The following is a 115343-nucleotide window of genomic DNA, read 5'->3' as shown; positions in this document are numbered from 1 at the left end:
TCGGCATGCAGATCCTGTTCTCCCGCGGCGTCGAGTTCGGGGTCGAGACGGCCGGCTGCGGGCAGTGGCCGGGTTCGGTGGTCCGACTGGACGCCCCCGTGATCCCGCACATGGGGTGGAACGTCGTCGACGCCCCCGCCGACAGTGTGCTGTTCCGCGGCATGGATCCGGCCACCCGCTTCTACTTCGTGCACTCCTATGCCGCCCAGCAGTGGGAGGGCGACCCCGCCGCGGTGCTCACGTGGGCCAGCCATCACGTCCCCTTCCTGGCGGCTGTCGAGGCGGGCCCGTTGTCGGCGACGCAGTTCCACCCGGAGAAGAGTGGGGACGCCGGTGCCGAATTGCTGTCCAACTGGATCGGGGCGCTAAGTTGACCGGCGTGAATGCACCGACCCTGGTCCTGTTGCCCGCCGTCGACGTGGTGGACGGCCGCGCCGTTCGACTGGTTCAGGGGCAGGCCGGCAGCGAGACCGAGTACGGGTCGGCGCTGGACGCGGCGATGACGTGGCAGCGTGACGGCGCCGAGTGGATCCATCTGGTGGATCTGGACGCCGCGTTCGGCCGGGGGTCCAACCGGGAGTTGCTGGCCGAGGTGGTCGGCACACTCGATGTGGCCGTGGAGCTCTCCGGCGGCATCCGTGACGACGAGTCGCTCGCGGCGGCGCTGGCCACCGGCTGCGCCCGCGTCAACCTGGGCACCGCGGCGCTGGAGAACCCGCAGTGGTGCGCCCGCGTGGTCGCCGAGCACGGCGACAAGGTCGCGGTGGGGCTCGACGTGTTGATCGCCGACGGGGAGCACCGGCTGCGCGGACGCGGCTGGGAGACCGACGGTGGCGATCTGTGGGCGGTGCTCGAGCGGCTCGACCGCGAGGGATGCTCGCGGTTCGTCGTCACCGACGTCACCAAGGACGGCACGCTCAACGGGCCGAACCTGGAGCTGCTCTCGTCGGTGTGCGAGCGCACCGAGGCGCCGGTGATCGCGTCCGGCGGGGTGTCCAGCCTGGATGATCTACGCGCGATCGCCACGCTGACCGGAGAAGGCGTCGAGGGTGCAATCGTCGGAAAAGCTCTCTACGCCGGTCGATTCACGCTGCCTGAGGCGTTGGCCGCGGTCGGCACGTGACCCTCGACGCGCGCCAGCTCACCGAGCTGCTGGACACCGCCGCAGGCATCCTCGACGGCGCCTCCGCACAGTTCATCGCCGGCCACGGCGCCGATTCCGCGGTCGCCAAGAAGGGGAACGACTTCGCCACCGAGGTGGATCTGGCGATCGAGCGCCGCGTGGTCGCCGAATTGCAGCGGCTCACCGGGATCGGGGTGCACGGCGAGGAGTTCGGCGGGGAGTCCATCGATTCCGAGCTCGTCTGGGTCCTCGACCCGATCGACGGGACGTTCAACTACGCGGCCGGCTCGCCGATGGCGGCGATCCTGCTGGGTCTGCTCGTCGACGGTGAACCGGCGCTGGGCCTGACGTGGCTGCCCTTCATGGGGCAGCGCTACACCGCGGTGGTCGGCGGTCCGCTGCGCTGCAACGGCGGCGAACTGCCCCGACTGAATCGCGCGGATCTCGACAATGCGATCGTCGGCACGGGCACGTTCAACATCGATTCACGCGGCCGCTATCCGGGCGCCTACCGGGCGACGATCCTGGCCAATCTCAGCAGACACTGCTCGCGGATGCGGATGCACGGCGCCACCGGCATCGACCTCGCCTACGTCGCGGCGGGAATCCTCGGGGGTGCCATCAGTTTCGGGCACCACATCTGGGATCACGCAGCCGGCGTGGCGCTGGTGCGTGCCGCGGGCGGCGTCGTCACCGACCTGGCGGGGGAGCCGTGGACGGTGACATCCCCCTCGGCTCTGGTGGCCGCGCCCGGCGTGCACGCGGAGATGCTCGACCTCATCGCCGCGGCCGGTGATCCGAAGGACTATCTGTGAGCACCGGTGGTGACGTCGCGACCCGTGTCATTCCGTGCCTGGACGTCGACGCCGGCCGCGTCGTCAAGGGGGTCAACTTCGAGAACCTGCGCGACGCAGGCGATCCCGTGGAGCTGGCCGCGGTCTATGACGCCGAGGGTGCGGACGAGCTGACGTTCCTCGACGTCACGGCGTCGTCGTCGGGACGGTCCACGATGCTCGAGGTGGTGCGCCGCACCGCCGAGCAGGTCTTCATCCCGCTGACCGTCGGCGGCGGAGTGCGGTCGGTCGCCGACGTGGACATGCTGCTGCGCGCCGGTGCGGACAAGGTGTCGGTCAACACCGCCGCACTCGCGCGCCCGGAGCTGCTCTCGGAGCTGTCGCGGCAGTTCGGTTCGCAGTGCATCGTGCTGTCGGTCGACGCCCGCACGGTGCCGGCGGGATCCGAGCCCACCCCGTCGGGCTGGGAGGTCACCACGCACGGCGGGCGGCGCGGCACGGGCATCGACGCGGTCGAGTGGGCCGGCCGTGGCGCGGAACTCGGTGTGGGGGAGATCCTGCTGAACTCGATGGACTTCGACGGCACCAAGGCCGGCTTCGATCTGCGGATGCTGCGGGCGGTCCGCGGTGCGGTGTCGGTGCCGGTGATCGCGAGCGGAGGTGCGGGTGCGGTGGAACATTTCGCGCCCGCCGTCGTTGCAGGAGCCGATGCCGTGCTGGCGGCCAGCGTGTTCCACTTCAAGCAGCTGACCATCGGGCAGGTCAAGGCGGCGATGAGGGCGGAAGGGTTGACGGTCCGATGAGTCTGGACCCCGAGATCGCCGGGCGGCTCAAGCGCAACGCCGACGGTCTGTTCGCCGCGGTGGTGCAGGAGCGCGGCACCGGCCAGGTGCTGATGGTCGCGTGGATGGACGACGACGCTCTGGCCCGCACACTGGAAACCCGTGAGGCGACGTACTTTTCGCGCTCGCGTGGCGAGCAGTGGATCAAGGGGGCGACATCCGGTCACACGCAGCGGGTGCACTCGGTGCGGCTGGACTGCGACGGCGACACCGTGCTGCTCGAGGTCGACCAGGTCGGAGCGGCCTGCCACACCGGCGATCACACGTGCTTCGACGCCGACCTACTCCTGGGTCAGGCCGACTGACGCTTGCGCAGCGCCTGCAACGCCTTGTCGGCGTGGCTGTCCATGCTGATCTCGCTGGCGATCACGTCGAGCACGGTGCGGTCGGTGTCGATGACGAACGTCATGCGTTTCACCGGCAGGAACTTGCCCAGCAGGCCCCGCTTGACCCCGAACTGCCCGGCGACCGTGCCGTCGGTGTCGGACAGCAGCGGGTAGTCGAACTTCTGCTGGTCGGCGAACTGTGCCTGCTTGTCGACCGCGTCGGCGCTGATGCCGACGCGGGTGGCGCCCACGGCCGCGAATTCGGCGGCCAGGTCACGGAAGTGGCATGCCTCCTTGGTGCAGCCGGGCGTCATGGCGGCGGGGTAGAAGAACAGGACGATCGGCCCGTCGGCGAGCAGCTCGGTCAGCGACCGCGTCGTGCCGGTCTGGTCGGGCAGGGAGAACTCGGCCACGGTGTCTCCCGCTTTGACTGGATTCATGGTTTTCAACCTACGTCTGGGAGAATGCCCACGTGCAGTCCACCGCCAGTCTCACCGTGACGACATCGCGTGAGGACTTCCGGGCGTTGGCCGCCGAGCACCGCGTGGTGCCGGTGACCCGCAAGGTGCTCGCCGACAGTGAGACGCCGCTCTCGGCGTACCGCAAGCTCGCCGCGAACCGACCCGGAACGTTCCTCCTGGAGTCCGCGGAGAACGGGCGGTCGTGGTCGCGGTGGTCGTTCATCGGCGCCGGCGCGCCGTCGGCGCTGACGGTCCGGGACGGGCACGCCGCATGGCTGGGGGTGACGCCGCGGGATGCCCCGTCGGGCGGTGATCCGCTCGCGGCGCTGCGGGAGACGCTGACGCTGCTGCAGACTGCGCCACTACCTGGTCTGCCCCCGCTGTCCTCGGGGCTGGTCGGCTACTTCGCCTACGACTTCGTGCGCCGACTCGAGCGCCTGCCCGAACTCGCCGTCGACGATCTGGGCCTACCCGACATGGTGCTGCTGTTGGCCACCGACATCGCGGCCGTCGACCACCACGAGGGCACCATCACGCTGATCGCGAACGCGGTGAACTGGAACGGCACCGACGAGCGGGTGGACTGGGCCTACGACGACGCTGTTGCTCGGCTGGACGTGATGACCGCGGCGCTGGCGGAACCGCTCGCCTCGACGGTGGCCACGTTCTCCCGGCCCGCTCCGCTGCACCGCTCTCAGCGCACCGTCGAGGAGTACACGGCGATCGTCGACAAGCTGGTCGGTGACATCGAGGCGGGCGAGGCGTTCCAAGTGGTGCCGTCGCAGCGCTTCGAGATGGACACCGATGCCGACCCTTTGGACGTCTACCGGATGCTGCGGGTGTCCAATCCGAGCCCGTACATGTATCTGCTCAACGTGCCCGACGCCGACGGTGGGTTGGACTTCTCGATCGTCGGGTCCAGCCCCGAAGCGCTGGTGACGGTCAAGGACGGCCGGGCCACCACCCATCCGATCGCCGGGACCCGGTGGCGCGGTGACACCGAAGAGGAGGACGTCCTCCTCGAAAAGGAACTCCTCGCCGACGAGAAGGAACGCGCAGAGCATCTGATGCTCGTGGACCTCGGCCGCAACGATCTGGGCCGGGTGTGCCGGCCGGGCACGGTCAAGGTGGAGGACTACAGCCACGTCGAGCGCTACAGCCACGTAATGCATCTGGTGTCGACGGTGACCGGCTTGCTGGCCGACGGCAGGACCGCCCTCGACGCGGTGACGGCGTGCTTTCCCGCGGGCACCCTGTCGGGCGCGCCGAAGGTCCGCGCGATGGAGCTGATCGAAGAAGTCGAGAAGACGCGCCGTGGTCTCTACGGCGGCGTGCTGGGGTACCTCGACTTCGCCGGCGACGCCGATTTCGCTATCGCGATCCGGACCGCGCTGATGCGGCGCGGCACCGCCTACGTCCAAGCCGGTGGTGGAGTGGTCGCCGACTCCAACGGCCCGTACGAGTACAACGAGGCCGCGAACAAGGCCCGCGCGGTGCTGAACGCGGTCGCCGCCGCCGAGACGTTGAGCGAGCCATGACGCGGCTCGGGCAGTTGGCGCTGGTCCTCGCCGCGGCAGCGCTGTGGGGTGCCTCGCGACTGACGTGGGTGCAGGTGTCGTCGTTCGACGGGCTGACTCATCCGAGGACCGACGACCTGACGGGCGCGACCTGGTCGACTGCTCTGGTCCCGCTCGCTCTGGTGGTGCTCGCGGCCGCGGTCGCGGCGCTCGCAGTGCGGGGCTGGCCGATGCGGATCCTCGCGGTGCTGGTCGCGGGGGCCAGCGCGGCGATGGGTTACCTCGCGGTCAGCCTGTGGGTCGTGCCCGATGTCGGGGCGCGGGCGGCGCGCCTGGCCGAGGTGCCGATCACCGACCTCGTCGGCACCGAACGGCACTCGGTGGGTGCGGTGCTCACGCTGGTGGCGGCGGGTCTGTCGCTGCTCGGGGCGGTGCTGCTGCTGCGGTCGGCGACCCGGGCGGGCGCCGATACGACGCGCTACGCGCGACGGCCTGCCGAGCCGACGGACACCGGCGGCGCGATGTCGGAGCGGATGATCTGGGATGCGCTCGACGCCGGTAACGACCCGACCACGACGGACAAGAAGGGGCGGTGACGGGCTGTGGTGTCATGGCGACTACCCTTCATCAAGAATCAAACGGCCGTCAGGGGAAGGGAAACGACAGCTATGGGTTCGGCGACCGTCCTCGACTCCATCCTCGACGGAGTTCGTGCTGACGTCGCCGCTCGTGAAGCCGTCGTCAGCCTGGCCGAGGTCAAGGAACAGGCCAAGAAGGCACCCGCGCCTCTCGACGTGATGGCGGCGCTGCGAGCGCCGGGCATCGGGGTGATCGCCGAGGTGAAGCGTGCTAGCCCGTCTCGCGGTCCGTTGGCGTCGATCGCGGACCCCGCCGAGTTGGCGCGGGCCTACGAAGGCGGCGGCGCCCGGGTGATCAGCGTGCTGACTGAGCAGCGGCGGTTCCACGGCTCGCTCGACGATCTCGACGCGGTCCGGGCGGCGGTGTCGATCCCCGTGTTGCGCAAGGACTTCATCGTGCGCCCGTACCAGATCCACGAGGCCCGCGCCCACGGCGCCGATCTGCTGTTGCTGATCGTCGCCGCACTGGAGCAGCCGGCTCTGGAGTCGCTGCTCGAACGTACCGAGTCCTTGGGGATGACGGCGCTCGTCGAGGTGCACACCGAGGAGGAGGCCGACCGCGCGCTGCAGGCCGGCGCCTCCCTGATCGGTGTCAACGCACGTGACCTCAAGACCCTCGAGGTCGACCGGGACTGCTTCGCGCGCATCGCGCCGGGGCTGCCGAGCCATGTCATCCGCGTCGCCGAGTCGGGGGTTCGGGGCACTGCGGACCTGTTGGCCTACGCCGGTGCCGGCGCCGACGCCGTGCTCGTCGGCGAGGGCCTGGTGACCAGTGGAGATCCCCGCAGTGCCGTCGCTGACCTCGTCACCGCCGGTACGCATCCGTCGTGCCCGAAACCAGCGCGATAAGTGACCACGCATCTGGAACCGGAACTGCCGCGCGCCAGCGCCGCAGTGGCCGAACCGACGTCCCATGATCCCGATGCGCGCGGCCATTTCGGGGTGTACGGCGGCAGGTTCGTCCCCGAGGCCTTGATGGCCGTCATCGAAGAGGTGACTGCCGCCTACGAGAAGGCGCGCGGGGACCAGGCGTTCCTCGACGAGCTGGACCGGCTGCAACGGCACTACACCGGTCGGCCGTCACCGGTGTACGAGGCGGAGCGGATGGCCGAGCATGCCGGCGGCGCACGGATCTTCCTGAAGCGAGAAGACCTGAATCACACCGGTTCTCACAAGATCAACAATGTGCTCGGACAGGCCCTGCTGGCTCAGCAGATGGGCAAGACGCGGGTCATCGCCGAGACGGGCGCCGGCCAGCACGGGGTGGCCACGGCGACGGCGTGCGCACTGCTGGGCCTGGAGTGCGTGATCTACATGGGCGCGGTCGACACGGCCCGCCAGGCGCTGAACGTGGCGCGGATGCGGCTGCTCGGTGCCACGGTGGTGGCGGTCGAGTCGGGCTCCAAGACGCTGAAGGACGCGATCAACGAGACGTTCCGCGACTGGGTGACGAACGCGGACAGCACCTACTACGCCTTCGGGACGGCAGCGGGTCCGCATCCGTTCCCGATGATGGTGCGCGATTTCCAGCGCGTCATCGGGCTGGAGGCACGCGCGCAGATGCTCGACCAGGCCGGGCGGCTGCCGGACGCGGTGGTGGCGTGTGTCGGCGGCGGCTCGAACGCGATCGGCATCTTCCATGCGTTCATCGACGACCCGGCGGTACGTCTGGTCGGATACGAGGCGGCCGGTGACGGTGTCGAAACCGGGCGGCACGCAGCGACCTTCACCGGGGGTTCGCCGGGCGCATTCCAGGGGTCCTACTCGTACCTGCTGCAGGACGAGGACGGTCAGACCGTCGAATCCCATTCGATTTCAGCCGGTTTGGACTATCCAGGCGTCGGTCCGGAGCATGCGCTGCTCAAAGACATCGGCCGCGCGCGATACGAGCCGATCACCGACACCGAGGCGATGGACGCGCTGTCGCTGCTGAGCCGCACCGAAGGGATCATCCCGGCGATCGAATCAGCGCATGCGGTGGCGGGCGCGATGAAGCTCGGTCAGGAACTCGGGCCGGGGTCGATCATCCTGGTGAATCTGTCCGGGCGCGGCGACAAGGACGTAGAGACCGCTGCGCGCTGGTTCGGCCTGTTCGAGGACAATCCGACATGAGCCGGCTGGCAACTGTTTTCGAGGCCTGCCGCAGCGAGGGCAGGTCGGCGCTGATCGGCTACCTGCCGACCGGGTTCCCGGACGTGGACACGTCGATCGCGGCGATGGTCGCGCTGGTCGAGGCGGGCTGCGACATCATCGAGGTCGGCATCGCGTACTCCGATCCCGGGATGGACGGTCCGGTGATCGCGGCCGCCACCGAAGTGGCGCTGCGCGGCGGGGTACGGGTGCACGACACGCTGCGGGCCGTCGAGGCGATCAGTGCCGCCGGTGGCCACGCCGTGGTGATGACGTATTGGAACCCGGTGTTGCGCAAGGGCGTGGATGCGTTCAGTCGCGATCTGGCGTCCGCGGGAGGTCTGGGGATGATCACGCCGGATCTGATCCCCGACGAGGCCGACGAGTGGCTGGCCGCGTCGGAAGCGCACGATCTCGACAGGATCTTCGTGGTGGCGCCGTCGTCCACGCCGGAGCGACTCAGCGCGACGGTCGACGCGTCGCGCGGGTTCGTCTACGCGGCGTCCACGATGGGTGTCACAGGTGCCCGCGATGCGGTGTCGAATGCGGCGCCGGAGTTGGTGCGGCGCATCAAGGAACTCTCCGACGTTCCGGTCGGGGTGGGCCTGGGCGTGCGATCGAGGGAGCAGGCCGCACAGATCGGGTCGTACGCCGACGGGGTCATCGTGGGTTCGGCCCTGGTGTCGGCGTTGACCGATGGCGTGCCGGCGATGCGCTCGCTGACAGAAGAATTGGCTGACGGGGTAAGGCAAAGGGTCACTGCGTGACGTCGACGGTGCTGGCATACATCCCGAGTCCGTCGCAGGGGGTGTGGCATCTCGGCCCCTTCCCGCTGCGCGCGTACGCGCTGTTCATCATCGCGGGCATCGTGGCTGCGCTGGTTCTCGGCGATCGGCGGTGGGTGGCGCGCGGCGGGGAGCCGGGTATCATCTACGACATCGCGCTCTGGGCAGTGCCCTTCGGCCTGATCGGTGGTCGGCTCTACCACGTCATGACGGACTGGCGGACCTACTTCGGCGAGGACGGCGCGGGATTCGCTGCGGCGCTGCGGATCTGGGACGGCGGACTCGGAATCTGGGGTGCGGTGGCCCTGGGTGCGGTCGGGGCGTGGATTGCGTGCCGGCGGCGGGACATACCGCTGCCCGCGTTCGGTGACGCGATCGCTCCGGGCATCATCCTGGCGCAGGCGATCGGACGGCTGGGCAACTACTTCAACCAGGAGCTCTACGGGCGCGAGACGACGCTGCCGTGGGGTCTGGAGATCTACGAGCGGGTGAACTCGGCTGGCGTGCCGGATTCGCTGAACGGTGTGTCGACCGGTCAGCTGATCGAGATCGTCCACCCGACGTTCCTGTACGAACTGATCTGGAACCTGCTGGTGTTCGCGGCGCTGATCCTCATCGACCGACGGTTCCGCATCGGGCACGGCAGGCTGTTCGCGCTGTATGTCGCCGGCTACTGCGTGGGTCGGTTCTGGGTCGAGCTGATGCGCAGTGATGCCGCGACGCATATTGCAGGCATCCGGATCAACTCGTTCACGTCGACGTTCGTGTTCATCGCCGCGGTGGTGTACGTCATGATCGCGCCGAAGGGCCGCGAGGATCCTCTGGCGCTGCGTGGCACGCCGGTGGGTGGTGAGTCGCGCGCCGAAGACATGGTCAAGGACGTGGCGTTGGGGGCGTCGACGTCCGGGGTGGTCGCGGCGGCGCTCGTGGCGTCCGAGGACGACGAGAAGTCGGTCGCCGAGAATGCCGAATCCGACGACGACGTCACGGCCGAGCGCGAGGCCGATCTCGAGACGGTCGCCGGCGATGAGGTCGCCGAGGGCGATGAGCTGGTTGCACCTGCCGATCCTGCCGATGAGCCTTCCGAGCCGGAGGCCGGTCTCGGTTCGGTCGATGCCGAGGAGGTTGGCGAGGCGGTTGGTGAGGCTGAGGTGGCTCATGCGGTGGCCGTTGAGGGTGAAGATGCGGCTGAGGCGTTGACTGCTGATGAGCCCGAATCCGCTGAGCCGGCGGCGGGTCTCGGATCAGTGGATACCGATGAAGCTGCCGAGGCGGTCGGCGAGGCTGAGGTCGCTCATGCGGTGGCGGTTGAGGGTGAGGATGCCGCTGAGGCGTTGACTGCTGACGAGCGTGAGTCCGGCGAGCGGGAGGCTGGTCTCGGTTCGGTCGATGCCGAGGAGGTTGGCGAGGCGGTCGGTGAGGCTGAGGTCGCGCATGCGGTGGCGGTTGAGGGTGAGGATGCGGCTGAGGCGTTGAGCGCTGACGAGTCCGAGTCCGCTGAGCCGGAGGCTGGTCTCGGTTCGGTCGATGCCGATGAGGTTGGCGAGGCGGTCGGTGAGGCTGAGGTCGCGCATGCGGTGGCGGTTGAGGGTGAGGATGCGGCTGAGGCGTTGAGCGCTGATGAGCCCGAATCCGCCGAGCCCGAAGGTTCTGCTGATGAGCCTGAGTCCGGCGAGCGGGAGGCGGGTCTCGGTTCGGTCGATTCCGAGGAGGTTGGCGAGGCGGTCGGTGAGGCTGAGGTCGCGCATGCGGTGGCGGTTGAGGGCGAGGATGCCGCTGAGGCCTTGACTGCTGACGAGCCTGAGTCCGGCGAGCCGGAGGCGGGTCTCGGATCAGTGGATACCGAGCAAGCTGCCGAGGCGGTCGGTGACGCTGAGGTCGCGCATGCGGTGGCCGTTGAGGGTGAGGATGCGGCTGAAGCGTTGAGCGCTGATGAGGCCGAGACCGACGAGCCGGAGGCGGGTCTCGGATCAGTGGATACCGATGAAGCTGCCGAGGCGGTCGGTGAGGCTGAGGTCGCGCATGCGGTGGCCGTTGAGGGTGAGGATGCGGCTGAAGCGTTGAGCGCTGATGAGGCCGAGACCGACGAGCCGGAGGCGGGTCTCGGATCAGTGGATACCGAGGAAGCTGCCGAGGCGGTCGGTGAGGCTGAGGTCGCGCATGCGGTCGCGGTTGAGGGCGAGGATGCGGCTGAAGCGTTGAGCGCTGACGAGCCCGAATCCGCTGAGCCAAAGGCCGGTGTCGGATCAGTGGATACCGAGGAAGCTGCCGAAGCGGTCGGTGAGGCTGAGGTGGCGCATGCGGTGGCGGTCGAAGGTGAAGACGCAGCCGAGGCACTGACGACTGAGCAATCCGGGGCCACCGTGTCGACCCAGCCTGAGGCCGCAGATGCGTCGGTCGTCGATGACGAAGACGCAGAAGACTCCGGCGACACCGAGAGGCCGGCCGACGCTTCCAGTGCCACCGCTGAAAATCCTGTCAGCCCGGCGGACATCGCTCCTCCGCCCTCCGAAAACCGGCCTCCGGCAAGCCTTTCCGTCGAGGTCGGTCAGCGCGTGCGGCAGTGGGTTCGCCGGCGAAGGAACCGCTGACCGCACGTCACCGAGTTATCCACAGGCGCAAAAATTGGCGTCGGAGGGCTGTCCCAATCTCGGTAAAATCGAACGTATGATCGATGACCGTCCTGCCTCGCTGGTCGACACGATGGCGTCGGCGGCGCGGGCGGAGTCGGCGGTGATCGCGTATCGGTTGGATGCGATTGCCCGGCTGTATAAGCACCGGTGCCGTGACTATGAGGACGCGCAGTTCTGGTACACCGATGTGGTCGAAGCCGTCGGTGCTGAGGTCTCGGCTGCGCAGAACATCAGCCGTGGTCGCGCAATACCTCAGGTGCGGCAGGCGGTGTCGCTGCATGAGCGGTTGCCGCAAGTGGCTGCGGTGTTCGCTCGGGGCGATATCGATTACCGGATGGTGCAGATCCTGATCACGCGCACGGAGAACGTGCTCGATGAGGTGATCGCGGAGCTAGACCGTTCGTTGGCTCGACAGGTGCACAAGTGGATGCGTTTGTCGAAGCCGAAGTTGCGGGACCGCATCGATATGTGGGTCGCTGAGCATGATCCTGCCGGTGTTCGGGTTCCGCCGATCGTCGAGGAGCAGCGCTACGTCGAAGTCGAGCCGCACCCGACGGTGGCGGGGATGGCGCTGATCGGTGGTGTGCTCAATGCCGCGGATGCCGAGGCGATCGATCAGCGGCTGGACCTGATCGCTGATTCGGTGTGCGCCAATGATCCACGGTCGAAGCGGCAGCGCCGCGCGGATGCGACGGGTGCACTGGGTCGGCTCGAGGGATCGTTGGCGTGCCTGTGCGGATCAAGCGACTGCCCAGCGGCCACGGTGCGGGATTCCGCTGCGCGGGTGGTCATTCATGTTCTGGCAGAACAGCACACGCTCGACGGCACGAGCCCGCGGCCGGGGTATCTGTCGGGTTTCGGTGTCTTGCCCGCAGAGTCGGTGCGCAGAATCGCGACGACGGCGAAGATCCGGCCGGTCCGCCTGCCCGGCGCAGGTGCGGAGAAGGGGTACCGGCCGTCGGCGGCACTTCGGGATTTTGTGCGATGGCGGGATCTGACGTGTCGATTTCCTGGTTGCGATCGGCCGGTGATGGGCTGCGATGTCGACCACACGACGCCGTGGCCGTTCGGGTGGACGCATGCCTCCGGGCTCAAGCATTACTGCCGCACACATCATTTGATCAAGACGTTCTACACCGGCCCTGACGGCTGGAAGGATGAGCAGCGTACTGACGGCAGCATTGTGGTGACGTCCCCGACGGGGCACGTGTACGTCACCGAGGCGTTCGGGGGCATCTTGTTCCCCGGCCTGGCGACGCCGACTGCGACGATCCCCACCGCGACGCCGACGGAGTCCACGGATCGCAGCGCGATGATGCCCATGCGCACCAGAACCCGCGAACAGGACCGCCGCCACCGCATCGCACAGGAACGGCGACAACGACAAGAGCTCGACGCCGAACTCGAAAGGCAACGCCAGGCCAGGCTCTCGGCGACGTACGAACCGCCGCCGTTCTGACGAGCCGGTCTGGCATGCTGGAGCCATGACTGAGCCGCAATTCGGTGGCAACGAGGGCGGCGATTCCTACCCGCCGCCACACCAGCAGCCGGGCTACCAGCAACCGGGCTACCAGCAGCCGGGTTACCCGCCGCCAGGTCAGCAGTACGGTCCGCCGCCTGGGCAATTCCCGCCGCCGGTGGGTCAATATCCGCCGTCGTACACCGACCCGTACGCGCCCTACGGACGGCACCCGATGACGGGGGAGCCACTGTCCGACAAGTCCAAAGTGGTGGCGGGCTTGCTGCAGCTGCTCGGACTCCTCGGCCTGGTCGGCATCGGACGCATCTACCTCGGTTACACCGGGCTCGGTATCGCTCAACTCGCAGTCGGGCTCATCGGAGGGTTCGTCATCGGTTTGCTCACCTGTGGAGTGGGATTCTTGATCCCCGTCATCTGGGGCATTGTCGACGCGGTTCTGATCCTCACCGACAAGGTCCGCGACCCGCAAGGGCGTCCGCTGCGCGATGGCACCTAGCCCGGGTACGAGCCGCAAAACCCGCCTGCTCGCCGGCCTCGGCACGGGGGCGGCCCTGCTGGGCAGCCTGGCCTACATCGGCCTCCGTGATCCGCACAGCTCGGGCTTCGGGTTCCCGCCCTGTCCTTTCAAAGAACTCACCGGGTGGAACTGCCCAGCCTGCGGCGGTTTGCGTATGACCCACGATGTCCTCCACGGCGACCTCGCTGCGGCATGGGTGGACAACGCCTACGTGTTGATCGGTCTGCCGCTGCTGCTGGCGTTTCTCGTCGGCCGACGCGCCCGCGGTAAATCGGTGCCGGCCACACCTCTGTTGCTCGTGATAGCAGTCTCGGCCATCGCCTGGACCGTCGCCCGGAATCTGCCCGGTTTCCCACTCGTCCCCACCGTTCTCGCCGGGTAGCCGCCCGCCCGCGCTGATACACTCGCTCGACGGGCCGCCGCAGTCCCTGACCACCAAAAATCAGGACTGCGAGGAGCATCGTCCATGCTGTTCTCGGCATTGCCCGAACCTCAGGGGCTCTACCATCCCGACCGCGAGGCGGATTCCTGCGGTGTGGCCATGGTGACCGATATCCAGGGCCGCCGCTCCCACGCCATCGTCTCCGACGGGCTGATAGCCCTCGAGCACCTCGAGCACCGCGGCGCGGCAGGCGCCGAACCCAACAGCGGTGACGGAGCAGGCATCTTGATCCAGCTCCCGGTCGAGATGCTCGACGCGGTCACCGAATTCGAGCTTCCCGCGCCGAACCTCAACGGCGACAACACGTTCGCCGCAGGTATCTGCTTCCTCCCGCAGGATCTCGAGGACAGGGCGCGCGCCCGCGCCACCATCGAGACCATCGCCGCCGAGGAGGGCCTCGACATACTCGGCTGGCGCGAGGTCCCCGTCGACCCTGACGGCGCGGAGATCGGCCACACCGCGCTGGGCTGCATGCCCTACATGGCGCAACTCTTCGTCACCGCCCCTGAACGCAACGGCGCGCGTCCCGGCGGCATCGACCTCGACCGCCGGGTGTACCCGCTGCGCAAGCGCGCCGAGCGGGACAGTGTGTACTTCCCGTCGCTGTCCAGCCGCACCATGGTCTACAAGGGCATGCTCACCACGCTGCAACTGCCGCAGTACTTTCCGGATCTACGCGACGAACGCTGCGTCAGCGCCATCGCGATCGTGCACAGCCGCTTCTCCACCAACACCTTTCCGTCGTGGCCTCTGGCCCATCCCTTTCGCTTCGTCGCCCACAACGGAGAGATCAACACCGTGCGCGGCAACCGCAACCGCATGCACGCACGTGAAGCGATGCTCGCCAGCGCGTTGATCCCCGGCGACCTCGCCCGGCTCTCACCGGTCTGCACCCCCGACGCCTCCGACTCGGCCTCGTTCGACGAAGTCTTGGAACTGCTTCACCTCGGCGGCCGCGCCCTGCCTCACGCCGTGCTGATGATGATCCCCGAAGCGTGGGAGAACAACGCCACGATGGACGACGCCGAGCGCGCATTCTGGCGATACCACGCCTCGCTCATGGAACCCTGGGACGGCCCAGCGTGCGTCACGTTCACCGACGGCACTCTGGTCGGAGCCGTGCTCGACCGCAATGGATTACGACCGGGCCGATGGTGGCGCACCATCGACGATCGCGTGATCCTCGCCAGTGAAAGCGGTGTGCTCGACGTGCCGTCGGCCCAGATCGTCGCCAAGGGGCGGCTCCAGCCCGGAAAGATGTTCTTGATCGACACCGCCGCGGGGCGCATCGTCTCCGACGACGAGATCAAACACGATCTCGCCACCGCCGAACCATACGGCGAATGGCTGCACGCCGGACTGCTCGACATCAAGGCCTTGCCCGACCGGGTTCGCGTACAGCCCAATCATGATTCGGTGGTACGCCGCCAGATCAGCTTCGGGTACACCGAAGAAGATCTCCGCATCCTGCTCACGCCGGTGGCTTCCTCGGGCGCTGAACCGCTGGGCTCCATGGGCACCGACACGCCCGCCGCGGTGCTGTCCGAGCGATCGAAGTCTCTCTACGACTACTTCGTGGAACTCTTCGCCCAGGTGACCAACCCGCCGCTGGACGCCATCCGCGAAGAGGTGGTCACCTCGATGTCACGGGTGATGGGCCCCGAGCAGAACCTGCTGGCACCGTCGGCGGCGTCGTGCCGGCAGATCACCCTCGGCTGGCCGGTGCTCGACAACGACGAGCTCAACAAGATCGTCCACATCAACGACGACGGCGAGCATCCCGGGCTGCGCACCGCCGTGCTCAAAGCGCTCTACCGCGTCGAACGCGGCGGTGAGGGACTCGCCGACGCTCTCGAGGATCTCCGCCTTCGGGCATGCGATGCCATCGCCAAAGGCGCTCGGACACTGGTCATCTCCGACCGCGACTCCGATCACACGAAGGCGCCCATCCCGTCACTTCTCGCCGTCTCAGCCGTGCACCACCACCTGGTGCGCACCAAGCAGCGCACCGCCGTCGCGCTCGTCGTCGAGACCGGTGACGCCCGCGAGGTCCACCACGTCGCGATGCTGATCGGATTCGGTGCCGCCGCGGTCAACCCCTACCTGGCCTTCGAGTCCATCGAAGACCTCATCCGCGAGGGCGAACTCACCGGCATCGAAACCGCCACCGCGGTCAGGAATTACCTCAAGGCACTCGGCAAGGGCGTCATGAAGGTGATGAGCAAGATGGGAATCTCGACGGTGGCGTCCTACACCGGAGCCCAGGCGTTCGAGGCGGTCGGCATCGACAAAGAGGTCATCGACGAATACTTCACCGGCACACCCACTCAGCTCGGCGGTATCGGGCTCGACGTCATCGCCGAGGAGGTCAAGCTGCGGCACCGCCGGGCCTACCCGGAGAACCCCACCGAACGGGTGCACCGTCGTCTGGAGGTGGGCGGCGAGTACGCCTTCCGCCGCGAAGGGGAACTCCACCTCTTCACCCCCGAAGTGGTGTTCCTGCTGCAGCATTCGACGCGCACGGGGCGATACGACGTCTTCGAGAAGTACTCCGAGGAGGTCAACCGCCTGGCCCGCGAGGGCGGCGCACTCCGCGGGCTCTTCGCGTTCAAGCAGGGGCTGCGTCCGCCGGTGCCGCTGGACGAGGTGGAGCCCGCCGGCGAAATCGTCAAGCGGTTCAACACCGGCGCGATGAGCTACGGCTCGATCTCGGCCGAGGCCCACGAGACGATGGCCGTGGCGATGAACCGCCTCGGCGGTCGGTCCAACAGCGGTGAGGGCGGCGAGGACGTCGACCGGCTCTACGACCCGCTGCGCCGCAGCGCGGTCAAGCAGGTCGCCTCAGGCCGCTTCGGTGTGACCAGCGACTACCTGGTGAACGCGACCGACATTCAGATCAAGATGGCTCAGGGAGCCAAACCCGGTGAAGGCGGCCAACTCCCGGGCTACAAGGTGTATCCGAATATCGCCAAGACCCGGCACTCCACGCCTGGGGTGGGGCTCATCTCGCCGCCACCTCATCACGACATCTATTCGATCGAGGATCTGGCCCAGCTGATCCACGACTTGAAGAACGCCAACGCCGACGCCCGCATCCACGTCAAGCTGGTCAGCTCGGTGGGTGTCGGCACTGTCGCCGCGGGCGTCTCCAAGGCGCACGCCGACGTCGTGCTGATCTCCGGCTACGACGGTGGCACCGGCGCAGCTCCGTTGACCAGCCTCAAGCACGCTGGCGCACCGTGGGAGATCGGACTGGCCGACACGCAGCAGACACTCATGCTGAACGGTCTGCGCGATCGCATCACCGTGCAGTGCGACGGCGGGATGCGCACCGCACGCGACGTGATGGTGGCGATGCTGCTGGGCGCCGAGGAATTCGGCTTCGCGACCGCGCCGCTGGTGGTGTCCGGGTGCATCATGATGCGCGTCTGCCATCTCGACACCTGCCCCGTCGGGGTGGCGACGCAGAACCCCGAGCTGCGTGCCCGTTTCACCGGCAAGCCGGAGTTCGTCGAGACGTTCTTTCAGTTCATCGCCGAGGACATCCGTAAGCATCTCGCCGAGCTCGGCTTCCGCAGCGTGGACGAAGCAGTCGGGCACGCCGAAATGCTCGACACCGACCTCGGTGTCGCGCACTGGAAGAGCAAGGGCCTTGACCTGACACCGATCTTCGCGGTGCCGCCGACCGAGACCGGCCGCCGTCGCGTCCGCGGTCAGGACCACGGGCTGGAGCAGGCACTGGATCGCACGCTGATCCAGCTCTGCGAGGGTGCGCTCGAGGACGCCCACCCCGTGCGCCTGGAGCTTCCGGTGCGCAACGTCAACCGGACCGTGGGCACCCTGCTCGGCAGCGAGGTCACCCGCCGCTATGGTGCCGAAGGCCTGCCCGACGACACCATCCATGTGACGCTGACCGGCTCGGCCGGCCAGAGCGTCGGCGCGTTCCTGCCGCCCGGGGTCACGCTCGCGCTCATCGGTGATGCGAACGACTATGTCGGCAAGGGCTTGTCGGGCGGTCGCATCATCGTCCGACCCGACGACGACGTGCTGTTCCTGCCCGAGGACAACGTCATCGCCGGCAACACCCTGCTCTACGGCGCCACCTCCGGCGAGGTGTTCCTGCGTGGTCGGGTCGGGGAACGGTTCGCGGCGCGCAACTCCGGAGCCCTCGCGGTCACCGAGGGTGTCGGTGACCACGCGTGCGAGTACATGACCGGCGGCCGGGTGGTGGTGCTCGGCCCGGTCGGACGGAACATGGCCGCCGGTATGTCCGGGGGCATCGCCTACGTGCTCGGTCTCGATCCGCGCCGCGTCAACACCGACATGGTGGAGCTGCAGACTCCGGACGGCGTGGATCTCGCCTGGCTGCGTGATGTCGTCGCCGCCCACGCCCGGCACACCGGCAGCACCGTCGCGACGTCGCTGCTGTCGGATTGGCCCCGCCGCAGCGCGCTGTTCACCAAGATCATGCCGCGCGACTACCAGCGTGTGCTCCAAGCCACCCGGATGGCCAAGGCCGAGGGCAGAGACGTCGACGCAGCGATCATGGAGGCAAGTCGTGGCTGATCCGTACGGATTCCTGGACGTCGCCAAGGTGGAAGCCGCCAAGCGCCCCGTCGACGAACGCGTCGGTGACTGGCGTGAGGTCTACGAGCGGCAGGACCCGCACGAGCGCGCCGGTGAGGTGTCCCAGCAGGCTCGTCGCTGTATGGATTGCGGAATTCCGTTCTGCCACAGCGGCAGTGCTGGCTGTCCGCTGGGCAATCTGATTCCCGAGTGGAACGATCTGGTACGCCGGGGGCGCTGGGACGCGGCCAGCGAGCGATTGCACGCCACCAACAACTTCCCGGAGTTCACCGGCCGGCTCTGCCCCGCTCCGTGCGAGGTGGCATGCGTGCTGTCGATCGCCGAGGAGCAGACCGGCGGCAGTGTCACGATCAAGCGCATCGAGCAGACCATCGCCGACCAGGCCTGGCTGGACGGCATCGTGGAACCGCAGCCCGCGGCGATCGCGACCGGCAAACGCGTGGCGGTGGTGGGGTCCGGGCCGGCCGGTTTGGCCGCAGCCCAGCAGCTCACCCGCGCCGGCCATGATGTGACGGTCTACGAACGCGACGACCGAATCGGCGGTCTGATGCGCTACGGCATTCCCGAGTACAAGCTGGAGAAGGCCACGCTGAATCAGCGGCTGGCCCAGATGCGGGCGGAGGGAACACGTTTCGTCACCGAATGTGAGGTCGGTGTCGACGTGACCATCGACGCGCTGCGCGCCCAGTACGACGCAGTCGTGCTCGCCGTCGGCGCGTTGCGGGCCCGGGACAACACGGTCGAAGGCCGGGAACTGGCCGGTGTGCACCTGGCGATGGAGCATCTCGTGCCCGCGAACAAGGAGTGCGAAGGCGACGGCCCGAGCCCGATCTCCGCGGCGGGCAAGCATGTGGTGATCATCGGCGGCGGCGACACCGGTGCGGATTGTCTGGGCACCGCGCACCGGCAGGGCGCGGCGTCGGTGACCCAGCTCGACTACAACCCCGAGCCGCCCGAATACCGCGACGACTCCAGCGCTCCCTGGCCGATGTGGCCGGTGGTGCTGCGCACCCGGCTCTCCCCGGCGCACGCCGAAGGCGGCGAACGTCGCTATCAGGTCGCCGTTCAGCGGTTCCTCGGCGACGAGGAGGGCAACCTGCGCGCGCTGGAGATCGCCGAGGTGAAGGTCGAGCGGGACGAGACCGGCCGGCGCCGCATCACCCCCGTGGGCGAGAGTCTGCAGATCCGCTGCGACCTCGCGCTGCTGGCGATCGGCTTCGACGGCGTGGAGCACATGCCGCTGCTGGACGGCCTCGGCCTGACGTTGTCGCCGCGCGGCACGCTTCGCTGCGGGCAGGACTGGCAGACCGACTCGCCCGGGGTGTTCGTCTGCGGGGACGCCCACCGAGGTGCGTCGCTGATCGTGTGGGCGATCGCGGAGGGCCGCAGCGCCGCCGCCGCTGTCGACACTTTCCTGATGGGCGAGACGGACCTTCCGGCCCCGGTCAGGCCGGGTGCGCTCCCGCTGGCCGTCATCTGAATCGATTAACGACTATGCTCGGCATCCGTGAATAGACGCGGAAAAATCGTCTGTACGTTGGGTCCGGCCACGGCCTCCGAGGATGCGGTGCGCAAGCTCGTCGAGGCAGGCATGGACGTCGCCCGGCTGAATTTCAGCCACGGGGACTACCCAGATCACGAGGCCAACTACAAGCGGGTGCGCATGGCGTCGGACAGCACCGGCCACGCGGTCGGCATCCTCGCCGACCTGCAGGGCCCCAAGATCCGCCTCGGTCGCTTCGCCGACGGCCCCACGGTGTGGGAGAACGGCGAGACGGTGCGCATCACCGTCGAGGACGTGGAGGGCACCCACGACAGGGTGTCGACGACCTACAAGCGGCTGGCCCAGGACGCGCGGCCGGGGGACCGGGTGCTCGTCGACGACGGCAACGTCGGCCTGGTGGTCGAGCACATCGACGGCAACGACGTGGTCTGCACGGTCACCGAGGGCGGCAAGGTCAGCAACAACAAGGGCATGTCGCTGCCCGGCATGAACGTCTCGGCGCCCGCGCTGTCCGAGAAGGACATCGACGACCTGGAGTTCGCGCTGCGTCTCGGCGTGGACCTGGTGGCTCTGTCGTTCGTCCGCTCGCCTGCCGATGTCGAGCTCGTGCACGAGATCATGGACCGGGTCGGCCGTCGGGTGCCGGTCATCGCCAAGTTGGAGAAACCCGAGGCCATCGACAACCTCGAAGCCATCGTGCTCGCGTTCGACGCGATCATGGTCGCGCGCGGCGATCTCGGCGTCGAACTGCCGCTCGAAGAGGTGCCGCTGGTGCAGAAGCGCGCCATCCAGATGGCGCGGGAGAACGCCAAGCCCGTGATCGTCGCCACGCAGATGCTCGAGTCGATGATCGAGAACTCCCGGCCCACCCGGGCCGAGGCCTCCGACGTGGCCAACGCGGTGCTCGACGGCGCCGACGCGGTGATGCTCTCGGGTGAGACGTCGGTCGGCAAGTTCCCGTTCGAGACGGTGCGCACCATGGCCCGCATCATCTCCGCGGTGGAGGAGAACTCTGTCGCTGCGCCGCCGCTGACGCACGTTCCGCGGACCAAGCGCGGCGTGATCTCCTACGCCGCCCGCGACATCGGGGAGCGGCTGGACGCCAAGGCGCTCGTCGCGTTCACCCAGTCGGGTGACACCGTGCGCCGGCTGGCCCGCCTGCACACCCCGCTGCCGGTGCTCGCGTTCACCGCACTGCCGGAAGTCCGCAGCCAGTTGGCGTTGACCTGGGGCACCGAGACGTTCATCGTGCCGCACATCCAGACCACCGACGGCATGATCCGCCAGGTGGACAAGTCGATGCTGGAGCTGGGTCGCTACAAGCGCGGTGATCTCGTGGTCATCGTCGCGGGTGCGCCGCCCGGCACAGTAGGGTCGACGAATCTCATCCACGTCCACCGCATCGGCGAGGACGACGTCTAGACCCTGGGGGTTGCGTGTCAGCAGACTTCGATGAACTGCTGGCAGTGCTCGACCTGAAGAGGGTCGACGACGACGACTTCCTGGGCGTGCATCCGAGCAAGAACCCGGTCCGCACCTTCGGCGGCCAGATGATGGCGCAGGCGTTCGTAGCCTCGGGCCGCACCCTGAGCCATCCCGTCCCGCCGAGCACGCTGTCGGTGCACTTCATCGCCGGCGGCGATCCTGAGAAGGATCTGGAGTTCCGCGTGGTGCGCCTACGGGATGAGCGCCGCTTCGCCAACAGGCGGGTCGACGTCATGCAGGACGGCGCACTTCTGACGACCGCGTTGGTGTCCTACCTGGCCGGCGGGAAGGGACTCGAGCACGGGGTGTCCGCGCCGGCGGTGACCGAGCCGTTAGACGTGCCGCCGATCGACGAGTTGCTGAGCGGCTACGAAGAGGTGGTGCCGCACTTCGCCAACGCGTTGCGGCCCATCGAATGGCGCTACACCAACGACCCCGCCTGGATCATGCGGGACAAGGGCGACCGGCTGGCCCACAACCGCGTCTGGATGACCGCCCGCGGCGCCATGCCCGACGATCCCGTCCTGCATGCCGCGGCGCTGGTGTATTCGTCGGACACCACCGTGCTGGATTCGATCATCACCACCCACGGACTGTCCTGGGGACACGACCGGATCTTCGCTGTGACGACCAACCACTCGGTGTGGTTCCACCGCCCCGTGCGCTTCGACGACTGGGTGCTGTACTCGACCACCTCCCCGGTGGCCGCCGAGTCGCGCGGCCTGGGCTCTGGTCATTTCTTCGACCGTTCGGGTCAGTTGCTCGCCACGGTCGTGCAGGAGGGAATCGTGAAGTACTTCCCGGCTCGGGCTACCGGGTCGGGGTCACCGTGAGCGAGAACTGGTCTTCGACGCGCCGCTGGAAGTCCTCGGCGCATTGCTCGACGGCGGTGCTGTCGTTGCCGGCGCGGGTGAGGCAGTCCACGTAGTCGCTCCCGCCGACCTGGTCGAAGAGCCCGATGTAGATCGGGATGAACACCAGGGCGGCGACGATCGCGACGGCTCCGAGCACGATGCCGGCGGTGGCGACGCCGCCGTTGGTCGCTTCGCCGCGTTTCACCCGGCCGCGGCCGATGATGCCGATGACGATCGCGCTGAGCCCCAGCACGATGCCGCCGGCGATCGACCAGCACAGCACGACGCCGATGATCGCGAGAATCAGTGCAGCGGTGCCCATTCCGTTCTTCGGCGCCGACGTCGGCGGCGGGCCGCCCGGGTAGCCTCCATAGCCGCCGTAGCTGGCATAGCCGCCGTACTGCGGAGGCGGCCCGTACGGCGGAGGCCCATACGGTGGCGGTGGCGGCGCGTCGCTCATGCCGGTGAGATTACCCGGACGTCCAGCGATTCCGGCAGATGATGCGTGGCGACCACGACCACCCGATCAGCCCCGAACAGACCGGACGGCGCGAGGATGTCGGACAGCAGTGTCTCGGCGTCGGACCGGTCGAGGTGCTCGATCGGTTCGTCGAGAAGCACGGTCGGCGCGGTGCAGATCAGGGCCCGTGCCAACAGCAGTCGCCGACGCTGGCCGGCTGACACCGCTGCTGCGCCGCCGATGAGCACCGTCGAGAGGCCGTCGGGCAAGCCCGCGAGCCAGGGGCCGAGTCCGACGCGGGTGAGCGCATCGGTCAGTTCGGTGTCGCTCGCATCGCCGCGGGCCACGAGCAGGTTGTCGCGCACCGTGGTGGCGAACAGGTGGGCATCCTCGGCGAAGAACGTGCCGTCGGTGCGCATCAACAGGGTCGTCTTGCCGCAGCCGCTCGGCCCGACCACCGCGATCCGGTCACCGGGTTCGAGATGCAGAGGGGTGACGTCGGGGCGGTGGCGCGCGGTGTCGTCCGGGTCGGTGAGCGCCGCCAGGCGCCGGGCTGCGACGCGGCCCCGGCTGAGGGCGACCGCAGCGGTAGGAAGGGCCGCGGTCGCCTCGAAAGCCGACAGCGGCAGCAGCATCAGGACGGCCAGGGTGGTCGGGGCGACGGTGTCCGCCAGGGCGAAACCGGCGAGCAGTGCGCCGAGCACGCTGATACCGGTGGCCGCGGCGGGGGCCGCGGCGGCCACCGCCGCGGGTGCGGCCGCACGGTCGATCGCCCGCCCCCAGCGCCGCTGCTGATCGCCGGCGTCGGCGAGGACGTTCGGCAGGCGGCCGGCGATCCGCAGCTCTGCCGCGTGCTCCAGCGCGAGCAAAGTGGCTGTGTCGCGGTCTGAATGATGCTGTGCTGCAACAGTTTCAGCATGTCGCGCTGCGTGGGCGGCCACGGCGGGCGCGACGACCCCGGCGAGCAGGAGGCTGGCGGCGAGCACGGCGGCGGAGAGCGGCGAGATCAACCCCACGGTCACCACGGCGGCAATCCCGAGGATGCCGGCGACGCACATCGGCACCACCGCGCGCACCACGACGTCGGCCACATCGTCGACGCCGGCGCCGACGCGGGCGACCAGATCCCCACTGTGTCTGCGGGTCACGTCGTCTTCCGGGGCGGCGGCCAACCGGGCGAAGAGGCGCGTCCGGGCCGAACCGGCGGCTCGCAGCACGGTGTCATGGGATGCCAACCGCTCGCAGTAGCCGAACACGCCACGGGAGATCCCGAACGCGCGCACCGCGACGACGGCGATCGTCAGATCGAGGACAGGCGGCATCTGCCATGCGCGGGTGATCAACCATGCCGACACCCCGGCCAGCGCCAGGGCGCTCCCCAGTGAGAGGACGCCGAACGAGATCGCCAGGGAAAGGCGCGACAGCCGGGGGCGCAGCAACTCATACCACCACACGAGCAGGCACCCCCATGTCTATGACGGTGTCGCCGATCGCCAGCACAGCGTCGCGGTGACCCACCACGAGGACTGTCGCACCGCCGGCCGCACGGTCGCGGATCGCTGTCAGCACAGCCTGTTCGGTCGCTTCGTCGAGATGTGCGGTCGGTTCGTCGAGCAGCAGCACCGGCGCCGCCGAGCCCAGCACACGGGCGAGCCCCAGGCGTCGGCGCTGTCCCAGGGACAATCCGACCCCGCCCTGTCCGAGGACGGTGTCCAGCCCCCGCGGTAGGTCGGCCAGCACGTCGTCGAAACGCGCTGCGCGACAGGCTGCGTCGAGGTCAGGCAGAGGGCCGAAGAGCTCGAGGTTCTCGCGGACGGTGCCGGGAACGATGACGGGGCGGTGGGCCAACCACGCCACCCGGCTCCACCACCACGTCGGGTCGAGGTCGGCGACGTCGACATCGTTGATCCGGACGTGCGCGTCCGGTCTCGGGTCGAGTGCCAGGACGGCCTGCAGGAGCGTCGACTTGCCACACCCGTTGGGTCCGGTCAGCACGGTGACCCGGCCCGGTTCGGCCAGCAATTCGGGTGTGGCGACGGTGATGGTCATCGCGTCGCCGTCCAGAACGCGATCCCCGGTCCGCGACGGTAGGGCGGAGTCGAGGAACGCGAACGCGGCCGCCACCGCGGTCTTCCCGTCCTGTGCGCTGTGGAAGGCGGCACCGACGCGGCGCAACGGCCAGAACACCTCGGGGGCGAGTAGCAGAGCGGTAAGCGCGGTCTCCAGCGGAATGTGCCCGTACACCAGCCGCATCCCGACGCTGACCGCGACCAGGGCCACGCCGAGGGTGGCCAACAGTTCGAGTACGAGCGCGGACAGGAACGCGATCCGCATCGTGGCCATCGCCGAACGCCGATGCGCGGCATTCAATTCGGCGATCTTCGCGGTCGCCCCCTCCGCGCGGCCGAACGCCCGCAGCGTGGGCAGGCCCGCGACGAGATCCAGCAGCCGGGCCTGCAGCGTGGTCATCGCGGCCAGCGCCGCCGCCGACCGGTCCTCGGTGGCCAGGCCGATCAGGATCATGAAGATCGGGATCAGCGGGAGGGCGATGAGCACGATCGCCGCGGCCTGCCAGTCCACGGTCGCGATCACGACGACGGTCGCAGGGGTCAGGATCGCCGCGAGGAACAGCGACGGTAGGTAGGTGGTGAAATACACACGCAGACCGTCGAGTCCGCGCGTGACGACGGCTGCGGCGTTGTCACGGCGCTCCGCCAGCTCGCGCGGGGGCAGGGCGGTGGCGGTGCGGAGCACCTGGTCGCTCAGATCGGCGATGACATCGCTGGCGCCGTGCTGTGCCAGGCGCCCCTGCTGCCACTGCGTCAGGACGCGGACGGCCCACAGGGCGGCGAGCAGTGTGACCGGTGCGGCCAGATCCCCGAGGGTCCGGGACGCCGGATCGGTGATGATCCGCGCCACCAGACTCGCCAGTACCACAGCCGATCCGATCGTGGCGGCGGCGATCGCGACCCCGCACACCGTGGTGGCGACCAGGAATCGGCGCATCGCCGCCGAGACCCGCCACAGCCGCGGGTCGATCGGGGCACGCGAACTCTTCGTCAGGACGTACGCCTCGCCAATCCGATGGACGCCGGTATCGCGTCGGCGGTGATGCGTGAGCGGAACACCCAGTAGCTCCACGCCTGATAGCCGATGACGAGGGGGAGCAGCGTCAGCGATGCCCAGCTCATGATCTTCAGCGTGTACGGCGTCGAGGAGCCGTTGTAGATCGTCACGCCCCACTCGGGATTCAGCGTCGAGGGCAACAGGTTCGGGTACATCGAACCGAACAGCAGCACCGCAACCGCGGCGACGACGACCATGGTCGCGACGAAGGCCCGGCCCTCGCGTTCGCCGCGCCACATCAACGAGACAGCGGTCAGCAGGGCCACCACCGCGACCGCCAGGGCCCACCAGGTCCACGACTTCCCGTGTGCCAGCTGGGTCCACAGCCCGAAACCACCGGCGAGCACGACCACGGGCGCCGACAGGATGCGGGCGAACCGGAACGCATCCTCGCGGACCGCGCCCGAGGTCTTGAGTGCGACGAACACGGCACCGTAGAAACCGAACAGTGACGTGGTCGCCAGCCCGCCGAGCAGGGCGTAGACACTGACGATGTCGGTCAGCGCGGCCTGCGAACGACCCTCGGCGTCGATCGGAAGGCCCTGCACCAGGATGGCGAACGCGACGCCCCAGAGGATGGCGGGAAGCCATGACCCGGCCGCGATGCCGATGTCGGCCCACCCGCGCCACCGCGGATCGTCGATCTTGCCGCGCCATTCGATGCCGACGATCCGCAGGATCATGCCGACCAGGATCACCAGCAAGGGCAGATAGAGCGAAGAGAAGACCGTCGCGTACCACACCGGAAAGGCCGCGAACATCGCGGCGCCGGCGGTGATCAGCCAGACCTCGTTGGCGTCCCACACCGGCCCGATGGTGTTGAGTGCCGCGCGGCGCCGCCGTTCTCGCTGCTCTGGATCACCCGCGCCGGCGACCCCGAACGGGATCATCAACATGCCGACACCGAAGTCGAAACCTTCCAGGACCAGGAAGCCGAGGAACAGCGCTGCGATGAGGAAGAACCAGAGTTCTTGCAGTCCCATGGTTTTCGCGTCCTCTCAGTAGGCGAACGACAGGGGAGCGACGTCGTCGTCGCTGGGCGGCGCGGGTGGGGCCGGTTCCGAGTCATGGTCCTGGGGGCCTTCGACGACGTAGCGACGCATCAGCCAGAACCAGACCACCGCGAGCGCGCCGTAGAGCAGCGTGAAGGTGCCGAGGGAGAAGAGCACCAGTCCGGCGGAGTGCCCGGACACGCCGTCCTGGACCGTCATTCGCACCAATTGATCGCCGGTCGGGTTGGGGACCACCACCCACGGTTGGCGCCCCATCTCGGTGAACACCCAGCCGGCCGAGTTGGCCAAGAACGGTGCGGGGATGGTCAGGATGCCGAAGCGGCCGTACCAGGGCTGGTCGGGGATGCGTCCGCGCCGGGTCAACCAGAGCGTGACGAGGGCGAACGCGACCGGGACCAGAAGCAGGCCGATCATCGCGCGGAACGCCCAGTAGGTGACGAACAGATTGGGTCGGTAGTCTCCGGGCCCGAACTTCTCCTGGTACTGCTGCTGGAGATCCTGCACGCCCTGCAGCGTCACCCCGCTGAACTTGCTCTCCGCGAGGAAGGGCAGCACGTAGGGCACCTCGATGAGATGGGTGACGCTGTCGCAGTTGTTGTGCGTGCCGACGGTGAGGACCGAGAACATCGGATCGGTCTCGGTGTGGCACAACGATTCGGCAGAGGCCATCTTCATCGGCTGCTGGACGAACATCAGCTTGCCCTGGAAGTCTCCGGTGAAGAACAGGCCGCCGGCCGCGACGAGCGCCACGACCGACCCCAGCATCGCCGCGGGCCGGTACATCGCGATGCTGTCGGCGGGTCCGTCAGCGCGTCGTGAGCGGACCATCAACCAGGCCGAGACGCCCGCCACGAACGCGCCGGCGGTCAGGAAAGCTCCTGTGACGGCGTGTAGGAACGCCCAGATCGCGGTGTTGTTGGTCAACAGTGCGACGAAATCGGTGAGCTCGGCGCGGCCCGTCTCGGGGTTGAACTTCGCGCCGACGGGGTGCTGCATGAACGAGTTCGCCGCGATGATGAAGAACGCCGAGGCGTTCACCCCGAACGCGACGATCCAGATGCACGCCAGGTGCAGCGCGCGGGGCAGCCGGCTCCAGCCGAAGATCCACAAGCCGATGAACGTCGACTCGAAGAAGAACGCGATCAGGCCCTCAAACGCCAGGGGCGCACCGAAGATGTCACCGACGAATTTCGAGTACTCGCTCCAGTTCATGCCGAACTGGAACTCCTGGACGATGCCGGTGGCGACGCCGATCGCGAAGTTGATCAGGAAGAGCTTGCCGAAGAAGCGGGTCAGGCGGTACCAGGCGGTGTTGCCGGTGACGTGCCAGACTGTCTGCATGACGGCGATCAGCGGCGCCAGACCGATGGTGAGCGGGACGAAGATGAAGTGGTAGACGGTGGTGATACCGAACTGCCACCGCGACACGTCCAATGCGTCCATGCGCCACTCCCTTGTCCACCCACACTCTACGACACAGTGTAGTAGCGGAAAGGCTCGTGACGGCTAGGGGCTTTCGACCCTGGTCGCAGGGCCCTTCGTGACAGCCTTACGCAGGCCGATCGCCGATGCGACCTCGAAGACGCCGAGAACGACCAGCCAGATGCCGACCACCAGGGCCAGGGTGGCCAGCGATGCGAACGGCGACGCGAGCATGACGACGCCGGCGATCAGGCTGATCACGCCGATGACGATCGCCCAGCCACGCCCGGGCAGCGTCGGATCGCTGATCGCCGACACCGCGGTGGCCACGCCGCGGAAGATGAAGCCGATGCCGATCCAGATGGCCAGCAGCAGGATCGAGTTCGCCAAGCTTCGAAAGCACAGCACCGCGAGGATGAGTGCGGCCGCCCCGCTGATGAACAGCAGGACCCGGCCGCCGGCCGACACGTGCAGGCTGAAGGCGAAGACGACCTGCCAGATGCCGGAGATCAACAGGTACGCGCCGAAGAAGATCGCGGCGACGACGATGGTGATGGCCGGCCACACGAGAACGCAGACACCGAGGATCACCGCGAGGACGCCCGAAATCAGCGCCGTTTTCCACAAATGCGCAAGCATGCTGGGGGGAGCAGGGGTTTCCATGCGCGCAGTGTGGCACAAGCGGAATCAGGATTTGGGATAGCTTGCGTTCCCCTGCTACAGCGTTACAGCTCTACTACTGTTCCGTTACCGGCGCTGCGCGCCGGGTCATCGGTCGTTAACGTCCATGGCTGGACATGCCGGAGAGAAAGTAGAGGCAACAGTGTTGGGTGAAAAGCAAGACCGCCGGACGAAGATCTGGCGGGCCGTGGCGGTCTTCGCCGCAACGGGTGCCCTGGCGTTGTCGGGCTGTGCCAGCGGCGGCGACTCGGGTGGCAGCGGTGGCGGCAGCTCGAGCGCCAGTGCGGCTCCGGCGGAAAAGGTCGACGAGATCGCCAACACCGTGCCCGAGGCCATCAAGTCCTCCGGCAAGCTCGTCATCGGGGTCAACATTCCCTACGCCCCGAATGAGTTCAAGGATCCCGACGGCAAGATCGTCGGCTTCGACGTCGACCTGATGAACGCGATCGCCGGCACGCTCGGGCTGACCCCGGAGTACCGCGAAGCCGACTTCGCCAAGATCATCCCGTCCATCCAGCAGGGCACCTTCAACGTCGGGATGTCGTCGTTCACCGACAGCAAGGAGCGCGAGCAGTCGGTCGACTTCGTCACCTACTTCTCCGCGGGCACGGCCTGGGCGCAGAAGCCCGGCGCCGGCATCGACCCGAACAACGCGTGCGGCAAGAGGGTCGCGGTGCAGGCCACCACCGTCCAGGAGACCGACGAGCTGCCCGCCAAGAGCAAGAAGTGCACCGACGAGGGCAAGCCCGCCATCAGCATCGTGCCGTTCGACGGTCAGGACGCGGCCACCAACGCCGTGGTGCTCGGTCAGGCCGACGCCATGTCGGCGGACTCGCCCGTGACGCTGTATGCGATCAAGCAGACCAACGGCAAGCTCGAGCAGGCCGGCGAGACCTTCGACTCGGCGCCCTACGGGTGGCCGGTCGCGAAGGGGTCGCCGCTGGCGCAGTCGCTGCTGCAGGCTCTCGAGCACCTGATCGAGAACGGCAAGTACAAGGAGATCGCCGGGAACTGGGGCCTGGAAGCGGGCATGATCGACAAGCCCGTGATCAACGGCGCGGTCTCCTAGGCGAAAGCGGATCTGATGAGTGATGCCGGCGCGCCGCCGCAGACCATCGACGCGGTACCGCTGAAGCACCCGTGGCGGTGGGTGGCGGCGGCCGTCATCCTCATCCTTGCCGGCCTGTTCATCTACGGGGCGGCCACCAATCCGGCCTACCGCTGGTCGGTGTTCGCCGAGTACCTCTTCGACCAGCGGGTGCTGACGGTCGGACTGGTCAACACCTTGCAGCTGACCGTCTACTCGATGGTGCTGGCGATCGCGCTCGGGATACTCCTGGCTGTCATGCGGCTCTCACCCAACCCGGTGTTCCGCTGGGTGGCGTGGGTGTACCTGTGGATCTTCCGCGGCACACCGATCTACGTGCAGCTGGTGTTCTGGGGCCTGATCCCGACGATCTACCAGCAGGTGCAGCTGGGCGTGCCGTTCGGTCCGTCCTTCTTCCAGGTCGATCTGCAGAGCCTGTCGATCCCGTTCCTGCTCGCCACACTGGGCCTGGCGCTGAACGAGGCGGCCTACATGGCCGAGATCATCCGTGCGGGCATCACGTCGGTGCCCGAGGGGCAGCTCGAGGCGTCGACCGCGCTGGGCATGTCCTGGGGGTTGGCGATGCGCCGCACCGTGCTGCCCCAGGCCATGCGGGTGATCATCCCGCCCACCGGCAACGAGGTCATCAGCATGCTGAAGACCACCTCGCTGGTGACTGCAGTGCCGTTCACGCTGGACCTGTTCGGCATCACCGCCCGAGAGATCGCGGCGCGTACCTTCGAACCCGTGCCGCTGCTGATGGTGGCCGCGTTCTGGTACCTGGTGGTGACCAGCATCCTGATGGTCGGCCAGTACTACCTCGAGCGGTACTTCTCCCGAGGCGCGTCACGCAAGCTGACGACCAAGCAACTCGACGCGCTGGCCAAGGCGCAGGCAAGTACAGGTGGGATGTGACGCAAGCAGCCCGGCCCATGGTGAAGGCCGAATCGGTGTGCAAGGACTTCGGCGCGCTCAAGGTCCTCAAGGGCATCACGCTGGAGGTGCAGAGAGGGCAGGTGCTGGTCCTGGTCGGACCGTCGGGCTCCGGGAAGTCGACGTTCCTGCGGTGCATCAACCACCTCGAGACGGTGAGCGCGGGCCGGCTCTACGTCGACGGCGAACTCGTCGGCTACACCGAGCGCGGTGGCAAACTGCACGAGATGAAGCCCAGCGAGGTCGCCAAGCAGCGCCGCGAGGTGGGCATGGTGTTCCAGCACTTCAACCTCTTCCCGCACCGCACGGCGCTCGGCAACGTCATCGAGGCGCCGATCCAGGTCAAGGGCGTGAACAAGGCGAAAGCCACCGAGCGCGCCAAGGAACTGCTCGACCGGGTGGGGTTGGCCGACAAGGCCGCTGCCTACCCGGCGCAGCTGTCGGGCGGGCAGCAACAGCGGGTCGCGATCGCCCGCGCGCTGGCCATGGATCCGAAGCTGATGCTGTTCGACGAACCCACCTCGGCGCTGGACCCCGAACTGGTGGGTGAGGTCCTCACGGTAATGAAGACGCTGGCGTCGGAGGGCATGACGATGGTGGTCGTCACGCACGAGATGGGCTTCGCGCGGGAAGTCGCCGACGAACTCGCATTCATGGACGCCGGCGTCGTCGTCGAGCGGGGTGACCCGCGCACGATCATGGCCAACCCCCAACACGAACGGACCCAAGCGTTTCTCTCCAAGGTGATGTAGCGCCGGATCCGGTCACGCCGCTGTGGCGGGCCGCCCAGGTGTTCCGGCTGCTCAGCTGCCTGTATGCGCTGGGATTCGGGCTCGCGGTCAACGACGAGCTGGCGAGCCCGCTCGGCGGCTGGCTGGTCTTCGCGGCTCTGATCGGCTGGAGCCTCGCGTGCGCGGTCGCCTACCTGCAGGGCTTCGGGCGTCGCCCGGTGTGGGTGCTGACCGAGTTGGCGGTGGTGGTGGCCTTGGTGATGTGCACCGAGCTGGTCGCCTCCGATGCGTGGATCGCCGACAACCAGTCACTGCCGACGACGCTGTGGGCCACCAATGCCACGATCTCGGCGGCCATCCTGTTCGGTCCGGTCGGCGGGATGCTCGTCGGCCTGGTGGTGATGTCACTCGGCGCGGCGCTCAAGGGGTACGTCAACGTCGATGTCAGCCGCAACGCGACGATCGTCATCGAATTGGCGGTGGGCTTGGCGGTGGGGATGGCCGCGCAGACCGCTCGGCGCGCCCACGCCGAGCTGGAACGGGCCGCTCGACTCTCTGCGTCGGTCATCGAACGAGAGCGGTTGTCCCGCCACGTGCATGACGGTGTCCTGCAGGTGCTGGCCCTGGTGGCGCGCCGGGGCCATGAGATCGGCGGTGACACAGCGCAATTGGCTGAGCTCGCGGGTGAGCAGGAACGCGCGCTGCGACGCCTGGTGGTGGCGGGGGATGAGACCGTGCCGGGAGCGCAGGCCGACCTCGGTGCGATGCTGCGGCGTCGGGCCACCGACCGGGTGTCGGTCAGCGTGCCCGCGCACGCGGTGCTGCTCGATTCCGCGGTGGCCGACGAACTGTGCGCCGCGGTCGGCAACGCGCTCGACAACGTCGAGGCGCACGCCGGCGACGGCGCCCGCGCGTATGTTCTGCTGGAAGACCTCGACGACGCGGTGACGGTGAGCGTGCGCGACGACGGCGTGGGGATCGCCGACGGGCGACTCTCCGAAGCGGTCACCGAGGGTCGCATCGGTATCGCGAAATCGATTGTGGGACGGATGGATTGGCTGGGTGGCCGGGCGGAGTTGCACACCGGACCGGGAATGGGGGTCGAATGGGAGCTGACGGTACCGCGATCACGGTGATGGTCGTCGACGACCACCCAATCTGGCGTGACGCGGTGGCGCGCGACCTGGCCGACGACGGATTCGACGTGGTCGCGACGGCAGACGGGGTCGGCTCTGCGGCACGCCGCGCCGCCGTCGTGCGTCCCGCCGTCGTCGTGATGGACATGCGCCTGGCCGACGGGGACGGCGCCGCGGCCACCGCGCAGGTGCTGGCCGTGTCACCGTCCTCCCGGGTGCTGGTGCTCTCGGCGTCCGACGAACGCGACGACGTGCTCGAGGCGGTCAAGGCCGGGGCCACCGGGTACCTCGTCAAGAGTGCCTCCAAGCAGGATCTCGCCGACGCTGTGCGCGCCACAGCCGGAGGCCGCGCGGTGTTCACGCCGGGCCTCGCAGGCCTGGTGCTGGGGGAGTACCGACGCATCGCCCGCGACGAACCTGGTCCGGCGCAGCCGAGCCTGACCGAGCGGGAGACCGAGATCCTGCGCTACGTCGCCAAGGGGTTGACCGCCAAACAGATCGCCGCCCGACTGTCGCTGAGTCACCGCACCGTCGAGAACCACGTGCAGGCCACGTTCCGCAAGCTGCAGGTGGCCAACCGGGTGGAACTCGCGCGCTACGCGATCGAGCACGGACTCGACGAGTAGTTGTACTCATCCGCCGGGCACATCTGATTGCCACCATGGCGTCATGACCGAACCGCACGCACCTGTCGTCGCCCGGTTGTCCGCGGAGTTGATCGCGCTCTCGCAGCAGCTTGCCCGCGTCTCCGCCGACCTGGCCGAGCTCGATCGAACTCTCGCCGCGCGTCCTGCGCCGCCGCGCACCGCGCCCCAGCCGTACGTACCGGCCGGCCCCAGCTACGTGCCGCGGCCGGCGCCTCTGCCGCCACCTCCGATGCCTGCCCCCGTGCGCGAGCGTTCGGAGGGCTGGATCGGCAAGCTGCTCGCGGTCGCCGGCGTCGCGGTGACGCTGATGGGCGTCGTGCTGCTGCTGGTGCTCGCCGCTCAGGCCGGCATCCTGCGGCCCGAGTTTCGCGTGGCCGGCGGCGTGGTGTTGGCCGTCGCGCTGGTGGCTGCAGGACGGCGACTGCAGAACCGTTCCGGAGGTCGTGTCGGCGCGATCGCCGTGACGGCCACCGGGATCGCCGCGGCGTACATGGACGTCATCGCCGTCACGACCATCTACGGATGGGTTCCTGCGGGCGTGGGACTGGTACTCGCCTCCGCGGTCGGCGGAGCGGGGTTGACGCTCGCGCGCCGCTGGGACTCCGAGCACCTCGGCCTGCTGGTGCTCATCCCGTTGACCGTGCTGGCTCCGGTGGTCGCGGACGGCAACACCCTGCTGTTGGTCGGCTTCATGCTGGCGCTCGCCGCTGCCTCGTTGCCGGTGCAGCTGGGCAAGGACTGGGTGTGGCTGCATGCGGCGCGCACCGCCGCGGCGACCTTCCCCGTGCTGTTCGCACTCGTCGTGCGCCATTTCGACGGGCGGGACGACCTGTGGCTGGCCGGCGCCTGTGCGATCGCCGCGGTGCTGGCTGTCGTCGCAGCGGTGGTGCTGCTGCCCGGTTCGCGTCGCGGTGCTCCGCTCGCGCTTCTGACCGCGGCGGGGGTGACGCCGCTGCTGTGCGTCGGGTTGGTCGTCGACCGGGTGGTCGCCGCGCTGATGATCGCTGCGCTGGCGGGTGCGCTCCTGGCGATCGTGTTGGTGGGCGATCAGCTGCCGGGCGTCGCGGGCATCGCCCGCCGGGTGTTCTCCGCGCTGTCGGCGGTGAGCGCCCTGATCGCGGTAACGGTCGCCTTCGACGGACCGGTGGCGGGCCCGATCCTGCTCGCGATGGCCGTCGTGGTCGCTGTCGCCGGCCGGCGCGATGTCATCGCGCGCAGTGCGGCAATGCTTTTCGCTGCGATCGGGGCGCTGCTGCATGTCGCCTACGCTCCGCCGAGCGTTCTGCTGTCCGCCGCGGACGCGGTGGAATCGGCACGCGCGTCCACCCTGGTGTCGAGCATCCTGGTCGGTATCGCCGCGGTCGCGATCGCGTGGTCGTGGTCGGGCCCGCAGCGAGCAGTGTGGGCGGCGGTGGCCGCCGGGATCGTCGCCTTCGCGGTCACGTGCTTCGCCGTCACCGCCGGAGTGCTGATCGGTGGACATGGCCGCGGTTTCTACGCAGGGCACATGGTGGCGACGATCTGCTGGATCGCCATGGCGGCGGCGCTGCTCGCGCACGCCGTGCGTGTGCCGCGGACCGACCGGTCGGTACCGATCGCCGGCGGCCTCGGGCTCGTGGGCGCCGCGGTGGCCAAGCTGTTCCTGTTCGATCTGGGCTCACTCGACGGGATGTTCCGAGTGGCGGTGTTCATCGTCGTCGGGCTGATCCTGCTCGGTATGGGCGCCGGATATGCCCGGCTGCTGGAACGTCAGGATCACGTGACCGTCGACACACACTAGACTGGATTGAGTCCAGAAAAGGAGATGTTGTCATGGTTATGAACACACAGTCTCACTCTCGCAAGACCGAAGCCGACATCGTCGGCTTCCAGGCGTCCTCTGACCTGTCCGCAGCGCTGCAGCGCGTACTCGTCGACGTCATCGAACTGCACCTGCAGGGCAAGCAGGCGCACTGGAACGTGGTCGGCACCAACTTCCGCGATCTGCATCTGCAACTCGACGAGGTCGTCGACTTCGCCCGCGAGGCCAGTGACACCATCGCCGAACGCATGCGGGCGCTCGACGCGGTGCCCGACGGCCGGTCCGACACCGTCGCCTCGACCACCTCGCTGCCCGAGTTCCCCGCGTTCGAGCACGGCAGCGCCGAGGTCGTCGACCTCGTCACCACCCGCATCTACGCCGTCGTCGCGACGCTGCGGGATGTGCACGACGCAGTCGATGCCGAAGACGCGAGCACCGCGGACATCTTGCATCAGCTCATCGACGGGCTGGAAAAGCTGGCGTGGCTGCTCAAGTCGGAGAACCGGAAGGTGTGACGGCAGAAGGCTTTTCGGCCGGCGTGGCGGCCGAGGCCCGACGCCCGACCAGATACCAGGTGTGCATCGGGCCCTTGCCTTTCACGTCGACCAGGCCGCGCTCTTCGAGCACGAAGCGATGTCTGAGCCGTTCGTAGACCTCGTCGGGCACCTGGATGCGGCCCTCGACATCGGTGGTCTCCATGCGAGAAGCGATGTTGACCGCGTCGCCCCAGACGTCGTAGAAGAACTTCCTCGCGCCGACGACGCCGGCGACCACCGGTCCGCACGCCATCCCGATCCGCAGCGGCACCGCCCGACCCTGCGCATCGGTCAGACCGGCGACGGCATCCGCCATGTCGAGCGCCAGCGCGGCTAGAGCCTCGAGGTGGTCGGCGCGCGGGGTGGGTACGCCGCTGACCACCATGTAGGAATCCCCGCTGGTCTTCACCTTCTCGAGGCCGTGCTGATCGACCAGCGCATCGAGGTCGGTGTAGAGCCGGTCGAGGAACCGGACGAGTTCGGCGGGCGCGGTGTCACTGGCACGCTTGGTGTATCCCGCGATGTCGGCGAAGAGAATGGACGCATCGTCGTACTTGTCGGCGATCACCGAGCGGGCCGGATCCTTGAGCCGGTCGGCGATGGTCTCGGGCAGGATGTTGGCCAGCAACCGCTCGGACCGCTCGTACTCGGCTTCCATCGCGCGCTCGGCGCGCTCGGTCTCGCGCAGCGTGTACCACAGCGTCGCCACGATCATCACCACCGACGAGACCACCGAGGACACGAAGCCGACTTTGAGGAACCACGACGGACCGAGACCACGATCGTCGGGCACGGTCAGTTCGAGCACGATGATCAGGACCACTCCGGTGCCGGCGATGGCCGAGGCCAACGTGATGCGTTCGATGCCCAACGTGAGGACCGTCAGCGACGCGGCGACCAGGAAATAGAACTGCAACCCCGAGTCGGTGCCCATCGTGTAGCAGAAGAACCCGACCGACACATAGGCGACGACCACGAATGTCACGGGGGCGACGACCTCACCGAGCGGGCACAACCGCGGGATGCTCAGGAAGGCGAGCCCGCACAGGATGTTGACGACGCCCAACCACGCGAACCCACCGCCGACGACCACCTGGAACGACCCGAAGATCAGCGACACCGCGGCGGCGATCCACCCGGCGATGGTCAGCACCCGGACCCTGCGTGACACCGCCTCGGCCCGGTGGCGGCTGAGCGAGGTCGTGCGTCCTTCGAGTGCCACCTCGGGCACGCAGACGGACCGCACGTTGCGCACGATGCGGAGCTTATCGCCGATCGCAGCGATAACCTGCTCGAATGACGGGTATCGCGTGCTGCCAGATCGATCCGCAGATCGGTGACCTCGACGGTAATTCCGAGCGCATCTCCGCCGCGATCACCGATGCGCGATCTGCCGGCGCCGACATCATCGTGCTGCCGGAATTGGTGACCTCCGGCTACATGCTCAGCGGCGACGACGAGGCCCGCTCGGTGGCGCTGACGCGTGACGATGCCCGGTTCGCGGGATGGGCTGCCGCAGCAGGAGATTCATTGGTGGCGCTCGGGTTCTGCGAACTGGGCGAGGACGGCGTGCTCTACAACAGCGCCGCTGTGCTCGACGACGGCGGCGTGTCAGCGGTCTATCGCAAGACCCACCTGTGGGACCGGGAGAAATTGATCTTCACGCCCGGCCGCGACCTGCCGCCCGTGCTGCCGACGCGGCATGGGGCGGTGGCCGTGATGCTCTGCTACGACCTGGAATTCGCGGAACTGACCCGCCGGGCCGTGGTCGACGGCGCCGATCTCATCGTCGCCCCGGTCAATTGGCCGCTGTTCTCGCGCCCGGACGGGGAGCACCCCGGCGAGGTGATCACCGCGATGTCGACCGCTCGTACCAACCACGTCGCCGTTGCGGTGTGCGACCGCGCGGGCGTCGAGCGTGGTCAACGCTGGACAGAGGGCACGGCGATCGTCGCCGCCGATGGCTGGGTGGTGGCCGAGGCGGGGCCCGGGGAATCGGTCGCGATGGCCGACGTCGATCTTTCGCTCAGCCGCGACAAGAACATCACCGAGTACGTCCATCTGCTCGACGATCGTCGGCTGGACCTGTACTGAACACCAGGCCGACACCCACCACGAGTTGCCACGCGATGATCGTGTAGATCGCCACCCGTTCGCACGCTCCCTGCGGCATGTCGGTGCCGATCAGCGCCGCCGCAGCCGCCAGGCCCAGGACGCCGAGTATGTAGCCGAGGGTCCTGGCGGCCGCGGATCGCCCGGGGAGGCCGGCGGCGCCGCCTGCGAGCAGCGCGAGATTGCCCCCGACGATCGCCGCGGTCGCACCGGCGACGTGGAGTAGCTGGGCCGTGTGGCTGCCTCCGCTGGGGACCAGGCCGACGACGACCGAACCCGCTCCATACAAGGATGCGAGCGCGGTGAACATCAGGCCGCCGCGCGCGGGCCGCGCCGTGGCGACCAGTACGGCGGCAGTCACCACGAACGCCATGCCCTGGACGCGGAAAGCGGCGTTCATCCACCACGACAGCGGCGACGTCGGGCGTCCCAGATCGCTGATGACGTCGCCCACGTAGCTGTAGGCCGGCACCCGCGCCGCTGCGATCGCTTCGACGGTCAGGTAGCTGATCCCGGCAGCCAGAGCGAGGACACCGCTCGTTCGACGCACGATTGTCGGGTGGGGAGTGCGCACACCACCAGCGTGCCAGCCGGGAGTCGACCACAGCGGCACGGAGGAGGCCCGCCATGGCGTGTGATGGTGGTCGAGTTTGCTTGCTGGAATCGCACACGGATGCGCAGGACGGAAGCAGCCCGTGTCGATCCTCGGCCGATCCCCTGCGACCGTCGGCTGCGCGTGGCAATGCACTTATATCTTTGCTGAAAGCACGCGTGCCGACGTTTTTAACTGTTAAAGTCCCTGCTAGCACGTCATCGTGCAGTACCTGAGAATCATTTGGGAGGAATGGTCATGGGGGGAGCTCACGCGCTGAAGCATGCGCGCAAGCGTCCGGCAGGAGTGGCGGGATGCGTCGTAGCGGGGAGCCTGTTGTTTGCTCCGGTGGCGCAGGCGGCGGATGCGACGCCCTGTCCGACGGACAAGTGCACCAACGGCGTCACCGCCCTCTTGGTCGGCGGCAAGGGGTCTTATGCGGTCTTGAAGCCGGAAGAGATGATGGCGGCGTTCGGCGGGTATTTCGCCGATTACGACGATCGGGTCAGCGTGCCGTTCCCGGGCGACGCCGACTTCTCGGAGTCGATTCCGGAGGGCGCTGCCAACCTGTACAACGCGGTCTTGGCCCAGCCCACGGGCACGGTGCTGACCATCGGTGGTGTGTCCAAAGGGGCACCATCGGTGATCGAGGCCCTGAAGCAGCTGGAAGCGGATCGGGAAGCCGGCAAACCGGTCCCGGATCCCGCGCACATGAACGTGATGCTCTACGGTGCGCCGAGCCGGGTCTATTACTCGGGCGTGAAGTACCGTCCCGACATCCCGGTGACGCCCTACAACGTGTACGTGGTGGCCGCCGAATACGACGGGGTGGCTGACATGCCCGACAACATGTTCAACATCCTCGCGGTGCTCAACGCCGTGCAGGGGGCGGACATGTTGCATGTGGACGCGGCGTTCAACACCGACTTCAAGAACGACCCGATGCGCTACAAGGTCGAGACGAACAAGGACGGCGGGTCGGTGACCACGATCCTGATCCCCTACAACGACCCCATTCTCCCGCTGCTGCAGCCGATGCTCGAGGCGGGTGGCGATCCGGCGCAGCTGGCCAAGCTCAGCGCAGCGCTCAAGCCGATCATTGATTCGGCCTACAAACGCAACCGCCCGTCCGAGCAGAAGAAGTGGCAGACCGGCATCGTCAACATCCCGCTGCCGACCGCGGCCACTCCGAAGCCGGTCGTCGACGACGCCAGCCAGACGCTCAAAGTCAGTGTCCCGGTCGATGATTCACAGGACGCCGTGACGCCGCCTGCGCGCACGACGCTGTCGAAGGCCCTGACCAAGGGTCAGACCGACGACAACGGCGCCGACACCGCGACGGTCAAGAGGAACGTCTTCAAAAACCTCAGCGACAGCATCAAAACCGAGGTCAAGAAATTGACCACCAGGAAGGACAAGACGGCGACAAAGGATGCCGCGCCCGAGAAGAGAGAGACGGTCGGCGCCACGTCGTCGTCATCAGGCTCCGGTGGCGACAGCGCCGGATCGGAGAGCTGACCCGCCCCAGCTCCGCCGGGAAGCCCCGTCTCCGTCACGGAGGCGGGGCTTCTTGTTCACCGTCTTCGTTTCCCGCGTCTTCTTGGTGGTCGCCCTTTCGGCGTCGTCGGCGATGTCCTTCACCACTTGCTTACGCTCCGTTGATGTTTCGTCACGACGGTGTTGGCCTACGTAACCCTGCTCGGAGACCTTCTGGACAGAGGCCTTCGGAGTGAACAGGCCGGTGAGCCACGAGGCCCTGATCGGTGGGTCGGCGTACACCCGGTCGATCACGTTGTCGCCGTACTGTGTTTGCGATACCGGCGTCTCCTCGGAGAAATCGCGCCCGCCGTAGCCGAAGGTGTGATTGCCATACCACTGCCTTCGCACCGCCGCCTCGTCGCTCTTGGTGCTGATGTACTCGATGGTCCCGCCGCCGACCTGCAGCACAGGACGCCCGCCCTCCTCGTAGGTCGCCCCGTTGTTGGGGCGGGCAGGCGAACCCAACTGGATGATCTTGCCCTGCCAGTCGGGACGCAGCGCGCGCGCATCCTGGGCGCCGATAGCGGAGCCAGAGTAGGTGTAGAGCACCGCATCCGGCGTGTCGTGGGCGTCCATCCACGCCCCGGCCGCGGCCGCCGCGCCCCTCTTTCCGTCGGTGGTCATGTAGTTCCACTTCACCTCGTTGCAGCCGGCGCCGCACGTGCTCCCGTCGGGCATGGTGATGGTCCTCCAGCCGGGTCCGACATTGAAGATGCCGTCCATGTAGGCGGTCGACCCCGACAGTGCCGCCAGCGCCGACACGGTCGCTACCCGATCCTGCGGAGCGCGCCGTTGATCGTCTCGACCGGATGCCGCGGTCTGGCCTTTCTTCTCGGGGTAACTGTTGCGTTTGCGGGCCGAGTCGATGATCGGCTTGAGGATCGTCGACAGTTTCACCAGCTGGTCGTGGTTGGACCCGTCGGACTTCTCCATGACGGCCAGTAGTGGCAGCACGTCACCCTCGTCGATGGCCGCGGCGACGGTGGCGGTTCCGTCGGCCGTGGTGTCACCGACCGTGTCGTGCAGCCTGGAATCGCTTCCGCTTGCTTCGTCGCCGACTGGCGTCGCATGCGTCACCGGCGCGACAAGGAGTGCCGCCGCTGTTGCTGACATGCCGACAGCGAGAATTGCACCCGTCTTCACGTAGTTTCCTCCCACAAGGCGATCCCCCTGATCGCCTTCGCGGGGACTTTACCGTTGCTGGCAAACTCTGACGCCTTTTCGAGGCAATCATGATCGATTTGCTGACGTTCATTGGTCTTCTGTTGAACCAGTCTTCTGACCATCGCGGCCGTCATCTCGGCGACGGGTTCTGGCAACAAAGAAAAATTGACGTGCCGGTTTATTCCTCTACGAGGGCGACAATATTCAGGTTTATCGGGCCCGCTGTGGCTATCGGGACGTGATTCGCGCCGCGGGTGCGACGCCGACACTCGTCTCCACGACCTGTCACCTGCGCTTTGCTCGATGTGATCGCAGCATCGGACGCGCAAACGTTCGTGCTAGCCCTGACGATGTGTTCTGGAGATGACTCCCACGGCCGTCACATCAGGGCGCAGAGCCGGTAGGTGGAAGTAGTGCAAGTACTGGTGCCCCCGGTGAGATTCGAACTCACACTGGACGGGTTTTGAATCCGTTTCCTCTGCCAGTTGGGATACGGGGGCGTCCCGGCACGCCGCGCCGCGTCGTGCGGCCTCTCACCTTAGAGGATGGCCCCGCGCTCGCTCATTCGGGCATCGGCGGACAGAATGTGGACCATGACTGCGTCCCCGACAGATGCCGCCGCGCCGCACCGAGTCCTGATCGCCGAGGACGAGGCGCTGATCCGGCTCGACCTGGCCGAGATGCTGCGCGACGAAGGCTACGAGATCGTCGGAGAGGCCGGTGACGGTCAGGAGGCCGTCGAGTTGGCCGAATCTCTGCGTCCGGACCTGGTGATCATGGACGTCAAGATGCCCCGCCGGGACGGCATCGACGCCGCCGCCGAGATCGCAGCCAAGCGGATCGCGCCGATCGTCATCCTCACCGCCTTCAGCCAGCGTGAACTCGTCGAACGCGCCCGCGACGCGGGCGCGATGGCTTATCTGGTCAAGCCGTTCAACATCACCGATCTGATTCCGGCCATCGAGGTGGCGGTCAGCCGGTTCAGCGAGATCACCGAATTGGAGAAAGAGGTCGCCAACCTCTCCGACCGGCTGGAGACCCGCAAGCTGGTGGAGCGTGCGAAGGGTTTGCTGCAGAGCAAGCAGAACATGACCGAACCCGAGGCGTTCAAGTGGATTCAGCGGGCCGCGATGGACCGCCGCACCACGATGAAGCGCGTCGCCGAGGTGGTTCTCGAGACGCTCGACCCGCCGGCCACCGACGCCGCCGCACCCGCGGAATGACGGGGAATCGGCACCCCGTCCGTTAAGACTGCGTTTCCGGAACCGCCGGATTTCGGATCCGTGCACCGGATGCGCGCCACGCGTTCCTCAACATCGCGCACCACGGCGATGCGTTGGTTATGGTCGTCGGCGAAGCACCGCCGCCAACGCCGTCCGGGGGAGGCACGACGGTGTCGATCAACACATGAACCGGAGGTGGGACGTGCGCGGTCGCGTGGCACGCAATGCATTTGCTCTCGGGGGAGCGAGCCTGATTGTGCTGGCCTTGGCCGGCTGCAACCAGGGTGCGCCCGAGGAGCAGGCGACGCAGGCGAATCTCAAGATCGTCGAGAAGGTGCAGATCGACGAGAACGGTGCAGAGGTCAAGGGCGCCGAGGGCGCGGCTCCGGCCGACCCGGCCGGCGACGGCAAGGCCACCTGCCCGCCGGTGTCGATCGCCATGGCGGGGGCGCTCAACGGCCCCGACGCGGCGCTGGGCATCAACATCAAAAACGGTGTGCAGCTCGCGATCGACAAGCACAACGCGGCCAACCCCGGCTGCCAGGTGCAGCTCAAGCCGTTCGACACCGAAGGTGACCCGCAGAAAGCGACCGCGATCGCACCTCAGATCGTCGACGACCAGTACACGATCGGCCTCGTCGGCCCGGCCTTCTCGGGCGAGACGAAAGCCACCGGCGGTGTCTTCGACCAGGCCGGTCTGGTCGCCGCCACCGCGTCGGCGACCAACGTGACGCTGTCGGAGAACGGCTGGAAGACCTTCTTCCGCGGCCTGGCCAATGACGGTGTGCAGGGACCCGCTGTCGCCAACTACCTGAAGAACACGCTCGCCAACAAGAAGGTGTGTGTGGTCGATGACAGCACCGACTACGGCCTCGGCCTCGCCCAGGCCGTGCGGGACACGCTCGGGCCGGTCGCGGACGCGGCCTGCAACATCTCGGTCAAGAAGGGCGACAAGGACTTCTCGGCCGCGGTGACCCAGGTCAAGGGGGCCGCCCCGGACTCGGTGTTCTACAGCGGCTACTACGCCGAGGCGGCGCCGTTCGTCCAGCAGCTCAAGGACGGTGGCTTCGAGGGCACGTTCGTCAGCGCCGACGGCACTAAGGACCCCGAGTTCGTCAAGCAGGCCGGTGAGTCCTCCAAGGGTGCGCTGCTGTCCTGCCCGTGCGGCCCGGCCACCGGCGCGTTCGCCGACGAGTACACCAAGAAGTTCAACCAGGAGCCCGGCACCTACAGCACCGAGGGCTATGACCTGGGCACGATCCTGCTCAAGGGCATCGATTCGGGGGCGATCACCCGGCCGGCGCTGCTCGACTTCGTGCGCAACTACGACGGCCAGGGCGTGGCGCGCAAGTACCAGTGGACGCCCAACGGGGAGCTCACCACCACGCTGATCTGGATGTACGAGGTTCAGTAACCGTTGACGCGAAACGCGTCCGAGCTCGACGGCTCGGACGCGTTTTGCACTCCTGAAGGAGTACGCCACGCCGATGTTTCTGGCCGCCAACATCAATTTCAACGTCGGGGCGCTGTTCGACAGCTTCTGGCAACTCACCATCGACGGATTGTCGTGGGGCGCCATCTACGCCCTGGTCGCGGTCGGGTACACCCTGGTGTTCGGGGTGCTGCGGTTGATCAACTTCGCCCACTCGGAGATCTTCATGCTCGGCATGTTCGGCGCGTACTTCGCGCTGGACATGATCTTGGGCTTCACCCCCAGCGGCAACGCCTACAACAAAGGGGTGCTGCTGACGATCGTCTATCTCGGGGTGGCGATGCTGTTCGCGATGCTCGTCTCCGGCGGCGCAGCCGTCGGTCTGGAGTTCATCGCCTACCGGCCGCTGCGTAAACGGCATGCCCGCTCGCTGACGTTCCTGATCACCGCGATCGGCATGTCGTTCGTGCTCCAGCAGTTCGTGCTGTTCATCCTGCCCAAGTTGATCCCCGGCTACGGCGGGCCGAATGCCCAGCAGCCGATCGTGTTGGTGCAGCCCAAGACTCAGTTCACGTTCTTCGGGGTGGACGTCTCCAACGTCACGATCGTGATCATCGTCGCTGCCCTCGTGCTCGCGGTGCTGACCGACATCGCGATCAACCGCACCAAGTTCGGTCGCGGCATCCGCGCCGTCGCCCAGGATCCGACCACCGCGACGTTGATGGGGGTGTCCCGCGAGCGCATCATCATGACGACGTTCCTGATCGGTGGTCTGCTGGCGGGCGCGGCGGCGCTGCTCTACACGCTCAAGGTTCCTCAGGGCATCATCTACTCGGGCGGCTTCCTGCTCGGCATCAAGGCGTTCTCCGCCGCCGTCCTCGGCGGGATCGGCAACCTGCGCGGCGCCCTGCTGGGTGGCTTGATCCTGGGCATCATGGAGAACTACGGCCAGGCCGTGTTCGGCACGCAGTGGCGTGACGTGGTGGCTTTCGTGCTGCTGGTGCTGGTGCTGTTGGTGCGTCCGACGGGCATACTCGGCGAGAGCCTCGGAAAGGCGCGAGCATGAGCGGGTTGGTGTCTCGGGTGACGGACTGGTGGGATCGTCTGTCGCGTCCGCAGAAGTGGGTGTTCGGGGTCATCTTGTTCCTGGGCGTCGGATTGTCGCCGCTGTTCACCCCGCCGTTCATCGACACCCCCGGTATCAGCTTCGGTGGCACGATGGCCCAGTTCGCGATGGTGGCGATCATCGCCATCGGCCTCAATGTCGTTGTGGGACAAGCAGGTCTGCTCGATCTCGGATATGTCGGGTTCTACGCGGTGGGCGCCTACACGGTGGCTCTGCTGACCAGCCCGGAAAGCCCGTGGAACAGGATGGGCACGAGCGGTTTCTTCAGCGAGCCGTGGGCCTGGCTGTCCTGCGTGCCGCTGGCCATGGCCGTGACCGCCCTGACGGGGTTGATCCTCGGGTTCCCCACGCTGCGGTTGCGTGGTGACTATCTGGCGATCGTCACGCTCGGATTCGGCGAGATCATCCGCTTGCTGGCCGACAACCTGGCCGACATCACCAACGGCCCCCGGGGTCTCAACGAGGTCGCATTCCCGCATGTCTTCGAGAGCGAGAAGAATCCGCGCGGGGTGTTCTCCGTGTCGAACTCCAGCGGCGACGCGAACTACGGCACCTGGTGGTTCTGGCTGGGGTTGTTGCTGATCGTCGTGATCCTGCTGCTGGTGGGCAATCTCGAACGCAGCCGGGTGGGACGCGCCTGGATCGCGGTGCGCGAAGACGAGGACGCCGCAGAAGTGATGGGCGTCAACACCTTCAAGTTCAAACTGTGGGCGTTCACCATCGGCGCCGCGATCGGTGGGCTCTCCGGAGCGCTCTACGCCGGTCAGGTGCAGTACGTCGCACCGCCGACGTTCAACATCATCAACTCCATGCTGTTCCTGTGCGCCGTCGTCCTCGGCGGTCAGGGCAACAAGCTCGGCGTGATCCTGGGTGCGTTCATCATCGTCTACCTACCCAATCGTCTTCTGGGCGTGCACTTCCTGGGCATCGACATGGGCAACCTGAAGTATCTGTTCTTCGGATTGGCGCTGGTGGTCCTGATGATCTTCCGGCCGCAAGGCTTCTTCCCGGCCCGCCAGCAGCTGCTGACCTACGGTAAGGCCGCGCGCGATCTGCTCAGATCGGGTCCGTCGGGGAAGGAGTCGGCGCAATGAGCATCGAGGACCTGGCCGGCGTGCACCGCGAGATCGCCGCCGACGAGGGCGAGGTGCTGCTGGCCACCAAGGACCTGACCGTGCAGTTCGGCGGTTTGGTCGCACTGGACTCGGTGACCTTCGACATCCGTCGCGGTGAGATCCTCGGACTGATCGGGCCCAATGGTGCCGGGAAAACCACCTGCTTCAACGCGATCACCGGCGTCTACCGCCCCAGTGCGGGGTCGGTGACGTTCGACGGTGAGATCCTCGGACGGATCAAGCGACATCAGATCACCCGGCGGGGAATCGCCCGTACGTTCCAGAACATCCGGCTGTTCGGGGAGATGACGGCGTTGGAGAACGTCATGGTCGGTACGGATGCCCGACACCGGACGTCGGTGCCGGGTGCGCTGTTCCGGTCGCCACGTCATCGCCGCGAGGAGAGGGAGGCGATCGAACGGTCAGCAGCCCTGCTGCATTTCGTCGGCATTGCGCACCGTGGGGAGGAGAAGGCAAAGAACCTCTCCTACGGTGACCAGCGCCGGCTGGAGATCGCCCGTGCGTTGGCCACCGAACCGAAGCTGCTGTGCCTCGACGAGCCCGCGGCCGGGTTCAACCCCAGCGAGAAGTCGGCGCTGATCGACCTGATCCGCAAGATCCGCGACGACGGATACACCGTGCTGCTGATTGAACACGACATGCGGTTGGTCATGGGGGTGACCGATCGCATCGTGGTGTTGGAGTTCGGCCGCAAGATCGCCGACGGCCTGCCGGCCGAGATCCGCGAGGACCCCAAGGTCATCGCCGCTTACCTGGGAGTGCCCGATGACGAGCTCAGCTGAGTCCCGACCGGTGCTGCTGGAGGCCCGCGATGTCGTGGTGCACTACGGCCGTATCAAGGCGCTGCACTCCGTGTCGTTGACTGTGCACGAGGGCGAGCTGGTCACGCTGCTCGGCTCCAACGGCGCGGGCAAGACCACGATGATGCGGGCGATCTCCGGGCTGCTGCCGCTGACATCGGGTTCGGTGTGGTTCGACGGGCAGGACGTGAGCCGCGTCAAGGCGCACCGGCGGGTGACCGACGGCCTGATCCAGGCGCCCGAGGGGCGCGGCGTGTTCCCCGGCATGACGATCCTCGAGAACCTCGAAATGGGTTGCTACGGACGCAAATTCCCGTCCAAGGCGGAGCACGACGAGCGGCTGGAGTGGATACTGCAGACGTTCCCGCGGCTCGCGGAGCGCAAAAGCCAGGTCGGCGGCACGCTGTCCGGTGGCGAGCAGCAGATGCTGGCGATCGGGCGGGCGTTGATGGCCCGGCCCAAGGTGCTGCTGCTCGACGAGCCGTCGATGGGGCTCGCACCGATGGTGATCTCTCAGATCTTCAAGATCATCGCCGAGATCAACTCGACCGGAACCACGGTGCTGCTCGTGGAGCAGAACGCCCAGCAGGCGCTCAGTCGCTCCGATCGGGCCTACATCCTGGAGACCGGTGAGGTCACCCGGTCGGGCAATGCGCGAGAGTTGTTGGCAGACGACAGTATTCGCGCGGCCTACCTCGGCGTCGCCTGAGAGGGTGCCTTGTTTCGGCGAGCGCGCGTGTCTGCACGCAACACGCCGGGCCATTCTGTGAGTTCGCGCGCGCTCGCCGCACTCTGAGCGCGCGCTGATCGACGCGGAAGCGCTTCAGCCGCGAGGTGGCCCCCGCGGTCAGCGTCACCCGGTTGCGCGGCACACCGAGGTGTTCGGCGAGCACCCGGATGACGGCCTGGTTGGCCTTGCCGTCGACAGCACGCTCGCGGACATAGATCGTCAGCATGCCGTCGGGATCCCTCTCGACGGCAGGTCCCTTCGCGCTGCCGGGCTTCACCCGCACCGATATGACATCAGCCACCCGCTCATTGAGTCGCGAGGGCGCGCATATTGCCAGTGTGGCGCGGCGTGTCGCGTGCAGACGCGCGCGCTCGCGAAAACGACTACCGGGCGACGACGACGGACGAGCCGTGGCCGAACAGGCCCTGGTTGGCGGTGATGCCCACAGTGGCGCCCTCGACCTGGCGGCCGGTGGCCTGCCCCTTCAGCTGCCAGGTGAGCTCGCAGACCTGCGCGATGGCCTGCGCGGGAATGGCCTCGCCGAAGCTCGCGAGCCCGCCCGATGCGTTGACCGGGATGCGCCCGCCGATGGTGGTCGCGCCGCTGCGCAGAAGATGTTCGGCCTCACCCTTCTTGCACAGTCCCAGGTGCTCGTACCAGTCGAGTTCCAGCGCGGTCGACAGGTCGTAGACCTCGGCCAGGCTGAGGTCCTCGGGTCCGATCCCCGCCTCGGCGTACGCGGCATCGAGGATCTGATCTTTGAACACTCGCTTGGGGCCGGGCACCACGGCCGTCGAATCGGTTGCGATGTCCGGCAATTCGGGCAGATGCTGGGGGTACTGCGGGGACTGCAGGCTCACCGCACGCACAGACGGGACGCCGGCCGTCGAGCCGAGGTGCTTCTCCGTGAACGCCTTGCTGGCCACGATGATCGCGGCCGCGCCGTCGGAGGTGGCGCAGATGTCGAGCAGCCGCAGGGGGTCGGAGACCACAGGGCTGGCCAGTACGTCCTCGACGGTCGCTTCCTTGCGGTAGCGCGCATTCGGGTTGTTGAGGCCGTGGCGGGCGTTCTTCACCTTGACGTTCGCGAAGTCTTCGAGCGTGGCGCCGTAGAGGTCCATCCGCCTCCGGGCGAGCAGCGCGAAGTACACGGTGTTGGTCGCGCCGATCAGGTGGAAGCGTTGCCAATCCGGATCGTTCTTGCGTTCCCCTCCGACGGGGGCGAAGAAGCCCTTCGGTGTGGTGTCGGCACCGATGACGAGCGCGACGTCGCACAGGCCGGCCAGGATCTGCGCGCGGGCACTCTGCAGCGCCTGCGACCCGCTGGCGCAGGCGGCGTAGCTGGAGGTGACGGGAATGCCGTTCCAGCCCAGCTTCTGAGCGAACGTGGCACCGGCGACGAAGCCGGGGTAGCCGTTGCGGATGGTGTCGGCCCCGGCGACGAGTTGGATCTGGCGCCAGTCCAATCCCGCCTCCGCAAGCGCCGCGCGGGCGGCGACGACGCCGTATTCGGTGAAGTCGCGTCCCCACTTGCCCCAGGGGTGCATCCCTGCGCCGAGGATGTAAACCGGTTCCGGACTCATGCGATCCTCCAGGCGTGCACGATGCGTTCGGTGCCGTCGTCGTCGACGTAGAGCGGCATCGTGGTCAGCTCCATCTCCATGCCGACCTTCAGGTCGGCGGCCAGCGTGCCCTCGACCACCTTGCCCAGCACGATCAATCCTTCGGCGGCCAGCTCCACCGCGGCGACGGCGAACGGTTCGAAGGGGTCCGGCGATGGATAGGGCGGGGGTGGGGCGTAGCGGTTCTCGGTGTAGCTCCACAGCGTGCCGCGCCGTGACAGCGGCACCTGCGCCAGCTCGTCGCCGTCACAGCCGGGGTTCGGACAGTTGTTCTCGCGCGGCGGGAAGACGAAGGTTCCGCACTGATGGCATTTGGCGCCGATGAGGTAGGCCTCGCCAGAACCATCGGTGGCGAACCAGCCCTCGACGGCGGGTTGCGTGGATGCTGACACGGGGTCAGCCTACCCAGTCATGCCGGAAAACTGAAACGTGTTCCAGTCTGCTCTGGCCCCGGCTATGGGGCGCTTGCGGCAAGCACGATGTCGCGCAGCTCGTCGGGGGTGTCCCGCATCAGGTTGTGTTTGCCATCGAGCTCGTGGGTGACCCAGGTCGCGTCCGTACGGACGCGGTCGTAGGAGCGCTGCAGCGGGGATTCGCCGGGCCAGTCCCGCGCGTAGACATAGGTGCGCTGCCGGAAGCGGGCGAGGTCGCCGCGCACCCGGAGCGGCTGCAGCACCGAGGCTAGCGGATGCGAGGTGGCCCGCTGGTCGAAGAACGGCAGCGGCGGTACGCCGAAACCTGTCTCGTCCACCCCGAGGTACCAGCGCCGCTCGTCATCGTTGACCAGATCCCAACAGGATTCGCCGTCGCGAGGCACCACCGCGTCGACGAACACGAGCGAGTCCACCCGTGCAGCGATCCGATCGGCCACGCCGGTGATCACCATCCCGCCGTAACTGTGTCCGAGCAGGACGAGATCCTCTGTGGCACAGGCGTTGTCAATGGCGGCGAGGACGTCGACGATGTGCGTGTCGAGGTTCACCCCACCGTGCAACACATGGGCGCGTTCTGCGACGCCGCTCAGGGTGACGGCGACGACGTGGTGGCCGGCGGTCTGCAACGCCCCGGCTAGATCGTCGAAACACCAGGCGCCGTGGCACATTCCAGGAACGAGAACGTACGTGGTCATGTCTCCACGGTGAACCGCAGACGGCTATACGTCCAATACATATTCATTCTTCTTCCTATAATCGATCGTTATGGAGCTTCGTCAGCTCGAATATCTGGTCGCGGTCGTGGAGGAAGGCAGCTTCACCCGGGCCGCGCAGCGCGAGCGGGTGGCGCAGCCCGCCGTCAGCGCCCAGATCCGTCGCCTGGAACGGATGGTCGGCCAGCAGCTGCTGAACCGGTCGAATCGCGAGGTGCGACTGACCGAGGCCGGCTCGGCGCTGCTGCCGCATGCCAGAGCGGCTCTGGCCGCGGTCCGAGCAGCGCAGCACGCGGTCGACGAGGTCGCCCACATGGTCCGCGGTTCCGTCGCGATCGGCACGGTGACGCTGCATCCGGTCGACATCGCCGCGCTGATGGCCGACTTCCACCGCGACCATCCCCAGGTGGAGCTCACGCTGCTCACCGACAATTCCGACGCCCTGCTCGACAAGCTCGCTGATGGCCGCCTCGATGTCGCGATCGTGTCGATCCCCGCCGACGCCGTCCCTGTGGGCCTCGACTGTGCGGTCATCACCGACGAGATCATCGAGCCGGCAGTCGCTCCGGAGCATCCGCTGCGTCACCGCAAGACCCTGACGCTGCCGGAACTGTGTGGGCAGACGCTGATAGCCCTCCCCGAGGGCACCGGGCTGCGGTCCCGTCTCGACGAGGCCTGCGCTGCACAGGGTTTGCGACCGCGGATCGGCTTCGAGGCGACCAATCCGCTCGAGTTGGCCGACTTGGCGCGCCGAGGATTGGGTGTGGCGATCCTGCCCCGGTCGATGGCGCGCGGTGACGCTGGTCTACACGCTCTTCGGCTGACTCCGACGCTGCGCGGACGGTTGGTGTGGGCGTGGCGCAGGGAGGCGGCCGGTCCGGCGGCACACGCGTTCTGCGCCCTGGCGCTGCGCCGGCTCAGGCCTGCAGGCCGCGGATGACGAGGTCGATGGTCCGCGCGAAAGCCGCAGTCGCATCGGGTGTCTGGACAAGCCCGGCGACTTCCAGCGTGACAGCGCCGTGCTGCGCGTTCCACACGGCCTGGGCGGCTTCCCGCGGGTCGAGGCCCGGCCCCAGTGCAAGCGCCGCAACCAGGTCGACGAGGGTGCCGAACACCTCTCGACCCCGCGCGGTCACCGGCGAGGCGGGGTCGGCGGCCGGTGAGCCTGCCGCGAAGATCAAGGCGTAGCGCGCGGGGTGAGAGATCGCGAACCGGCGGTAGCCCTTTGCGGAACGGCGCAGTCGGTCGGCCGGTGTGCCGGACGTGTCGACCTCGATGGCAGCGGCGAGGCCGTCGAACGCGCGCAGGGCCAGGGCGGCGAGCAACCCGTCCTTGTTGGTGAATCGGTTGTAGACGCCCATCGGCGCCACTCCGGCCTCTTGGGCGACGGATCGCACCGTCACCGCGGCGGCACCGTCGCGGTCCAACACCGTCTCGGCCGCGCTGAGTAGCGCGGCCGAGACCTGCTCGCTGGCGGTGCGACGCCGGGGCACTGTCACGCCGCCTCGGTGACGCCTCGGCGGGCGAGCCAGGCGAGCGTCTCGTCGGCGACGTCACGCCAGCCGTGGTCGATGGTCAGCGAGTGACCGCGCCCCTCGAACGGGTGGAAGTCGGTGACGGCATCGCTGCGGTACAGCCGGTGGGCTGCCTCGGCGGTCGCGCGCGGCACGGTGTGATCGTCTGATCCGGCGGTGATCAACAGCGGTCCGCGCTCCGCATTCGCGGTGTCGACCGCCGCCGGCGAGCGGCGGTGCAGGTTGGCGCCGGCCGCCTCGAACAGCGGCTTGCCCGGGGAGGGGATCGACCACTGCTCCCACAATGCGTCGGATTCTTCCTGGCTCACCGCGTTGCCGAAGCCGTACCGCCACTGCGCCCGCGTCAGGGCCTTGGCGCGCCCGCGATTGAGCGGGTTGCCCAGCACCGGGAACGCCGAGCGCAGCTGTGTGAACGGCAGTCCCGTCACGCCCTTGATCGGGGCGGGGTCGATGGCGATGGCGGCGGCCGCCTTGTTCTCCCCGAGCAGCCGCTGTGCGATCAACCCACCGAACGAGTGCCCGATCACCACGGGCGGAGTGTCGAACTCGTCGAGGATGCGTGCGTAGTGGGCGGTCAGCTCGTCGATACCGAATCCGGCTTGTGCCGCCGGGTTCTGCCGGGTCTCCTCGACCGTCGGCAGCTCGCCGGGCCACGCCGGGGCGATGCCCTGATGACCGTGTTCGGCGACGTAGTCGATCCAGGGTTGCCATGCGGTGTGGGCGACCCACAGGCCGTGGATGAAGACGATGTTCGTCATGGCGGTGCTCCTGCTCGTTATAGAACGATGTTATATAAGAATGGACGCTCGGTGAAACGGTGCCGACCCCGCGTTCATTCCCGCCGGTCGTCGTGTCGGTCGCGGTGCTTAGAGTGAAGGCCGTGAGCCCAGCCAAGACCGCATCGGTGACCGATCAGAAACAGACCCTGATGCTGCTGGACGGCAACTCGCTGGCCTTCCGCGCGTTCTATGCCCTGCCCGCCGAGAACTTCAAGACCCAGGGCGGTCTCACCACCAACGCGGTGTACGGCTTCACCGCCATGCTGATCAACCTGCTGCGTGACGAGCAGCCCAGCCACATCGCCGCCGCGTTCGACGTGTCGCGCCAGACGTTCCGCAAAGAGAAGTACCCGGAGTACAAGGAGGGCCGGTCGGCCACCCCGGACGAGTTCCGCGGCCAGATCGACATCACCAAGGAGGTGCTCGGGGCGCTCGGCATCACGGTGCTCGCCGAGCCGGGATTCGAGGCCGACGACATCATCGCCACGCTGGCCACCCAGGCCGAGAACGAGGGCTACCGGGTCCTCGTCGTCACGGGGGATCGCGATTCACTGCAACTGGTCAGCAACGACGTGACCGTGCTCTACCCGCGCAAGGGCGTCAGCGAGCTGACGCGGTTCACCCCCGATGCCGTGCAGGAGAAGTACGGTCTCACCCCGGCGCAGTACCCCGATTTCGCGGCCCTGCGCGGTGACCCGAGCGACAATCTGCCCGGCATCCCGGGTGTGGGGGAGAAGACCGCGACCAAGTGGATCGCCGAGTACGGCTCGCTGCAGTCGCTGGTGGACAACGTCGACAAGGTCAAGGGCAAGGTCGGGGACGCGCTGCGCGCGCACCTGTCCAGCGTCGTGCTCAACCGTGAACTGACCGATCTGGTGAAAGACGTGCCGTTGGCGCAGACCCCGGACACGCTGCGGATGCAGCCGTGGAACCGGGACCAGATCCACCGCCTGTTCGACGACCTGGAGTTCCGGGTGCTGCGTGACCGGCTGTTCGACACCCTCGCTTCGGCCGACCCGGAAGTCGAGGAGGGTTTCGAGGTGCGCGGCGAGGCCTTGGCGCCCGGCACACTGGCGGGCTGGCTGGCCGAGCGCGCCGACGGCGGGCGCTTTGGTGTCGCGGTGGTCGGCAACCATCTGGCCTTCGCCAGTGATGCGACAGCGCTCGCACTGGTCGCACCGGATGGCGACGGCCGCTACATCGACACCTCGACACTGAGTCCCGAGGACGAGCCCGCGCTGGCCGCGTGGCTCGCCGATCCTGCGCAGCCGAAGGCCCTGCACGAGGCCAAGCTCGCCATCCATGATCTCCAGGGCAGGGGATGGACGCTCGCCGGCGTCACCTCGGACACGGCCCTGGCGGCCTACCTGGTGCGGCCCGGGCAGCGCAGCTTCACACTCGACGATCTCTCCCTGCGGTATCTCAAGCGCGAGTTGCGAGCCGATAATGCCGAGCAGCAACAACTCTCGTTGCTCGACGACAGCGACGGCGTCGACGATCAGGCGGTGCAGACCCTGCTGCTGCGCGCCAGCGCGGTGATGGATCTCGCCGTCGCGCTCGACGAGGAACTGGCCCGCATCGACTCCTCGGAGCTGCTGGGCAACATGGAGCTGCCCGTGCAGCGGGTGCTGGCCGACCTTGAAACTGCAGGTATCGCAGTCGATCTCGAGATGCTCGCCGAGTTGCAGAGCGAGTTCGCCGGACAGATCCGCGACGCGGCCGAGGCGGCGTACGCGGTGATCGGCAAGCAGATCAACCTGGGTTCGCCCAAGCAGCTGCAGGTGGTGCTGTTCGACGAGTTGGAGATGCCGAAGACCAAGCGGACCAAGACCGGCTACACCACTGACGCCGACGCGCTGCAGGGCCTTTTCGACAAGACCGGCCACCCGTTCCTGCAGCATCTGCTGGCACACCGCGACGCCACCCGGCTCAAGGTCACCGTCGACGGGTTGCTGAACTCGGTGGCTGAAGACGGTCGAATTCATACGACGTTCAACCAGACGATCGCGGCCACCGGCCGGTTGTCCTCGACCGAGCCGAATCTGCAGAACATCCCGATCCGCACGGAAGCGGGCCGCCGCATCCGCGACGCGTTCGTGGTTGGTGGTGGCTACAGCGAGCTGATGACAGCCGACTACAGCCAGATCGAGATGCGCATCATGGCGCACCTGTCCCGCGACGAGGGGCTGATCGAGGCGTTCAACACCGGCGAGGATCTGCACTCGTTCGTGGCGTCGCGGGCGTTCGACGTGCCGATCGACGAGGTGACGGCGGAACTGCGGCGCCGGGTGAAGGCGATGTCCTACGGCCTGGCCTATGGGTTGAGCGCATACGGCCTGTCCGCGCAGCTCAAGATCTCCACCGAGGAGGCGAAGGTCCAGATGGACCAGTACTTCGCCCGCTTCGGCGGGATCCGCGACTACCTGCGCGATGTGGTCGACCAGGCGCGTAAGGACGGCTACACCTCGACGGTGTTCGGTCGCAGGCGTTACCTGCCCGAACTCGACAGCAGCAACCGCAACGTCCGTGAAGCTGCTGAGCGCGCAGCGTTGAACGCCCCGATCCAGGGCAGTGCCGCCGACATCATCAAGGTCGCGATGATCAATACCGACCGCGCGATCGCCGATGCCGGTCTGAGCTCACGCATGTTGCTGCAGGTGCACGACGAGCTGCTCTTCGAGGTCGCCGACGGCGAGCGCGAGGCCTTGGAGGCGTTGGTGCGCGAGCACATGGGCACGGCCTATCCGCTCGACGTACCGCTGGAGGTCTCTGTCGGCTATGGCCGCAGCTGGGACGCCGCGGCGCACTGAGCGTCTGCTATATATGCAAGCCTACATAATTGGGCTTGAGCAGGAGGCGCGCACATGGCCGAGCACCCGTTCGACGAGGCTATTGAGCTGCAACCCGGCGACGCCGGCGTCTTTCGCGGAAGGACCACCTCCGACTGGGCGAACATGGTCGGTCCGTTCGGTGGCATGACGGCTGCCCTGCTGTTGCGCGCGGTCGAACTGCAGCCGGAATGCAACGGTGAGCCGCTGGCGCTCACCGTGAATTTCGCGGCGCCCATCGCCGACGGAGAGTTCGACATCACCGCCCGCTGCGTGCGCACCAACCGGAGCAATCAACACTGGTTCGTCGACCTGGCACAGGACGGCACGATCACCACAACGGCGACAGCGGTGTTCGGTCGACGCCGCGATACGTGGTCGGATACCGAAAAACCCATGCCGAGCGTTCCCGCGCCCGAGGATCTGCCAGAACGGGGGCTGCCGCCCATGATCGCTTGGGCCCGCAACTACGACATGCGCTTCATCGACGGCGCAGTCCCGGCCAAGGGGGCGGCGCCCGCCGACTCGTCGACCACCATGCTGTGGGCCCGCGACCGACACGGACGCCCCCTTGATTTCGCCGCGCTCACTGCCGCCAGCGACATCTTTTATCCGCGCGTCTACCTGCGGCTGGGCGCGCCCACGCCGGCAGGCACGATCTCGCTGACCACCTACTTCCACGCCACCGGCACGGAACTCGCCTCCGCGGGAGACGGATTCGTACTCGGCTGCGCATCGGCGAACCGCTTCTCCGGCGGCTATTTCGATCAGTCCGCAGAGATCTGGAGCCGCTCAGGCACCCTTCTGGCCACTACGCATCAGATCGTCTACTTCAAGACGTAGCGACTACGACGGCGGATGTCCGCGCACGATCAGCTCGCGCGGCCCGGTAGGCAGCCGCCAGTGGAACGTGATGGCCGCCAGGCGGAGTAGCGTCGCCACCAGCGTGCCGACGGCGACGCCGATCCACTGCGGGCCGAAGTAGTCGATGACGACGTAGATCACCGAGCCGAGCATCGCGGGAACCGCGTACATGTCGTCGGGACCCATCACGACGGGCACGTCGCGGGCCGTGACATCGCGGATGATCGTGCCGGCCAGTGCCGACACCATGCCCAGCAGCGCCGCGGCGAACCAGCTGGCGCCGTGGTCGACGGCCAGCGCGGCACCCGAGGTGGCGAAGAACCCCATCCCGACGGCGTCGAGCATCGCCACCGGATGATGAAGCCTGATGACCGTTCGCGCGAACAGCGTGGCCAGGGCGGCCGCGGCCAGGCACACGGTGACATCCGGCCAGCGCTGCAGGGACTGCGGGGGATCGATGTCGAGCAGGACGTCACGCAACACTCCGCCGCCGACGCCGGTCAGCACCGCCATCGCCGCGATCCCGAACACGTCGAACCCCTTACGGACCCCGAGGACGGCACCGGATGCCGCGGCGGCCGCGATGCCGAGGTAGTTGAGGATGTGCTGGATCACCAGCCGAGTATGGCGGCCCGCGGGCCGTCAGTACGCCCGGAAGCCGGCCATGTGCTGTAGCGCCGGTGACGTGGCGCGTGCCGCGTACAGCGCGTAGGTCTCCTCGTGCAGCAGCGCGATGACGCGCGGATCGCCGAAGCCCCGGTCGATCCGGTCGCGCACGAACGCCAGCTCGACGACTCGATGGGCGAACTGCCGTATCGAGGTCGCGGCGGGCTTGCCGCCGAAGCGGTGTGCCGTGTCGACGGCGAGCTTGCGCGTCTTCAGCGACCCCAGCCAGGTCGCCTCGTTGGGGCTGATCAAGCCGGCGGCCACCATGCCGGGCAGCGTGCCCGCCACCACGTGTTGCTCACGGCGCCGGCTGCGCACCGCCAGTGTGATCGCCAGCGCGAACACGGGCACCATCCACAGCGCGTAGACCGCGAAGTAGGCGCCCGCCCCCAACAGAGACGACCCGTTCCACATCGCATGCAGCAGGACCGCGCCCGCGTAGCCGAGCAGGAGGGCGCCGGCTCTGCCCGCGGTCGAGCGGCGGTGCAGTGCGTACCACACCCCGATGGCCGTCATCGTGGTGAACAGGGAATGGGCGAAGGGCGACATGATCAGCCGCAGGGCCGCGGTCACCAGCGACTCGGCCACCGACTCGCCGTTGGCGATGTAGAGGATGTCCTCGAGCCACGCGAAACCGGCTCCCACCAGACCCGCATAGACCAGGCAGTCGGTCAGCGAGTTCAGCTCGTTACGCCGGACGCCGGTCATCATCAGCAGCAGGAACACACCCTTGGCGGCTTCCTCGGTCACGGGTGCGCCCACCACCAGGGTCAGCGGACTGACGTCGCTCGAGCCCGCGGGATGAACCCAGGCCTCGAGGAGGATCTGCAGGACCGCGGAGATGACGACCGCCGCCGAAGTGCCCCACAGAAAAGCGAAGACGAGCAGCCGGGGCGGTTCCGGCTCCCACCGGTCCAACCAGAGATAGGACAGCACCACCACGGTCATCGCGATGCTGGAGAGCACGAAACCGATCGAGGTGCCGACCGGGTTGACGGCGGTGAGCAGAATCACGATGAGGCCGGCGACGGTGCCGAGTGCGATCAGCAGACCCAGGGGCGCGCCGACCCGGCGAACGCGTGTCACGCCCAGCACAGTAGCCGCTGCACGGGGCGGGTTTGTCCTGCGTGTACCGCGTCGAGTAGCCTTGACAAGTACCTGTGCGTTCTATTCGCGGGTGCGATCAACAAAACACTTCTTGTCCCTACGATTGAACCTGTCCGGAGCAACCCACCACATGCCAAGTCCCTCCGTCACGTCTCCGCAAGTAGCCCTCAACGACATCGGCTCCGCGGAGGATTTCCTCGCCGCCATCGACAAGACCATCAAATACTTCAACGATGGCGACATCGTCGAAGGGACCATCGTCAAGGTGGACCGCGACGAGGTCCTACTCGACATCGGCTACAAGACCGAAGGTGTCATCCCTTCCCGCGAACTCTCGATCAAGCACGACGTCGACCCCAATGAGGTTGTGTCCGTCGGCGACGAGGTCGAAGCGCTGGTCCTCACCAAGGAGGACAAAGAAGGTCGCCTCATCCTGTCCAAGAAGCGCGCTCAGTACGAGCGGGCCTGGGGCACCATCGAAGAGCTCAAGGAGAAGGACGAGGCCGTCAAGGGCACCGTCATCGAGGTCGTCAAGGGCGGCCTGATCCTCGACATCGGCCTGCGCGGCTTCCTGCCCGCGTCGTTGGTGGAGATGCGTCGCGTCCGCGATCTGCAGCCGTACATCGGCAAGGAGATCGAGGCCAAGATCATCGAGCTCGACAAGAACCGCAACAACGTGGTGCTCAGCCGCCGCGCCTGGCTGGAGCAGACCCAGTCCGAGGTGCGCAGCGAATTCCTCAACCAGCTCACCAAGGGCGCCATCCGCAAGGGTGTCGTGTCCTCCATCGTCAACTTCGGCGCGTTCGTCGATCTCGGCGGTGTCGACGGCCTGGTGCACGTCTCCGAGCTGTCCTGGAAGCACATCGACCACCCGTCCGAGGTCGTCCAGGTCGGCGACGAGGTCACCGTCGAGGTGCTCGACGTCGACATGGATCGCGAGCGGGTGTCGTTGTCGCTCAAGGCGACTCAGGAAGATCCGTGGCGCCACTTCGCCCGCACCCACGCCATCGGCCAGATCGTGCCGGGCAAGGTCACCAAGCTGGTGCCCTTCGGTGCGTTCGTCCGGGTCGAGGAGGGCATCGAGGGTCTGGTGCACATCTCCGAGCTCTCCGAGCGTCACGTCGAAGTGCCGGACCAGGTGGTCCAGGTCGGCGACGACGCCATGGTCAAGGTCATCGACATCGACCTGGAGCGGCGCCGGATCTCGCTGAGCCTCAAGCAGGCCAACGAGGACTACAACAGCGAAGAGTTCGAGGCCTGGAAGTACGGCATGGCCGACAGCTACGACGACCAGGGCAACTACATCTTCCCGGAGGGCTTCGACGCCGAGACCAACGAATGGCTCGAAGGCTTCGACAAGCAGCGGGACGAGTGGGAGGCCCGCTACGCCGAGGCGGAGCGTCGCTACAAGATGCACACCGCGCAGATGGAGAAGTTCGCCGCGGCCGAGGCGGAGGAAGCGGCTCGTCCGACCTCATCGTCGTCGAACAGCCGCTCGGAGGAGTCGACCGGCGGGTCGCTGGCCAGCGATGCCCAGCTCGCCGCGCTGCGCGAAAAGCTCGCGGGTAACGCGTAAGTCAGTTCACGATCGAAGGCCCCGGCTCGGAAAGAGTCGGGGCCTTCGTCGTCTGCACTCATCGGCTGCCTGACAGACTGTCGGGCGTGCTGCGTATCGGATTGACCGGAGGAATCGGGGCGGGCAAGTCGACGGTGTCGGCGACGTTCGACGAGCTCGGCGCCATCGTCGTCGACGGCGACGTCATCGCCCGGGAGGTGGTGGAGCCAGGTACCGAGGGGCTTGCCAAACTGGTCGAGGCGTTCGGGGAGGGCATCCTCGCCGAGGACGGCTCGTTGAACCGACCGGCTCTGGCCGCGATCGCGTTCAGCGACGAGGCCAAGCGCAAGACGCTGAACGGTGTTGTGCATCCGCTTGTGGGACAACGGCGTTCAGAGCTGATAGCGGCCGCATCGGACGACGCGGTGATCATCGAGGACATCCCATTGCTCGTTGAATCGCAGATGGCGCCGTTGTTCCCGCTGGTGATCATCGTCCATGCCGACGAGGAGCTTCGAGTCCAGCGATTGATCGAGCATCGCGGTTTCACCGAAGAGGACGCCCGAGCGCGTATCGCGGCACAGGCCACCGAGGCCGACCGCCGCGCCGTCGCCGATGTCTGGCTCGACAATTCCGGTACCGCCGACGAACTGGTCGGCGCGGCCCGCGCGCTGTGGCACGAACGCATCCACCCGTTCGCGGACAATCTCCGCCGAGGCCGGCCCGCCGCGGCGGAGCCACGACTGGTCGCCTCCGATCCCGAGTGGCCGGCCCAAGCGCGACGGATTCTGGCGAGACTGCGCACCGCGTGCGGTCATCACGCCTCGAGGGTGGACCACATCGGTCCGACGGCAGTGCCCGGTCTGGACGCCGAGGACGTCATCGACGTGCAGGTCACCGTCGCGTCGCTGGACGTCGCCGACGACCTCGCCGACGCGCTGCTGGGCGCCGGCTATGTCCGCACGGCGATCACCGAGGACATCGCCCAGGACACCGCACAGCCCGGCGTCGACGGCCAGTGGGGCAAGCGGCTTTACTGCTCGGCCGACCCCGGCCGCCCGACCAACGTGCACGTGCGGGTCGACGGCTGGCCCGGCCAGCGGTTCGCGCTGCTGTTCGTCGACTGGCTGACGGCCGAGCCCGCAGCGCGCGCCGAGTATCTGGAGCTCACCCGTAGCGCCGCCGCGCAGGGACAAACGACCGCCGGCGACTACGCGAAGCAACCGTGGTTCGCTGAGGCGTACCGCCGCGCATGGGCGTGGGCCGAGGCGTCAGGCTGGCGCCCGTCTCAGTGACCGGACCGTTCCGCATTGGCGTGGATCGCCTCGCGGCAGTACGTCGCGAAACCCGGTAGACCGAACGAATCGTCGTACCGGGCGACATAGCGCGGATCGCTGACGTACATGTCGCCGAGGGTGCGGTGCATCGAGGGCGGGCAGTCGTAGAACCACCTGTTGACGTGCAGCCGGTGCTGCTCGGCCGCATCCATCGCCGTGTCGGAGTCGGCGGGTAGCCCGGCGCGATAGGCGTCGGACAGCGCTTTTTCCACCGCCTCGCCCTCGGCTTTGATTCGGATCCACTCCGCCTTGCCGTACGCCTTCGTCCGTCGCTGCGATTCCTGCCACTGCTCGGATTCGCCGAACTTCTGCTCGGCCTCGGCCTGGTAGTCGTCGAAACCGTCCCCGAACAGTTCGCGCATGTCGTCGTCGGTCATGGGGGTGTCGGCCATGGCTTTCTCCAATGCTTGATCGATGGCCTCGACGAGGTCCTTCATCTCGTCGAGGCGGGACATGACGCGTTCGCGTTGACGGATCAGGTGGCTGACGTGGTCACCGTCGTCCAGGAGCTGCGCGATCTCGTCGAGGGGCAAATCGAGCCGGCGGTACACGATGATCTGGGACAGCCGCGTCAGATCGGTCGGCGTGTACACGCGGTAGCCCGAGGTGTTCCGTCGTCTCGGGGTCAGCAGCCCGATGTCGTCGTAGTGGTGCAGCGTCCGGACGGTGATACCGAATCGCTGCGCGACCTCACCGACGGTGAGTTCTTCCACCCCCATCTCCTGCGTGCCCATCTCCTGCGTCACGTCGACCAGGCTGGCGCCTCACGGTGCGTGAGGGTCAAGTCCTCAGGTGGCCGGCGGTGGTGCGGGTTCGGCGGGGGCCGCGGGGTCGGTCTGAGGCACCGGCTCGCCGGCGACCGGGATGTCCAGCGGGGCGCCGCACTGCAACGTGCCGTAGAGCGGATCGTCTTTGACGCGGAAGAACCGCGGCGCGATGAACTGGTCCGCCTGCGCCACGATCTGGTCGTCGACGAGGATCTCGCAGTGCAGATTCGAGCCGTACGGCCACTGGATCGAGATCTGCATGCCGGCCAGTTTGGGGTCGGTGAGCACGGTGTTCACCTCGAACGTCTGCCCCGGCAGCATGGTCGGTTGCGCACTGTTGACGTTCTGATCGTCCTGCTTGTAGGCGACCACGGCACCGCGGGAGGTGCCGTCGGCGCGTGCACGGTAGAGCACGTTGTGCTGGACCGGCGGCGCGGGCGCCTCGGCGCTCGGGGTGGGGTCGGCTGCGGCGATGGGGCTGCCGGCCGGAACCATCAGCGCGCCCGCCGCGAAGATCGCGGCACCCGCCATCACCCCGGCGCCCCGCGTCCGTCTGCTCGAACTCACGTCGAGAGTCTATGCTCCGCGCCACGTCAGCGTGATGCCGACGGTTGCCAGCCACCGATCGAGGTCGTACTCGTGGCGGGCCAGGGCCTCGACGGTGTGCACCGCGGTGTGGACCGCCCGCTCGGCGTCGTCGGCGCCGAGCAGGCCGTCGCGGACCGCGCAGACCAGCTCGTCGACGTCGGTCACCTCCACCCCGCGGCTCGTGCGCAGCACCAGGTCGAGGTAGTGGTCTTCACCGCTCCAGAGCTGCGGGCCGGGCGTGTAGACGCCGACGTCGAGGTAGAAGTCCTGGTTCCGCTCGTGGCCGGGGTGGAAGTGGAAGACCGTGACCCGCAGATTCAGGGCCGGCAACAGCCACGATTCGAGATAGCCGAACTGGGCCCGCCCGGGGGTGGGCCTGGCCATGTACAGACCCCAGGGGTGTACGGCGAAGACGTCGACATCGCGCACGATGCCCTTGGGGTCTGTGTTGGTGCGGGCGACGAGGTCGAAGGTCTCGCGTTTGGGTGGGTGGATGCCGACAAGGATAGGCGCCCGCCCGGGGAAGAGAAGTTGTCGGTGCCGAGTTCTACCCTGGTGAACATGGCTTTCGCGACTGAACACCCGGTACTCGCTCATTCGGAGTACCGCCCTGTCGATCAGGTGGTGCGTGCGGGCGGCCGTTTCGAGGTGGTCAGCGAGTACGAGCCCGCGGGTGACCAGCCGGCGGCAATCGAGGCGTTGGAGCGGCGCATCCGAGCCGGCGAGCGCGACGTCGTCCTCCTCGGCGCCACCGGTACCGGCAAGTCGGCGACCACCGCATGGCTGATCGAGCGTCTGCAGCGGCCCACCCTGGTGATGGCGCCGAACAAGACGCTGGCCGCCCAGCTCGCAAACGAACTGCGAGAGATGTTGCCGCACAACGCCGTCGAGTACTTCGTCTCGTACTACGACTATTACCAACCCGAGGCGTACATCGCGCAGACCGACACGTACATCGAGAAGGACAGCTCGATCAACGACGACGTCGAGCGGCTGCGGCACTCGGCCACGTCGAGCCTGCTGTCCCGGCGGGACGTCGTGGTGGTGGCGTCGGTGTCCTGTATCTACGGCTTGGGCACGCCGCAGTCGTACATGGACCGCTCGGTCGAGTTGAAGGTCGGCGACGAGGTGCCTCGCGATGCGCTGCTGCGGCTGCTCGTCGACGTCCAGTACACCCGCAACGACATGTCGTTCACCCGCGGGACGTTCCGCGTCCGCGGCGACACCGTCGAGATCATCCCGTCCTACGAGGAACTCGCGGTGCGCATCGAGTTCTTCGGCGACGAGGTCGAGGAGCTCTACTACCTGCACCCGCTGACCGGGGACATCATCCGCAAGGTCGACTCGCTGCGGATCTTCCCGGCCACCCACTACGTCGCGGGGCCCGAGCGGATGGCCCAGGCCATCTCCACCATCGAGGCCGAGCTCGAGGAGCGGCTGGCCGAGCTCGAAGGTCAGGGCAAGCTGCTCGAGGCGCAGCGGCTGCGGATGCGCACCAATTACGACGTCGAGATGATGCGTCAGGTCGGGTTCTGTTCGGGCATCGAGAACTATTCACGCCACATCGACGGGCGGCCCGCAGGTTCGGCTCCGGCGACGCTGCTCGACTACTTCCCGGAGGATTTCCTCCTCGTCATCGACGAGTCCCACGTGACCGTGCCGCAGATCGGCGGCATGTACGAGGGCGACATGTCACGTAAGCGCAACTTGGTGGAGTTCGGCTTCCGGCTGCCGTCCGCGGTCGACAACCGGCCGCTCACCTGGGAGGAATTCGCCGACCGCATCGGTCAGACGGTATACCTGTCCGCGACGCCGGGGCCGTACGAGCTCGCTCAGACCGCCGGCGAGTTCGTCGAGCAGGTCATCCGGCCGACCGGTCTGGTGGACCCACAGGTGATCGTCAAACCGACGAAGGGTCAGATCGACGACTTGATCGGGGAGATCCGCAAGCGCACCGAACGCGACGAGCGGACGCTGGTCACCACGCTGACCAAGAAGATGGCCGAGGATCTGACGGACTACCTGCTGGAGATGGGCATCCGGGTGCGGTACCTGCATTCCGAGGTCGACACGCTGCGCCGGGTCGAGCTGTTACGCCAGCTGCGGCTGGGGGAGTACGACGTGCTCGTCGGCATCAACCTGCTTCGCGAGGGCCTGGACCTGCCCGAGGTGTCGCTGGTGGCGATCCTGGACGCCGACAAAGAGGGGTTCCTGCGCTCACCGCGCAGCCTCATCCAGACGATCGGTCGGGCGGCGCGCAACGTGTCCGGCGAGGTCCACATGTACGCGGACAAGATCACCGACTCGATGAAAGAGGCGATCGACGAGACAGAGCGGCGCCGGGCCAAACAGATCGCCTACAACACCGAGCACGGCATCGATCCGCAACCACTGCGCAAGAAGATCGCCGACATCCTCGATCAGGTGTACCGAGAGGCCGACGACACCGACGCCGCGGTGGAGGTGGGCGGCTCGGGCCGCAACGCCTCCCGCGGCCGGCGCGCGCAAGGCGAGCCCGGCCGGGCGGTGAGCGCCGGTGTCTTCGAGGGCCGCGACACGGCCAACATGCCGCGGGCCGAATTGGCCGATCTGATCAAGGATCTGACCGCACAGATGATGGCCGCGGCGCGCGATCTCCAATTCGAGCTGGCCGCCCGCATCCGCGACGAGATCCAGGACCTCAAGAAGGAACTGCGCGGCATGGACGCCGCCGGGCTGAAATAGCTTGATCTCAAGCGCTGTTGAGGTCTTACGGTCTACGGCGTGACTGACATCGACGACGCTGACAGGGTCGCGGCCGGCCATCAGAACGCGGGTACGTGGCGTGATCTTCTCGGGCCGCGGTATCTGGGCGCCTCGACCGTGCTCGCCGGGGGCGTGGCGTTGTATGCGACCAATGAGTTCCTCACGATCAGCCTGATGCCCAGCGCGGTCGCCGACATCGGCGGTCAACGGCTCTACGCCTGGGTCACCACGGTGTATCTGGTCGGATCGGTGGTGGCTGCGACCACGGTGCACGCGGTCCTGATGCGGTGGGGACCGCGTCGGTCATATCTGTTCGGGCTGAGCATGTTCGGCGTCGGCAGCCTGGCGTGCGCGCTGGCCCCCACGATGGAGCTGCTACTCGTCGGCCGGGCCGTGCAGGGTGCGGCCGGCGGCATGTTGGCCGGGCTCGGATACGCCGTCATCAACACAGCGCTGCCCGCCAGACTGTGGACCAAAGCCTCCGCCCTGGTGTCCGCCATGTGGGGTGTCGGCACCCTGATCGGACCGGCGGCCGGCGGGTTGTTCGCTCAGTTCGGTTCGTGGCGTTGGGCTTTCGGAGTGCTCGTGGTGATGACGACCGCGATGTCGGTGTTGGTGCCGGTGGCGTTGCCCGGTCGCCGGGCCGACGATGCGGCAGCGCCGACGCGAGTCGGGGTTCCGGTCCGGTCGTTGGTACTCCTCGGCGCGGCCGCTCTGCTGGTGTCGTCGGCCGGGGTCCCGCATGACGTGCGAGCCACCGCGGGGCTGGTGGCGGCCGGTCTCGCGCTGATCCCGGTGTTCGTGATCCTCGACCGCCGGGCTCGCGCCGCGGTGTTGCCGCCGAGCGCTTTCATTCCGGGGCCGCTCAAGTGGATCTACCTGACGCTGGGCACGTTGATGGCCGCGACCATGGTGGACATGTACGTGCCGTTGTTCGCGCAGCGGCTCGCGCATCTCGCCCCGCTCGCCGCGGGTTTTCTCGGCGCCGGCCTGGCGGTGGGGTGGACGGCGGGGGAGATCACCAGCGCGTCGGTGAGCAGGCCGGCGGTGATCGTGCGGGTGGTGGCGGTGGCGCCGCTGATGATGGCGGTGGGTCTGACGGTCGGTGCGCTGACGCAGCGGCAGGACGCATCCGCGGCTTTCGTCGCGGCGTGGGCGCTGTCTCTGGTGATCACCGGTTCGGGGATCGGCATGGCGTGGCCGCATCTGTCGGCGTGGGCGATGTGCAAGGTGCGCGACCCCGCCGAAGGGCCCGCGGCCGCGGCGGCCATCAACACCGTGCAGGTGATCTGCGGGGCGTTCGGGGCGGCGCTGGCCGGCGTGGTGGTCAACGTCTCCGACCGAGGCGACGCGACCGCAGCGCACTGGTTGTTCGCGGTGTTCGCGGCGCTGGCAGCGTCGGCGGTCGTCGCGGCGATCCGCAGCGGCCGCCCCGTGCCGGGTCAAGGATCACGGTGAGTTCAAGCCTGGGCTGACGCGGGCGCGGGCAGGCAGAGTGGCGGGCAGTGCGGGTGTGGCTGAGTGGCTAGGCACCGGCCTGCAAAGCCGTTTACACGGGTTCGAATCCCGTCATCCGCTCGCACGAAGTGTCCGGGTACCTTGAGACCTCATGACGTGGCTTCTCCTGCTCTGCGCCATCGTCAGTGAGGTCGCCGCGACGTTGTCGCTGAAAGCGGCCGTCAGCACCCCCGGGCTCTACGTCGTCGTGGTCGGTGGATACCTCGCCTCGTTCGTGTTCCTCGCACTCGTCCTCAAGCGCGGTATGGGACTCGGCGTCGCCTACGGCATCTGGGGTGCGATCGGCGTGGCGCTCACCGCGATCCTGTCGTCGGTCGTCTTCGGTGAGGCGTTCACCGTGGTGATGGGTATCGGCATGGCCTTCATCATCGGCGGTGTGCTGCTGGTGGAGATGGGTTCGCGTCACATCGACGACACTCCGGCCGGTGAACCCTAGTGCAATACGTCCTGCTGACGGCGGCCATCGTTTCCGAGGTCACCGGCACCCTGGCGTTGCGGGTGGCCGCCGGCGGGCGTCGCGCCTTCTACGGCGTCGTGATCGTCGGCTACGTCGTCGCCTTCACCTTGCTCTCCGCGTCGTTGCAGCGCGGAATGCCGCTCGGCATCGCCTACGGCATCTGGGCTGCAGCGGGAGTGGCGCTGACGGCCGCCGCTTCGCGCATCCTTTTCCGAGAACCGCTCACCCGCACGATGCTCGCCGGGATGGCGTTGATCGTGGCTGGCGTGCTGCTCGTCGAGCTCGGCGCCGCCCATTGACTTCGACGTGTGCGTAAGAACGTATCCGCTGAGCGAAAAGTCCGCCGGCGAATAACGGCACGTCGCAACGGTTTATAGCGTCGTCGAAACACAGTTCGGCAACGTAACGATCACCATTGAGTCGCCGAGCTGGCAATGTTTGCTGAAACTGTGCCACCGTGTTCGCGTGAGCACTCGCCAGGCAGCCCGTGCGATCGGAATCGCGGTCACCAGCGCGCTCGCGCTGTGCGCCATCACCGTTCGCGCACCGATCGCTGCGGCGGCCTCCTGCCCGGACGTCGAAGTGGTGTTCGCGCGGGGCACCAGCGACAAGCCGGGCTTCGGGCCGGTGGGCACGCTGTTCGTCAAAGCACTGCAGAAGAAGTTGAGCGCCAAGAAGATCGAGGCCTACGCGGTCGACTACTCCGCCAGCTGGGATTTCTCGAAATCGACCTCCGAGGGCGCTGTCGACGCCAACAAACATGTGCAGTACATCGCCGGCATGTGTCCCACGACCAAGATCGTGCTCGGCGGAATCTCCCAGGGCGCCGGGGTGATCGATCTCATCACCATCGGCAAGAAGAAGCTGTGGTTCTTCACGCCCTCGCCGCTGCCCGACGCGATGGTCGACCACGTCTCGGCGATCGCGGTCTTCGGTAACCCTTCCCGCGACTACGCCAATCTCGGCCCGTTGACCACGCTGAGTCCGCTCTACGGCAACAGGACCATCGACCTGTGTGCGAACAACGATCCCTACTGCTCCAAAGGGTTCGACATGTTCGCTCACTATTCGTACATCTGGAACGGCATGATCGACGAGGCGGCGGCGTTCGCTGCGCGGCGCGTGACCGGAATCGCCAGCTGACATCAATTGCAGTGACCGTCAACATATTTCACTCACGTGCGCCGGTGCGGTCACCGAATGGGCGCTACAGCGTCACTGTTCGGTAACCCGGTCAGCCCATGGGGAGTCGGGGCGCTAGTTTCTTTTCGGCGGGGGGTCGTCGAGAATGCAGGAAGGTCATGCCAGGCAAGATGACCCGAGTCCCGACTAGGGCAGTGCTGGCCGTACTTGCACTGACCCAGCTCGTAGGATCGATCGCCGTCGCGGCCGCACAGCCCAGCCCGGGAGTGCCGTGCCTGGACCTGCTCCAGCAGTTGGCGGCCGAGCCGCCACCGGTGGCGGACGTTCTCGAAACCGCCACCAACGCGCTCACCAATGTGGTCCCCGAAACCGTTGTCCCCGAGGGGGTTTCCGAGGCGCCTGTCGGTGAGGTGCCGCATGGTCTCGCCGCAGCGGCTGCTCCCGGGCCCGCGCCCGCACCCGTCGATCAGATCGTCGAGCAGGCCACCGCCGTCGAGCAGGCCACCGCCGTCGTGCCGGCCGCAGTGCCGCCGGCCCTGCCGCCCGTACCGATTGTCGTCCCCGACGCCCCCGCTGTCGGGCCTCCCGTCGCACCGGTGGTGCAAGCGGCTGCCCCCGTACCCGACGGGCCGGTGGCACCCCCTCCCGCGGCGCCGCCTGCCGTCCCGGCGGAAATGCCTGTGCCGCAGGCTCCATCGCCCGACGTGGCACCGGCGGAGCCTGTCGCCGCGGAGTCGGCGCCCGTGTCGCTTCCCCCGGCGCCGGCACCCGCAGAAGTGCCGCCGGCCGAGGCGACGCCGCTGTCAGCTGCAGCTACGGTGGATGACGTCACGGCGGCGCCCGTCCTGCATGCCGCGGACGTTGCAGCGCCGTTGCCCGGCCCCGCCGTTCCCGTCGTCCCGGTGGCAGTGCCGGCGGCAGCGCCCGTGGTTCCGGTGACCGTGCCGGCGGCCGACACGGCCGCCCCTCTGCCCGTCTTCCCCGGTGGCCTCCCGATCCCGCAGGATCTGGTGTGTGAAGGCACCGCCTGGTGAGCGGTCGTGTCGGACGCGTCACCCCGCCACCCTCAGCGTGACGTTGCCAGCGGGCGGCACGCCGATCCTGGGCAAATGGCGCACGGGTGTCGTGATTCGCACCCATGTTCGCCGGATACCGGGTTACTGTCACGATTGGCCTGGGAATGGCAGAGCAGCAACTCACATCGGGAGGATATGAATGAGCGCCTACCAAACCGTGGTGGTCGGCACGGACGGTTCGGACTCGTCGTTGCGCGCGGTGGATCGTGCCGGCCAGATCGCAGCCGGCGCGGGCGCCAAACTGATCGTCTCGACGGCGTACTTCCCGCAGGGCGAAGATCAGCGCGCGGCGGACCTGCTCAAGGACGAGGGCTACAAGATGTCCGGCAACGCCCCGATCTACGCGATCCTGCGTGAGGCGCGCGACCGGGCGAAAGCTGCTGGCGCACAGGACATCGAAGAGAAGGCCGTCGTCGGTGCCCCGGTCGACGCCCTCGTCGAACTCGTCGAGCAGGTCGGCGCCGACCTGCTGGTGGTCGGCAACGTCGGCCTCAGCACCATCGCCGGCCGACTGCTCGGGTCCGTTCCGGCCAACGTCGCCCGCCGGGCCAAATCCGACGTGTTGATCGTCCACACGTCCTGACGCTCGAGCAAAAAACCCTGGGCCGGAGCACCGGCCCAGGGTTTTTGCGTCGGCGGGTTCAGGTCGCTGACGCCTTGGCGATCGCGGTGATCGCCGCGTCCAGCGTCGCGTTGAACTCATCGTCGCTCTGCTGAGCGGTCAATCCCTCTGTCAAGGCGCGCGAGAAGCTCGCGATCACGCCGTGGTTGGCGGCGAGCTTGTCGCAGGCCTCGTCGCGGTCGTACCCGCCGGACAGCGCGACCACGCGCACCACCTTCGGGTGGTCGACCAGTTCGCGGTACAGGTTGTCGACGCTGGGCAGTGTCAGCTTGAGCATCACGGTCTGTCCCTCGTCGAGCGCGTCCAGGCTCGCCGACAGCGCGGCCTTCAGCTGGTCCTCGGCCTCGGCCTTCTGCGGGCTGTGGATGTCGACCTCGGGCTCGATGATCGGTAGCAGGCCTGCAGCGAGGATCTGCTTGCCGACCTCGAACTGCTGGTCGACGACGGACTGCAGACCGGCGCCGGGCGCCTTGATGACCGAACGCATCTTCGTCCCGAAGACGCCCTTGTCGCGTGCGCGAGCAAGCAGGTCGTCGAGTCCGGGGATGGGCTTCATGACCTGCGCGCCGTCCTGCTCGTCGGCCAGGCCCTTGTCCACCTTCAGGAACGGTACGACGTTCTTGACGTTCCACAGGTAATCGGCCGTCGGTCGGCCGTCGACCTCGCGATCCATCGTGTCCTCGAACAGGATCGCGCCCAGAATCCGATCGCCGGCGAAGCTCGGGCTGGTGATGATGCGGGTCCGCATCTGGTGCACGAGGTCGAACATCTGCGCATCGCCGGAGTAGGCGTCCTCGTCGATGCCGTACAGCTTCAGCGCCTTGGGCGTGCTGCCGCCGCTCTGATCCAGGGCGGCGATGAAGCCGGCGCCACGCTGCACCTTGCTGAACTGTTCGGGGTTGAACTGATCGGTGGTGTTCATGTTCCCTTCCTGATGGCCCTCGACATCGAACGCGGTCACCAACCGCGTTCGCGCCACTCGTCCAGGTGTGGACGTTCGGCTCCGAGGGTGGTGTCGTCGCCGTGTCCTGGATACACGACGGTCGAATCTGCGAAGACGTCGAACACGCGACTGGTCACATCACCCAGCAGCTGTTCGAAGTCCCCTTCCTTCCAGGTCTTGCCGACCCCACCGGGAAACAGGCAGTCCCCGGTGAACAGGTGCACCCGGTCCTCGCCATCCTCTCCGGTGTCGGCGCCGCGCAACGCCAGCGCCACCGATCCGGGCGTGTGGCCCCGCAGGTGAATGACGTCGAGATGCAGGTCTCCGACGTCGATGCGATCGCCGTCGGCGAGCAGGCGTTGGGGGGTGATCGGCAACGGATCGGCGTCGAGCCGGTGCGCGGCGGTGGGCACACCGGTGGCGTCGGCCACGTCCGCGAGCGCCATCCAGTGGTCCTGGTGTTGGTGGGTGGTGACGATCAACGAGAGGGTCGGCGCATGATCGGCGATCAGGTCACGCAGGATCTCGGCGTCGTTGGCGGCGTCGATGAGTAGCGTCTCGCCGGTGTGGGAACAGGTCACCAGGTACGCGTTGTTGTCCATGGGACCCACCGAGGCTTTGACGATGGACGCGCCGGGCAGAGTGCGCCGCGCCGCGGTGTGCGGCTCGACGTGGCCGGTGTAGTTGTCGTCGACGACGGTCATGGTGACCCACGTTACTTCGCTGCGCGGCCCTGGCCGCCACCGCGGGTGAAAGCTGTCGGTGGGTCGACTTAGCATGGGCCTGTACTGCGTCTGCCAGGACGCATCGGGCACATCTCCTTCTCGGAGGGAAAGGACATCGTGGCTGACCGCCTAGTTGTCAAAGGTGCCCGGGAGCACAATCTGCGTGGCGTCGATCTGGACCTGCCGCGCGACGCGATGATCGTGTTCACCGGGCTGTCGGGGTCCGGCAAGTCGTCGCTGGCGTTCGACACGATCTTCGCCGAGGGCCAGCGGCGCTACGTGGAGTCGTTGTCGGCCTACGCCCGGCAGTTCCTGGGCCAGATGGACAAGCCCGATGTCGACTTCATCGAGGGCCTCTCGCCGGCCGTCTCGATCGATCAGAAGTCCACCAACCGCAACCCGCGCTCGACGGTGGGCACCATCACCGAGGTCTACGACTACCTGCGTCTGCTCTACGCGCGCGCCGGCACCCCGCACTGCCCCGTCTGCGGGGAGCGGATCGCGAGGCAGACGCCGCAGCAGATCGTCGACCAGGTCCTCGCGATGGACGAGGGGTTGCGGTTCCAGGTCCTCGCGCCGGTCGTGCGCACCCGTAAGGGCGAGTTCGTGGACCTGTTCGACAAGCTGAACACCCAGGGCTACAGCCGTGTTCGCGTCGACGGCGTGGTGCATCCGCTCACGGATCCGCCGAAGCTCAAGAAGCAGGAGAAGCACGACATCGAGGTGGTCGTCGACCGCCTCACAGTCAAGGCGTCGGCCAAGCAACGGCTCACCGATTCGGTCGAGACCGCGCTCAACCTCGCCGACGGCATCGTGGTGCTCGAGTTCGTCGACCGCGAAGACGACCATCCCCACCGCGAGCAGCGGTTCTCCGAGAAGCTGGCCTGTCCCAACGGTCACGCGCTGGCCGTCGACGATCTCGAACCGCGGTCGTTCTCGTTCAACTCGCCGTACGGCGCCTGCCCCGAGTGCACCGGGCTCGGCATCCGCAAGGAGGTCGACCCCGACCTGGTGGTGCCCGATCCCGATCTGACACTGGCCGAGGGTGCGATCGCGCCGTGGTCGATGGGACACACCGCCGAGTACTTCACCCGCATGCTCGCCGGCCTGGGTGACCAGCTCGGCTTCGACGTGAACACCCCGTGGAAGAAGTTGCCGGCCAAGGCGCGCAAGGCGATTCTCGAGGGCTGCGACGAGCAGGTGCACGTCCGCTACAAGAACCGCTACGGCCGCACCCGGTCCTACTACGCCGACTTCGAAGGCGTGATGGCGTTTCTGCAGCGTCGCATGGAGCAGACCGACTCCGAGCAGATGAAGGAGCGCCTCGAGGGCTTCATGCGTGACGTGCCGTGCCCCGAATGCCACGGCACTCGGCTCAAGCCCGAGATCCTGGCCGTGACGATGACGGCCGGCGAGTATGGCGCCAAGTCGATCGCCGAGGTCTCGGAGCTCTCGATCGCCGACTGCGCGGCGTTCCTCAACGCGCTCACCCTCGGCACCCGCGAGGCGGCGATCGCCGGGCAGGTGCTCAAGGAGATCCAGTCCCGCCTCGGTTTCCTGCTCGACGTCGGCCTGGACTATCTGTCGCTGTCCCGCGCCGCCGGCACACTGTCCGGTGGCGAGGCGCAACGCATCCGGCTGGCCACGCAGATCGGATCGGGTCTGGTGGGCGTGCTCTACGTCCTCGACGAGCCGTCGATCGGTCTGCACCAGCGCGACAACCGTCGCCTGATCGACACACTGGTGCGGCTGCGCGACCTGGGTAACACGTTGATCGTCGTCGAGCACGACCTCGACACCATCGCCCACGCGGACTGGGTCGTCGACATCGGACCGGCGGCCGGTGAGCACGGCGGTCAGATCGTGCACAGCGGTACCTATCAGGATCTGCTGAACAACCCGGAGTCGATCACCGGCGCCTACCTGTCGGGCAAAGAGGAGATCGAGGTCCCCGAGATGCGCCGGGTGCCCGACAAGAAGCGGCAGCTGACCGTCGTCGGGGCCCGCGAGCACAACTTGCGTGAGATCGACGTCGCGTTTCCGCTCGGTGTGCTGACGTCGGTGACGGGCGTGTCCGGCTCGGGCAAATCCACCCTCGTCAACGACATCCTGGCGTCGGTGTTGGCCAACAAGCTCAACGGCGCACGCCTGGTGCCCGGGCGGCACACCCGCGTCAACGGCTTGGACCATCTCGACAAACTGGTGCGAGTGGACCAGTCACCGATCGGGCGCACGCCGCGGTCGAACCCGGCCACCTACACCGGTGTGTTCGACAAGATCCGCACGCTGTTCGCCGCGACGACGGAGGCGAAGGTGCGCGGATACCAGCCCGGCCGGTTCTCGTTCAACGTCAAAGGCGGCCGCTGCGAAGCCTGTTCGGGCGACGGCACGATCAAGATCGAGATGAACTTCCTGCCCGACGTGTACGTGCCGTGCGAGGTGTGCCAGGGCGCACGGTACAACCGTGAAACGCTCGAGGTGCACTACAAGGGCAAGACCATCGCCGAGGTGCTCGACATGTCGATCGAGGAGGCGGCGGAGTTCTTCGCGCCGATCAGCTCGATCCACCGCTACCTCAAGACGCTGGTCGACGTCGGCTTGGGCTACGTGCGGCTCGGGCAGCCCGCGCCGACGCTCTCAGGTGGCGAGGCCCAGCGCGTGAAGCTGGCATCGGAGCTGCAGAAGCGCTCCACCGGCCGGACCATCTACATCCTCGACGAGCCCACCACGGGTTTGCACTTCGAGGACATCCGTAAGCTGCTGACCGTCATCAACGGCCTTGTGGACAAGGGCAATACGGTCATCGTCATCGAGCACAACCTCGATGTCATCAAGAACTCGGACTGGATCGTGGACATGGGGCCCGAAGGCGGTTCCGGCGGTGGCACCGTGGTGGCCACGGGCACTCCGGAAGACGTGGCGGTCAACCCGGACAGCTACACCGGTCACTTCCTCGCCGAGACCCTCGGGGTGGCGCGGCCGAAACCCAAAGCACGCTCACGCAGGAAGGTCAGCGCCTGACGGTCGGCTGAATCATCCGGACGTTGCGTCGAAGACGTCTCGCAGGATGCCCCGAAACGCTGCGATGCCAGGGTCATTGGCCGCCCGAGAGTGCCAGAACACCTTGACGTCGTAGGTCGGAAGCTCCAGGGGAACCTCGAACAGCGTGATTCCCGTTGTGCGAGCGTGGTATTCGGCCAAGCGCCGAGGAGTCACCGCGATGCAGTTGCCGTTCTCGACGACGGGAAACAGGGCGCTGTAGTGCGGCACGGTCAGCCGGATGCGGCGGGTAAGGCCGGCATGGGCCAGGGCGTCGTCGACTTCACGGCCGCGCCCGGCGCTGATGTGGACGTGGGCGTGGGGCAGCTCGACGAACCGTGCGAGTGACATCGCAGAGCCGGCGTCGGCGTGATGTGCGGCGATGATGCCGACCATCTCGTCGACGAATGCAGGTTCTGAGTGCCACGCCGCCGGTCTGGTCGTGGGGATGCCCACGTACACGTCGATGTCGCCGCTCGCCAGCGCGTCGGCGACGCTGATGCGGTCCAGGGCCTGCACCCGGACCCGCGACCGGGGTGCGTGCTGTTCGAGTCGTCGGTCGAGCCCGGGCAGCAGCAGGGGGGCGTACAGATCGGCGAATGCGATGACCCACTCGCGGGTCGTCGTGGACAGATCGAACGCGTCGAGGCCCTGCACGATCGCCTCGACGAGGCGAAGGGCCTCGTCGAGGCGAGGCTGCACGGCCAACGCGGCGGGAGTGGGGCTCAGGCCCCGTCCGGCGCGCACCACGAGCGGATCTCTCAGCAGAATCCGCAGACGCGCCAGCGCGTTCGACACCGCGGGTTGGGTCAGGTGTAGACGTGCAGCAGCCCGGGTGACGCTGCGTTCCTCGAGGACGGCGTGCAGGACGACGAGGAGGTTGAGGTCCACCCCAGACAGATTCATCAGATGAATGTCGCACATAAGAACTCATGATTGGTGCTGATGAGTCGCTGTTCCTAGCGTGGAGTCCCAGACCACAGAAGGGCCACGACCATGCGAGTGTTGATCACCGGGGCAAGTGGGGGAGTCGGCTCCACCCTCATCGACCAGCTCCGGCACACCGGTGTCGACGTGCGCGCGACATGTCGCCGCCCGAATCCGCGGCGGTGGCCGTGGCTTGAGACTTTTCCCGGCGATCTCGATCAGCCCCGGACGCTGCGGCCCGCGCTCGAGGGCGTCGACGCTGTCTTTCTCGTCAGCTTCGCCCCGCCGGAGGTGCTGCCCGAGCTCGTCGAACACATGGCGACGGCAGGGGTTCATAAAGTCGTGGTGCTCTCCACCATCGACACCACGCGCACGGAACCGTTCGTGGCGTACAACAAGCAGCGCCACCTCGCCGTGGAGGATGCCGCCATCGACGGCGGCTTCACGACGGTGTGCCTGCGCCCCGGCGCTTTTGCGCGCAACGCAATCCGCTTCTGGGCGAATCACATTCGCGCGCACCGCAGAGTGGGGCTACCGTTTCCCGAATCCCACCAGGCGCCCATCGCCGACCAGGACATCGCCGCGGTCGCCCTGCACGCGCTCACCACCTCGCAGCTCGACGAGCAGAAAGTCGTCCTCACCGGGCCGGAGTCGCTGACCATGCGCGAGCAGGTCGGCCTCATCGGCCGCGCGATCTCCCAGTCGATCGACATCACCGTCCTGCCGGAGCCGCAAGCCCGCGCCCTCTACGGGCGGGTGCTGCCGCCGCGGTACCTCGACCTCCTGATGGCCCAATGGGCGTTCGAAGTCACCGAACCCGCCGTGGTGACGCAGGCCGTCCCCTCGATCACCGGCCGACCGGCCATCACGTTCGGTGAGTGGGCGGTCAGCCACCGCGACGCGTTCGTGAACTGAACCTCAGCGCTTCGACGCCGGGGACGGGAACCGCGGGCTGACCCGCACGCCGCCGAGCCAGGTGGTCAGCTCCTCGGCCCGGGCCTCGAGCGCTGACGCCGCGCGACGCCCGACCTTTTCCAGCAGGACCAGCTCGACGCGGCCGGCGTCGTCCTGCCGCCAAGCGCCGACCACGCGGCCGTCCACCCACGCGGTGGGCCCCGCATTGCCGTTGCGGTCGAACACCTCGGCCCGGTGCGGGCCGAGGTACCAGTCCCGGTCGAACCAGCCCATCGTCGTGGGATCCAGTGACGGCAGCAGGGCGCACCACGGCTCGGCGGCCGGCTCGTCCGCCGAGCTGTCGACGTCGCCCGGCAGCACATACCCGGTGGCGCCGTCCAGCAGTACTTCTTCAGCATCGATGGCGGACAATGTCTTTCGAGCCCACGTCAGGGTCGCCCCGAACGACCACTTGATGTCGGTGAGCGTCGCGGGGCCGAAGGTCGCCAGCCAGCGGCGCACCAACCCGGCGCTCGCGGCGTCGGCGTCCGCGGCGGTCCCGAGATCGGACAGCCACGTCTCGGTGGCCGTCCACCGCGGCCGCGAGGTCAGCCACCCCCCGTCGTTGACCCCGCGCACGATGTCACCGCGCGCGGAGAGCACCGTCAGGACCCGCGGCGCCAGATGCCCTTCCGCGCCGTAGGCCTTCCCCGGTGCGGGGTTGTAGGTTCCGGTGAGTTCGGTCAACGCTTCGCGCAGTTCCCGTGCGCTGCAGGGGCCTTCGTCCCGAAGATGGCGGAGCACTGCGGCGCTCGCGGTGGCCAGCCAGGCCGCGCCGTCGCCGGCGACCCCGGCGCGTTCCACATCGGCGGCCAGTCGCCGCGCCTCGTTGACGGCCACTCGGTCACTGGCCGCCGCCTGCACCGCGGGTAGGTCCGCGGGCCGCACCACCCACAGCGTCCTGCGCATCGCGAGGTGTTTGACCACCGAGCGGTCCCGGTACAGCGCGACGTCGAGGTCGTCGTGCGCGAAATCCGGAAGCCGCGTCCACAGTGACAGATACGGCGTCGCGGGATCGGTGGCGTGCAAGGCGACCAGCCGCTCGGTGACGTCGGACACCGTCGCCGACGCTGCCGCAGGCGGACTCAACAGGTGACGGTGCGCCAGCCGGGCCCGGCGCTGCTCGACGGTGATGGTGCGCACGCCCGACCCTAGCCTTCCGGCCGGAGCCGACGCAGGGATCGACAGCGCTACTCGGTGTCGGTGTCGGTCTGGTCGCCGTGTTCGCCCCGCATCGACCGCCGGATCTGGGCCAACCTCTCGGCGGCCGCGCGCTGCCGCGCGTCGTACTGCTCGGCCGCGGTCCGGCCTTCTGGGGTCTCGGCGGCCAACTCAGCCGATCCCAGCGATGTCGCGTACCGGTTCTCGATCTTCTCCCGAACCGCGTCGAATGTCGGGACCCCGTCCTCGGTGTAACCGCTCTCGGCAGGGATGGCGGCGTCGTCGGACATGTGCCCCACGCTACCGCTGCCCGCTAGCGGGCGGCCGCCTTTTCCGCCATGGCCGCCGGCGGGGGAGGCGCCTGCGGACTGGCGGGCAGCGCCACCGGCGCTACCCCCGGCGTGCCGATCGCACCGGCCATCCACGGCAGCGCGGTCGCGAACGCGGCGGAGGCGAAAGGCCAGTCGTGGTTGCCGGCTTGGTTGACCACGGCGCAGTCGATGCCGGACCGGTTGCCCAGGGCGCAAAGCGTCGAGGCGGCGATCGCCTGATCGTTCGGCTTGCCGGCGCCCGACCCGGGCAGCGGGCCGTTGACGTCGAACCAGCCCTGCACCCCGCGGTAGGGGCCGTGCCGGCTGATGACCGCACTCGGATCGAACGACGCGTAGGCGGCACTGTTGCCACCGAACAGGCGGGCCACAGTCTGGGCCTTGTTCCCCGAATTCGGGGCGAGATCACCGGCGATGTCCTCGAACGCGCTGAACATGTCGGGATGCATCACCGCCAGGTCCACCGCACAGGTGCCACCCATCGACCAGCCGACCACACCCCAGTTCGCCGCGGCCGGGCTGACGCCGAAGTTCGCCTTCATGTAGGGCACCACGTCGCGTGTCAGGTGGTCGGCCGACTGGCCTCGTGCCCCGTTGACGCATTCGGTGTCGTTGTTGAACGCACCACCCGGGTCGACGAACACGACGACGGGCGCCGCACCATGGTGAGCCGCCGCGAAGTCGTCGAGGATCTTGATCGCATTACCTGCGCGCATCCAGTCCGCCGGGGTGTTGAACTCTCCGCCGATCATCATGATCGTCGGTAGTAATGGCGCCGGATCCGTGGCGTACCAGGCGGGCGGCAGGTAGACGAACTCGCCGCGGTGTTTGAAACCCGATGCGGTGTCGGGGATGTCGACGGGCACGACGCTGCCCTTGATCGGAATCGTGTGAGTGCGCTGCATCGCCTTGACCGTCACCGGGTCGGTCTGGTCGGGCAGCGGGCCCGCGGTGAGTTGACTCCACGCGGTCTGCACGGTGGGGAAGTAGCCCGTCCACAGGTTGAGCGCCAGCGCGGCACACAGCGCGCACAGCGGAACTGCGGCCAGGGCCACCGCCCGGCGCCACCACTGTGCGTCGCGCCAGCCCGACACCAGTACGCCGAATGCGATGCCGGACAACGCGATCCACACCCACAACGTCTGCGGTGCCGGGTTCGTGTCATCAGCGACACCGGCTGTCTCGGTGTACCAGTACGCGCCCACGGTCAGCATCACCCCGATGACCGCCGACCACGGGAGCCACACCATCCGCCAGCGCCGGGTGCGCCAGCCGATGGCGGTGACCAGGGCGACGATTGCCAAGACCTGCACGACGGCGGGCAACCACCCGTGCATCAGCGACAGATGGTGGCGAGTGGATTCCCAGAAGGTCAGGGAGAACGGACCGGACGTCGTCACGGCTCCACCTTGACGCCCGAAGCTTGGAGCAGGCTGTGTCCTTGCTGCTAACGCGGTTTGGCGAGCGGGAACGGCAGTGTTTCGCGGATGCTGCGGCCGGTGATCATCATCACGACGCGATCCACGCCCATGCCCAGCCCGCCGGTGGGAGGCATGGCGTACTCCATCGCCTGGAGGAAGTCCTCGTCGAGTTCCATCGCCTCCGGATCACCGCCTGCTGCCAGCAGTGACTGGTCCTGCAAACGGCGGCGCTGCTCCACCGGATCGGTGAGTTCGCTGTAGGCCGTGCCCAGTTCGACGCCCCAGGCCACCAGGTCCCAGCGCTCGGCGACCCCCGCGATGCTGCGATGCGGACGGGTGAGCGGGGACACCGAGGTGGGGAAGTCGGTGTAGAACGTCGGCGCCTCGGTGCGGTCTTCGACGAGGTGCTCGTACATCTCGAGCACGACGGCGCCGGTGTCCCAGTGATTGAGATAGGGGATCGTGGCCTTGTCGCAGAGCCGGCGCAGGGTGCCCAGATCCGTCTCGGGCGTGATGTGTTCACCCAGTGCCCCCGACACGGCGTCGTGCACGGTGGTGACCCGCCACGGCCCGGAGATGTCGACCGGCTCCAGGGTGCCGTCCTCGCGCGGACGCCAGAACACCTGCTCGCCGTTGGCCGCCTGGGCGGCATTCTGGATCAGTTCCCGTGCACCGTCGATCCACACCCGGTAGTCGGCGTGCGCCTGATAGGCCTCCAGCAGCGTGAACTCGGGGTTGTGGCTGAAGTCCACGCCCTCGTTGCGGAACGCGCGGCCGAGTTCGAAGACCCGCTCCACACCGCCGACGCACAATCGCTTGAGATAGAGCTCGGGGGCGATGCGCAGGTACAGGTCGAGGTCGTAGGCATTGATGTGGGTGAGAAACGGTCGAGCGTTCGCGCCGCCGTGGATCTGCTGCAGAATGGGCGTCTCGACTTCGAGAAAGCCCTTGCCCACCAATGTCTCCCGGATCGCGTGCAGAACCGCGCTGCGCGCTCGGATCAGCTCGCGCGCATCCGTGTTGACCGCGAGGTCGACGTAGCGGGCGCGCACCTTGGCTTCCTGATCGGTCATGCCCTTCCACTTGTCGGGCAGCGGGCGCAGGCATTTGCCGATCAGCCGCCAGCGCCCCGTCAGCAGCGACCAGGTGCCGTTTCGGCTGTGCCCCATCGTGCCGCTCACCTCGATGAGGTCTCCGAGGTCGATGGTTCGGGTGAAATCGGCGGTACATCCCGATTCGAGCAGTGAGTTGTCCAGCAGCAGTTGCACATCGCCCGACCAGTCCCGCAATTCGACGAACAGCACGCCGCCGTAGTCGCGAAGCCGCAGCACCCGCCCGGCCACGGTCACCGCTGCGCCCTCGGGGCTTTCGAGGGCCTGGACCACCGTGTGGCTGGGCGGACTGCCCACCGGGTAGGCGTCGACGCCGTCGTCCTGCAGCGCCTTCAGCTTGGCCATGCGGACGCGCACCTGCTCGGGCAGCCGGGGTGCGGTGCCCTCGGCCGGCGCGTCGGCGCGCAGCCCGTCGAGGTCGGGTGCGGTGCCGTCGCTGTGCAACGCACCGGTGGCGATCAGCGCACCGGGCACCGCGGTGTGATGGCCGGTGTGGGGTTGTTCGTGGCGACGCGAGAACGGAAGCACCAGAAAGCCTTCGGCGATGACGGAGGCCACTCCGACGCGAGGAACCAGACGCGCCTCCTCGTAGCACGCGTACCGCGGCACCCACTCCGGCTGGTACTTCATGTTGGACCGGTACAGCGTCTCCAACTGCCACCACCGGGAGAAGAACACCAGGAGGGCCCGCCACATGCGGGCCACCGGCCCTGCGCCGAGTTGGGCGCCCTGCTCGAACGCCGACCGGAACATCGCGAAGTTCAGCGACACCCGGGTCACGCCGATCTCCTCGGCCTGCAGGCACAACTCGCTGACCATCAACTCGATGGTGCCGTTGGGTGATTCCGGGGCGCGGCGCATCAGGTCCAGCGACACCCCGTTGGTGCCCCACGGCACCAGTGAGAGCATCGCGACCACCGCAGTGTCGCCGGCGTCGCCGGACTGTTGAATGGCCTCGACCAGCAGGCAGTCGCCGTCCGCGGGGTCACCGAGCCGGCCCAGCGCCATCGAGAAGCCGCGTTCGTCGTCGGTGTCGCGCCAGGCGTCGGCGCGCTCGATCACCGCCGCCATCTCCTCGGCGGACAGATCCCGATGGCGGCGCATCCGCACCGTGACACCGGCGCGGCGGGCCCGGGTCACGGCCTGCCGCACAGCACGCATGTCGGGCCCGGAGAGGCGGAAGTCGTCGGGGTGCAGGATCGCCTCGTCACCGAGTTGCAGCGCACTCAGCCCGGCCTCGCGGAACGCTTGGGCCGCCGTGGAACTCGCCCCCATCACCCCCGGCGCCCATCCGTAGGTCTCGCACAGCGCAAGCCATGCGGCGATCGCGGCGGGCCAGGCCCGCGGATCGCCGACCGGGTCGCCGCTGGCCAGACACACCCCGACCTCGACGCGATAGGTGATCGCGGCGCGGCCGTTGGGGGCGAAGACGACGGCCTTGTCGCGGCGGGTGGCGAAGTAGCCGAGCGAATCGTTCTTGCCGAACAGTTCCAGCAGGCCGCGGATCGCCGATTCGTCCTCACCGGTCAGCGCGTTGTCGGCGCGTTGCGATTGGAAGAGCACGATCGCGGCGACCATCAGCGCGAGTGCACCGAAGAGTCCGAGCAGCGCATTGACGAACACGTGTGGGTGGCCGGCGAAGGTGTCCGCATCCGCGCCGGCGAACGCGCCCACGCGGTTCAGTGCGTACCAGAACCGGTCGGAGCGGGCCAGCGAGCCCGGGAACAGCTCCAGCAGGCCCCACCCGACCAGGGTGCCCACCGTCATGCCGGCGAGGAGCACGAGTGCCGCCTTGAGCAGCGCGCCGCGGCGCACCCGCGCCCAGAACTGGTGACGCGCCAGCACCAGACACACCACCGCGACGACGTGGAACCCGAGACCGACGATCTCGCCGACCTTCTCGAACCAGCGCTCGCCGCCGTCGATCAACTCGAGGAGGTTCCACCCCGCCGCGGCGACCATGTAGCCGGTCAAAATCCACAGCGCGATGCGTTTGCGGGCGGCCAACGCCGCCGCCAGCAGGACGAGGACGAACGCCCAGGCGAAGCTGGTGTCGGGGAAGTTGAAGATGTAGTCGTCGACGAACTCGCGCGGCATCTTGATCGCCGAGCGGATGAACGGGGAGATGCTCGCCAGCAGCGACAGCGTCGCGATGACGCCGACGATCCAACCGGCTGCAGCAGGCACCCAGCCGAAACTGGTCGCGGGACGTGTCCTGGCGAGGCCAGTGGTGGTCATAGGGCGCGAGGATAGGCCCTCACGCTGCGTCGCGGCTGCAAGTCGGCCGCGCGCCGGGTTCACCAGACGGGGCCGGTGTACTTCTCGCCGGGACCTTTGCCGGGCTCATCCGGTGCGGCGCTACCCTCGCGGAACGCCAGCTGCAGACTCTTAAGGCCGTCACGGACCGGGCCGGCATGCGGACCCAGGTACTCCGCCGAGGCCGACACCAGCCCCGCCAGCGCCGTGATCAGGCGCCGTGCCTCGTCGAGGTCGCGGTGGGGGCTGTCGTCCGGATCGTCGGCGGACAGGCCCAGCTTCTCCGCGGCCGCACTCATGAGCATCACCGCCGCGCGAGTGATCACCTCGACCGCGGGCACGTCGGCCAGTTCGCGTGCGGGCGATTCGGCATGTTCAGAGCTATCGGTCATGCCTGCTAGACTGGCATGCGCGACCGTCCCGGCTGAGGCCAGGGACAGCAAGTGGAGTCCCACTCCCACCGCCTGCCGATGATCGATACAAGGTAGCGCGGTCCGGTCCGGACATCGGTGACGACGTCACCGGTATCCGGCCTGGTCGGCTTTGGGCCCTGCTGTGAGCAGGGCTTATTCGTTCCCATGGGGGACGTGTGCCGCCGGGGCGGGGACTCTGTGATGACAACAGGATCTACCCCGGGAGGCCCCATCAGCACTGAGACCCGCGTCAACGAGCGCATCCGCGTACCTGAAGTCCGTCTGATCGGACCGGGCGGTGAACAGGTAGGCATCGTGCGCATCGAAGATGCACTCCGCGTCGCCGCCGACGCCGATCTCGACCTCGTGGAAGTAGCGCCGGACGCCAAGCCGCCCGTGTGCAAGATCATGGACTACGGGAAGTTCAAGTACGAGACGGCGCAGAAGGCTCGCGAGTCTCGCAAGAACCAGCAGCAGACCGTCGTCAAGGAACAGAAACTCCGTCCCAAGATCGACCCGCATGACTACGAGACCAAGAAGGGTCACGTCATCCGCTTCCTCGAAGCCGGGTCGAAGGTCAAGGTGACGATCATGTTCCGCGGCCGCGAACAGTCGCGGCCCGAACTGGGTTTCCGCCTCCTGCAGCGCCTGGGCGCCGACGTCGCCGATTACGGCTTCGTCGAGACGTCCGCGAAGCAGGATGGCCGCAACATGACGATGGTGCTGGCCCCGCACCGCGGCGCGAAGACTCGTGCCAAGGCGGCGCACGATGCGGACGCGCCGGCGCAACAGCGCGCCACCGCGGCCGCCGACACCCAGACCGACACACAGAAGAACTGAGGAAACATGCCCAAGGCGAAGACCCACAGCGGCGCTTCGAAGCGGTTCCGTAAGACCGGGACCGGCAAGATCGTCCGCCAGAAGGCCAACCGCAGGCACCTGCTCGAGCACAAGCCGTCCACGCGTACCCGCCGGCTCGCCGGCCGCACCGCGGTGGCTGCCAACGACACCAAGCGTGTCGCGAAGATGCTCAACGGCTGACTTTTTCGGGCGCCCACGCCCTTTCCCTTACCCGACCCAGATAGGACACACCCATGGCACGCGTGAAGCGCGCAGTCAACGCGCAGAAGAAGCGGCGCACCGTACTCAAGGCCTCCAAGGGCTACCGCGGTCAGCGGTCCCGCCTGTACCGCAAGGCCAAAGAGCAGCAGCTGCACTCGTTGACTTATGCCTACCGTGACCGGCGTGCTCGCAAGGGCGAATTCCGCAAGCTGTGGATCTCGCGCATCAACGCCGCCGCACGGGCCAACGACATCACCTACAACCGCCTCATCCAGGGCCTCAAGGCCGCAGGCATCGAGGTGGACCGCAAGAACCTGGCAGAGATCGCGGTCAGCGATCCGGCCGCGTTCGCCGCGCTGGCAGAGGCCGCCAAGGCGGCGCTGCCGGAGGATGTCAATGCACCGTCGGGTGAGGCTGCCTGACCCTTACCGAGCGTTCTGCCCGGGTGGTGGCGGCAGTCAAGCTGCACCGCCACACCGGGCGCCGCCGCGCCGCACGCTTTCTCGCCGAGGGACCCAACCTCGTCGAGGCAGCGTTGCGGCGCGGACTCGTTTCCGAGGTGTTCGCCACCGAGGCCGCGGCGGAGCGATTCGCTGACCTGCTGACCGGGACGACAGTCGAGCTGGTCACAGAGAAGGCCGCGAAAGCGTTGTCCGACACCGTGACTCCGGTGGGGCTCGTCGCGGTGTGCGAGCAGCCGACCGTCGACCTGGACGGCGTGCTGGCCGCACGGCCGACGATGCTGGCCGTTCCGGTCGGCATCTCCGAACCCGGCAACGCCGGCACCCTGATCCGGGTGGCCGACGCCATGGGCGCCGACGCCGTCGTGCTCGCCGGCGAGAGCGTCGACCCCTACAACGGCAAATGCCTGCGTGCTTCGGCGGGCAGCATCTTCTCGGTTCCGGTGCTGAGCGAACCCGATGTGCTGCAGCTGCTTTCGCGACTGAAGGTCGCGGGCCTGCAGATCTTGGCCACGGTTCTCGACGGGGATGCGAGCGTCGACGACGTCGACGCGGCGCCGACAGCGTGGCTGTTCGGTCCCGAGGCTCACGGCCTACCCGACGAGGTCGCCGCGCTGGCCACCGCGCGGGTGCGCATTCCCATGGCAGGGGAGGCGGAGAGCCTCAACGTGGCCTCGGCTGCGGCCATCTGCCTCTACGCGTCGGCGCGCAGTCGTCGGGCCGCGCAGAGCTGAACTACTGGGCCTTGAGCATGCGCTCCGACACCGCGAGAAGCAGCCTGCGTGGCGCGACGCGGTACCCGGAGGCAAGGATGGCGTTCTTGAGGCCGGAGACCACGGTGGGCGTCGACTTGTCCAGTGCGGCCAGCGCGGTCTCGACGACCTCGGTCACGCTTTGGCGCCCGTCGGTCATGAACCTCTCGCCGGTGCGGTCGAAGAACTCCGTCTCCGTGGCACCGGGGCACAGCGCGAGAATGCGTACGCCGGTCTTGCGATTCTCCTGCCAGAGCGCTTCGGAGAACGACAGCACGAACGCCTTCGTCGCGCCGTAGACGGCCATGCCGGGGGTCGGTTGGAATGCCGCTGTGGACGCCACGTTGATGACCACGCCGTGGCGTCGCTCGACCATGGCGGGCAGGTAGCGCGCTGTCAGATCGACCAGCGTCCCGCAATTGAGTTGCACGGCACCGGCATTCGCGTCGGGATCCTGGGTGTGGAAGGCGCCGTGCAAGCCGATGCCGGCGTTGTTGACCAGGATGTCCACGGTGCGGCCGAGCTCGCTGATCTCAGCGGCCAGCTGGGCGCCGGACACCGCCACCGCGAGATCGGCCGTGACGACGTCAACGACGATGCCCGGGTGGCGTGCCAGCAGACTCTCCCGCAGTGCTTCGAGCCGGTCGGCGCGGCGGGCCACCAGGATCAGATCGGCGCCGCGCGCCGCGAGCTGGATCGCGAACTCCTCGCCGATCCCACCGCTGGCGCCGGTGATCAACGCCGTGCTGTTGCTGAATTCCACCGTGGCGCTCCTTCGTCCCTCGAAGCGCCCATTGTGTCAGGCCGCCGTGCGGGTTCGCGGACGTCCCGGCCGCAATGCCGCCAGCGCGAACGTGGTGTGTACCAGTGCGCCCGCACGGTCGAGGAGCGTCTTGCCGTGAGGCACGTAGTGCATGGGCATGCCGCGGCGGTCCCGCGGCGGCCCCATGAACGCGGGCGCCTCCACGAGCGGGGAATCCGGGGCGGCCGTGCCGTCGGCGCGCCGGTACGCGGCCACCGCGCGCGGGTGCAACCGGATCTCGTCGGGGACTGCGACGAAGGCGAGTTCGACCAGTTTGCCGAACAGCCGCAGCAACACCTCGTCGCCCGGTGTCCACCGCAGGCCGGCCTTCTCCCGGACCGCCGGGTCGAACAGCCCTGCCGCGATCCAGCGCTGCGCCCCGACCATCGGCTTGAACATCTGGTCCCACAGCGGCGTCGGCATCAGCACGAAGCGGGGTTTGGGGATGCGGATCGAGAAGATGTCGCGGGTGGCCCGGTTGATCTCCAGCTCGTCGCGACAGGTGCGGTCCCAGTACTCGCAGAACTCCTCCCACGTGCCGGGCACCGGCCGCATGCTCATGCCGTACATGCGGTACCACTGCACGTGTTCGTCGAACAGCTGCCGCTTCTCGGCCTCGGTGAGCCCGCCGCAGAAGTACTCGGCGGTCTTGATGATCAGCATGAAGAACGTGGCGTGCGCCCAGTAGAAGGTGTCGGGGTCGAGCGCGTGGTAGCGGCGGCCTTTCGCGTCGACGCCCTTGATCGTGGCGTGGTACCCCTTGATCTGCGCGCCGGTCTGGGCGGCGCGGTCACCGTCGTAGACGACGCCCATGATCGGGTAGACCGAGCGGGCGACCCGTTGCAACGGCTCCCGCAGAAGAATCGAGTGATCCTCGACGCCCGCGCCGAGCGCGGGGTACATGTTCTGGATCGCGCCGATCCAGACGCCGAGCATGCCGGTGCGGACGTCGCCGAAGTATTTCCACGTCAGCGAGTCCGGCCCCAACGGGTCCGATGCCGAAGGACGCTGCGCCGCCGGAGATCCCATCAGCTCACGCTATGGCTGACAACGACCGTTGTCCATGGCTGGGTGGTGGCCGTTATCCAGCCGCCACCGCGCGGCCGCGCATGCGTGACCTGGTCATTCATCACCCACGTCGCGCTGGATTACGCTGACCGCTGTGGAGGACAGTGACGCGTCGGGCCCACTGAGGTGGCTGCGCACGGTCAACCACCACGCCGGGGCCGTCGCATTCCTGCGGCGAGCACGCCGCGCTCTCCCCGGCGATCCCGAGTTCGGCGATCCGCTCTCCACCGCCGGCGTAGGGGGTCCGCGCGCAGCGGCGCGGGCGGCCGACCGGCTCCTCGAACGCGAGGCGCTGACGCGTGAGGTGAGCCTCGGCGCGCTGCAGGTGTGGCAGGCCCTGACCGAGCGCGTGTCCGGCAAGCCCGCCAACGACGAGGTGACGCTCGTGTTCACCGACCTCGTCGGGTTCTCGGCTTGGTCACTGCGCGCCGGCGACGACGCGACGCTACGGCTGCTGCGCCGTGTGGCGCAGGTGGTGGAGCCGCCGCTGCTGGAAGCCGGCGGGCACATCGTCAAACGCATGGGCGACGGATTGATGGCGGTGTTCGCCGACCCGCTCACCGCGCTGGGCGCTGTGCTCGTCGCCCGCGAGGCGATCAGGAACATCGAGCTCGACGGGTACACGCCCCGCATGCGGGTGGGGATCCACACGGGCAGGCCGCAACGGATCGGCTCGGACTGGCTGGGCATCGATGTCAACCTCGCCGCCCGGGTGATGGAACGCGCGACCCGAGGCGAGCTGGTGGTTTCGGCGGCGGCGTTGGAGCGCATCCCGGAAGAGGAGCTCGACCGTCTCGGTGTGATCGCCAAGCGGCTCCGCAAGCCGGTGTTCGCGCCCAAACAGGACGGCGTGCCCGACGACTTCGTGGTGTACCGCCTGAGAACTCGCAGGCAGTTGGCAGGTGACGAGGACCGCGACGGCGCCGCGTCCGACGCATAGTGGATGTGGTGCAGGCCGGATTGCTCGTCGCTGTCCGTAGGGCGCGGTTCACCCTGAGCTACGCCGTGCTGGTGTCTGTCGTCGCCGCCGCGATGGTGCGGATGGACCCGGCCATGCACGACGCGCTGATCCGGCACGCCAGCACGAACCTGCACAACCTCAGCCGCGGCCGGTTCGGCACGCTGATCAGCAGCGCCTTCGTCGTCGACGCCGGCCCGATCTACCTCTGGCTGCCCGGCCTGGTCTGCCTGCTGTTGGTGGCCGAGTTGACACTCGGCGGCGGCCGGACCGCACTCACGTTCGCGACCGGCCACGTCGGGGCGACCCTGCTGGTGGCGGCGGGACTGGTCGCCGCCGTCGAACTCGACTGGCTGCCGGCGTCGATCGCCCGTGCCTCCGACGTCGGCATGAGCTACGGCGCGATGGCGGTGGTCGGCGTGCTCACCGCGGCAGTACCGGATCGATGGCGAGCCGCCTGGATCGGATTCTGGTGTGCGGCGGCGGTTGTCGTGGTGACCGGTGGCGGTGGCTTCACCGACATCGGGCATGCGGTGGCGCTGGCCCTGGGCATGGTCGTCTCGACACGGTTGCGCGCAGCGCCACGCTGGTCGCCGGCCACCGCGGCGCTGCTGTGCGTCGGTGCGGCGTTTGCGTTCCTGATCCTCGCTGACGGTGTCGTCGGCGTCATCGAAGGCGCCGCCGCGGGCACCATGGGAGCACTCATCGCCGCCGGTGTCGAACGCCTGCGGCACGCGCGACGGCGGCCTGCCGACGCGGTCACCCGGTCGGAGTGCCACGACCCCGGCGGCTCGTCGACCACGGCGTGAGGGCAACGAGCCATCGCCTATGATCGCCGGGTGGCTGATCAGCCAGGGAACCTCACCGACGACGCGTTGACCGATGCGGTCGGCGCAGCCGGTCGCGCCTTCGCCGAGGCCGCGACGCTCGACGATCTGGCGCGCGCGAAAACCGAACACCTCGGCGACCGCTCACCGATCGCGCTGGCCCGCCAGGCGCTGGGCAGCCTGCCCAAGACCGAGCGGGCCGACGCAGGCAAGCAGGTCAACGTCGCACGGACCGCTGCGCAGAGCGCCTACGACGAGCGGCTGGCTGCGCTGCGCGCCGAACGCGACGCCGCGGTTCTGGTCGCAGAACGCATCGACGTCACGCTGCCGTCGACGCGGCAGCCGATCGGGGCCCGGCACCCGATCACGCTGCTGGCCGAGCACGTCGCCGACACGTTCGTGGCGATGGGATGGGAGCTGGCCGAGGGCCCCGAGGTGGAAACCGAGCAGTTCAACTTCGACGCATTGAACTTCCCGCCGGATCACCCCGCCCGCAGCGAACAAGACACCTTTCACGTGGCGCCCGACGGCTCCCGGCAGGTGCTGCGCACCCACACCTCCCCGGTGCAGATCCGCGCCCTGCTCGACCGCGAACTGCCGGTGTACATCGTCTCGATCGGACGCACCTTCCGCACTGACGAACTCGACGCCACCCACACGCCGGTCTTCCACCAGGTGGAGGGACTGGCCGTCGACAAAGGACTGACCATGGCGAACCTGCGCGGCACGCTGGACGCGTTCGCGCGCGCCCAGTTCGGGCCGCAGGGGCGGACCCGGCTGCGGCCGCACTTCTTCCCTTTCACCGAGCCGTCGGCCGAGGTCGACGTCTGGTTCCCGAACAAGAAGGGTGGCCCCGGCTGGGTGGAGTGGGGCGGCTGCGGCATGGTCAACCCGAATGTGCTGCGCGCGTGCGGGATCGACCCTGAGGAATACTCGGGCTTCGCGTTCGGCATGGGGTTGGAGCGCACCCTGCAGTTCCGCAACGGCATCCCGGACATGCGCGACATGGTCGAAGGTGACGTGCGCTTCTCGCTGCCGTTCGGGGTGGGCGCCTGATGCGTCTTCCCTACAGCTGGCTGCGCGACGTCGTGGCGGCCGGGGCTCCCGGCTGGGACGTGACCCCCGAGGAGCTCGAGCAGACACTGATCCGGATCGGCCACGAGGTGGAGGAGATCATCCCGGTCGGTCCCGTGCGCGGTCCGTTGACCATCGGCCGCGTCGTCGCGATCGAGGAACTCACCGAGTTCAAGAAGCCCATCAGGGCGGTCAAGGTCGATGTCGGCTCACACAATGTCGAGGGCGAGCCGCGCGACATCGTCTGCGGTGCAACGAATTTCGCCGTCGACGACCTGGTGGTCGTGGCACTGCCCGGCACCGTGCTGCCCGGCGAGTTCACGATCGCCACCCGCAAGACCTACGGCCGCACATCCGACGGCATGATCTGCTCGTCGGCCGAACTCAACCTCGGCGCCGACCACTCCGGGATCCTGGTGCTGCCGCCGGGCACCGCTGCACCGGGCGACTCCGCCTACGAGGTCCTCGGGCTCGACGACGTGGTGTTCAATCTCGCGATCACCCCGGACCGCGGCTACTGCCTGTCGGTGCGCGGCATGGCCCGCGAGATCGCCAACGCCTACGACCTGGACTACGTCGATCCGGCGCTCGGCGTGCCTGCGCTGCCGAACGAGGGTGACGCGCTGCCGGTCGAGATCGATCCCGCCGCCGGCGTGCAACGCTTCGCACTGCGCCCGGTCACCGGTATCGACCCGGCGGCGGTATCCCCCTGGTGGATGCGACGACGCCTGTTACTCAGCGGGATTCGTGCGATCTCACCGGCCGTCGACGTGACCAACTACGTCATGCTCGAACTCGGCCACCCGATGCACGCGCACGACCGCAGCCTGATCCGCGGCGGCTTCCGGGTACGTTTCGCCGAGCCGGGGGAGACCGTGGTCACGCTCGACGACGTCGAGCGTCGGCTCGATCCGGCCGACGTCCTGATCGTCGACGACGCGGCCACTGCTGCGATCGGTGGGGTCATGGGCGCCGGCACCACCGAGGTGCGTGACAGCACCACCGACGTCCTGCTCGAGGCCGCGGTCTGGGATCCCGCCGCGGTATCGCGGACACAGCGCCGGCTGCGACTGCACAGCGAGGCCGGTCGCCGTTACGAGCGCACCGTGGACCCCGCGATCTCGGTCGCGGCACTGGACAGGGGAGCCGCACTGCTGGCCGAGATCGCCGGCGGAGCAGTGCAACCGACGCTCACCGACTGGCGCGGGGAACCGCCCCGGCAGGATTGGTCACCCGCCCCGGTGCGGATGCCCGTCGACCTGCCCGATCGCCTGGCCGGGGTCGAGTACCCGGCTGGAGCCGCGGAGCGGCGGCTGACGCAGATCGGTGCGACGGTCACCGTCGACGGCGGCGAACTCACGGCCGTACCGCCGAGCTGGCGGCCCGACCTGCGCGAGCCCGCCGATCTGGTCGAAGAGGTGATGCGGCTCGAAGGCCTCGACGCCGTCCCGTCGGTGCTGCCCGCCGCACCCGGCGGGCGCGGCCTGACGCCGGTGCAGAAGCGGCGCCGGGCGATCGGAAAGGGGCTCGCCCTCGGCGGATTCGTGGAGATCCTGCCGACGCCTTTCCTGCCCGCCGGAATCTTCGACCAGTGGGGTCTGCTGGCCGACGACCCACGCCGGCACACCACCCGGGTGCTCAACCCGCTGGAGTCCGACCGACCCGCGCTGGCCACCACACTGCTTCCCGGCCTGCTGGAGGCGTTGAGCCGCAACGTCTCCCGCGGAGCAGCCGATGTGGCCCTGTTCGCGCTGGCGCAGGTCGTCGAGCCCACCACCGCGACGCGCGCGGTGGATCGCATCCCCACCGACCGGCGCCCCACCGATGACGAGATCGCGACACTGGACGCGTCGCTGCCGCGCCAGCCGCAGCACGTCGGTGCGGTACTCGCCGGGTTGCGCGAGCCTGCCGGCCCCTGGGGCCCGGGACGCGCGGTCGAGCCGTTCGACGCGTTCGAGGCGGTCCGGATCATCGGGCGGGCTGCCGGCGTGGACTTCACGCTGCGCAGCGCCGAGTACCTGCCGTGGCACCCCGGACGGTGCGCCGCAATCTGTCTGGGAGACACCGTCGTCGGACACGCCGGCCAGTTGCATCCCGCCGTGATCGAGCGCTCCGGTCTGCCGAAGGGCACCTGCGCGCTGGAAGTGGACCTCGACGCGGTGCCGATCACCGAGCTGCTCCCGGCTCCGCGCGTCTCACCGTTCCCCGCAGTGTTCCAGGACGTCGCGCTCGTCGTCGACGAGGAGGTGCCGGCACAGCGGGTCGTCGACGCGGTGCGCGACGGCGCGGGCGAGCTGCTCGAAGACGTCCGACTCTTCGACGTCTACGCCGGACCGCAGGTCGGCGAGGGACGCAAGTCGCTGGCGTTGGCGCTGCGCTTCCGGGCCGCCGACCGCACGTTGACCGAGGACGAGGCGAGTGCGGCGCGCGATGCGGCGGTGGCCGCGGCGGCCGGCGCGGTAGGTGCTCAGCAGCGGCGCTGACCAGCACCAATAATGAATTTGCATGTTGCTGCATAAGCATGCAAGGATCGTGGCATGACGTCCGTCGCCGTGGCCGGAGCCAGTGGATATGCCGGAGGAGAGATCCTGCGGCTGCTGCTCGGGCACCCCGCATACGCGCAGGGCACGCTCACCCTGGGTGCCCTGACCGCGGCAGCGAGTGCCGGAACCACTCTCGCCGAACACCACCCGCATCTTCTGCCGCTGGCCGATCGGGTTCTCGAGCCCACCGAGGTCGAGGTGCTGGCAGGCCATGACGTCGTGTTCCTGGGGTTGCCGCACGGCCACTCCGCCGCGCTGGCCGAGCAGCTGGGTCCCGACACCGTGATCATCGACTGCGGCGCGGACTTCCGGCTCACCGACGCCGCCGCGTGGGAGCGGTTCTACGGCTCCGAGCACGCGGGCAGCTGGCCGTACGGGCTGCCTGAGCTGCCCGGCGCCCGCGACCGGCTGCGCGGCGCCACTCGGATCGCCGTGCCGGGCTGCTACCCGACCGCCGCGCTGCTGGCGCTGTGGCCGGCGGTGGCGGCCGGACTCGTGGAGCCGGCCGTGACCGTCGTCGCGGTCAGCGGCACCTCGGGTGCGGGCCGGACCGCCAAAGTCGACCTGCTGGCCGCCGAGGTGATCGGCTCGGCGCGGGCGTACAACGTGGGCGGCAAGCACCGGCACACTCCCGAGATCGCGCAGGGCCTGGCCGCGGTCGCCGGTGGCGCGGACGTGACCGTGTCGTTCACCCCGGTGTTGATCCCTACGGCCCGCGGCATCCTGGCCACGTGCACCGCCCGCACCCAGGCGTCGCTGTCCGATCTGCGCGCGGTCTACGAAAAAGCCTACGACGCAGAGCCTTTCGTGTACCTGCTGCCCGAGGGCCGGTTGCCGCAGACCGGCGCCGTCGTCGGGGGCAACGCCGCCCAGCTCGGGATCGCCGTCGACACCGACGCGCAGACGTTCATCGCGATCGCCGCGATCGACAACCTCGTCAAGGGCACCGCCGGCGCGGCGGTGCAGTCGATGAACCTGGCGCTGGGCTGGACCGAGATCGATGGACTGACGACCGTGGGGGTGGCTCCGTGACCGATCTGGCCGACAGTGCCCGGCTGCTGCGCACGCAGGGCGTGACCGCGCCCGCCGGTTTCCGGGCGACGGGAATCGCCGCCGGTATCAAGGCTTCCGGTGCGCTCGACCTCGCGCTGGTGTTCAACGAGGGCCCCGATCACACTGCGGCCGGGGTGTTCACCCGCAACAAGATCAAAGCTGCCCCGGTGCTGTGGTCGACGCAGGTGCTCACGACGGGCAGGCTGCGTGCGGTCATTCTCAACTCTGGTGGCGCCAACGCCTGCACCGGGCCGGCCGGCTTCCAGGACACCCACGCCACCGCCGAGGCCGTCGCGGCAGCACTGTCCGACTGGGGCACCGAGACCGGCGCCATCGAGGTCGCGGTGTGTTCGACCGGCCTGATCGGCGACCGCCTGCCCATGGACAAGGTGCGCGCCGGCGTCACCGAGATCGTGCACGAGATGGCCGGCGGCCTCACCGGCGGGGAAGAGGCCGCGCGGGCGATCATGACCACCGACACAGTGCCCAAACAGGTTGCGCTGCATCATCAGGATCGCTGGACCGTCGGCGGCATGGCCAAGGGTGCGGGCATGCTGGCGCCCTCGCTGGCCACGATGCTGTGCGTGCTGACGACTGACGCCGTGGCCGACGCCGCGGCGCTCGACCGCGCGCTGCGTCGCGCGACCGCGGCCACCTTTGACCGCCTCGACGTCGACGGCAGCTGCTCCACCAACGACACCGTGCTGCTGCTGTCCTCGGGGGCCAGCGAGGTCACGCCGAGCCAGGACGATCTCGACGCCGCGGTGCTCGCGGTCTGTGAGGACCTGTGCGCCCAGCTGCAGGCCGACGCCGAAGGCGTGACCAAACGGATTCTCATCACCGTCACCGGCGCGGAAACCGAGGACGACGCGGTGACCGCCGCGCGGGTGATCGCCCGCGACAGCCTGGTCAAGACCGCGCTGTTCGGCTCGGACGCCAACTGGGGCCGGGTGCTCGCCGCGGTGGGCATGGCGCCGGTACCGCTGGATGCCGATCGAATCACCGTGTCGTTCAACGGTTTCCCGGTCTGTGTCGACAGTGTGGGAGCGCCGGGCGCGCGCGAGGTCGATCTGACGGGTGAGGACATCGTGGTCACGGTGGATCTGGGGGTCGGCGCCGCCTCGGCGTCGATCCGCACCACCGACCTGTCTCACGCGTACGTCGAAGAGAATTCGGCCTACAGCTCATGAGCCTGCCGACGCCGCAGAAGGCGCTGGTGCTCGCCGCCGCGCTGCCCTGGCTCAAGGCACTGCACAGCAAGATCGTCGTGGTCAAGTACGGCGGGAACGCGATGACCGACGACACCCTCAAGGTGGCGTTCGCCGAGGACATGGTGTTCCTGCGCAACTGCGGAGTCCACCCGGTGGTCGTCCACGGAGGCGGCCCACAGATCAGCGCGATGCTCAAGAAGCTCGGTATCTCCGGCGAATTCAGGGGTGGCTTCCGCGTCACCACCCCCGAGGTGCTCGACGTCGCCCGCATGGTGCTGTTCGGTCAGGTGGGCCGGGAACTCGTGAACCTGATCAACGCGCACGGGCCCTATGCGGTCGGGATCACCGGCGAGGACGCTCACCTGTTCACCGCGGTGCGCCGCAGTGTGCTGGTCGACGGCGTGGCCACCGACATCGGACTCGTCGGCGACGTCGAGCGGGTCAGCACCGACGCCGTGCGGGATCTGATCGCCGCCGGCCGGATTCCTGTCGTGTCGACGATCGCGCCGGACGTGGAGGGTCGGGTGTACAACATCAACGCCGATACCGCCGCGGCCGCGCTGGCCGAGGCGCTGGGCGCGGAAAAGCTGCTGATGCTCACCGATGTCGAAGGCCTCTACACCAGCTGGCCCGACCGCGGCTCCCTGGTCAGCGAGATCGATTCCGCCGCATTGACGCAACTGCTTCCCACGTTGGAGGAGGGCATGGTGCCCAAGATCGAGGCCTGCCTGCGCGCCATCACCGGCGGCGTGCCCAGCGCGCACGTCATCGACGGCCGGGTCGAACACTGCGTGCTGGCCGAACTGTTCACCGACGAAGGTGCCGGAACCAAGGTGGTCGCGTGATGAGCCAACCTCTGCTCGACCGCTGGTCTGCGGTGATGATGCACAACTACGGCACGCCGCCGCTGGTGCTGGCCAGCGGGCAGGGCGCGGTGGTCACCGATGTCGACGGCAAGCGCTACGTCGACCTGCTGGGCGGTATCGCGGTCAACGTGCTCGGCCATTGCCATCCCGCGGTCATCGATGCGGTGCACCGGCAGATGAGCACGCTGGGCCACACGTCGAATCTCTACGCGACCGAGCCGGGGATCGCCCTGGCCGAGGCGCTGGTCGGGCACCTCGGGGGCCCCGCCCGGGTGTTCTTCGCCAACTCCGGTACCGAGGCCAACGAAGTCGCGTTCAAGATCACGCGGTTGACCGGGCGTACCAAACTCGTTGCCGCCGAGGGTGCTTTCCACGGCAGGACCATGGGGTCGCTGGCTCTGACCGGGCAGCCTGCCAAACAGGCGCCGTTCGAGCCGTTGCCCGGCGAGGTCACCCACGTGCCCTATGGAGACGTCGACGCATTGCACGCGGCCATCGACGACGACACGGCCGCGGTCTTCCTGGAGCCGATCATGGGGGAGGGCGGCGTCGTCGTCCCGCCGGCGGGCTACCTCGTCGCCGCGCGGGAGATCACGGCACGCCACGGCGCTCTGCTCGTCCTCGACGAGGTGCAGACCGGCGTCGGGCGGACCGGCGCCTTCTACGCCCACCAGCACGACGGCATCACCCCCGACATCGTCACGCTGGCCAAGGGCCTCGGCGGCGGCCTGCCGATCGGGGCGTGCCTGGCCATCGGACCGACCGCGGAGCTGATGACCCCCGGCCTGCACGGCAGCACGTTCGGCGGCAACCCGGTGTGCACCGCGGCAGCATTGGCCGTACTGAAGGTGCTCGCCGACGATGGGCTCATCGAGCACGCCGACGTGCTGGGCAAGACGATCAGCCACGGGATCGAGGCGCTCGGGCATCCGCTCGTCGACCACGTCCGCGGGCGCGGCCTGCTGCGCGGCATCGTGTTGACCGCCGACGTCGCCAAGCCGGTCGAGGCGGCCGCGCGTGACGCAGGCTTCCTCGTCAATGCCGCTGCGCCTCAGATCATTCGGTTGGCGCCGCCCCTGGTCCTCACCGAGGAGCAGGCGCAATCGTTCATCACCGCGCTGCCGGGCATCCTCGACACGGTGGCAGGATCATGACCAGGCACTTCCTGCGCGACGACGATCTGACTCCGGAGGAGCAGGCCGAGGTGCTGGCGCTGGCCGCCGAGCTCAAGCGCAAGCCGTTCAGCCGTCGGCCGCTGGAGGGCCCGCGCGGGGTCGCGGTGATCTTCGAGAAGAACTCGACCCGAACGCGATTCTCCTTCGAGATGGGTATCGCCCAGCTCGGTGGGCACGCCGTCGTCGTCGACGGGCGCAGCACCCAGCTGGGCCGGGAGGAGACGCTGGAGGACACCGGCACGGTGCTGTCCCGCTACGTCGACGCGATCGTGTGGCGCACCTTCGCCCAGGAGCGGCTGACCGCGATGGCTTCCGGGTCGTCCGTCCCCATCGTCAATGCGCTCTCCGACGAATTCCACCCGTGCCAGGTGCTCGCCGACCTGCAGACCCTCGCCGAATGGAAGGGCGGTCTGAAAGGCTTGCGGCTCAGCTACTTCGGCGACGGCGCCAACAACATGGCGCACTCGCTGATGCTGGGCGGCGTCACCGCCGGCGTGCACGTGACGATCGCGGCGCCGCGCGGCTTCGCCCCGCACCCGATGTTCGTCGCCGCTGCCGAGACCCGCGCTCGACAGACCGGTGCCACGGTGACGGTGACCGACGATCCGCAGGCCGCGGCCGCCGGTGCCGACGTGCTGGTCACCGACACCTGGATCTCCATGGGCCAGGAGAACGACGGGCTGGACCGCGTCCGGCCGTTCCGTCCGTTCCAGGTCAACGCTGAATTGCTCGACCGCGCGGACTCGGAAGCCGTTGTGCTGCACTGCCTTCCGGCCCACCGCGGACACGAGATCACCGACGAGGTGATCGACGGGTCGCGCAGCGCGGTCTGGGACGAGGCAGAGAACCGGCTGCATGCGCAGAAGGCGCTGCTGGTGTGGCTGCTGGAGCATTCGTGACCGCCTCCACGCGAGCGGGCAGGCAGGCCCGCATCGTCGCGCTGCTGTCCGCTCAGCAGGTCCGCAGCCAAGGGGAGCTGGCGGCGCTGCTGGCCGCCGACGGCATCGACGTGACGCAGGCGACGCTCTCGCGCGATCTCGAGGAGCTCGGCGCGGTCAAGCTGCGCGGCGCCGACGGCGGTGGCGGGGTGTACATCGTGCCCGAGGACGGTAGCCCGGTGCGCGGCGTCACCGGTGGCATCGAACGGGTGTCCCGGCTGCTCGGTGACCTGCTGGTGGCCACCGATGCCAGCGCCAACCTCGCGGTCCTGCGCACACCGCCGGGTGCGGCGCACTATCTGGCCAGTGCGATCGACCGGGCCGCACTGCCCTATGTGGTCGGCACCATCGCCGGCGACGACACGATTTTCGTCATCGCGCGAGAGCCGATGACCGGTGCCGAACTCGGCGAGGCTCTGGAGAGCCTCGCCAAAGCCTGACACGAACAAGGGAGAGAGTCTTATGTCCGAGCGCGTCATCCTGGCGTATTCCGGCGGTCTGGACACCTCGGTGGCCATCAGCTGGATCGGCAAGGAGACCGGCCGCGAAGTGGTCGCGGTGGCCATCGACCTCGGGCAGGGCGGCGAGGACATGGACGTCGTGCGTCAGCGCGCCCTGGACTGCGGTGCGGTCGAGGCCGTCGTGGTCGACGCCCGCGACGAGTTCGCCGAGCAGTACTGCCTGCCGGCCATCCAGTCCAACGCGCTCTACATGGACCGCTACCCGCTGGTCTCGGCGCTGAGCCGGCCGCTGATCGTCAAGCACCTCGTCGAGGCCGCCCGCGAGCACGGCGGCGGCATCGTCGCACACGGCTGCACCGGAAAAGGCAACGACCAGGTCCGCTTCGAGGTCGGTTTCGCCTCGTTGGCGCCCGATCTGCAGGTGCTCGCTCCGGTGCGCGACTATGCGTGGACCCGCGAAAAGGCGATCGCGTTCGCCGAGCAGAACGACATCCCGATCAACGTGACGAAGCGCTCGCCGTTCTCGATCGACCAGAACGTGTGGGGTCGCGCGGTGGAAACCGGCTTCCTGGAACACCTCTGGAACGCACCGACCAAGGACGTCTACGACTACACCGAAGATCCCACGGTCAACTGGAGCAGCCCCGACGAGGTCATCGTCGGCTTCGACAAGGGTGTGCCGGTGAGCATCGACGGCCAGCCGGTGACGGTGCTGCAGGCCATCGAGGCGCTCAACGCCCGCGCCGGGGCACAGGGCGTGGGCCGCCTCGACGTCGTCGAGGACCGGCTCGTCGGGATCAAGAGCCGCGAGATCTACGAGGCGCCCGGCGCGATGGTGCTCATCACGGCCCACACCGAGCTCGAACACGTCACGCTGGAGCGTGAACTGGGCCGCTTCAAGCGCGGGACCGACCGCAAGTGGGGCGAGCTCGTGTACGACGGCCTGTGGTACTCGCCCCTGAAGTCGTCGCTCGAGGCGTTCGTCGCGCACACCCAGCAGCACGTCACCGGTGAGATCCGGATGGTGCTGCACGGCGGACACATCGCGGTCAACGGCCGGCGCAGCGCGGAGTCGCTGTACGACTTCAACCTCGCGACCTACGACGAGGGCGACACGTTCGACCAGTCGTCCGCCAAGGGCTTCGTCCATGTGCACGGGCTGTCGTCGAGCTTGTCGGCGCGGCGGGACCTGGCCGGTAAGTGAGCACCCCCTCATCGCCCAAACCGACAATCGGGCGGGAAAGTGCGAGAGAAACCCACCAATTCGTCGATCTCGACGCGGGACGGGGGCGCTGACATGAGTACGAACGAGGGGTCGCTCTGGGGTGGCCGGTTCGCCGACGGGCCGTCCGATGCGCTTGCCGCCCTGAGCAAGTCGACCCACTTCGACTGGGTGCTGGCGCCCTACGACGTGATTGCATCGAAGGCGCACGCCAGGGTGTTGCATCGCGCGGGGCTGCTGACCGATGAGCAACGCGACGGGCTGCTCGCCGGGCTGGACAGTCTCGGCAACGACGTCGCCGACGGTAGCTTCGGGCCGATCGCGACCGACGAGGATGTCCACGGCGCGCTGGAGCGGGGCCTGATCGACCGCGTGGGAGCCGATCTGGGGGGACGTCTGCGGGCCGGCCGATCGCGCAACGATCAGGTGGCGACGCTGTTCCGGCTGTGGCTGCGCGACGCGATCCGCCGGATCGCCGACGGCGTGTTCGACGTCGTCGCCGCGCTGTCCACGCAGGCCGCCGCGCATCCGACCGCGATCATGCCCGGGAAGACGCACCTGCAGTCCGCGCAGCCGATCCTGCTGGCGCATCATCTGCTCGCGCACGCCCACCCGCTGCTGCGCGACGTGGACCGGCTCCTCGACGCGGACAAGCGCGCCGCGGTGTCGCCGTACGGCTCGGGTGCCCTGGCCGGTTCATCATTGGGCCTGGATCCGGATGCGATCGCAGAGGAGTTGGGTTTCACGGCTGCGGCCGACAACTCCGTCGATGCCACGGCCGCACGGGATTTCGCGGCGGAGGCGGCATTCGTCTTCGGCCTCATCGCGGTCGATCTGTCTCGGCTGGCCGAAGACATCATCCTGTGGAGCACCACCGAGTTCGGGTACGTGCGGCTGCACGATGCCTGGTCGACCGGCAGTTCCATCATGCCGCAGAAGAAGAACCCCGACATCGCCGAACTCGCCCGCGGCAAGGCGGGCCGGTTGATCGGCAACGTGACCGGGTTGCTCGCCACTCTGAAAGCCCAGCCGCTGGCCTACAACCGGGACCTGCAGGAGGACAAGGAGCCCGTGTTCGATTCGGCGGCGCAGCTCGAGATGCTGCTGCCCGCGATGGCCGGGCTCGTGTCGACGCTGGAGTTCGACGTGGAGCGCATGGCCGCCCTCGCCCCGCTGGGCTACACGCTGGCCACCGATGTCGCGGAATGGCTGGTGCGGCGCGGAGTTCCGTTCCGGGTCGCGCACGAGGCGGCGGGCGCGGCGGTGCGCGCTGCGGAAGCTCGCGGTGTGGGACTGGAGGAGCTCGAGGACGCTGAACTCGCCGCGATCCATCCCGAACTCGGGCCGCAGGTCCGTGACGTCCTGACGGTGGAAGGGTCGGTGAATTCGCGTGACGCGCGGGGCGGCACCGCCCCCGTTCAGGTGGCCCGGCAGCTCAGCGCCGTGCGGGCAGCATCCGACGGTTTGCGAATCCGGCTGCGCCGCTAGCATCTGCCAGCATGGACCCCGGCGGGCAACAGGCGGCGAGCCGCCATGCTCGCGTCCGGGGCTGGCTCGCGCAGCGTCCGATCCGGCGATGGTGGCAGGCCGCGCTCGCCGTCGTCCTCGCGGTCGCCGCGCTGTTCGGCGGACTCGACACCGTCGACACAGGGGCGGTGCCCTTCGCCGCAGGCGAGGATTTCTCCGACGGTCAGTACACCGTGAACATCCACGGTGCCACGCTGCTGCCCGAGGTGACCGGCGCTAACCGCACCATCGGCCCCGTCCAGCCCGGCAAGCTGTACCTCGGTGTGACGGTCACGCTGACCAACGACGGCACGATGCCGGGACGACTGCGCAACGAGCTCGATCTGCGTGACGTGCCGGACAAGGAGTTCTTCGGCGCGTGGCGCATCCGCGACGGATCGCAGATCCAGACCCTCGGACCCGGGTTGACAGAGAAGCTCGCCTATCTGTGGTTGGTGCCGCGCGACGCTCTGCAGCCGGGCGACACGGTCAGCGTCCGGGTGTGGAAGAAGCAGTTGAAGCAGCTGATGGTGACCTACGGCGGGGAGGAGTGGCTGGACAGCCTCACCGACTACGGTGTCACCGAGCTGACCGTGAAGGAACCGTCATGAGGCTCCTCTCAGCACTGTCGGCAGTGTGCGTCGTGCTGCTGGTCGCGGCGGCCGCGCTGATCTGGCACCACCTCCCGACGCCCACCGATCTGTACGGACCCTTCGACGTGCACGGCCAAGCCGGTGAACCGGTGCGCGGGCGCGGCGTCACCGCCACCGTCACGTCGATTCGTGTTGCACCGGAGGTCAATTCGGTAGCGGCCGCCGGCCGTTGGGTGGTCGTCGACACGACGCTGCAGGCCCAGGGCAGCACCGACGTACCGCACGCGGATCTGCTCGTCGGCCCGAACACCTACATCCCCACCGATCGGTTCTTGACCAAGACCCTCGGACGCTCCCTGGCACCGGGGATCGAGCAGCGCGGCGCATGGGTCTTCGACGTCGCGTCGGCGCTGATCGACGGCGATGATCTCGGCTCGCTCGTGCTGCGCGTCTGGGTGGGCAGCGATCTACTCGATTCGCGGCTGGTGATCGCCATTCCACCGGAGGCGATCGGCCGCAGCGCCGAGTTGCGACTGGCCCCGCTGGAGGCGAGCGCATGAAACCGGCACAGCTGTGGCAGCGCAACGTCATCGGCGCCGTCGTCGTCGTCTGCGCGCTCGCGGTGTATGTCATCATCGACTTCCGCGCCGACTGGTCGGCCTACCGCCACTCGCTCGAGCCGCGCGTCGCGATCGGAAAGGGCGAGAGCGGCTCGGCCGGCGGGCAGACCTGGCGGCTGACGTCGATCAAGCATCTGAACCGCAGCCCGACGCGGTTCGGGCCGCCGCTGCCCCCCGGCACGGTGCTGACCGTGCTCGACGTCGACAGATCCGGAACCCCCGATCCGGGCTACTGCAGCGCCGTGATCACCGACGGCACCACGCGCTGGACGGCGGAAGGCGTCGGTGGTTACACCCCGATCCCGCCCGAGGGCGTGACCTCGCTCTGCAACCTGCCGGGGCCCGTGCAGTTCGCGTTCCTGCTGCCCGACGACGTGGTACCCACGGCCCTGGACGTGACGAACAACGGTCAGATCACGGTGCGGATGGCGCTGTGACCTGCTGCGGGCGTAGCTGTTCGAGGCAGTACGCCACGGTCGAGGCGATGAGGCACACCCGCAGCGGCTCGATGATCAGGTGCGACAGGAAGATCAGGGTGGGGCGCACGGCATCCCAGTAGTCCTGCGGGTGGGGCCCCAACAGCCAGGCCACCCCGCGGAAGAGATTGCCGGCGCGCACCTCCGGCCGGTAGAAGCTGCCGGCCATGTCCAGCCACGCCAGTCCGAGGTAACCCAGCACGTAGAGCGCCAACGCGAGCACACCGCCGTGCAGGATGAGCCGCGCGGAATCGGTGATCGGCCGGTAGTTGCCGAGCCGGGAGAGCAGCACCTCGCGCGCCTCTGCGCGACGGACATCGGGCAGATTCGACCACCGCTGCCGAATTCGCTTGTGCCTTGCCGCGCGCTCGAAGAGCTGGTCGGCGCGTTCGCCGGCGACGCGGCGCGCGGCGCTGCGCCAATCGGCGGGCATCGACGCGCCGTAGACGATCGCTGCGACGGCCAGCCAGAGCAGCGGGATGGTGGCGCCGCCGAACACGGTGCTCACGGTCCAGGTGAGCCAGTCCCACAGCACTTCCAGTGGACGGAAGTGCGAGAACAGCTCGGCGCGAGTCTCGGTGAACCACACCACGATCCGCCGCTGCGACAGCCAGCCGGTCGGGTTGACGAAGAACGTCACGTCCTGGCTGGCGGCGAAACTGAGGCCGAGGAACACCCACAGCGCGTCGACGTACACCCGCACGGCGATCATCCACCGCGGCATCGCGTCCTTGAATCGGCTCAGGACGTAGCGCAGCACGAGCGCTGCCACGATCAGCACCAGCGTCACCGTGCCCACCGGCAGCGATTCGGGGTGTAACTCGACCGCACCCGCAGTGTTCATGGCCTCGCCGATCCGATACCCGAGGGCGCGTTCCTCGTAGGCGATCCAATCCTCGGCGAACATCTTCCACGCCAGATAGATCGCGAAGAACGGCACGATGACGGTGGCGAACACGTCGACGCGGCGCGCAGCGCGCGGTGGTAGTGCCGCCAGCGCCGGGATACCCGACCGGAGGACGAAGAACATCGCCACGTAGGACCCGAGCCGAGCCAAGCCCGCCAGCGGCATGATCAACGCGGCCCACAGGTCGTTGTCCCACCCGGCCCAGGCGGCCAGCTCGATCGCACCCCGACGTCCGAGCAGCCCGAGGAGATAGCACGCGGCGAGCTGGGGCCAATACCGCCAGCACAGCACGAACGGACGTGCCATCACCGACAGCGCCGCGGTCATCCGGCGCTGTCGGCCAGCTCGAGCCAGGCCTGCTCCAATTCGTCTTTGCGGGAGAGCAGATCGCCGAGCTCGCCGTTGAGCTCGCCTGCCCGCACATGATCCGCGGCGGCGTCGGCCATCGCCTCGTGCACCGCGGCGATCCGGTCGTCGAGCTTGGCCAATTGGTTCTCGATCCGCGTCATCTCCTTGCCCGCGCGGCGATCCTTGGCTGCCGCCGACTCACCGCGCACCGGCTCGGAGCGCGCCGGCGCCGGGGTGGCCGCCGCCGACCGCTCGGCGAGGTACTGCTCGATGCCGCCGGGCAGCAGATCGCAGCGTCCGCCTCCGGTCAGCGCATATGTCACATCGCTGACCCGTTCCAGGAAGTACCGGTCGTGAGTGACCACGATCAGCGTGCCGGGCCAGCCGTCGAGATAGTCCTCGATGACCGTCAGCGTGTCGATGTCGAGATCGTTGGTCGGTTCGTCGAGCAGCAGCACGTTGGGTTCGTCGAGCAGCAGGCGCAGGAACTGCAGGCGGCGCCGCTCACCGCCGGAGAGCTCGCCGAGCCGAGTGGTCAGCTTGTCGCCGGTGAACCCGAAATCCTTGAGCAGCGTGTCTGCGGTGATCTCGCGGCCCCCGGCGAGTTCGCTGACGCGGCGCCGGTTCTCGACCGCGTCGAGCACCCGAGCCGAGCTGTCCAGCTCCTTGAGCGCCTGGCTGAGATAGCCGATGTGTAGCGTCTGGCCTCGCTTGATGGTTCCGCTCGTCGGCGACAGCTCGCCGGCGAGCAGGCGCAGCACCGACGTCTTGCCGGTGCCGTTGACGCCGACCAGCCCGATGCGCGCGCCCGGGCCGATCGACCAGTCGATGCCGTCGAGCAGCGTGCGGGGCGGATCGCCGACCTGGAGGCCGACTCGATGGAGGTCGAACACGTCTTTGCCGAGCCGGGACGTGGCGAAGCGCTGCAGCACCAGCGAGTCGCGGGGAGGTGGTTCATTGGCGATCAGGTCGTTGGCGGCCTGGATACGGAATTTCGGCTTGGACGTCCGCGCGGGTGGCCCGCGGCGCAGCCACGCCAGTTCCTTGCGCATCAGGTTTCGGCGCCGCGCCTCGGTGCCCGCCGCCGTTCGCATGCGCTCGGCGCGCGCCAGGACGAACGCCGCGTAACCGCCCTCATAGGCGTCGACGACGCCGTCGTGCACCTCCCACGTGTTCGTGGCGACCGCGTCGAGGAACCAGCGGTCGTGGCTGACCACCACCAGCGCCCGGGCCGGCCGCGCGGACAGGTGTTCGGCAAGCCATCCGATCACCTCGACGTCGAGGTGGTTGGTGGGTTCGTCGAGCACCAGCACGTCGTGAGCGGCCAACAGGACCTCGGCCAGTGCGACCCGGCGTCGTTCGCCGCCGGACAACTCCGCGGCGGGGGCGTCCAACGACACCCCCGACAGCAGGTGCTCGACGACGGTACGGGTGTTCGGCTCGGCGGCCCAGATGTGGTCGGGTCGGCCCCCGACGATCACCCCGCGCACCGTGTCTTCGGGCGCGAAGTCGTCGGCCTGACGCAGGTAACCGACCGAGAGACCGGAGGTGTGGGTGGCCCGCCCGGAGTCGGGCGCCAGCGTGCCGGTGAGCACCTTGAGCAACGTCGTCTTGCCGTCGCCGTTACGGCCGACCACACCGATCGCGTCGCCCTCTTCGACACCGAGGCTGACGGCGTCGAGCAACGTACGGTGGCCGTAGCCCACGGTCACTTTTTCCAGGTTGATCAGGTTTGCCATCAGGCGCCGATGATAGGCCTGCGCTGTGCCATGATGACGTCTGCGGTGCAGGGATCAGAGGTGTGGGGTCGGCGATAGGGGAGCAGGCGTTGGTGGATCTGTCGGCGATCACCGGACCGGTCGGGCGCTTGGTCGCCACCGCTCAGAACGGTCTGGAGGTGCTGCGCTACGGCGGCCTGGAGACCGGATCGGTGCCCTCGCCGTTCCAGATCGTGGAGAGCGTCCCGATGTACCGGCTGCGCCGCTACTTCCCGCCCGACGCCCGGCCCGGCGCAAAACCCGCGGGACCTCCGGTGCTGATGGTCCACCCGATGATGATGTCGGCCGACATGTGGGACGTCACCCGCCAGGACGGCGCGGTCGGCATCCTGCACCGCGCCGGCGTCGACCCGTGGGTGATCGACTTCGGCTCGCCGGACAAGGTCGAGGGCGGGATGCAGCGCAACCTGGCGGACCACATCGTGGCGCTCAGCGAGGCGATCGACACGGTCAAATCGGTGACCGGCCGCGACGTGCACGTGGCGGGATACTCGCAGGGCGGCATGTTCGCCTATCAGACCGCGGCGTACCGCCGCTCGAAGGATCTGGCGAGCATCATCGCGTTCGGCTCGCCCGTCGACACGCTCGCCGCGCTGCCGATGAACCTGCCGGCGAGCCTCGCGCCCGCGGCCGCCGACTTCATGGCCGACCATGTCTTCAGCCGCATCGACATCCCGGGCTGGATGGCGCGCACCGGGTTCCAGATGCTCGACCCGATCAAGACCGCCCAGTCGCGGCTGGAGTTCCTGTTGCAGCTGCACGACCGGGAGGCCCTCCTGCCGCGCGAGCAGCAGCGCCGGTTCCTGGCCTCCGAGGGCTGGATCGCCTGGTCGGGCCCGGCGATCTCCGAGCTGCTCAAACAGTTCATCGCCCACAACCGGATGATGACCGGTGGCTTCTCCGTGCACGGCGATCTGGTGACGCTCTCCGACATCGACTGCCCGGTGCTGGCGGTGGTCGGCGAGGTCGACGACATCGGTCAACCCGCCTCGGTACGCGGTATCAAGCGGGCCGCACCGCAGGCCGATGTGTACGAGTTCATGATCAGGGCAGGACATTTCGGCCTCGTCGTCGGGTCCAAGGCAGCCGGTCAGACCTGGCCGACGGTGGCGCAGTGGGTGCGCTGGCTCGACGGGGCCGGCGCGATGCCCGACGGTGTCGCACCCATGGCGCTGCAACCCGCGCAATCCGCGGAGAGCGGCGTGTCACTGACGTCGAGACTGGCGCACGGCACCGCCGCCGCCACGGAGATGGCCATCACGCTGGTGAAGTCGGCCGCCGACGCGTTCGTGGCCGCGAACCGCTCGGCGCGCACACTCGCGGTGGAGACCGCCCGCACCCTGCCCCGCCTCGCGCGACTGGGGCAGGTCAACGATCACACCCGAATCTCGTTGGGCCGCATCATGAGTGAGCAGGCCCGGGATGCCCCGCAGGGTGAGGCGCTGCTGTTCGACGGTCGCGTGCACACCTACGAGGCGGTCGATCGCCGCATCAACAACGTCGTGCGCGGTTTGATCGAGGTCGGGGTGCGCCAGGGCGCGCGGGTGGGCGTGCTGATGGACACCCGGCCCAGCGCGCTGGTCGCGATCGCCGCGCTGTCGCGGCTCGGGGCAGTGGCGGTGCTGATGCCCCCCGACGCCGATCTCGCCGCGGCGGCGCGGCTGGGCGCGGTCACCGAGATCATCACGGACCCGGGTCATCTGGATGCCGCGCGCACGCTCGACACCCGGGTGCTGGTGCTCGGCGGTGGCGAATCGCGCGACCTGCATCTTCCCGACGATGCCGGCGTCATCGACATGGAGCAGATCGACCCCGAGCGGGTGGATCTGCCGGGCTGGTACCGCCCGAACCCCGGCTTGGCCCGCGACCTGGCGTTCATCGGGTTCAGCACGATCAGCGGTGAGCTGGTCGCCCGCCAGATCACCAATTACCGGTGGGCGTTGTCGGCATTCGGCACCGCATCGGCGGCGAACCTGAGCCGCAACGACACCGTCTACTGCCTCACTCCGCTTCATCACCAGTCCGGTCTGCTGGTCAGCCTCGGCGGCGCGGTCGTCGCCGGTGCGCGTATCGCGTTGTCGCGGGAACTGCGCCCGGACCGCTTCGTGCAGGAGATCCGGCAGTACGGCGTGACGGTCGTGTCCTACACGTGGGCGATGCTGCGGGAGGTGATCGACGATCCCGCGTTCTCGTTGACCGGCAGTCATCCGGTGCGGGTGTTCATCGGATCCGGTATGCCCAGCGGTCTGTGGAAGCGGGTCGTGGAGGTGTTCGAACCGGCGACAGTCGTCGAGTTCTTCGCGACCACCGACGGGCAGGCCGTGCTGGCCAACGTCGCGGGCGCGAAGGTCGGCAGCAAGGGGCGGCCGCTGCCCGGCGGCGGCGAGATCGCCCTCGCCGCCTACGACCCCGACGACAATCTGATCCTCGAAGACGACCACGGTTTCGTGCGTCGCGCGGACACCAACGAGATCGGCGTCCTGCTTGCCCATCCCCGCGGACCGGTCGACCCGCTGGCCTCGGTCAAGCGAGGGGTGTTCGCCCCGGCGGACACCTGGGTCTCCACCGAGTATCTGTTCCGCCGCGACGAGGACGGCGACTACTGGCTCGTCGACACCCGGGCAGCGGTGATCCACACCGCCCGCGGGCCGGTGTTCGCGGCGACCGTCAACGACGGAGTCGGCCGACTCGGCGCGGTCGACATGGCCGTCACCTACCCGGTGCCCGCCGACGGCCACACCCTCGCGGTGACCGCCCTGGCCCTGCGACCGGGGGGCAGTGTCACCGCCGCAGATCTGTCCGAGGCGCTGGCCGACCTCCCCGTGGGCGCCGCACCCGACATCGTGCACGTCGTCGCCGATATGACACTGACCGCCACCTACCGTCCGCTCGCCGGACCGCTGCAGGCCGAGGGAATTCCGAAAGCGTCCCGTAACGCCTGGTTCCGGGATGCCGATAGCCATCGGTACAAGCGGTTGACTGCGGCTGTTCGCAGCGAGATCGCCGGCCCACAGCAGTGATGCCCGGCGCGTGCCTCACTGTTAGGCTCGCGCTGGCGACTCCGAGGAGGATTCATGTCACCACGCAACTGGCGCCGCGCCGCCGCGACCGGGCTGGCCGGTGCCGCGCTGGTCGGGGGTCTCGCCGCGGGCCTGTCGGCTCCGCTCGCCGTGGCTGACCCGGCCGCAGCGCCGTCGACAGGCGATGCTCCTCCGCCGGTGTCACCGGATCGGATCCTCATGATGATCAACGAGCAGTACAACACCGGTTCGGGCGGCGGTCAGGTCTCGAAGTTGATCGACCAGGTGATGACGCTGCGCATGCAGGGCTTCAAGCCGTCGCGCGCCAACACCGCTGCGCTGGCGGATGCCCTCGACAAGCGTCCGAATCAGGCTCCGCTGGTCGAAGCTCTGCAGGCGACGCTCGCGACGCAGCGCAAGACGAAGATGCAGGCAGCGAATCAGGTGCAGCAGCCCGCGGTGCCGCCGCCGGCGACGCCGGGCATCGTGCAGGCGCCGATGGGTCCGAGCTGGGGCTCGGGCAACCCGATGATCCAGGACCCGAGCGACACGATCTTCCCGATGCCCGGTCGGACGGGATGACCCTCGACCCCGCACTGCTCGAGTTGCTCGTCTGCCCCGAGGATCGGGGCCCGCTGCTGTACGTGGACGGATGTCTCTACAACCCTCGGCTGCAACGCAAGTACCGCGTCGACGATGACATCCCGGTGCTGCTGATCGACGAAGCCGTCTCGGTGGACGACGACGAGCACCGGCGGTTGATGGCCGCGGCGGGCCAGTCTTAACCGAGTCCGGGCAGATCACCGGTCAGGTAGCGCTGCAGGTTCGGTGCGATCGTCTCCGCGACCTGGTCCACGGGTAGCGACTTGAACGGTTCCAGCTCGAGAATGTAACGCGCCATCACCACCCCGACCAGTTGCGATGCCACGAACTGCACGCGCACGCGGCCGGTTCCGGGTGGATCGTCGACGCGGGCACCCACTTCCGCGGTGATGACGTCCTGGAGGAAGCTCCGCACCATCGCGACGTCGCTGCCGGCCAGCAGTGATCGCAGCGTCGCGATGAATCCCTTGCCCATCTCCGAATCCCACAGCGGCAGCAGCAGGGACGGCAGCACGTGGCCGATCCGGTCGACCGGCACCTCACGCAGCGGGCCGATCACCGACATGGGGTCGATGGGGATGTGGATCGCCGCGGCGAAGAGCTGGGTCTTGGTGCCGAAATAGTGATGGACCAGCGCACCGTCCACACTGGCTGCTGCAGCAATGGAACGGATCGATGTGTTGTCGAAGCCGTTGCGAGCGAACAGGTCTCGTGCGGCGGCCAAGATGCGATCGCGGCTGTCCGAGGCGCCGGGGGGCCGTCCCGGACGTTTGCGATCCTGCTCGGTCGTCACGGTCGCTACGGTGTCCTTCGCCTCAATGTCGCCGCGGCCAGGGCGAGCGCTGACACCGCGAAGCCGGCGACGATCGAGAAGTCGCGTACGGCCAGCGATGTCAGCTCGGCGTGGGCGCCGACCTGGCGGAGTGCCTCCAAAGCGTAACTGGCCGGCATCGCGTTGCTCACCCACTGCAGCCAGTCGGGTAACTGCTCGCGCGGCACAACGATGCCGCACAGCAGCAGTTGCGGCGCGATCACCAGCGGCATGAACTGCACCGCCTGGAACTCCGTGCGGGCGAACGCGCTGCACAGCAGGCCGAGCCCGACCCCGAGAACGGCGTTGACGATCGCGATGGAGAACACCCACACCGGGCTCCCTTCGGTGTGCAGGCCGAGCAGCCAGAACGACACCAAGCACGCGAGACTGGCCTGTGCCGCCGCGGCGAGAGAGAACGCGGTGCCGTACCCGGCGAGCAGCTCGAGGCGGCCCAGCGGTGTGGTCAGGATGCGCTCCAGCGTGCCCGACACACGTTCGCGCTGCATGGTGATGGACGTGATCAAGAACATCACGATGAGCGGAAAGACCCCCAGCATCACCAGGCAGGCGTTGTCGAACGGCGACGGCATGCCCGGTCGGGTGGGCACCGCATCGAACATGAAGTACATCAGCGCGATGATCAGGCTGGGGACCAGGAGGATCATCGCGACACTGCGGTGATCGCCGGCCAACTGCCGCAGGATGCGGACCGTGGTCGCGAGGTAGGCGCGCGGCGCGACCGCGGTCAGGCCGGTGCGACTGCGGTGTCGCGCCGGATGACGGACAGGAACGCCTCCTCCAATGACTGACATTGCGTGTCCTCTCGAAGTCGGTTCGGTGTGGTGTGCGCCAGGAGTCGGCCCTCGCGCATCAGGAGCAGGTCGCCGCAGTGGTCGGCCTCGTCCATGACATGGCTGGAGACCAGCAGCGTGGTGCCGCGGCGCGCGAGCTCTGCGAATCGTTCCCACAGATCTGCGCGCAGGACCGGATCGAGGCCCACGGTCGGCTCGTCGAGCACCAGCACCTCGGGGTGACCGACGAGTGCGCAGGCCAGCGACACCCGGGTGCGCTGACCGCCGGAGAGGTTGCCGGCGAGCGCGGTGCGGTGCGTGTCGAGACCCACTGCGGCCAGGGCGCCGTCGACGTCGGCGGCATCGCTGCCGTAGAGCGCTGCGAAGTACCGCACGTTGTCGACGACGCGGAGATCCGGGTAGACCGTCGGCTGCTGCGTGACGTAGCCCACGCGGTGGCGAAGTGCCGCGCTGCCGGCGGGCAGGCCGAGCACTCGCACGGCCCCGCCCGCCACGACCTGGGTGCCGACGATGCTGCGCATCAACGTGCTCTTGCCGCATCCGGATGGCCCCAGCAACCCGGTGATGGTGCCGCGGGCGACGCGCAGGGTGACGTGGTCGACGGCAGTCCGACCGCCGCGGCGGACGTACAGATCGTCGACGTCGATCGCGGGACGCGTCGCCGCCAGTAATTCATCGTGCGATGAACTCATCATGTGATGAATACTGCGCCCGCCGGGGGACCGTGTCAAGAGTGGCAATTACGATGGCCAGCGATGGTGGTGCCGGATTCGTTGCGCGTCGTCCCGGCCGGTTCGGTCGATGTCACCGCGCCGGTCGTGGTCGACGGTCTGTCGTATGTGGAGAAGGACGATCCCGCGCTGCCGATGTACCGGGTGATCGCCAACAACCGCCAACCTGTGGCGCTGCGCGATCTGATGATCGCGCCGGTCCGATCGGGCTACATCGGCGACGGTCGTCAGCCCGATCCCGCACTGGTGCCCGCATCCGGTGCCGAGGCAGTCCCCGGTATCGCGCTCGATCAGGTGTATCTGCCCGTGCGCGATGGAGTGGCGCGCTGCCAGTTCTACCGGCCCGCCGGGTCGATCGACGCGATGCTCCCTACCATCGTCTACTACCACGGTGGGGGATTCACCGTGGGTTCCTCCGAGGACTGCGACTTCCTCGCACGCAAGTTGGCGTTCACTAATCACGCGATGGTGGTGTCGGCCAACTACCGGTCCGCACCCGAATTCATGTTCCCGACCCCGCTCGACGACGCCTTCGATGTCTATCGCTGGGTGACCGAGCACGCCGCCGAGATCGGCGGCGATCCTGAGCACGTGGTCGTCGCGGGCGACTCCGCGGGGTCCAACTTCGCCGCCGCGATCCCGTTGCGCGCCCGCGACGAGGGCGTGCGCGTTCCTGATGCCGTGGTGATGCTCGGTGCTTTCGCAGACTTTCAGTTCGAACGCTGGCCGTCGTTTCTCGAGCTCGCACCTCGCGGCATCGTCTACGACATGGCGTTCGCCGGTTTCATCAGGGGCGCCTACGTGGGCGCCGAACGCTGGGACCATCCGTGGGTCAGCCCCATCGAGGGTGACCTGTCCCGGTATCCGCTCGCGGTGGTCGTCGCGGGCACCCACGATCCGATCGTCGATTCGGCACGGGCGTTCGTCCAGCGGATCCGCGCGGCCGGGGGCCGTGCCGTCGAGTACTTCCCGGACGGGATGCCGCATGGGTTCTACTTCTTCCCCGGTGTGCACCCCGAAGAGGATGTCGCCTACCGTGTAATCGCCGCAGCCCTGCGTGACGTCTTCGGGCGTTGACGTGACGGCACATCCGCTGGCAGTCGATCCCGTGCGCGCGGCGCGAATGTTGCTCGGTGCCCGGCTGACCGGCCGAGAGGTCGCTGCCACGATCGTCGAAGTCGAGGCGTACGGGGGACCGGTCGACGGACCGTGGCCGGACGCGGCATCGCACTCGTTTCGTGGGCGCGGGGGACGCAACACCGTGATGTACGGCCCGCCGGGCCGGCTCTACACCTACCGCAGTCACGGCATCCACGTCTGCGCGAACGTGGTGTGTGCCACCGACGGTGTCGCGGGCGCGGTGTTGCTGCGAGCAGCCGTCATCACCGACGGCGTCGGCCCGGCGCGGGCGCGACGGGGCGAACTGGTCGGGGAGTCGGCGCTGGCCAGAGGTCCGGGCAATCTGTGTTCGGCGCTGGGCATCGAGATGGGGGACAACGGCCTCGACCTCTTCGATCCGGTTGCGCCGGTCAAGCTTTCACTGGCGCGTCCCGCGCGCGCGACCGCGGGCCCCCGCACCGGGGTCAGCAAGGCTGCTGATCGACCGTGGCGCTTCTGGGTGGCAGATCGCGCGGAAGTATCGCCCTACCGGCGCAGTCCGCGGGCACCCGCTCCCGGCGAGAGTGACTAGTACGGGAAGATCGGTGCGTGGGCAGCAACATCCTCGACGAACTGGACTGGCGTGGGTTGATCGCGCAGTCGACCGACCGGGACGCACTGGGCGAAGCCCTGGCAGGTGGACCCGTCACGGTGTATTCGGGCTTCGACCCGACTGCCCCGAGCCTGCACGCCGGACATCTCATCCCGCTGCTGACCCTGCGACGATTTCAGCAGGCAGGCCACCGCCCGATCGTGCTCGCCGGCGGTGCGACCGGCATGATCGGCGATCCGCGTGAGGTGGGTGAGCGCACGATGCAGACCGCCGACACCGTGGCGGACTGGGCCGTGCGGATCCGCGGTCAGCTGGAGCGATTCGTCGATTTCGACGACTCACCGACGGGCGCGATCGTCGCGGACAATCTGTCGTGGACTCAGGAGATGTCGGCGATCGAGTTCCTCCGAGATGTGGGCAAGCACTTCTCGGTGAACGTCATGCTCGACCGGGACACGGTGCGCCGACGTCTCGAGGGCGACGGCATCTCCTACACGGAGTTCAGCTACATGCTGTTGCAGGCCAACGATTTCGTCGAGTTGCACCAGCGGTACGGATGCACGTTGCAGATCGGTGGCTCCGACCAGTGGGGGAACATCATCGCCGGCGTACGGCTGGTCCGGCAGAAGGCGGGTGCGAGTGTGCACGCGCTGACGACTCCGCTGGTGACCGATTCCGAGGGCCGCAAGTTCGGGAAGTCGACCGGCGGCGGCAGCCTGTGGCTCGACCCGGAGATGACCAGTCCTTATGCCTGGTACCAGTACTTCATCAACACCGCCGATGCGGACGTCATCCGATATCTGCGGTGGTTCACCTTCCTCGACGCGGGCGAGATCGTCGAACTCGAGGAGGCCACTGCCCAACGTCCGCACGAGCGCGCCGCTCAGCGCCGCCTGGCGCGCGAGCTGACGACGCTCATTCATGGACAAGCGGCCACCGATGCGGTGGAGCTGGCCAGCCAGGCGCTGTTCGGCAGGGGAGACCTGACCGATCTCGACGAGCGCACCCTGGCGGCTGCGCTGCGGGAGGCCAGCGCCAACGATGTCGTGGAAGTGCTTCGCACAGGGGAGGATTCGATCGTCGACCTCCTGGTGGCGACCGGTTTGTCGGCCAGCAAGGGGGCAGCTCGGCGGACGATCGCCGAGGGTGGCGTGTCGGTGAACAACGTGAGGATCGCCACAGAGGAGTGGGTGGCGCAGCCGTCGGACTTCTTGCACGGACGGTGGCTCGTGCTGCGCCGCGGCAAGCGCAATGTCGCCGGTGTGGTCAGAGCAGGCTGACGTGTGAGCCGAAAAGTCGAGGTCAGGAACGTTTCGATGGGCCGGGAACAACTGCGCGCGCCTGTGCGTTGTTCCCTCAGCAGTCAACGCACGCCTGCCGTGCGCACGCTGGGATCGGCTCGAAAAACCCGCCCTAGCAGGCCATTTGACTCGGCGTTATCCCTGACGTAACTTATCGGAGTCGCTGCGACACGGGCCCAGCCCGGAGAGCGCGGCCGACTCCCGAGAGGTCACTCACTTAGGTGAGAGTCCTCATCCGCCCGCAGTAGAGATCGCGGCTTCTGGCCGCGGAAACTTCGCGCGGTCGGGTCGGGGCTGTTGTTTGAGAACTCAATAGTGTGTTTGGTGGTTTTTGTTTGTTGTTTTTTTTGTTGTGTCCCGGATTTTCCCGTTTGTGGGGCGCAATGTTTTTTGGATGCCAGTTTTTGGTGTCTTTTGTTTGTGATCGGATTTTTCTGATTCGAATTCTGCCCGGGTTTGGTCCTGGGGG

The 115343-nt window shown here is 68.1% G+C and carries 106 protein-coding genes, 2 tRNA genes and 2 pseudogenes (1 of these 110 running past the window's edge); 73 read left to right on the top strand and 37 right to left on the bottom strand.

Features of this window, described 5'->3' with window-relative positions; all coding sequences use genetic code 11:
* The 5 genes in view from hisH to hisI are tightly spaced (at most 20 nt apart) and all read left to right on the top strand, a layout consistent with a single transcriptional unit that may run on beyond the window.
* A protein-coding gene (gene hisH, locus MHN84_RS05660) for an imidazole glycerol phosphate synthase subunit HisH (protein ID WP_241203651.1) crosses the window boundary here: on the top strand, positions 1-374 show its 3' portion. Its footprint begins 247 nt before the window's first position; only the last 374 of its 621 coding nucleotides appear in the window; its start codon lies off the left edge, out of view; the stop codon is at positions 372-374.
* 20 nt (positions 375-394) lie between these two features.
* Positions 395-1123, top strand: coding sequence for a bifunctional 1-(5-phosphoribosyl)-5-((5-phosphoribosylamino)methylideneamino)imidazole-4-carboxamide isomerase/phosphoribosylanthranilate isomerase PriA (gene priA, locus MHN84_RS05655; RefSeq protein WP_241203861.1), 729 nt, complete (start codon positions 395-397; stop codon positions 1121-1123).
* Positions 1120-1938, top strand: coding sequence for an inositol monophosphatase (locus MHN84_RS05650; protein ID WP_241203650.1), 819 nt, complete (start codon positions 1120-1122; stop codon positions 1936-1938). The genes priA and MHN84_RS05650 overlap by 4 nt, the downstream gene beginning before the upstream one ends.
* The gene (gene hisF, locus MHN84_RS05645; protein WP_241203649.1) at positions 1935-2720 is read left to right on the top strand and encodes an imidazole glycerol phosphate synthase subunit HisF; all 786 of its coding nucleotides are present in this window, start codon (positions 1935-1937) and stop codon (positions 2718-2720) included. Before MHN84_RS05650 ends, hisF begins: the two co-directional genes overlap by 4 nt.
* Positions 2717-3064 (top strand): phosphoribosyl-AMP cyclohydrolase, encoded by a 348-nt coding sequence (gene hisI / locus MHN84_RS05640; protein WP_073685092.1) that lies wholly within the window; start codon positions 2717-2719, stop codon positions 3062-3064. The genes hisF and hisI overlap by 4 nt, the downstream gene beginning before the upstream one ends.
* Here the strand turns inward: hisI and MHN84_RS05635 are convergent.
* A complete protein-coding gene (locus tag MHN84_RS05635) occupies positions 3052-3525 on the bottom strand; it encodes a peroxiredoxin (protein ID WP_241203648.1) in 474 nt (157 codons plus the stop codon). The genes hisI and MHN84_RS05635 overlap by 13 nt on opposite strands.
* A 32-nt stretch (positions 3526-3557) precedes the next feature.
* On the opposite strand from MHN84_RS05635, the gene MHN84_RS05630 reads away from it, so the two are divergent.
* The 13 genes and pseudogenes from MHN84_RS05630 (at position 3558) to MHN84_RS05570 (ending at position 22097) form a co-directional block, all read left to right on the top strand.
* Complete coding sequence (locus MHN84_RS05630) at positions 3558-5084, top strand: anthranilate synthase component I (RefSeq protein WP_241203647.1); 1527 nt, start codon at positions 3558-3560, stop codon at positions 5082-5084.
* Positions 5081-5659, top strand: a complete 579-nt coding sequence (locus tag MHN84_RS05625; RefSeq protein WP_241203646.1) for a TIGR02234 family membrane protein — start codon at positions 5081-5083, stop codon at positions 5657-5659. Before MHN84_RS05630 ends, MHN84_RS05625 begins: the two co-directional genes overlap by 4 nt.
* Positions 5660-5731: 72 nt before the next feature.
* Positions 5732-6550 carry an indole-3-glycerol phosphate synthase TrpC gene (gene trpC / locus MHN84_RS05620; RefSeq protein ID WP_241203645.1) on the top strand — a complete coding sequence of 273 codons (819 nt, stop codon included), beginning with the start codon at positions 5732-5734 and terminating at the stop codon, positions 6548-6550.
* Complete coding sequence (gene trpB / locus MHN84_RS05615) at positions 6551-7813, top strand: tryptophan synthase subunit beta (RefSeq protein ID WP_241203644.1); 1263 nt, start codon at positions 6551-6553, stop codon at positions 7811-7813. It begins immediately after the preceding gene.
* Positions 7810-8598 carry a tryptophan synthase subunit alpha gene (gene trpA / locus MHN84_RS05610; protein WP_241203643.1) on the top strand — a complete coding sequence of 263 codons (789 nt, stop codon included), beginning with the start codon at positions 7810-7812 and terminating at the stop codon, positions 8596-8598. The genes trpB and trpA overlap by 4 nt, the downstream gene beginning before the upstream one ends.
* A gap of 8 nt (positions 8599-8606) precedes the next feature.
* Positions 8607-9455, top strand: a pseudogene (gene lgt / locus MHN84_RS29965) (prolipoprotein diacylglyceryl transferase); the annotation flags it as partial.
* A 1828-nt stretch (positions 9456-11283) separates the two neighbouring features.
* Positions 11284-12708, top strand: a complete 1425-nt coding sequence (locus MHN84_RS05600; protein WP_241203641.1) for an HNH endonuclease signature motif containing protein — start codon at positions 11284-11286, stop codon at positions 12706-12708.
* 25 nt (positions 12709-12733) lie between these two features.
* Positions 12734-13225 (top strand): NINE protein, encoded by a 492-nt coding sequence (locus tag MHN84_RS05595; RefSeq protein ID WP_241203640.1) that lies wholly within the window; start codon positions 12734-12736, stop codon positions 13223-13225.
* On the top strand, positions 13215-13628 hold the full coding sequence (locus MHN84_RS05590) for a DUF2752 domain-containing protein (RefSeq protein WP_241203639.1): 414 nt from the start codon (positions 13215-13217) through the stop codon (positions 13626-13628). The genes MHN84_RS05595 and MHN84_RS05590 overlap by 11 nt, the downstream gene beginning before the upstream one ends.
* Before the next feature lie 84 nt (positions 13629-13712).
* On the top strand, positions 13713-18254 hold the full coding sequence (gene gltB / locus MHN84_RS05585) for a glutamate synthase large subunit (RefSeq protein WP_241203638.1): 4542 nt from the start codon (positions 13713-13715) through the stop codon (positions 18252-18254).
* Positions 18247-19755 (top strand): glutamate synthase subunit beta, encoded by a 1509-nt coding sequence (locus MHN84_RS05580; RefSeq protein ID WP_241203637.1) that lies wholly within the window; start codon positions 18247-18249, stop codon positions 19753-19755. Before gltB ends, MHN84_RS05580 begins: the two co-directional genes overlap by 8 nt.
* A gap of 27 nt (positions 19756-19782) precedes the next feature.
* Positions 19783-21201, top strand: a complete 1419-nt coding sequence (pyk, locus tag MHN84_RS05575; RefSeq protein ID WP_241203636.1) for a pyruvate kinase — start codon at positions 19783-19785, stop codon at positions 21199-21201.
* 14 nt (positions 21202-21215) lie between these two features.
* Complete coding sequence (locus MHN84_RS05570) at positions 21216-22097, top strand: acyl-CoA thioesterase II (RefSeq protein WP_241203635.1); 882 nt, start codon at positions 21216-21218, stop codon at positions 22095-22097.
* Here MHN84_RS05570 and MHN84_RS05565 read toward each other — a convergent pair.
* From MHN84_RS05565 to MHN84_RS05540, 6 genes are all read right to left on the bottom strand, one after another.
* Positions 22075-22578 carry a DUF4190 domain-containing protein gene (locus MHN84_RS05565; RefSeq protein ID WP_241203634.1) on the bottom strand — a complete coding sequence of 168 codons (504 nt, stop codon included), beginning with the start codon at positions 22576-22578 and terminating at the stop codon, positions 22075-22077. The two genes, MHN84_RS05570 and MHN84_RS05565, sit on opposite strands and share 23 nt — an antisense overlap.
* The gene (locus MHN84_RS05560; protein WP_241203633.1) at positions 22575-24032 is read right to left on the bottom strand and encodes an ATP-binding cassette domain-containing protein; all 1458 of its coding nucleotides are present in this window, start codon (positions 24030-24032) and stop codon (positions 22575-22577) included. Before MHN84_RS05560 ends, MHN84_RS05565 begins: the two co-directional genes overlap by 4 nt.
* Positions 24019-25584, bottom strand: a complete 1566-nt coding sequence (gene cydD / locus MHN84_RS05555) for a thiol reductant ABC exporter subunit CydD (protein WP_241203860.1) — start codon at positions 25582-25584, stop codon at positions 24019-24021. Before cydD ends, MHN84_RS05560 begins: the two co-directional genes overlap by 14 nt.
* Positions 25585-25637: 53 nt before the next feature.
* On the bottom strand, positions 25638-26687 hold the full coding sequence (gene cydB, locus MHN84_RS05550) for a cytochrome d ubiquinol oxidase subunit II (protein ID WP_241203632.1): 1050 nt from the start codon (positions 26685-26687) through the stop codon (positions 25638-25640).
* A 15-nt stretch (positions 26688-26702) separates the two neighbouring features.
* Positions 26703-28160 carry a cytochrome ubiquinol oxidase subunit I gene (locus MHN84_RS05545; RefSeq protein ID WP_241203631.1) on the bottom strand — a complete coding sequence of 486 codons (1458 nt, stop codon included), beginning with the start codon at positions 28158-28160 and terminating at the stop codon, positions 26703-26705.
* A 63-nt stretch (positions 28161-28223) separates the two neighbouring features.
* Positions 28224-28802 carry an HdeD family acid-resistance protein gene (locus MHN84_RS05540; RefSeq protein ID WP_241203630.1) on the bottom strand — a complete coding sequence of 193 codons (579 nt, stop codon included), beginning with the start codon at positions 28800-28802 and terminating at the stop codon, positions 28224-28226.
* 160 nt (positions 28803-28962) lie between these two features.
* Here MHN84_RS05540 and MHN84_RS05535 point away from each other — a divergent pair, with 160 nt between their 5' ends.
* Genes MHN84_RS05535 through MHN84_RS05505 form a run of 7 tightly spaced genes read left to right on the top strand, consistent with a single transcriptional unit; the run spans position 28963 to position 35670 of the window.
* Complete coding sequence (locus MHN84_RS05535; protein WP_241203629.1) at positions 28963-29889, top strand: ABC transporter substrate-binding protein; 927 nt, start codon at positions 28963-28965, stop codon at positions 29887-29889.
* Between the two features lie 15 nt (positions 29890-29904).
* Entirely contained in the window at positions 29905-30822 is a 918-nt protein-coding gene (locus MHN84_RS05530) for an amino acid ABC transporter permease (protein WP_241203628.1), read from the top strand.
* 17 nt (positions 30823-30839) lie between these two features.
* Positions 30840-31592: an amino acid ABC transporter ATP-binding protein gene (locus MHN84_RS05525; RefSeq protein WP_241203859.1), complete on the top strand. Its 753-nt coding sequence runs from the start codon at positions 30840-30842 to the stop codon at positions 31590-31592.
* A gap of 38 nt (positions 31593-31630) precedes the next feature.
* Positions 31631-32707 (top strand): MacS family sensor histidine kinase, encoded by a 1077-nt coding sequence (macS, locus tag MHN84_RS05520; RefSeq protein WP_374238317.1) that lies wholly within the window; start codon positions 31631-31633, stop codon positions 32705-32707.
* Positions 32677-33333, top strand: a complete 657-nt coding sequence (locus MHN84_RS05515; RefSeq protein ID WP_241203627.1) for a response regulator transcription factor — start codon at positions 32677-32679, stop codon at positions 33331-33333. Before macS ends, MHN84_RS05515 begins: the two co-directional genes overlap by 31 nt.
* 43 nt (positions 33334-33376) lie before the next feature.
* A complete protein-coding gene (locus MHN84_RS05510) occupies positions 33377-35134 on the top strand; it encodes a DUF2339 domain-containing protein (protein ID WP_241203626.1) in 1758 nt (585 codons plus the stop codon).
* A gap of 38 nt (positions 35135-35172) precedes the next feature.
* Complete coding sequence (locus tag MHN84_RS05505) at positions 35173-35670, top strand: DNA starvation/stationary phase protection protein (protein WP_241203625.1); 498 nt, start codon at positions 35173-35175, stop codon at positions 35668-35670.
* Here the strand turns inward: MHN84_RS05505 and MHN84_RS05500 are convergent.
* A complete protein-coding gene (locus MHN84_RS05500; protein ID WP_374238326.1) occupies positions 35645-36937 on the bottom strand; it encodes an adenylate/guanylate cyclase domain-containing protein in 1293 nt (430 codons plus the stop codon). The two genes, MHN84_RS05505 and MHN84_RS05500, sit on opposite strands and share 26 nt — an antisense overlap.
* A 50-nt stretch (positions 36938-36987) precedes the next feature.
* Between MHN84_RS05500 and MHN84_RS05495 the strand changes: the two genes are divergently transcribed.
* Positions 36988-37785 (top strand): nitrilase-related carbon-nitrogen hydrolase, encoded by a 798-nt coding sequence (locus tag MHN84_RS05495; protein WP_241203623.1) that lies wholly within the window; start codon positions 36988-36990, stop codon positions 37783-37785.
* Here the strand turns inward: MHN84_RS05495 and MHN84_RS05490 are convergent.
* On the bottom strand, positions 37736-38353 hold the full coding sequence (locus MHN84_RS05490) for a DUF998 domain-containing protein (RefSeq protein WP_241203622.1): 618 nt from the start codon (positions 38351-38353) through the stop codon (positions 37736-37738). The genes MHN84_RS05495 and MHN84_RS05490 overlap by 50 nt on opposite strands.
* 300 nt (positions 38354-38653) lie before the next feature.
* Between MHN84_RS05490 and MHN84_RS05485 the strand changes: the two genes are divergently transcribed.
* Complete coding sequence (locus MHN84_RS05485) at positions 38654-39913, top strand: PE-PPE domain-containing protein (protein WP_241203621.1); 1260 nt, start codon at positions 38654-38656, stop codon at positions 39911-39913.
* Here MHN84_RS05485 and MHN84_RS05480 read toward each other — a convergent pair.
* Both MHN84_RS05480 and MHN84_RS05475 read right to left on the bottom strand, forming a co-directional pair.
* On the bottom strand, positions 39875-41077 hold the full coding sequence (locus MHN84_RS05480) for a hypothetical protein (protein WP_241203620.1): 1203 nt from the start codon (positions 41075-41077) through the stop codon (positions 39875-39877). The two genes, MHN84_RS05485 and MHN84_RS05480, sit on opposite strands and share 39 nt — an antisense overlap.
* Before the next feature lie 444 nt (positions 41078-41521).
* Positions 41522-41598 (bottom strand) — tRNA-Leu (locus tag MHN84_RS05475).
* 93 nt (positions 41599-41691) lie between these two features.
* On the opposite strand from MHN84_RS05475, the gene MHN84_RS05470 reads away from it, so the two are divergent.
* From MHN84_RS05470 to MHN84_RS05445, 6 genes are all read left to right on the top strand, one after another.
* Entirely contained in the window at positions 41692-42321 is a 630-nt protein-coding gene (locus MHN84_RS05470) for an ANTAR domain-containing response regulator (RefSeq protein WP_241203619.1), read from the top strand.
* A gap of 202 nt (positions 42322-42523) precedes the next feature.
* Entirely contained in the window at positions 42524-43735 is a 1212-nt protein-coding gene (locus MHN84_RS05465) for a branched-chain amino acid ABC transporter substrate-binding protein (protein ID WP_241203618.1), read from the top strand.
* 73 nt (positions 43736-43808) lie between these two features.
* On the top strand, positions 43809-44819 hold the full coding sequence (locus MHN84_RS05460; RefSeq protein ID WP_221361334.1) for a branched-chain amino acid ABC transporter permease: 1011 nt from the start codon (positions 43809-43811) through the stop codon (positions 44817-44819).
* The gene (locus tag MHN84_RS05455; protein ID WP_241203617.1) at positions 44816-45973 is read left to right on the top strand and encodes a branched-chain amino acid ABC transporter permease; all 1158 of its coding nucleotides are present in this window, start codon (positions 44816-44818) and stop codon (positions 45971-45973) included. The genes MHN84_RS05460 and MHN84_RS05455 overlap by 4 nt, the downstream gene beginning before the upstream one ends.
* Positions 45970-46797: an ABC transporter ATP-binding protein gene (locus MHN84_RS05450; protein ID WP_241203616.1), complete on the top strand. Its 828-nt coding sequence runs from the start codon at positions 45970-45972 to the stop codon at positions 46795-46797. Before MHN84_RS05455 ends, MHN84_RS05450 begins: the two co-directional genes overlap by 4 nt.
* Complete coding sequence (locus MHN84_RS05445; RefSeq protein WP_241203615.1) at positions 46781-47524, top strand: ABC transporter ATP-binding protein; 744 nt, start codon at positions 46781-46783, stop codon at positions 47522-47524. Before MHN84_RS05450 ends, MHN84_RS05445 begins: the two co-directional genes overlap by 17 nt.
* A gap of 100 nt (positions 47525-47624) precedes the next feature.
* On the opposite strand, the pseudogene MHN84_RS05440 reads toward MHN84_RS05445, so the two are convergent.
* The 4 genes and pseudogenes from MHN84_RS05440 to MHN84_RS05425 form a co-directional block, all read right to left on the bottom strand.
* Positions 47625-47846, bottom strand: a pseudogene (locus MHN84_RS05440) (DUF167 domain-containing protein); the annotation flags it as partial.
* Between the two features lie 82 nt (positions 47847-47928).
* Positions 47929-49128 carry a lipid-transfer protein gene (locus tag MHN84_RS05435; protein WP_241203614.1) on the bottom strand — a complete coding sequence of 400 codons (1200 nt, stop codon included), beginning with the start codon at positions 49126-49128 and terminating at the stop codon, positions 47929-47931.
* Positions 49125-49559 carry a Zn-ribbon domain-containing OB-fold protein gene (locus tag MHN84_RS05430; RefSeq protein WP_241203613.1) on the bottom strand — a complete coding sequence of 145 codons (435 nt, stop codon included), beginning with the start codon at positions 49557-49559 and terminating at the stop codon, positions 49125-49127. Before MHN84_RS05430 ends, MHN84_RS05435 begins: the two co-directional genes overlap by 4 nt.
* 62 nt (positions 49560-49621) lie before the next feature.
* Positions 49622-50296, bottom strand: a complete 675-nt coding sequence (locus MHN84_RS05425; protein ID WP_241203612.1) for an alpha/beta fold hydrolase — start codon at positions 50294-50296, stop codon at positions 49622-49624.
* A gap of 70 nt (positions 50297-50366) precedes the next feature.
* On the opposite strand from MHN84_RS05425, the gene MHN84_RS05420 reads away from it, so the two are divergent.
* A complete protein-coding gene (locus MHN84_RS05420; RefSeq protein WP_241203611.1) occupies positions 50367-51254 on the top strand; it encodes a LysR substrate-binding domain-containing protein in 888 nt (295 codons plus the stop codon).
* Here the strand turns inward: MHN84_RS05420 and MHN84_RS05415 are convergent.
* Complete coding sequence (locus MHN84_RS05415; protein WP_241203610.1) at positions 51232-51813, bottom strand: TetR/AcrR family transcriptional regulator; 582 nt, start codon at positions 51811-51813, stop codon at positions 51232-51234. The genes MHN84_RS05420 and MHN84_RS05415 overlap by 23 nt on opposite strands.
* Positions 51810-52607, bottom strand: a complete 798-nt coding sequence (locus MHN84_RS05410; RefSeq protein ID WP_241203609.1) for an alpha/beta hydrolase — start codon at positions 52605-52607, stop codon at positions 51810-51812. The genes MHN84_RS05415 and MHN84_RS05410 overlap by 4 nt, the downstream gene beginning before the upstream one ends.
* 170 nt (positions 52608-52777) lie before the next feature.
* Between MHN84_RS05410 and polA the strand changes: the two genes are divergently transcribed.
* Together polA and MHN84_RS05400 are read left to right on the top strand one after the other, a co-directional pair.
* Positions 52778-55438, top strand: a complete 2661-nt coding sequence (gene polA, locus MHN84_RS05405; RefSeq protein ID WP_241203857.1) for a DNA polymerase I — start codon at positions 52778-52780, stop codon at positions 55436-55438.
* A 54-nt stretch (positions 55439-55492) separates the two neighbouring features.
* Positions 55493-56299: an acyl-CoA thioesterase II gene (locus MHN84_RS05400; RefSeq protein WP_241203608.1), complete on the top strand. Its 807-nt coding sequence runs from the start codon at positions 55493-55495 to the stop codon at positions 56297-56299.
* A gap of 3 nt (positions 56300-56302) precedes the next feature.
* Here the strand turns inward: MHN84_RS05400 and MHN84_RS05395 are convergent, their stop codons facing one another.
* Both MHN84_RS05395 and MHN84_RS05390 read right to left on the bottom strand, forming a co-directional pair.
* On the bottom strand, positions 56303-56935 hold the full coding sequence (locus tag MHN84_RS05395) for a trimeric intracellular cation channel family protein (RefSeq protein WP_241203607.1): 633 nt from the start codon (positions 56933-56935) through the stop codon (positions 56303-56305).
* A 27-nt stretch (positions 56936-56962) separates the two neighbouring features.
* On the bottom strand, positions 56963-58072 hold the full coding sequence (locus MHN84_RS05390) for a PrsW family intramembrane metalloprotease (RefSeq protein WP_241203606.1): 1110 nt from the start codon (positions 58070-58072) through the stop codon (positions 56963-56965).
* A gap of 151 nt (positions 58073-58223) precedes the next feature.
* Between MHN84_RS05390 and rpsA the strand changes: the two genes are divergently transcribed.
* The gene (gene rpsA / locus MHN84_RS05385) at positions 58224-59669 is read left to right on the top strand and encodes a 30S ribosomal protein S1 (protein ID WP_241203605.1); all 1446 of its coding nucleotides are present in this window, start codon (positions 58224-58226) and stop codon (positions 59667-59669) included.
* A gap of 86 nt (positions 59670-59755) precedes the next feature.
* Positions 59756-60943, top strand: coding sequence for a dephospho-CoA kinase (coaE, locus tag MHN84_RS05380; protein WP_241203604.1), 1188 nt, complete (start codon positions 59756-59758; stop codon positions 60941-60943).
* Here the strand turns inward: coaE and MHN84_RS05375 are convergent.
* The 3 genes from MHN84_RS05375 to MHN84_RS05365 form a co-directional block, all read right to left on the bottom strand.
* Positions 60937-61698: a MerR family transcriptional regulator gene (locus MHN84_RS05375; RefSeq protein WP_241203856.1), complete on the bottom strand. Its 762-nt coding sequence runs from the start codon at positions 61696-61698 to the stop codon at positions 60937-60939. The genes coaE and MHN84_RS05375 overlap by 7 nt on opposite strands.
* 75 nt (positions 61699-61773) lie before the next feature.
* Positions 61774-62247 carry a hypothetical protein gene (locus tag MHN84_RS05370; RefSeq protein WP_241203855.1) on the bottom strand — a complete coding sequence of 158 codons (474 nt, stop codon included), beginning with the start codon at positions 62245-62247 and terminating at the stop codon, positions 61774-61776.
* Positions 62248-62328: 81 nt separating this feature from the next.
* Positions 62329-62835, bottom strand: a complete 507-nt coding sequence (locus MHN84_RS05365) for a DUF402 domain-containing protein (protein WP_241203854.1) — start codon at positions 62833-62835, stop codon at positions 62329-62331.
* Between the two features lie 66 nt (positions 62836-62901).
* On the opposite strand from MHN84_RS05365, the gene uvrB reads away from it, so the two are divergent.
* The 8 genes from uvrB to MHN84_RS05325 all read left to right on the top strand — a co-directional run bounded on the left by uvrB (position 62902) and on the right by MHN84_RS05325 (position 69862).
* Entirely contained in the window at positions 62902-65064 is a 2163-nt protein-coding gene (uvrB, locus tag MHN84_RS05360) for an excinuclease ABC subunit UvrB (RefSeq protein WP_241203603.1), read from the top strand.
* Positions 65065-65103: 39 nt separating this feature from the next.
* Complete coding sequence (locus MHN84_RS05355) at positions 65104-66543, top strand: MFS transporter (RefSeq protein WP_241203602.1); 1440 nt, start codon at positions 65104-65106, stop codon at positions 66541-66543.
* Between the two features lie 49 nt (positions 66544-66592).
* Positions 66593-66663, top strand: a tRNA-Cys gene (locus MHN84_RS05350).
* A 31-nt stretch (positions 66664-66694) separates the two neighbouring features.
* Positions 66695-67039 (top strand): multidrug efflux SMR transporter, encoded by a 345-nt coding sequence (locus tag MHN84_RS05345; RefSeq protein ID WP_241203601.1) that lies wholly within the window; start codon positions 66695-66697, stop codon positions 67037-67039.
* Positions 67039-67359: a multidrug efflux SMR transporter gene (locus MHN84_RS05340; protein ID WP_241203600.1), complete on the top strand. Its 321-nt coding sequence runs from the start codon at positions 67039-67041 to the stop codon at positions 67357-67359. The genes MHN84_RS05345 and MHN84_RS05340 overlap by 1 nt, the downstream gene beginning before the upstream one ends.
* Positions 67360-67525: 166 nt before the next feature.
* Positions 67526-68203, top strand: coding sequence for a cutinase family protein (locus tag MHN84_RS05335; protein WP_241203599.1), 678 nt, complete (start codon positions 67526-67528; stop codon positions 68201-68203).
* 158 nt (positions 68204-68361) lie between these two features.
* A complete protein-coding gene (locus tag MHN84_RS05330; protein WP_241203598.1) occupies positions 68362-69237 on the top strand; it encodes a hypothetical protein in 876 nt (291 codons plus the stop codon).
* A gap of 181 nt (positions 69238-69418) precedes the next feature.
* Positions 69419-69862: a universal stress protein gene (locus MHN84_RS05325; protein ID WP_241203597.1), complete on the top strand. Its 444-nt coding sequence runs from the start codon at positions 69419-69421 to the stop codon at positions 69860-69862.
* 58 nt (positions 69863-69920) lie between these two features.
* Here MHN84_RS05325 and MHN84_RS05320 read toward each other — a convergent pair whose 3' ends face one another.
* Both MHN84_RS05320 and MHN84_RS05315 read right to left on the bottom strand, forming a co-directional pair.
* Complete coding sequence (locus MHN84_RS05320; protein WP_241203596.1) at positions 69921-70823, bottom strand: fructose bisphosphate aldolase; 903 nt, start codon at positions 70821-70823, stop codon at positions 69921-69923.
* Between the two features lie 35 nt (positions 70824-70858).
* Positions 70859-71548, bottom strand: a complete 690-nt coding sequence (locus MHN84_RS05315; protein ID WP_241203595.1) for an MBL fold metallo-hydrolase — start codon at positions 71546-71548, stop codon at positions 70859-70861.
* A gap of 138 nt (positions 71549-71686) precedes the next feature.
* Between MHN84_RS05315 and uvrA the strand changes: the two genes are divergently transcribed.
* The gene (uvrA, locus tag MHN84_RS05310) at positions 71687-74590 is read left to right on the top strand and encodes an excinuclease ABC subunit UvrA (RefSeq protein WP_241203594.1); all 2904 of its coding nucleotides are present in this window, start codon (positions 71687-71689) and stop codon (positions 74588-74590) included.
* Positions 74591-74602: 12 nt separating this feature from the next.
* Here uvrA and MHN84_RS05305 read toward each other — a convergent pair whose 3' ends face one another.
* Positions 74603-75514 (bottom strand): LysR family transcriptional regulator, encoded by a 912-nt coding sequence (locus MHN84_RS05305; RefSeq protein WP_241203593.1) that lies wholly within the window; start codon positions 75512-75514, stop codon positions 74603-74605.
* Positions 75515-75604: 90 nt separating this feature from the next.
* Between MHN84_RS05305 and MHN84_RS05300 the strand changes: the two genes are divergently transcribed.
* Positions 75605-76450: an SDR family oxidoreductase gene (locus MHN84_RS05300; RefSeq protein WP_241203592.1), complete on the top strand. Its 846-nt coding sequence runs from the start codon at positions 75605-75607 to the stop codon at positions 76448-76450.
* Positions 76451-76453: 3 nt separating this feature from the next.
* On the opposite strand, the gene MHN84_RS05295 is transcribed toward MHN84_RS05300, so the two are convergent.
* From MHN84_RS05295 to MHN84_RS05275, 5 genes are all read right to left on the bottom strand, one after another.
* Entirely contained in the window at positions 76454-77632 is a 1179-nt protein-coding gene (locus tag MHN84_RS05295; protein ID WP_241203591.1) for a winged helix DNA-binding domain-containing protein, read from the bottom strand.
* A 47-nt stretch (positions 77633-77679) separates the two neighbouring features.
* Positions 77680-77940 (bottom strand): hypothetical protein, encoded by a 261-nt coding sequence (locus tag MHN84_RS05290; RefSeq protein ID WP_241203590.1) that lies wholly within the window; start codon positions 77938-77940, stop codon positions 77680-77682.
* A 23-nt stretch (positions 77941-77963) separates the two neighbouring features.
* On the bottom strand, positions 77964-79316 hold the full coding sequence (locus tag MHN84_RS05285) for an alpha/beta hydrolase family protein (RefSeq protein ID WP_241203853.1): 1353 nt from the start codon (positions 79314-79316) through the stop codon (positions 77964-77966).
* A 110-nt stretch (positions 79317-79426) separates the two neighbouring features.
* A complete protein-coding gene (gene lysX, locus MHN84_RS05280; RefSeq protein WP_241203589.1) occupies positions 79427-82750 on the bottom strand; it encodes a bifunctional lysylphosphatidylglycerol synthetase/lysine--tRNA ligase LysX in 3324 nt (1107 codons plus the stop codon).
* Between the two features lie 59 nt (positions 82751-82809).
* Entirely contained in the window at positions 82810-83160 is a 351-nt protein-coding gene (locus MHN84_RS05275; RefSeq protein ID WP_241203588.1) for a DUF1844 domain-containing protein, read from the bottom strand.
* Positions 83161-83412: 252 nt separating this feature from the next.
* Between MHN84_RS05275 and infC the strand changes: the two genes are divergently transcribed.
* The 4 genes from infC to MHN84_RS05255 are packed head-to-tail and all read left to right on the top strand — an operon-like array spanning position 83413 to position 85438.
* Positions 83413-84021, top strand: a complete 609-nt coding sequence (infC, locus tag MHN84_RS05270) for a translation initiation factor IF-3 (protein WP_241203852.1) — start codon at positions 83413-83415, stop codon at positions 84019-84021.
* A 6-nt stretch (positions 84022-84027) separates the two neighbouring features.
* The gene (gene rpmI, locus MHN84_RS05265; RefSeq protein ID WP_241203587.1) at positions 84028-84222 is read left to right on the top strand and encodes a 50S ribosomal protein L35; all 195 of its coding nucleotides are present in this window, start codon (positions 84028-84030) and stop codon (positions 84220-84222) included.
* A gap of 53 nt (positions 84223-84275) precedes the next feature.
* Entirely contained in the window at positions 84276-84665 is a 390-nt protein-coding gene (rplT, locus tag MHN84_RS05260; RefSeq protein ID WP_221361041.1) for a 50S ribosomal protein L20, read from the top strand.
* A 23-nt stretch (positions 84666-84688) separates the two neighbouring features.
* Positions 84689-85438 (top strand): RNA methyltransferase, encoded by a 750-nt coding sequence (locus tag MHN84_RS05255; protein WP_241203586.1) that lies wholly within the window; start codon positions 84689-84691, stop codon positions 85436-85438.
* Position 85439: 1 nt separating this feature from the next.
* Here the strand turns inward: MHN84_RS05255 and MHN84_RS05250 are convergent, their stop codons facing one another.
* Positions 85440-86219: an SDR family oxidoreductase gene (locus MHN84_RS05250; protein WP_241203585.1), complete on the bottom strand. Its 780-nt coding sequence runs from the start codon at positions 86217-86219 to the stop codon at positions 85440-85442.
* Positions 86220-86255: 36 nt separating this feature from the next.
* The gene (locus MHN84_RS05245) at positions 86256-87287 is read right to left on the bottom strand and encodes an oxygenase MpaB family protein (protein ID WP_241203584.1); all 1032 of its coding nucleotides are present in this window, start codon (positions 87285-87287) and stop codon (positions 86256-86258) included.
* Between the two features lie 133 nt (positions 87288-87420).
* On the opposite strand from MHN84_RS05245, the gene MHN84_RS05240 reads away from it, so the two are divergent.
* The 15 genes from MHN84_RS05240 (at position 87421) to MHN84_RS05170 (ending at position 102810) form a co-directional block, all read left to right on the top strand.
* The gene (locus tag MHN84_RS05240; RefSeq protein ID WP_308192915.1) at positions 87421-88266 is read left to right on the top strand and encodes an adenylate/guanylate cyclase domain-containing protein; all 846 of its coding nucleotides are present in this window, start codon (positions 87421-87423) and stop codon (positions 88264-88266) included.
* Between the two features lie 8 nt (positions 88267-88274).
* Positions 88275-89093, top strand: coding sequence for a rhomboid-like protein (locus tag MHN84_RS05235; RefSeq protein ID WP_241203583.1), 819 nt, complete (start codon positions 88275-88277; stop codon positions 89091-89093).
* 30 nt (positions 89094-89123) lie between these two features.
* A complete protein-coding gene (pheS, locus tag MHN84_RS05230; RefSeq protein ID WP_241203582.1) occupies positions 89124-90167 on the top strand; it encodes a phenylalanine--tRNA ligase subunit alpha in 1044 nt (347 codons plus the stop codon).
* A complete protein-coding gene (gene pheT / locus MHN84_RS05225) occupies positions 90167-92668 on the top strand; it encodes a phenylalanine--tRNA ligase subunit beta (protein WP_241203581.1) in 2502 nt (833 codons plus the stop codon). The genes pheS and pheT overlap by 1 nt, the downstream gene beginning before the upstream one ends.
* 54 nt (positions 92669-92722) lie before the next feature.
* Positions 92723-93760: an N-acetyl-gamma-glutamyl-phosphate reductase gene (gene argC, locus MHN84_RS05220; protein ID WP_241203580.1), complete on the top strand. Its 1038-nt coding sequence runs from the start codon at positions 92723-92725 to the stop codon at positions 93758-93760.
* The gene (gene argJ / locus MHN84_RS05215; protein WP_241203579.1) at positions 93757-94971 is read left to right on the top strand and encodes a bifunctional glutamate N-acetyltransferase/amino-acid acetyltransferase ArgJ; all 1215 of its coding nucleotides are present in this window, start codon (positions 93757-93759) and stop codon (positions 94969-94971) included. Before argC ends, argJ begins: the two co-directional genes overlap by 4 nt.
* Entirely contained in the window at positions 94968-95837 is an 870-nt protein-coding gene (argB, locus tag MHN84_RS05210; protein ID WP_241203578.1) for an acetylglutamate kinase, read from the top strand. Before argJ ends, argB begins: the two co-directional genes overlap by 4 nt.
* The gene (locus MHN84_RS05205) at positions 95837-97012 is read left to right on the top strand and encodes an acetylornithine transaminase (protein WP_241203577.1); all 1176 of its coding nucleotides are present in this window, start codon (positions 95837-95839) and stop codon (positions 97010-97012) included. The genes argB and MHN84_RS05205 overlap by 1 nt, the downstream gene beginning before the upstream one ends.
* Complete coding sequence (gene argF, locus MHN84_RS05200; protein ID WP_241203576.1) at positions 97009-97932, top strand: ornithine carbamoyltransferase; 924 nt, start codon at positions 97009-97011, stop codon at positions 97930-97932. Before MHN84_RS05205 ends, argF begins: the two co-directional genes overlap by 4 nt.
* Complete coding sequence (locus MHN84_RS05195) at positions 97929-98411, top strand: arginine repressor (protein ID WP_241203575.1); 483 nt, start codon at positions 97929-97931, stop codon at positions 98409-98411. Before argF ends, MHN84_RS05195 begins: the two co-directional genes overlap by 4 nt.
* 22 nt (positions 98412-98433) lie before the next feature.
* Positions 98434-99636, top strand: coding sequence for an argininosuccinate synthase (locus MHN84_RS05190; protein WP_241203574.1), 1203 nt, complete (start codon positions 98434-98436; stop codon positions 99634-99636).
* Between the two features lie 93 nt (positions 99637-99729).
* Positions 99730-101142 (top strand): argininosuccinate lyase, encoded by a 1413-nt coding sequence (gene argH / locus MHN84_RS05185; protein ID WP_241203573.1) that lies wholly within the window; start codon positions 99730-99732, stop codon positions 101140-101142.
* An 11-nt stretch (positions 101143-101153) separates the two neighbouring features.
* Positions 101154-101771 (top strand): hypothetical protein, encoded by a 618-nt coding sequence (locus MHN84_RS05180; RefSeq protein ID WP_241203572.1) that lies wholly within the window; start codon positions 101154-101156, stop codon positions 101769-101771.
* The gene (locus MHN84_RS05175; RefSeq protein WP_241203571.1) at positions 101768-102313 is read left to right on the top strand and encodes a hypothetical protein; all 546 of its coding nucleotides are present in this window, start codon (positions 101768-101770) and stop codon (positions 102311-102313) included. Before MHN84_RS05180 ends, MHN84_RS05175 begins: the two co-directional genes overlap by 4 nt.
* Complete coding sequence (locus MHN84_RS05170; RefSeq protein ID WP_241203570.1) at positions 102310-102810, top strand: hypothetical protein; 501 nt, start codon at positions 102310-102312, stop codon at positions 102808-102810. Before MHN84_RS05175 ends, MHN84_RS05170 begins: the two co-directional genes overlap by 4 nt.
* Here MHN84_RS05170 and MHN84_RS05165 read toward each other — a convergent pair.
* Positions 102788-104083, bottom strand: a complete 1296-nt coding sequence (locus MHN84_RS05165) for a hypothetical protein (protein WP_241203569.1) — start codon at positions 104081-104083, stop codon at positions 102788-102790. The genes MHN84_RS05170 and MHN84_RS05165 overlap by 23 nt on opposite strands.
* Positions 104080-105843 carry an ABC-F family ATP-binding cassette domain-containing protein gene (locus MHN84_RS05160; RefSeq protein ID WP_241203568.1) on the bottom strand — a complete coding sequence of 588 codons (1764 nt, stop codon included), beginning with the start codon at positions 105841-105843 and terminating at the stop codon, positions 104080-104082. Before MHN84_RS05160 ends, MHN84_RS05165 begins: the two co-directional genes overlap by 4 nt.
* A gap of 89 nt (positions 105844-105932) precedes the next feature.
* On the opposite strand from MHN84_RS05160, the gene MHN84_RS05155 reads away from it, so the two are divergent.
* From MHN84_RS05155 to MHN84_RS05145, 3 genes are read left to right on the top strand one after another with little or no spacing between them, the layout of a single operon-like run.
* Positions 105933-108902: an acyl-CoA synthetase gene (locus tag MHN84_RS05155; RefSeq protein ID WP_255730014.1), complete on the top strand. Its 2970-nt coding sequence runs from the start codon at positions 105933-105935 to the stop codon at positions 108900-108902.
* Between the two features lie 54 nt (positions 108903-108956).
* Positions 108957-109484, top strand: a complete 528-nt coding sequence (locus MHN84_RS05150; RefSeq protein WP_241203567.1) for a hypothetical protein — start codon at positions 108957-108959, stop codon at positions 109482-109484.
* Positions 109481-109687 (top strand): Trm112 family protein, encoded by a 207-nt coding sequence (locus MHN84_RS05145; protein WP_241203566.1) that lies wholly within the window; start codon positions 109481-109483, stop codon positions 109685-109687. The genes MHN84_RS05150 and MHN84_RS05145 overlap by 4 nt, the downstream gene beginning before the upstream one ends.
* Here the strand turns inward: MHN84_RS05145 and MHN84_RS05140 are convergent.
* The 3 genes from MHN84_RS05140 to MHN84_RS05130 are packed head-to-tail and all read right to left on the bottom strand — an operon-like array spanning position 109684 to position 111826.
* On the bottom strand, positions 109684-110298 hold the full coding sequence (locus MHN84_RS05140; RefSeq protein WP_241203565.1) for a TetR family transcriptional regulator: 615 nt from the start codon (positions 110296-110298) through the stop codon (positions 109684-109686). The genes MHN84_RS05145 and MHN84_RS05140 overlap by 4 nt on opposite strands.
* 5 nt (positions 110299-110303) lie before the next feature.
* The gene (locus MHN84_RS05135; RefSeq protein ID WP_241203564.1) at positions 110304-111131 is read right to left on the bottom strand and encodes an ABC transporter permease; all 828 of its coding nucleotides are present in this window, start codon (positions 111129-111131) and stop codon (positions 110304-110306) included.
* Positions 111065-111826: an ABC transporter ATP-binding protein gene (locus tag MHN84_RS05130; protein ID WP_241203563.1), complete on the bottom strand. Its 762-nt coding sequence runs from the start codon at positions 111824-111826 to the stop codon at positions 111065-111067. The genes MHN84_RS05135 and MHN84_RS05130 overlap by 67 nt, the downstream gene beginning before the upstream one ends.
* A gap of 60 nt (positions 111827-111886) precedes the next feature.
* Between MHN84_RS05130 and MHN84_RS05125 the strand changes: the two genes are divergently transcribed.
* From MHN84_RS05125 to tyrS, 3 genes are read left to right on the top strand one after another with little or no spacing between them, the layout of a single operon-like run.
* Positions 111887-112939 carry an alpha/beta hydrolase gene (locus MHN84_RS05125; protein ID WP_241203562.1) on the top strand — a complete coding sequence of 351 codons (1053 nt, stop codon included), beginning with the start codon at positions 111887-111889 and terminating at the stop codon, positions 112937-112939.
* 1 nt (position 112940) lies between these two features.
* Positions 112941-113552 carry a DNA-3-methyladenine glycosylase gene (locus MHN84_RS05120; RefSeq protein WP_241203561.1) on the top strand — a complete coding sequence of 204 codons (612 nt, stop codon included), beginning with the start codon at positions 112941-112943 and terminating at the stop codon, positions 113550-113552.
* A 17-nt stretch (positions 113553-113569) separates the two neighbouring features.
* Positions 113570-114853 (top strand): tyrosine--tRNA ligase, encoded by a 1284-nt coding sequence (gene tyrS / locus MHN84_RS05115; protein ID WP_241203560.1) that lies wholly within the window; start codon positions 113570-113572, stop codon positions 114851-114853.
* Positions 114854-115343 lie beyond the last annotated feature (490 nt).

The organism is Mycobacterium sp. PSTR-4-N, assembly GCF_022348085.1.
Classification (GTDB): domain Bacteria; phylum Actinomycetota; class Actinomycetes; order Mycobacteriales; family Mycobacteriaceae; genus Mycobacterium.
Note: the sequence above shows the minus strand (reverse complement) of the source record. Positions and strands in the feature narration are given on the sequence as shown.

Coding starts and splice junctions, on each gene's coding strand:
- hisI (WP_073685092.1), top strand. CDS start 2,717: ATGAGTCTGGACCCCGAGATCGCCGGGCGGCTCAAGCGCAACGCCGAC.
- MHN84_RS05635 (WP_241203648.1), bottom strand. CDS start 3,525: ATGAATCCAGTCAAAGCGGGAGACACCGTGGCCGAGTTCTCCCTGCCC.
- MHN84_RS05625 (WP_241203646.1), top strand. CDS start 5,081: ATGACGCGGCTCGGGCAGTTGGCGCTGGTCCTCGCCGCGGCAGCGCTG.
- trpC (WP_241203645.1), top strand. CDS start 5,732: ATGGGTTCGGCGACCGTCCTCGACTCCATCCTCGACGGAGTTCGTGCT.
- trpA (WP_241203643.1), top strand. CDS start 7,810: ATGAGCCGGCTGGCAACTGTTTTCGAGGCCTGCCGCAGCGAGGGCAGG.
- MHN84_RS05600 (WP_241203641.1), top strand. CDS start 11,284: ATGATCGATGACCGTCCTGCCTCGCTGGTCGACACGATGGCGTCGGCG.
- MHN84_RS05595 (WP_241203640.1), top strand. CDS start 12,734: ATGACTGAGCCGCAATTCGGTGGCAACGAGGGCGGCGATTCCTACCCG.
- MHN84_RS05590 (WP_241203639.1), top strand. CDS start 13,215: ATGGCACCTAGCCCGGGTACGAGCCGCAAAACCCGCCTGCTCGCCGGC.
- gltB (WP_241203638.1), top strand. CDS start 13,713: ATGCTGTTCTCGGCATTGCCCGAACCTCAGGGGCTCTACCATCCCGAC.
- MHN84_RS05565 (WP_241203634.1), bottom strand. CDS start 22,578: ATGAGCGACGCGCCGCCACCGCCACCGTATGGGCCTCCGCCGTACGGG.
- cydD (WP_241203860.1), bottom strand. CDS start 25,584: ATGCGCCGATTCCTGGTCGCCACCACGGTGTGCGGGGTCGCGATCGCC.
- cydB (WP_241203632.1), bottom strand. CDS start 26,687: ATGGGACTGCAAGAACTCTGGTTCTTCCTCATCGCAGCGCTGTTCCTC.
- MHN84_RS05545 (WP_241203631.1), bottom strand. CDS start 28,160: ATGGACGCATTGGACGTGTCGCGGTGGCAGTTCGGTATCACCACCGTC.
- MHN84_RS05540 (WP_241203630.1), bottom strand. CDS start 28,802: ATGGAAACCCCTGCTCCCCCCAGCATGCTTGCGCATTTGTGGAAAACG.
- MHN84_RS05530 (WP_241203628.1), top strand. CDS start 29,905: ATGAGTGATGCCGGCGCGCCGCCGCAGACCATCGACGCGGTACCGCTG.
- MHN84_RS05525 (WP_241203859.1), top strand. CDS start 30,840: ATGGTGAAGGCCGAATCGGTGTGCAAGGACTTCGGCGCGCTCAAGGTC.
- MHN84_RS05515 (WP_241203627.1), top strand. CDS start 32,677: ATGGGAGCTGACGGTACCGCGATCACGGTGATGGTCGTCGACGACCAC.
- MHN84_RS05510 (WP_241203626.1), top strand. CDS start 33,377: ATGACCGAACCGCACGCACCTGTCGTCGCCCGGTTGTCCGCGGAGTTG.
- MHN84_RS05505 (WP_241203625.1), top strand. CDS start 35,173: ATGAACACACAGTCTCACTCTCGCAAGACCGAAGCCGACATCGTCGGC.
- MHN84_RS05495 (WP_241203623.1), top strand. CDS start 36,988: ATGACGGGTATCGCGTGCTGCCAGATCGATCCGCAGATCGGTGACCTC.
- MHN84_RS05485 (WP_241203621.1), top strand. CDS start 38,654: ATGGGGGGAGCTCACGCGCTGAAGCATGCGCGCAAGCGTCCGGCAGGA.
- MHN84_RS05470 (WP_241203619.1), top strand. CDS start 41,692: ATGACTGCGTCCCCGACAGATGCCGCCGCGCCGCACCGAGTCCTGATC.
- MHN84_RS05460 (WP_221361334.1), top strand. CDS start 43,809: ATGTTTCTGGCCGCCAACATCAATTTCAACGTCGGGGCGCTGTTCGAC.
- MHN84_RS05455 (WP_241203617.1), top strand. CDS start 44,816: ATGAGCGGGTTGGTGTCTCGGGTGACGGACTGGTGGGATCGTCTGTCG.
- MHN84_RS05450 (WP_241203616.1), top strand. CDS start 45,970: ATGAGCATCGAGGACCTGGCCGGCGTGCACCGCGAGATCGCCGCCGAC.
- MHN84_RS05445 (WP_241203615.1), top strand. CDS start 46,781: ATGACGAGCTCAGCTGAGTCCCGACCGGTGCTGCTGGAGGCCCGCGAT.
- MHN84_RS05435 (WP_241203614.1), bottom strand. CDS start 49,128: ATGAGTCCGGAACCGGTTTACATCCTCGGCGCAGGGATGCACCCCTGG.
- MHN84_RS05425 (WP_241203612.1), bottom strand. CDS start 50,296: ATGACCACGTACGTTCTCGTTCCTGGAATGTGCCACGGCGCCTGGTGT.
- MHN84_RS05420 (WP_241203611.1), top strand. CDS start 50,367: ATGGAGCTTCGTCAGCTCGAATATCTGGTCGCGGTCGTGGAGGAAGGC.
- MHN84_RS05410 (WP_241203609.1), bottom strand. CDS start 52,607: ATGACGAACATCGTCTTCATCCACGGCCTGTGGGTCGCCCACACCGCA.
- polA (WP_241203857.1), top strand. CDS start 52,778: ATGCTGCTGGACGGCAACTCGCTGGCCTTCCGCGCGTTCTATGCCCTG.
- MHN84_RS05400 (WP_241203608.1), top strand. CDS start 55,493: ATGGCCGAGCACCCGTTCGACGAGGCTATTGAGCTGCAACCCGGCGAC.
- rpsA (WP_241203605.1), top strand. CDS start 58,224: ATGCCAAGTCCCTCCGTCACGTCTCCGCAAGTAGCCCTCAACGACATC.
- MHN84_RS05370 (WP_241203855.1), bottom strand. CDS start 62,247: ATGGTTCCGGCCGGCAGCCCCATCGCCGCAGCCGACCCCACCCCGAGC.
- uvrB (WP_241203603.1), top strand. CDS start 62,902: ATGGCTTTCGCGACTGAACACCCGGTACTCGCTCATTCGGAGTACCGC.
- MHN84_RS05345 (WP_241203601.1), top strand. CDS start 66,695: ATGACGTGGCTTCTCCTGCTCTGCGCCATCGTCAGTGAGGTCGCCGCG.
- MHN84_RS05330 (WP_241203598.1), top strand. CDS start 68,362: ATGCCAGGCAAGATGACCCGAGTCCCGACTAGGGCAGTGCTGGCCGTA.
- MHN84_RS05325 (WP_241203597.1), top strand. CDS start 69,419: ATGAGCGCCTACCAAACCGTGGTGGTCGGCACGGACGGTTCGGACTCG.
- MHN84_RS05320 (WP_241203596.1), bottom strand. CDS start 70,823: ATGAACACCACCGATCAGTTCAACCCCGAACAGTTCAGCAAGGTGCAG.
- MHN84_RS05315 (WP_241203595.1), bottom strand. CDS start 71,548: ATGACCGTCGTCGACGACAACTACACCGGCCACGTCGAGCCGCACACC.
- MHN84_RS05305 (WP_241203593.1), bottom strand. CDS start 75,514: ATGAATCTGTCTGGGGTGGACCTCAACCTCCTCGTCGTCCTGCACGCC.
- MHN84_RS05300 (WP_241203592.1), top strand. CDS start 75,605: ATGCGAGTGTTGATCACCGGGGCAAGTGGGGGAGTCGGCTCCACCCTC.
- MHN84_RS05290 (WP_241203590.1), bottom strand. CDS start 77,940: ATGTCCGACGACGCCGCCATCCCTGCCGAGAGCGGTTACACCGAGGAC.
- MHN84_RS05285 (WP_241203853.1), bottom strand. CDS start 79,316: ATGCACGGGTGGTTGCCCGCCGTCGTGCAGGTCTTGGCAATCGTCGCC.
- lysX (WP_241203589.1), bottom strand. CDS start 82,750: ATGACCACCACTGGCCTCGCCAGGACACGTCCCGCGACCAGTTTCGGC.
- MHN84_RS05275 (WP_241203588.1), bottom strand. CDS start 83,160: ATGACCGATAGCTCTGAACATGCCGAATCGCCCGCACGCGAACTGGCC.
- rpmI (WP_241203587.1), top strand. CDS start 84,028: ATGCCCAAGGCGAAGACCCACAGCGGCGCTTCGAAGCGGTTCCGTAAG.
- rplT (WP_221361041.1), top strand. CDS start 84,276: ATGGCACGCGTGAAGCGCGCAGTCAACGCGCAGAAGAAGCGGCGCACC.
- MHN84_RS05245 (WP_241203584.1), bottom strand. CDS start 87,287: ATGGGATCTCCGGCGGCGCAGCGTCCTTCGGCATCGGACCCGTTGGGG.
- pheT (WP_241203581.1), top strand. CDS start 90,167: ATGCGTCTTCCCTACAGCTGGCTGCGCGACGTCGTGGCGGCCGGGGCT.
- argC (WP_241203580.1), top strand. CDS start 92,723: ATGACGTCCGTCGCCGTGGCCGGAGCCAGTGGATATGCCGGAGGAGAG.
- argB (WP_241203578.1), top strand. CDS start 94,968: ATGAGCCTGCCGACGCCGCAGAAGGCGCTGGTGCTCGCCGCCGCGCTG.
- MHN84_RS05205 (WP_241203577.1), top strand. CDS start 95,837: ATGAGCCAACCTCTGCTCGACCGCTGGTCTGCGGTGATGATGCACAAC.
- argF (WP_241203576.1), top strand. CDS start 97,009: ATGACCAGGCACTTCCTGCGCGACGACGATCTGACTCCGGAGGAGCAG.
- MHN84_RS05190 (WP_241203574.1), top strand. CDS start 98,434: ATGTCCGAGCGCGTCATCCTGGCGTATTCCGGCGGTCTGGACACCTCG.
- argH (WP_241203573.1), top strand. CDS start 99,730: ATGAGTACGAACGAGGGGTCGCTCTGGGGTGGCCGGTTCGCCGACGGG.
- MHN84_RS05180 (WP_241203572.1), top strand. CDS start 101,154: ATGGACCCCGGCGGGCAACAGGCGGCGAGCCGCCATGCTCGCGTCCGG.
- MHN84_RS05175 (WP_241203571.1), top strand. CDS start 101,768: ATGAGGCTCCTCTCAGCACTGTCGGCAGTGTGCGTCGTGCTGCTGGTC.
- MHN84_RS05170 (WP_241203570.1), top strand. CDS start 102,310: ATGAAACCGGCACAGCTGTGGCAGCGCAACGTCATCGGCGCCGTCGTC.
- MHN84_RS05165 (WP_241203569.1), bottom strand. CDS start 104,083: ATGACCGCGGCGCTGTCGGTGATGGCACGTCCGTTCGTGCTGTGCTGG.
- MHN84_RS05160 (WP_241203568.1), bottom strand. CDS start 105,843: ATGGCAAACCTGATCAACCTGGAAAAAGTGACCGTGGGCTACGGCCAC.
- MHN84_RS05150 (WP_241203567.1), top strand. CDS start 108,957: ATGTCACCACGCAACTGGCGCCGCGCCGCCGCGACCGGGCTGGCCGGT.
- MHN84_RS05145 (WP_241203566.1), top strand. CDS start 109,481: ATGACCCTCGACCCCGCACTGCTCGAGTTGCTCGTCTGCCCCGAGGAT.
- MHN84_RS05135 (WP_241203564.1), bottom strand. CDS start 111,131: ATGTCAGTCATTGGAGGAGGCGTTCCTGTCCGTCATCCGGCGCGACAC.
- MHN84_RS05130 (WP_241203563.1), bottom strand. CDS start 111,826: ATGATGAGTTCATCGCACGATGAATTACTGGCGGCGACGCGTCCCGCG.
- MHN84_RS05125 (WP_241203562.1), top strand. CDS start 111,887: ATGGTGGTGCCGGATTCGTTGCGCGTCGTCCCGGCCGGTTCGGTCGAT.